Source organism: Aquirufa sp. A-Brett2-15D (assembly GCF_054558735.1).
Window position 1 is genome coordinate 346,029 of record NZ_JBSKFT010000003.1, and the last position, 95,758, is coordinate 441,786.

Sequence of the window (95,758 nt, forward strand, 5' to 3'; positions counted from 1 at the left end):
GCCATTATTAATCGCTCCCTCTTTACTTACAAGGGCGGTAGACCCTACTACCACAACCATTCTTCCGTCTGCAGCTCTTCCGCATTCGTAAATGGTAGTATTAGTTGAGGTGCTGCTACAAGATCCATTGGTTACCGTCACTTTATACACCCCGCTTGCTGTAGGAGTGTATGTATTCGATGTTGCACTTGGTATCACCACATCGTCCTTGTACCAAGCGTATGTCGTTGCCCCAGAAGGGATCGTTAAAGCAGTTTTATTCGTACAGCCGTCGCCATTTACGGTAATGGTTGGGACCGATCCTGTGATGGATGCCGTTATCGAATTAGAACTATAACCAGTAGATTTGGTAGCGAAAGCGTTGTAGTTTTGTTGGATTTCTGCCAAACTTAATGCCCTGTCATAAAAATAGGCAGCGGCAAATTTTCCATTGTAATACACGTTTTGATCACCAATATTTGCTCCAAAATTTAAGGCCCCGGTGAATGATGCATTGGGTGTAGTAGCATATGTGCCAATCAAGGTGCCGTTTACATAGGCTCTTGCTGTAGATATTCCATCCATAGTCATGGTAACTAATTTCCAGCCTGCTGTACCATAACTTACACCCGTATTGATCCATCCTGGTGAACCATACACTAACATATTCACATTACTGCCTACTTGATCATAGGCCGCATTTCCTATTCCTATTGCGTATCCACCACCAGCGGTACCATTTTTTATAAATGGCCCTTTTGTATTCAAATTAACATAGACCCATGCTTGCATCGTCACATTTGTAATAGACGTGCTAATTTGTGGAACGGATAAGTATTGATTCGTACCATTGGTAACGATACTTGCACTAACCGCATCATAGGTTGGGCTATTCATTAAGGTAGCATGATTGTTATTCCCACTCAAGTCATACCAGGTATTCCCACTACCCGAATAACTTCCGGGGTTGCTTGCATCCAAGTTTAATTTTAATCCATTGGATACAATGCTACTAGGATTAATCCCGGCATTCACCCAAACTTTAATCACATCATTATTACTTAAAGTAGTCGACGAATAGGTTGAAGAATTCGCGCCAGGAATACCAATTCCATTTTTGGTCCATTGATAGGTAGGACTTGATAAACCGGTTACAGTTGCCGTGAAGGTGATGTTGGTTCCTGCGCAGACTGCTCCAGATGCACTGGATGTGATGGTTACACTAGGTGCTAAAAAAATAGATTGGCTAGATTCTAAAGCAGCTTGTTCAGCCACACTTAGGGTTTTGGGAAACATCATCGTTTCGGAAATATTTCCAATAAACTGTCTCCCGCTAAAATTACCTCTAGAACCTACGTAAATTCTATCGGTGGTTCCATTAGCAATGGATTGTGCCGCTTTCGTGCCTTTTTGCGTACCATTTATATAGATAAAGGAGTTAGTAGTTATCCCTACAAAGCCAGTAACTATTTTCGGTTCAGTAGTAAGCTCATTTGAAAGTGCACCATTCCCTCCGGAAGCGTCTACCCAATACCCTTTAATGGTAGTGGTAGGGTCATAACACAATCCCCAACCTCCATTGTCCCCTGTTGAAAGTATGCCTGAAATATAATTGATACTGGCCACGTCTTGAGCGACAGCATTTATCGTCGCTAGTGTCTGAGCACTATAATTAACGGTTGCAGAAGAAGTTAGATAAGAGTTCGTGCCAGTAAAGTTTACGGTGGGTTGCCCATTCATTGTATTAATACTCCCAGCCGTTATGATTTTTGCATTTGGGCTACTTGATAATACATGAACTCCATTGCCACTTTGATCATACCAAATAGCTAAAGTAGCATCTGTTGTTCCCGAGATGATGGTACTTAACGCATTACCGCTTGCCGTTGAAACGGCTGCATTATAAGTACCTATTGGTGCAGATATTTTGGAACTTAAACTAAACTTAGTGGTGCTTACATCAGGATATACATCGTAAAAGGAGGCCCCTACTTTTATCCTAACCAATGGCCCTGTAAACCCGTTACTTAATTGTCTTAATGAATAGGCTACGGAAGCAGTGGTACTGTTTAATCCAGTAATTTTATCTAGGTAGTTTTGTGCATTACCAATATGGGTATAAAAAATAGCTACCAATAGAAGTAATGCACATTTTAATCTCATTTTAATCAATTCAATTTTCATCACAATTAATACGCATAATCAAATTGAATACGATCGCCAGCAACCAATGCATAGCTATTGTTATTCGCTGGAATGTAGGTTACCGTTGTTCCAGATGTCCACGTATAGGCAGAATTCTTGATTCTAGTTCCATTGATATACATGTATGGTTTACTCAATGGAGTTTGAACTGCACCTGTATTACTACTAGTCGTGGTGAATGTAAATGTGGTTTGTGCTGCAGTTGCAGTAAACTCATCACTGTTCATTCTTACCACACTTGCGACAGCACTTAAAATGCCATTCCCATCTATGCTTAAATTAGTTCCCACTTTGACACCACCCGAAACAGAAGCGCTTGCAGTAGGTAAAGTATAGTTTGTCGTGGATGGAATGTTTAAAGTATTGCCCGATAAGCTAGCTGCACCTGAACCTGTGGTAGTAAGTGTAAGTGGTGCTTGGTAATCCGTGCCAGCCACTGCTGCTACCATGGCAGTTGTTCCAGTTCCCTTAACTAATCCTGTCAAGGTAGCTGCACCTGTTCCTCCATTGGTAACCGCTAAAGTTCCAGTAACACCGGTTGCTAAATTTGTTGTTGATGAAGTAGCTGCAGTTCCGTACCCTTGGCCCACATTCCAGAAATAGTTGGTTCCATCATAGTAGAAGTTAATGATGTCTTTAGCTCCTGCCGCAGTGGATAAGGCAATGGTAGTGGTAGAGGTCGATCCTAATATTTTGTTAGCCGTAGAAGGCAGGTTTAAGGTTCTCCCCCCTGTAGCATCTTGTGTCACTACTAAGGTTCCATAAGAACCAGCAGGTAGGGTTCCTGAAAAATTTAACGTACGATTACCCACTAAAGTTACCCCTGCATTTAATCCTAAAGCAGGATTCCAAGAAATAGGGGACCCGTCTGCTAAAGTTTGAGGAGTTGATGCATAGATAGGAGCAGTCACAGCGCCACTCGTATTTACATTGGTTATGGCAGTATTTCCCAATTGAATGGTATTACTTGTACTCACTTTTGTATTATAACCAATCGCTGTTGCATTGCTTAATCCATCAACCGTAACGTCAGCTTGGTAACCTAAAGCAGTATTGTTGGAACCTGTGCTATTCGTAAGTAAAGACTGATTACCAAATCCAGAATTACCGCTTCCCGATGTATTCTCTCTCAAGGCAGCTGTTCCCATGGCTGTATTATAATTTCCACCTATGTTTTTGGGTAATACATATTCTCCAAATGCATTATTCTGTTGACCACCTTGATTAGCTGTAAGTGCTTGATGACCAAATGCGTTATTATAATTTCCTGTTGTATTAGAAGCTAGAACTGCATACCCATAGGCATAGTTATTAGACCTACTTGATGCCCCGCGCCCTACTGCTACTCCATTCGCAGTTAATTCATAAGCTCCTAAGTTCAAGGCGGCAGTTGCACCAGAATAAGGGACACCAGAAGAAGCAGGTGTTGTCCAAGTTAATGTGCCACCTGCAGTTGCAGTTAATACCTGATTCGCTGATCCATTTGTATTTGGATAAGTAATAGCTCCTAAAGTTAAGGTTCCTGAGGTTCTAACATTCGATATGGCAGTTGTAGGTGTACTCACACCATTGGGAGAAAGGGTAGAACCATCAGCTCCTAATTGAATGGTATTACTTGCTAAAACCCTAGCACCAAATCCGATGGCTGTCGCATTGGAAAAATTATTCGCATTTACTTCCGCTAACGAACCTAGTGCAGTATTGTTACTACCTATTGTATTAAGAACCAAAGTAAATCTACCTATAGCTGTATTATTGGATCCAGAGGTGTTATTTGGCAAAGAACTAAATCCTAGCGCCACGTTATTGGTTCCATCTACGTTAGCCCCGAGTGCCGAATATCCAACAGCGGTATTATTAGAACTTTTATTATTGTAAAGGGAAAAAGAGCCAACTCCTATATTTTTTTCTCCTGCTAAATTTTCAAGAAGTGAGCTAAATCCAATAGCTGTATTTTCGGTCCCATTTAGGTTTTTGAGAAGGGAATAAGCACCTGAAGCCGTATTATTATTACCCAAAGTATTGGAAGAAAGTGCCGCAAAACCTGAAGCTGTATTAGATGTACCTGTTGTATTGGCAGCAAGTGCCGCATAACCTGTACCTGTATTGTTAGTACCTGTTGTATTAGCAACCAATGAAGCACGACCGATGGCTGTGTTAGATTCCAAACCTAATCTACCTCGTCCCACTGTCAATCCATTCGCATATAAATCACTACTAAATAATTTTGTACCAGCAATAGTTTGTTCACCTGTCGACACGATACCCGGATTTGTTCCATCAGCCGGCGTTAAGGTTAATGAAGTTCCTGATATAGTTCCACCTGCAGCATAAGAAGAGGTATTGGTATAATTTAATGAATTAACCCCAGCTGTAATACCTACGGTACCAGCAGCAGTTAATCTACCCTTACTATCCACTGTAAAAGTGGGAATAGCAGTAGATGATCCATAAGATCCAGCTGTGACCGTTGTATTAGCAAGCGTTGTTAAGACAGTACCAGAGCCAGCTCCGGTAAGATCCCCAGTTAACGTAGTAGAGCCAGACGAAGTGGATGCCGCTGTTCCATATCCTTGGCCTATATTCCAATAGCAAATACTTCCATCGTAATAAAAGTTTAAGATATCTTTCGAATTAGCTGCAGTAGATAAGGCTACCGTAGAGGTAGAGGTTGATCCCAATACTCTATTCGTTTTTCCCGTAATGGAAGGCAAGGTAATAGTTCTATTTCCTGTGCCATCCTGAGTTAAAACAACCGTACCATAAGAACCTACTGGAGGAGCAGCGGTAAAGCTCAAAGTACTGTTTTGAGTTAACGTAATAGCTGCATTTAATCCTTGAGCTGGATTCCAGCTAATGGTCGATCCTGCATAGCTTAATGTTTTAGGAGCAGAGGCATACGTAAGCGATGTAACACTTGTTGCACTAATGGCACCTGAAGATACCGTTCCTGTAAAGGTAGGAGAGGCTAAAGGTGCTTTTAATGCAACGTTTGTATTAGTCGCATAGGCAGATAAATCTTGGTCCCCGGTATTGGTCCCTGTAATCGCCGCAAGTTTACTTTTCTCTACGGTGGTATAATCGTTTGTTGATAAAACTTTGCCAGTTACTTTATCCACTTTTGCATCTAATGCAGTTTGTGTTCTGGTTGAAATTATTTTATCCGCATCAGTGGTGTTTTGGACATTTTCTAATCCTAAGTCTGTTTTTGTTATGGAGACATTTCCACTATAGCCATTCACCGTTTGTACCGGCGCCGCTGGGGTTAATAATTGTATCCAGTTTGAAAGCACCGATGGGTTAGATGCTGCTAACACATAATTTTTATTTTCATCTGTTCTGATAACCACACTACCAATAACGGCGCTACTTAGACCTAACATAGCAGCCTCACTTCCTAATACTTTTACACTTGAAAATGAAACAGCAGGGATTTGATCTGTAGGTACTTTACCGGCCGCATCTAAACTAGCTACACCTCTAGCGGCTCCTACTTTATTTGCATCTAATTTTAAATTTAATGCAGCAGTTGCGTCAGCAGTACTTATTTTTGTTGCTAATGCAGTATTAACATCTGTGCTATTTGCTTTTAATGCTAAAGCCGCATTTGCATCGATGGTACTTATTTTTGTTGCTAATGCAGTATTAACATCTGTGCTATTAGCTTTTAAATCTAACGCTGTTTGCATTGCACTAGAAACCGGCTTGTTAATGTCTGAAGTGTTATTTACATTACTTAAACCTAAATCGGTTTGCGTTAAATTAACAGACCCAGTATAACCATTTACTGCTTGCACTGGCGCAGCTGGTGTTAATAATTCTATCCAGTTACCTAAAGTACTTGCAGGTAGTGCACTTAGTACATAGTTTTTATTTGCATCTGTTCTTACTGCAATACTACCCACCGTTGCGCTTGATAAAGCTGTCATTGCAGCATCGCTTCCTACCACATTAGTAGAGGATAAAGTAACCGGAGGTAATTGATTAGAAGGAATGATTCCTTGGGCATTTAAACTTGCTACACCATTAGCAACACCCTTTTGATTCGCATTTAATTTTAATGTTAATCCCGGTACTGTAGGGGCTTCCGCGGTTCCAGCTAGGTCTCCAGCTAATTGAATCTTACCTTTTGAAGTAGCGTTAGCATCCGCAATAGTAGCGCCTGCAACTTGTGCATCCACATATGTTTTTACCGATTTTACACTTGGATATTTCGTATCTGAAGCGGCATCGGTAGTCACATTAGTGCTTTTATTACCTGAGTTTTCTTTCAAAGCTAATCCCGGCACTGTAGGTGCTGCCGCTGTTCCTGCTAGATCCCCTGCTAATTGAATCTTTCCTTTTGTAGAGGCGTCTGCATCTGCGATTGTTGCGCCTGCAACCTGTGTATCCACATATGTTTTTACCGATTTTACACTTGGATATTTCGTATCTGAAGCGGCATCGGTAGTCACATTAGTGCTTTTATTAGCTGAGTTTTCTTTCAAAGCTAATCCCGGCACTGTAGGTGCTGCTGCTGTTCCTGCTAGATCCCCTGCTAATTGAATCTTTCCTTTTGTAGAGGCATCTGTATCTGCGATAGTTGCTGCTGCTACTTGAGTGACTACAAATGTTTTGATGGTACCTGTGTCTGCTTTCGCAGCAAGAGCGGCAGTCATATCTGTTGTATTTGCTTTCAAAGCTAATCCTGCATTTACATCCGCTGCATTCGCCTTTAAATCCAGTGCTGCTTGAGTCGCCGTTGAAACAGGCTTCGCTGCATCAGAGGTATTATTTACTTGATCTAGGCCTAAATTTAAACGGGCATCTACTACTGTTGTTGCTCCAGTTCCACCGCCTGCGATGCCTAAAACACCACCTAATTTACCGGCTGTTTCAGCGAATAAAGTGTATGGGCTATAAGTCAGTTTCTGTTCAGATACTTTCAAGTAAGACCCTCCTTGGTTAAAGCTGACATAGACCTGTAATGTCTTTTGGGAGCTATCCCAAACTAGGGAATTGAACGAAGCTGTGGACACAGATCCGATCATTAAGTTGACTAGACCGTAGGCATCAGTTCTTGTTTTTTGCACCTCTTCGAATTGCAAAGTGGAGCCATTGTAAATGCTGAATTTCATCCACACATCACCGTTTACAAAGGGTTGTCCGGAGATGTCTTGACCGGGTACTTCGATGGCGTTAGGATCGAGGATGACGGCTTGGTAGGAGAGACCCTTTTGGGAAAAACCTACGTAAGAAACGAGTACTAAAATCAGAGAGAACAGATACTTTTTCATAAAACAGATTATTTGCTAAGGCTAAGGCCGATACTGAATGTGGATGGAATGAAGTTTAATGTCGAGCTACCGAAGTTGTAGCTATCTAAGTGTTGGTATTTTGCAAACACACCCAGTTGTGGATTGATTTGCTTGCTTAATTCAAAGCTGTAGCCGTACATGGTGCGAATAGAATTGAACTGATCATCGCTGGATAAGTCTACGTAACGGTTTAATAAAAACTGGTTTCCATTGACCATCGTGGTGGCAGCGACATTCGCTTTCGCCACAAGCGCGATTCCCTTTCCTAACGAAAGTCGCGGACCTATACCAGCATGGATTCCGATGAAATCAGTGGCATAAGAGAAGGGAATGTTTTGCACATCACCTACATTATTGAACTGATTATAGTTAATCCCAAAATCCAATAGGAAGGATTTCGACACCGCGGATTCACGAGACAAGCTCATGTGCAAGCCTGAAGCAGGACGTAAGAAAGACGGATTCGATCCTGAAGAATTCGTGAAGACGAAGGAAGTAATATTTGAACCTACCGAGATCTTATAGCTCTGGGCGAACGACGACATGCTAACAAGTAGAAGGAGTATAATTCTTTTCATACGTTAATCTTTAATGAGTTGTTTAGTGATTACTTGGTTGTTAGTAACAAGACGTAATATGTATTTTCCTGTACGCAGGCGATCAAATTCAAGGAGCTGGACTTCGCTTAGATTCGCAGCGATTTCTCCGGACCAGACACGTAGTCCATCAATGGAATAGAGTTCGACAGTCGAAACAGAAGAACTAGCGCGCGAAAGTTTCAAGCGAAAAGAAGAAACGAATGGATTAGGGAAGGTCTGTAAAGTAATAAGCGAGACCGGCTCTACAGAACGACCCATTGCACGAGACGACGGCTGCAAAAACCCTTGACGCATCACGTATTTTCCAGCGGAACTAGTACCGGTAACCACCGACGACTGACCGATCGATTGCAGATAGGTCGAGCTACCTATGCCGGAGGACAGGGTGGAAATTTTCACCGGTGATTGAGCGAAGCCCACGTAGGAGAACAACAAAAGAAACGCGATTCTGAGAAACATTTTTTGTGTATTTGGGCACAAAAATTATCCTTAGAAATCGCTCTTTACCCCAAAGTTCAGTTTTAGTTGTTCATAAAAATAGTTTTTGAACAACAGAAGAAAATCGCCATAGTTCATTAATCACATTTTTGAACTAATATTATCCTGTCGTTCTAATGCGCCATGTTATGTTATACACTTCGCTTGTACTTGTCTTTATCGTATCACTTTTATTGTTGCTTAATCACTGGCATCAAAACAAAGGGATCATCTATTTAGTCTTGATCATCATCTCCTTTGGACTTGGTCAAACGATCTTACTCGTGCTGAATACCTCTCGGGATCCATTGGTATTAGCCACCTTAATTGCCCATATTGATCCGCTTAGAGCGCTGATGGGACCTTTCATTATTTACTATTTTAAGAGTATGGTGAAAGGGGAATTCGTATGGGATAAAACACTTTTTTTGTTGTCTATCCCTTTCCTCTTATGTGTCATTAACTTAATGCCTTATTTTGCAATCCCATTTGAAGATAAGGTAGCCTACTTTAGACTGGCGAGGGGGAACCGCCCACCTTTAGCCCACTTATTTCTCCCTGTATATTATCAACAATCTTTTACGATGTTCTATAATGTTGGATGTATCGTGTATGGCCTTCGGTATTTAAGCAAAGCGAAAGCGGGGAATGGGACCTACCTTAAAAAGAAAATTAGTGTGTTGATTAATCGGATTTTAGTGATCGTTCCTATCAATGTGATTCCTAATCTTTTGGTGCTTTTTTTATTGTCTTCGAAATCAGAACAGCTAGGGAAAGTTGACTTTACAAATCCCGATGTCTTTGGGAGTCAATTCTTATTTTTTCTAACGCTACTGCTTCCTCTAAGTTTCTTTGCAATTCCCAGTTGGCTATACAACGAGAGGGATCCCTTGTCTTTTTTGGAAAACATGGCACTTACATGGAAAAGGGTCGTGAATGATAAGGCCAAATTCTCGGAGGAAGACTCCTTCGAAAACTCAAGGGATTTTGAACGGATCATTTCCTATATAGAAATGGAGAAACCCTATGTCAAAACAACTTTTTCTTTGCACGATGTTTCCCAGGCACTAAACATCCCGCACAACCGGGTGGCCACCTGTTTTAACAAACAATTAAAGGTTTCCTTTCCTACCTATCGCAATAAGTTAAGAATTGAACACTCGACGGCCTTGTTACGATCAGGTACTCACCTAAATACCTCTATCGAAGGGATAGCGGAGATGTCTGGGTTTAAGAGCAAATCTATTTTCTACAAGACTTTTAAAGAGGCACACGGCACGACCCCCATTGATTGGATTAAAGAGAATTTGGAAATCTAAAGGTTCTAAAGATATGTTACATACCTCGCTCATTCTTGTAATTATTGTATCCTTTATTTTTTTGGTTAATCATTATGGCCAAAACAAAGGAGTCCTCTATTTACTATTTATCATCCTGGATAAAGCCTTGACGCAGTACGCTTTATTGGTACTAAATACGACCAATGACCCTACTACCTTTGCGTTAGTGTACCATATAGAACCACTGATTGTACTTCAAGGCCCCTTCTTTTTATACTACCTGAAGAGCATCATGAAGGGGTCCATTGTTTGGGATAAATACTTATTATTGTTCGCAATCCCCTCGCTGATTTTCCTAATTAATCTACTTCCTTATTACGCCTTGCCATTTCAAAGTAGGTTGGATTATTTTAATGAGTCTTTGGCAAACAAAGACATACATGGCTACCTGTTTCTCACGCTAAAACAACAGTATTTATTTATAGCCGTCTATAACACTTCCTTTATTTTGTATGGTATCCGATTTATCTATAGATTGAAAGCAGGGGGTGGCATATATATCAAGAAGAAAGTGAATATTTTAATTACTCGGATTTTTATTGTCACATTACTGACTGTTATTCCCGATTTAGTGGTACTGTTTTTATTGTCTATAGAATCAAACCAAACAGGGATGATTGACTTTTTAAATCCGGATGCAGTCAATAATAATTACCTCTATTTTAAATCGTTGGTATTGCCCATCAGTTTCTTTTTTGTGCCTAATTGGCTGTACAATGAAAAGGAGCCACTTTCATTTTTAGATAATGTAAGGGCTACCTGGGAAAAAGTGGTGAGCTCAAAAAAACATTTCTCTCAGGAAGACCCTTTGGAAAAATCATCAGATCTAGATCGCATCATTTCCTACATCGAAAACGATAAACCCTATGTCAAAACGGCCTTCTCCTTGCACGATATTTCACATGCACTCAACATCCCACATAACCGCGTAACGAACTGTTTTAATAAACAACTGAAGGTTCCGTTCCCTACCTATCGAAACAAGTTACGCATTGAACATGCAACAGCTTTGTTGCGTTCGGGGGCCCACTTAAATACTTCCATTGAAGGAATCGCTGAGCTTTCCGGCTTTAAGAGCAAATCCATCTTTTACAAGATCTTCAAGGAAGAACATGGGACGACACCTATTGAGTGGATAAAGGTGAATTTGTAGGATTGATACGAAACATCTTTGTTTGGCCATACCTCTAATTGTAGCTTTTTAGAAAGATCTAATTGCAACATAAGTGAAATCGCTACCCTGCGTCCTTTCATAACCATGACTATCTAAAGAACCTCCTTCTATATAATAGCAAGCATACGAATTATTACTATTTTGAGTTGATGTTAGATAATGACCCCAGGCGTACTTATTATTTGAACTTAATTTATTTCTCCAATAATAAGAGTCTCCAGTACTTGCATCGTTTGTATATAGATTTGTTAATACTCCTCCAATAATAACTTGTTTTGTATATATAAACGAACGAAACAATTCAAGTTCTTTTTGTGAAGGGACATACCAATCGTTGTAAATACCTATTTGAGTTTCATTAACATATCTGAATAAATAGGTACTTGCTGTACCTTGATTTGCAATAATGGCTGCAGTATTACTTTTTCCAACAAGTGTCCCTGTATTTTGTGCACCCAAGATAGCATTTCCGTTTATTGCAATTTTGGTCCATGTACCAGTAGCATTAACTCTTGGATTTGTTTCGGCTGCTATTAAACCATGTTGAACATTTGCATCATATCCATTATCTCCTGATTTTAATAGATAATAAACAATTCCACCTCTATAACTATCACCAACAGCAATAGGAGGCGCAGGTGTATTAAAATTTATACTTATTCCTTCAGTAGTTCCAGCTGTATTAGTAGCATAAGCTTTTGCATAATAAGTAGTTAATGCAGTTAATCCTGAAATAGTAGTTGTATAGGTTCCGGCTGTTGCATTCGCATTTATTGACGTGGTAGAATAAGTTCCAAAATTGACGTCAGTACTATATCGAATTCCTATTTCAGTTGTTGCACCTCCAGTTGAACTTAAAACACCCCCAAGTATTGCCGTGTAACTTGTAATCGTTGAACTTATTGTTGATGTTAATGTTGCCGTAGTTGGTGTTGCAAAAGATTCTTCTGGTCCATAAACTGTCCCCACACTATTTGTTGCAAATGCTCTAACATAATAAGTGGTTGCGACACTTAACCCTGTTAAACTACTTGTAAAAGTTCCAGTACCTGTTCCTGTAGTTACACTATAAGTTGAAGCGCCTGTACTTGTGCCCCAAACTAAACCTCTTTCTATTACACTAGCACCACCATCTGCTGAAATCGTTCCACCACTTGTTGCTGTAGTTCCTGTTATAGATGTTACTGTAGCAGTTGCTGAAACAGTAGGTGTTGTTATTGTTGTAAACGTAATATCAGGTCCATAAGTAGTTCCTAAATAGTTGGTTGCATAAGCACGAACATGATAAGATGTTCCTTGTGTCAATCCAGTGATTGAACTAGTGAATGTTCCTGTTATAGTGCCGTCATTTGTTTTTGTTGATAGTGCTATAGTTGGATTCAAACTTGCATCCCAAACTAAACCACTTGTGGTAATAGTAGCACCACCAGTACTACTAATGGTTCCGCCACCTGTAGCCGATGTAGTAGTAACTGATGTTGGTGTTGCAGTAACTGATATTGTTGCAGTTGTTTGTGTTGTGAAACTTGTTTCAGCACCATAACCTGTTCCTTGAACATTCGTTGCAAATGAACGAACATAATAGGTCGTTCCTTGTGCAAGTCCTGTCAGTATACTTGTAAATGTTCCCCCACCTGAGCCCACTGTTACACTAAATGTAGATGATCCTGTTGTAGTACCATATACTAAACCTCTTGCACTTACTTGTGTTGCACCTTCGTCTGTTACATTACCGCCAAGAATTGCTAATGATGAAGTTATTCCTGATGCTGCTGTAGTTGCAGCTAAAACAGGATTATTGATAGCAACTGGAATTAAGGTTGTTGTTCTAACGGCTCTTACTTGGAATGTCCAAGCTTTAGAATCTGGTAAATAGCTTCCAGTTCCGAAATTTTGACCATTTGCAACAGAAGAGTTTGCTTCAGTTGATGCCCAATAAACTGATACAGGATGACTATTATTCGTATTAAATGAACCAATTACTACCCTATTTATATACAATTTATTTAATTCATCCCTGCTCGGCAAATACCAATCATAAAATCCGCCACCTCTATAATCTCTAGCAGTTTTTGCTGCATAAGTTCCTGTATTAGTATACAAACTAATTATAGCATCTGTATTTGCAGAACCAGCGCCTAATATTTCATAGCTAGCCCCTGATAAATTAACTTCTGTTGATAAATTAGAACTATTTGACCAATTAACACGACCACCTGAGGTTTGATCAGAAGTTGCAGAAATTAAAACTGGTGTATTAATAGACGAATATCCAGGATCACCACTTTGATATATATAAGCAATAATACCTCCTCCATAAGCATCACCAACTATATTTAAAGTTGTAGAAGGTGATGAAGTCGTAAAGCTTTGCGCAGCACCGTAACTCGTTCCAATCGCATTCGTAGCATAGGCTCTCACATAATAAGTAGTACCTGCCGTTAAACCAGTGATACTACTTGTATATGTTCCACTTGCAGTACCATCGGTTGTTTTACTATTAGATGTAGTTGGTGTAGCTGTTGTGCTCCAACAAATACCTGATGCTGTAATTGTAGATCCTCCATTGGATGTGATAGTTCCACCCGCACTTGCAGCATACTTTGTAATACTACTAGCTGCAGTGGTTGTAAGTGTTGGAGCTATAGCTAGTGAAGTAAAGCTTATTTCTGAACCATAAACGGTACCCACACTATTGGTTGCAAACGACCTCACATAATAGGTGGTGGCTGGTAATAATCCTGTTAAGTTACTTGCGAATATACCCGTCCCTGATCCCGATGTTACACTGTAAGTAGACGAACCTGCACTTGTTCCATAAACAATACCACTTGCTGTTACTGCTGATCCACCATCAGATGTGATTGTTCCGCCACTAGTTGCAGATGAGGATGATATAGATGATGCTGCAGTAGTTGCTGAAATGGTTGCAGTATTTAATGTCGTAAAGCTTGTTTGTGCTCCATAACTTGTTCCCACGTTATTGGTCGCATAAGAACGAACATAGTACAATGTACCTACCGTTAATCCAGTGATGGAACTGCTATAAATTCCGTTAGCTGTACCATCGGTTGTTTTAGTTGATAACGCAATGGTAGGAGTAGAAGTAGTAGACCAAACAAGTCCACTCACTGTTACTGTCGCTCCTCCATTATAGGTAATATTTCCACCACTGGTGGCTGATGTTGAACCAATAGTGCTTGCTGCTGTTGTAGAGGCTAAAGTCGCCACCGCTTGTGCCGAATTGACAGTAATCTCAGGACCATATTTTGTCCCTACGCTATTGGTCGCATAAGCTCTCACATAATAAGTAACTCCTGAAGTTAAGCCTGTTAATGAACTCGAAAAGGTTCCAATTCCTGTTCCATCCGATGTTTTTGTAGAAAGAGATGTGGTCGGATTTATACTAGTATTCCAAACAACACCACGTGTAGTTACGAACGCACCCCCATCTGAATCAATGGATCCACCACTCGTTAATGCACTCGAAGTAATAGCGGTTGCAGCCGAAGTGGCACTCACCTTAGGCAAAGCAAATTGCGCATTCGCCCCCACCATGTTCACAAAGTTTGTCCCATTATAGACTTGTAATTCTCCGTTTGTTCCGCAATCAGAACACCACAAAATAAGACCAGCTTCGGGAGAAGTGATGGCTGATTTTTGGGAAAAAGTTAATCGCGGTAAAAGCAAACCTTTCGATGTGGAGGTGATGTCTAATACTGCTGCAGAAGAAGGATTAGCAGTTCCGATGGCTACCGTTCCTGTAAATACTGGTGAGGCAATCGGAGCTTTTAATAAGATGGCATTTGTATTAGCTGTGATGCTAGCGGTATTTGCTGCTACGTTATTTGTTAAGACTAATTCAGCCGCTCTAGCGGTAGTTGCCTCTGTTGTAATGGCTGTTCCATTAGTGGTTATGCTTACCGTATTAGCATTTACAACAGTTGTTAATGTAACTAAATCAGCGGCGTTAGCCTTTAAAACTAAACCAGGTATGGTAGGCGCTGCCGCTGTTCCGGCTAAATCACCGGCTAACTGAATTTTACCTTTCGTGTTTGCGTCCGCGTCTACGATGGTAGCCGCTGCGACTTTGGTTAATACGTAAGCGGTATCAGCTTTAGCAGAGAGCGCTAAGGTTACATCAGCGGTGTTTGCTTTTAATGCCAAAGCTGCGGTCGAAATAGTTGTTGTAGATGATGACTGGTTAGAGGAGGTAAAGTTGCTTGAAACTATTTTTGAATCTACATACGCTTTAATATCTTCAGTATCCGCTTTCGCCACTAAGGCTGCCGTTATATCCGCCAAATTCGCCTTCAATTCCAATGCCGCTTGAGTCGCCGTTGAAACAGGCTTCGCTGCATCAGAGGTATTATTCACTTGATCTAGCCCTAAATTTAAACGTGCATCTGCTACTGTTGTTGCTCCAGTTCCTCCGCCTGCGATGCCTAAAACACCACCTAATTTTCCAGCTGTTTCAGCGAATAAAGTGTAGGGACTATAGGAAAGTTTCTGTTCAGATACTTTCAAGTAAGACCCACCTTGGTTAAAGCTAACATGAACCTGTAACGTTTTTTGGGAGCTGTCCCAAACTAGGGAATTGAACGAAGCTGTGGACACAGATCCGATCATTAAGTTGACTAGACCGTAGGCATCAGTTCTCGTTTTATGCACCTCTTCGAATTGCAAAGTGGAACCATTGTAGATGCTGAATTTCATCCACACATCGCCGTTTACAAAGGGTTGTCCGGAGATGTCTTGACCGGGTACTTCGATGGCGTTAGGATCGAGAATTACGGCTTGATAGGAGAGGCCCTTTTGGGAAATACCTACGTAAGAGACTAATAGAAAAATGATAGAGAACAGATACTTTTTCATAAAACAGATTATTTAGAAAGGCTAAGGCCTATGCTGAATGTGGATGGGATGAAGTTTAATGTCGAGCTACCGAAGTTGTAGCTATCTAAGTGTTGGTATTTTGCAAACACGCCGATCTGTGGATTGATTTGCTTGCTTAACTCAAAGCTGTAGCCGTACATGGTGCGAATAGAATTGAACTGATCATCGCTGGATAAATCCACGTAGCGGTTTAATAGAAACTGGTTTCCATTTACCATTGTGGAGGCAGTAGCAGAAACCTTCGCCACGAGCGCTATTCCTTTTCCTAGCGAAAGTCGCGGACCTATACCAGCATGGATTCCGATGAAATCAGTGGCATAAGAGAAGGGAATGTTTTGCACATCACCTACATTATTGAACTGATTATAGTTAATACCATAATCAACAAGAAATGATTTCGAAAGCTTAGACTCGCGAGACAAACTTAAATGCAGTCCGGATGCCGGCCGCAAGAAAGATGGATTTGATCCGGCTGAATTCGTGAATACGAAGGAAGTAATATTTGAACCCACCGAGAACTTATAGCTCTGGGCGAACGACGAAATACTAACAAGTAGAAGGAGTATAATTCTTTTCATATGTTAATCTTTAATGAGTTGTTTAGTGATTACTTGGTTGTTAGTAACAAGACGTAATATGTATTTTCCTGTACGCAGGCGATCAAATTCAAGGAGCTGGACTTCGCTTAGATTCGCAGCGATTTCTCCGGACCAGACACGTAGTCCATCAATGGAATACAGTTCGACAGTCGAAACAGACGAACTAGCGCGAGAAAGTTTCAAGCGAAAAGAAGAAACGAATGGGTTCGGGAAGGTTTCTAAAGTAATAAGCGAAACCGGCTCTATAGAACGACCCATTGCACGAGACGACGGCTGCAGAAAACCCTGGCGCATCACGTATTTTCCAGCGGAACTAGTTCCGGTAACCACCGACGACTGACCGATTGATTGCAAATAGCTCGTGCTACCTATGCCGGAGGATAGGGTGGAGATTTTTATGGGGTTCGTTTGGGCGAAACACACGAAAGAAAGTAGGGTAAAAAGCACAATTCTTAGCAGCATGACAGTATAATAATCTGCAAAAAAAGAGCTTATGAGAGAGGATTAAACTTATTTAAGAGGGGAAGAAGTTCCGATAAATTATTACCACACAACTACCTGATTATAATTTTGTGTGTTTAAATTATTTAAATACTACATTTGATAGTAACCAAATTTCAAACTGATCATGTTTTCCTCCATTCTTCTGGTCGTATTTATATCTATGATCATTTTGATTAAACATTGGAATCAAAATAAAGGAGTCGTCTATTTAGTTATTTTAATTATTGCTACAAGCCTTCGCCAAATGACTTTATTGGTATTTTATTCGAAGGGAAGTGCTGACTTTATCGTATATATATATACGTATTGGGATGCCATTTATGCATTAATTGGTCCCTGTCTTTATTATTATTTTAGGTCCATCATTAAGGGGAAAATCGATTATAGTGCCTTTGCACTCATTCACTTGATTCCCTTCGTACTTGTATTTATTAACTCAATTCCTTATTACGCTTTGCCTTTGGCAGAAAAAATAGATCTGATTAATTTTATGCGCTATGGCTCTCAGAGTAAGTATACCTCTGTCCCGTATTTATTTTTTCAGGGCAAAATTCAGAAATTCTTTTTCATGATTTCAAATTTTTCTTACGCGGTCTATTCCATTTATTATGCATATCAATTTAAGTTTAAGGGGAGCCAAATCTTGAGAAAGAAGGTATCCGTATTGTTAAGTAAAGCAGTGACAGTTTGTGTGATTACCATATTGACATACTTTCTGTTAGCAATTTATTATTACTATCAAATCCATTACAATGCTAGTTCCTATGTGTTCAATCAGTCTCATTTTTTAGTGCTACTCATATTCCCCCTTAGTTTCTTTTTATTTCCTAGTTTTTTATATGGCGAAAATGAAAATCCCAGTATATTTTCGCGTTTTAATCAAGCGCTAAAAATCACTTTTAGTGATAGCTTAAAAAAGGAAGGAGTAGATAGTAGCACGGCAAATCTTGATCGCATTATTGCCTACATAAGTGATAGTAAACCTTACCTTAAGGATAGCTTCTCTCTACATGATATTTCTAGAGCCCTAAATATTCCTCACGTGCGCGTTACAAATTGCTTTAATAAGCAACTGCAGGTGTCCTTCCCCGTGTATCGTAATAAATTACGGATTGATTACGCTATCTCCTTATTTATTAAAGGGGCTCACTTGAACACCTCTATCGAGGGGATTGCTTCAAAATCTGGATTTAAGAGTAAATCAGCCTTTTATTTAGCCTTCAAGGCTGAACACGGTGTCACACCTATAGAGTGGATAAAGGTGAATTTATAAATGCGTCGATTAATTTCGCTAATCGCCTCAAAAAAGCCCGATTTATGAGGCGATTAGGAATTGAATTATAATTTAAATCAAAAAATACGCCGTTCCCCTACCCACCCCTTCCTTATAAAGCAATTTCTTTTCTACTAATTCCGCCAGCGTTTTCTTTGCCGTGGGTAGCGGTATGTCTAGCTTACTTGAAATCTCACCTGATCTGCTTCCTGGGTGGTTTTCGATGAAGAATAGAATTTTGCGCTCTCGTTGATTTGCAGCGGCATTATCCATTTTTCGTTGGTCTAGTTTTAACATTAAATTGTTCTGAATATGACTCAGGCAACTCAAGAAAAAGCGTAGCCATTCGGTAATATTTTCCCCGGGCCTATTGCGCTGCGTATCCATCAGCACTTTGTAATAAGCCGATTTTCTGTTTTCGATCTCGTTTTCAAAGCTGATATATTGAATCCAAGAATAGCCATTTTTTAAAAGTAGAAGACTACCTAGTAACCTACTTAACCGTCCATTGCCGTCTTGAAAGGGGTGAATGCTTAAAAATTCATAGACAAATACGGCCACTTTAATGAGGGGAACCGTTTCCTGGTCGGTGTGGTACCAGTTAAATAAACGAATCATATCATCTTGCGTCCTAAGGCCGGGCTCGCTTGTTTTGAAAATGACTTGCTTGCTCCCGTCTGCTAAATTTGCTTCTACGGTATTGCTGACCTGCTTAAATTTGCCTCTATGCCAAACATCTTTGTCGCCATATTTCATCAACAAACTGTGTAAACCCATTACTTGATTTTCAGTAATTTCAATGGAGGCAAAATGTTCAGAAATTGTGTCTAGTGTTTCAAAATATCCCGCCACTTCTTGCTGATCCCTTTCCTCAAAAGCCGAAATCTCAATTCTTTTGATAAGCACCTCTACCTCATCATCTGTCATACGGGATCCTTCAATGCGGGTTGACGCCCCTACACTCTGAACAGTTGCGATTGACTTTAATTGTTTCAAGGAGTCCCCTTCGCGTTTTTCAAAGTTTGTCCAAGCTGCATCAAATCGATCGATTTTAGCTATTTCAGACAAAATTTTCATGTCAATGTCGAGTTGGAGGTTATTTATTTTCATCGAATTATATACGTAAATATCCGTAAATATACGATAATATATTCGATAAATGTTCTTATCTGTTATTAATATCCCCCTCTAAACCCACTAGAAATCCAGTAAATTTTGTGCATTTTGCACTTTAGTAATAAGTCTATTAACTAATTTACATGATACACACGATGCGTTGGTTCGGACCGAACGACCCGGTTTCCTTGATGGATATTCGTCAAGCAGGTTGTACCGGAGTCGTGACTGCCTTGCACCAAATCCCGGTGGGGGAAGTTTGGCCTATCGAAGCTATTCAAGAGCGCATTTCAATTATTCAAGCCGGAAACAAGGAGTGGACACCTTTGCATTGGTCGGTCGTGGAATCACTTCCGGTGCACGAGGGGATTAAGAAAGCCTTGCCATCGCGCGCTCAGCTGATTGAAAATTACAAAACGTCTTTACGAAATCTGGCTGCCTGCGGAATCAAAACCGTATGCTATAATTTCATGCCCGTCTTGGATTGGTCGAGGACGAAACTGAATTTCGAGATGCCGGATGGGGCGCGGGCATTGCGCTTTGTTTGGACGGATTTCGCGGTGTTTGATTTGCATATTTTACAACGCCCGGGTGCTGAAGCGGATTATACTTTAAGCGTTCAAGAGGCGGCCGCTCAGCGGTTTGCTTCCATGTCGAACGAAGAAAAAGCGGAGTTAAAAAATACGGCGCTATTAGGCCTTCCTGGTTCAGAGGAGGCCTTTCATTTAGAGAATTTCCAAAGTCTATTAGACGAATACCGCGACATATCTGGGGATCAATTGCGGGAAAATTTGCACTACTTTGTGCGATCTATTGCGCCTTTGGCACAGGAATTAGGCATTAATTTATGCATCCATCCGGATGATCCTCCTTTCCCTTTGTTAGGCTTGCCACGCGTGGTGAGTACGGAAGCTGATTTAGCTTTATTAATGGACGCGTCGCCAGAGCGTGCGAATGGAATTACATTTTGCACAGGATCACTAGGCGTTCGAGCGGATAATGATTTACCGAAGATGATTCGCCGCTTTGCAGATCGCATTCATTTTATGCATTTGCGCACTACTTTACGGGAACAAAACGATCCCTTAATTTTCCACGAGGCACCGCATTTAACGGGGGATGTGGATATGTTCGAGGTAGTGAAAGCGGTCGTGGAAGAAGAAAAAAGAAGAGGCGGAGCGGAGATTCCCATGCGCCCAGACCACGGTCACCAAATGTTAGATGATTTAAAAAAGAAAACCTATCCAGGCTATTCGGCAATCGGAAGATTGCGCGGTTTGGCGGAAATACGTGGACTAGAATTAGCGATTCGCTCCACTTTACATTAGAAAAAATAAGATGCAACAACCATTCTCATTACAGGGGCGCGTGGCGCTCATCACGGGCGGCGGAACCGGAATCGGATTCGACATCGCAAAATGCTTTTTAGCATCCGGAGCCACGGTCATCATCACGGGTCGCCGCGAAGACGTGCTAAAAGAAGCAGTCGCAAACCTGGGAAAAGGGGCACATTATGCGGTGAATGATGTGGCTGATTTGAGCTTGACTTCACAGCTAGTTGCGGAACTCGTTGCGCGGCACGGCGCCATCGACATCCTCGTAAACAACGCAGGCATCAACATGAAGCGTCCTGCAGTCGAAGTTTCGGATGACGATTTTGCGAATATTATTAATGTAAACTTGAACGCTGTTTTTGCCTTGACACGCGAAGTGGGCAAGCACATGCTCGAGCGCGGCAAAGGATCTATCATCATGATTTCTTCGATGGCGGCTTACTACGGAATCGATCGCGTGGCTGCCTATGCATCTTCGAAAACCGGGATCTATGGATTAGTCAGAGTATTGGCATCGGAATGGTCTGGCAAAGGGGTTCGCGTGAATGCGATCGCGCCCGGATTTATTGAAACGGCGATGAGTCGGACCGCGATGAATTCAGATCCGGATCGGAAACACAAGGCGATGGATCGCACGCCGATGGGGTATTTTGGGAAACCAGAAGACATCGGTTGGGCAGCGGTTTATTTAGCTTCGGATGCATCAAATTACGTAACAGGCGTCTCAATCCCGGTTGACGGCGGGAATTCAATTGGATTCTAATGAAAGGAAATTACCGCTGGGTCGTGGTCGCCCTCTTGTTTTTTGCGACGACGATTAACTATTTAGATCGCCAGGTGATCGGCTTGTTAAAGCCCACGCTGGAGAAGGAATTGAACTGGTCGGAGACGGATTACAGCTTCATCGTTATGTGTTTTACGGCGTCTTATGCGCTGGGATTGTTGGCTTTTGGGAAGGTGATCGATAAGATCGGTTCTAAAATGGGTTATGCCATCTCCATCGTCATCTGGTCTTTCGCGGCGATGGCGCATGCCTTGGCGAAGACTACCTTCGGATTCGGCGCGGCACGCGCCGCTTTAGGAGCTGGGGAGGCGGGGAATTTTCCGGCCGCGATTAAGACGGTGGCAGAGTGGTTCCCGAAGAGAGAACGCGCCTTAGCCACGGGCATTTTTAATTCCGGTGCAAACATCGGGGCGATGGTCGCGCCCATCATGGTGCCTTGGATTTTAGGAGCTTATGGCTGGGAGGAGGCCTTTCTTATTACGGGGGCGATCGGATTTATTTGGTTGATTTTGTGGTGGGTGTTTTACGAAATTCCATCGAAGCACACTTCAGTAACGAAAGAAGAGCTGGCACACATTCAGTCAGAAGATGAGACGACCGAAGTGAAGCCCATCGCTTGGAGTAAACTTTTTGGTTACCGCCAAACCTGGGTCTTCATCGTAGGTAAGTTCTTCACGGATCCCATTTGGTGGTTTTTCTTGTTTTGGTTACCCTCTTATTTCTCGACGACCTTCGCGCTGGACTTGAAAAAGCCTAGTCTGCATTTGGCTATTTTATTTACTTGCACTTCCATCGGAAGTATTGGCGGAGGTTACATTTCGGGTTGGTTGATGAAGAAGGGTTGGCCCGTATACAAAGCACGGAAGTATTCGATGTTCTTCTTTGCGCTGTGTGCGGTTCCCATTATTGGGGCACGCTGGGCGACGGATATTTGGCAGGCGGTATTCTTAATTAGCCTAGCGGCGTCTGCACACCAGGCGTGGTCAGCGAATATTTTTACGACGGTGTCAGATATGTTTCCCAAACACGCCGTTTCCTCCGTCGTGGGTATCGGTGGCCTAGCAGGTTCATTAGGCGGTGTGATTTTCCCCTACATTATCGGAGTGATTTTAGATTCTTATAAAGCTGATAATGCTTTGTCAGCAGGATATAATGTTATATTTGTTGCTTGCGGCTGTGCGTATTTGTTTGCGTGGTTATTGATTCATTTCATCTCGCCTAAAATGCAAGCCGTTCAATCTTAAACCTTTCAACAATGAAAAAATTATTATTTGCTTTATTAGCCTTATCTGGAAGCGCTTTTGCGCAGGATGAGCACCATCCTCTCGAAGGGGCTTGGGACTTAAATGTATCCATGGAAAACCGCAATGGCGGAGTTTCTACCGCACCTTCTTGGTTAGAAGTGCGCCACTCAGGGCTTAAAACGTTGACTGGTCGTTTTGTGGGGGATGGCGGTTCTGCTCGTCCTATCTCAGAAGTGTTTTTTAAAGACGGCCACATCTCCTTTAAAATTCCGCCACAATGGGATAAATTCGATCCCTATATGTTTTTCGAGGGAGATTTGAAAGACGGGAAATTAACCGGTACGATTGTAAAACCAAACGGCAAAGCGATGGCCTTCACTGGTGTTCCTGCTCCCTCTTTATGGAGATCTGCGGAACCAGTTTGGGACAAACCGATTACCTTATTTAATGGCAAAGATTTAACGGGATGGAAAGCTTTAGGGCCTAAAAACCAATGGATCGTAGAGAATGGATCATTAAAAAGTCCAGAATCGGGAGCGAATATTTGCACAGAACAAAAGTTCAACGACTTTAAATTACACATCGAATTCCGCTTGCCTGCAGGAAGTAATAGCGGCGTGTATTTACGCGGACGTTACGAGGCACAAGTGGAAGATAGCTACGGAAAATCGCCTTACAATATCTATTTAGGCGGAATTTATGGCTTTATCGATCCCCTTTTCCAAGCAGCAAAACCTTCAGGCGAATGGCAGACTTATGACATCACCTTAGTGGGGCGTAAAGTCTCCGTTACCTTAAATGGTCAAAAAGTCATCGTCGAACAAAACATCCCCGGCATCACAGGCGGCGCGATGGACAGTGACGAAGCGGCACCGGGTCCTATCATGATGCAAGGCGATCACGGTCCGGTGGAATATAGAAACATCGTCTTGACGCCAGCAAAATAATGAAGAAATTAGCATTAACTGAAGATTGGACAGTTGTCCTTTTAGGCTTTTTAATCATCGGTCTAGCCCTAACGGGGATCAAAATTCCAAGTCCTTCATTCGGCTGGGAATCGACCTCGGATTTAACTGAAAAAGTGCTCACGGTGGGTAACCTAGTGAAGCTCGCCCAGATCTTTGTTTTCACTTACGTGATTGCGTTATTGGCGGCGAGTGTTTTGGGCAAAAGTGTGGCAGGAACCGCAAAAGGTTTTCCGATTGTTTTTGTCCTTACCTCATTGGCATTAGTTTTAGCGGGCAACGCCTTCTTGAAAAACTGGAACCTAGAAGCGGTGATCTTTAGCTTAACAATTGGTTTGTTGCTAAGCAATTTCTTCACCTTGCCGGCGTGGTTAACAGTGACGCTTTCGACAGAATTGTTTGTGAAAATTGGTTTGATTTTATTAGGAACGAGCGTGATTTTTGGGGATATATTAAAAGCCGGATCGCTCGGTTTAATTCAAGCATTGGTGGTTGTTATTTCGGTTTGGTATTTCGCTTTTTGGATTTCCAAAAAAATGGGCATCGACGAAGAGTTCGCCATCATGATTTCCAGTGCGGTGTCCATTTGCGGTGTTTCAGCGGCGATTGCAACCTCTGGAGCCATTAAAGGCGACTCCAAAAAGCTTTCTTACGTAATCTCCATCGTCTTGATTACGGCGATTCCGATGATCATTTTCTTGCCTTTTATAGCTCAGGCTTTGGGTCTTTCTCAAGCGGTGACTGGCGCTTGGTTAGGCGGTACGATTGATACAACCGGTGCAGTAATTGCCTCGGGAACGATGGTAGGAGAGGAGGCCTTGAAGATTTCCACGATTGTGAAATTCTCACAAAACGTCCTTCTTGGATTCGCGGCCTTCGCCATTTCGATCTATTGGACGATGACTAATAACCAGTCCGACACCGTAAAGGAAAGCAAGCCTACGGTGGGAATCATCTGGGAGCGCTTCCCTAAGTTCGTGTTAGGTTTCATCGCCGCTTCTCTTCTTTTCTCTTTCGTCATTTCGTCAGAAACGATTGAAACGGTGAAAGGCGGATTCAAATCTTTACAAGGTTTGTGGTTTGCTTTGGCCTTCACTAGCATCGGTTTAGAAACGAAGTTTGCGGACCTTTTTTCGAAAGAAGGGAAGAAGCCTTTGTACGCTTTTTTAATTGCACAACTCTTTAATGTGTTCGTGACATTAGCGGTGGCTTATGTATTATTTAACTAGTTTTTTATTGGTGATTAGCCTGGCTGTTTTCAGTCAGGCCAAAATCCCAATTTGTCACGTTCCTATCCCTAAACGTCTATCGGTTAAGCAACTCGCTACCCCTAAGTCTTCTCTGAAATCTACTGCCGGAATGAAGCGAATTCCTGCTGGCATTTTCTCCATGGGTTCGCACGATGCCCAAGGACGCGCCGATGAATATCCCATTCACAAAGTACAGGTGAAGGCTTTTTGGATGGATGAAACAGAGGTAACAAATGCTGCTTTTGCGGCCTTTGTAAAAGCAACTGGCTATGTTACGACTGCTGAAAAGGCCATTGATTGGGCGGAATTAGCTAAACAAGTTCCCGCCGGAACACCTAAGCCAGCCGATTCTCTTTTAGCCCCTGCTTCCCTCGTATTTGTCGCTACCACCGGTCCGGTTGATTTGAATGACTACTCCCAGTGGTGGCAATTTATACAAGGCGCAGATTGGAAACATCCGGAGGGTCCAGAGTCAAACTTGGTAGGCCGCGAAAATCACCCAGTCGTACATGTTTCCTGGGACGACGCGTCGGCCTATGCCCGTTGGGCTGGAAAACGTTTGCCCACAGAGGCAGAGTGGGAGTGGGCCACCCGCGGCGGGTTGAAGGATAAAATTTATCCGTGGGGAAATGAGTCGGTGAATAATGCGCCCTACAAAGCGAATAGTTTTCAAGGCCATTTTCCGTATGAAGATCAGGCTTTGGACGGATATAAAACCACTACTGCACCCGCGAAATCGTATCCTGCGAATGGATACGGATTGTATGATACCGCCGGTAATGTCTGGGAATGGTGCTCGGATTGGTACCGCAATGATTATTATAAAAAGAGTCTGGTGATTAATCCCAAAGGTCCAGCGACAAGCAACGATCCCGATGAACCAGGCGTCCCCAAACGCGTCATGCGCGGGGGATCATTCCTTTGCAATGACGGCTATTGTTCCAGCTACCGCAGCTCCGCACGGATGAAGTCCAGCCCTGATTCGGGCTTACAACACACAGGTTTTCGTTGTGTGAAAGATTAAAGAATATATTGTCTATGGTTTTTATAGAATATATAGTAATTTTGGCAAATGAAGTATGTGTTTTTCTTTTTAGCCCCTCTTTTTACTCTTTTTGCACAGTCGAATATTGAGCATCAATCGCAGGTTTGGTATGGATATTATTTGACCTATCCCATTAACAATCAATGGTATGTTCAAGGCGAAGTGCACACCCGTCATTTTGTAGATCCTTTAGTGCATCACCAAATGGCATTTCGGGCACATGTGCATCGAGTACTAAAAAAGAATTGGGATATTTCTGCCGGTGCTGCCGTGTTTTGGAATACCTCCAATAACCCTTTAGAATCAAATCGATTAGCCGTTCCGGAGTACCGTCCACATGTGGATATTTCTTACCGGCATAATTGGGGTTCGTTTCGAATAGATCACCGCATTCGCTCAGAGATGAGGTTTAATCAAGAGACTAATGCTTCGCGTACGGAATTAGGGGAGGCGATTAATTTTAGTAATTACCGTTTTAGGTACCGAATTCAGGCCTTTTTTCCTTTAATTAAGCAAATACAAGGAAAAGTGAATACAGAAATTTTATTGAATGCTGAGCAAGAAAATCCGGCAAATAGATTGGATCAACACCGGATGTTTGCTGGATTGAGTATTCCTATTCGATCGAATTTAACAGTTGATGTAGGGTATTTACACTCTTTTCAGCAACGACCTAATTTGAATTATTATGATCGGAGTATTGTAAGCATTATGGTATATCACCGACTTTAGTAAATAGTCACCACCACGCGTCGATACCTCGTCAATGCCGGCGAACCCGTATCGGTCCCCTCCACCACGACGTGATAGGTCTCGCCTTTTTTTGCACTAGATGGAAGTGTTACTTGGAGGCGGCCCTCTACTAATGTCGCCTCTGCTTTGCCGGATCCAGCCTCAGGATAGGGCCAAACCTTCAGCTTCACCGTATGTCCATCCGGATCTCTCGAGGTCACATTCAGCGTTAGTTTCGCCCCTGCTTTTGCTAAAGCATACATTCCCTCTTTCACCGTAATTTGCGGCGCGTGGTTTGCCTCTTTGAACGATTTTACACACCAATCCGCGCGTGCCGCGAAATCTTCTTGCGCGGCGATTAACCAGCGGGTTTGGGAATAATTAATGTCTAATTTCCCTGTCTCCGGGTTAAAATCTGCTGACTTTTCGTTATCCTCAAAACGAAACGGATTTCCTTCTGCTACTACGAATCGACCACCCCAACCCCCAAAATACGGGTTATTCAAATTATTCAATCCCACATCCACCAGGTGTAAAAATGCCGGAGAATCTCCCTCGGAAATAAAGTCATAGGGCTTGAACGAACCCCATTGGGCATTGGTTAATTTAGTAGGGTCGCCGTGAATGTGCTCGTCATCACCGGGCTGTTTTTGGCCATCACCATAGGAATAATACATCTGTAAAAGCGGTCCGTGATTTTGAATAATCTTCGGTCCCATGTACGTCCCCTCAAAATAGGGCTGAGTCGCCTTGGGCATCATGCGCTGCCATGGATAAGCAAAACTGCCAAACTGGTGGGCATTGTAAATGACCCGAATCTCTGGCCAATGTCCACCAATGTACTTTTTATAAGTCGCATCTTGATCCATAACGGTATAGATGATGGCTTTTTTCGAGACTTTATCTTTCAATGCGTCCCAGCCTGGCTTTCCCGCAAACTGCTCTTCGATCGATTTCAAAGCGCGCGCAATGGTATTCGTTCCACCCCAAGCCTGCAAGTAAATGGGCTCCGGATCAGTATCCAGCAGTTTCATTTTAATCCATTCTGAACCCTCGGTTACCTGCTCCATCTCCCCCTCAAAATCAATATTTCCCACCTTCACTAAACTGTTTAAGTAAGCAGGTGCAGGGTAGTTTTTATCGTGCAAAATCAAATTTGGATGCACTTGTGCATAAGCCTTCAATAGGTCTTGAATCCAGTTAACGCCTGGCCAGCGGAGATCGGTTTTGGCTCCATACATAGTACGCGTCATCTCCATTTCAGATGTAAATTTCGTTCCTTTTCCGTCGCCTTTATAATGCCACATCGAGCTCGAGTAAACTAAACCCTCCAGCTGGTATTCGTTCGAATAAAGGAGCATCCGAATGAAAGTATCCACGTCATCAATCTCGCCGTCGGTAGTGACGATCGTTCTAGGATATCGGCCTTTCGCAAAAAGAGACGCGCTCACTAGTAGCAGGAGTAGGATTTTTTTCATCTTAGGATAAATTTTAGGATATATGTATGCCAAAGCCCTGCAATAAACCGGCTAAACCATCTGGTGAAAACTTCGCTTTTTTGATTTGATTAATGCTGGGATGAATGACGTAATTGAAGGCGCTTCGGAAGTCCGCTTTGCTCACATTTGTCTGGTCAAAAAGAGCACCTGTCAGATCGCAATGATCGAATGTAGCCTCCGTGAAATCCGCTTCTGTGAAGTCCACTTCGTGTAAAGAGCAACCCGCGAACTTTGTTTTCTTCCCCTTGATTTGATAAAAAGAAGACAGGTTTAACACGCAAGATTCGAAACTCACTTCGAATAGAAATGGATTGCAAGCTTCGAATCGAAGGCCCTGCATTTTGCAGTCTTTGAAATGAACCTTTTGTAACGAAGCCCCGCTGATTTTGACCAAACTAAGATTACAAGACTCGAAGCTACAATCGACGAACTGAAAATTTTGAAAATCAGCTGACTCGAAAGTACAGTTTTTGAAAAGGCAATGTTCGTATTCGCCTGGGGCGAGCTTACTTTGTTTCTCGAATTTTTGATCGACGATATAAGGCATGTCCATGCCGCAAATTAGGGATATTTTCCTATTTTTACGCTAGTACTACGACCCTTTTTACTAAAAATGGAACTCTTCGATTTTCCTGCTGATCCGTCCACGAATTTGCTTCCAGCTGATGGAGTCGTGAATTATTACGGGAAAATTGTGACGCCATCAGAAGCGCTCGAGATCACAAAGGCATTGCTCGAAAATATCGAATGGCGTAACGACGAAGCCGTCATTTATGGCAAGCGTATTATCACCAAACGCAAGGTAGCTTGGTACGGCGACCAGCCTTTTTCTTATACGTATAGTAAAACCACGAAGACCGCATTACCGTGGACATCGGAATTGCAGTATTTAAAAAGCCTCGCTGAAAAGCATTCCGGCGAAACCTATAATTCCTGTTTATTGAATCTCTACCACGACGGCTCTGAAGGCATGGCCTGGCACAGTGATGGCGAAAAAGATTTGCGAAAAAATGGGGCGATTGCTTCGCTCAGCTTTGGGGCAGAAAGAAAATTCTGTTTCAAGCACAAGAAATCCAGCGATAAAATCGACGTCTTTTTAGAAGCCGGAAGTTTATTAGTCATGAAGGGCGAAACCCAAACCCACTGGTTGCACCGTTTGCCGCCCAGCACGAAAATTCATCAACCTAGAATCAATTTGACTTTCAGAACGATCGTCACGACAAGCGCAATATAAGCGGGGAAGCTGAAAAGCAAAAGCGCAAAAAGCACAGAGTCAAAAAAAACAGTTCCTTTTGTCTTCGCGTAGGCAAAAGCTCTCACGGGGATATAAAGCGGTAAAGCAAAATAATAGAGTAAACCACGAGCGAACCCGGGATGCACCGGCACTTTGATCAAGCGTTCCATCTTCTCAAAAACGACTGTATTAAAACGTACGCGATCGGCTGCTTCTCTGATGGGTGTGGTCCACGACAAATTCTCAAAAGCTAAGTGAATCCCTTTCCCAAAAGCCGTAAAACTCGAATAGCCAATCCCCGCAATTTGAACAATCGGGAATATCCCTTCCGCATGAGCGCTTTCCAAAATCCGACTAGCCCCCTTCTTAAAAGGCTGCAAATCGTGGGTATTGAGGCAAATTCCTTCGATGAAAATCAGTACAATTCCATCATTACGAAGGCAATGTACGGCCTGACTGAACGCGCTTGCATTGAGGTGCAAATGCTCTTTCCCCTCTCTTTGGCGAAATACCGGTATCATGTTTAATTGTCTTAATAGAAACCCGAAAACAGGATTTCTGAACACATCTCCCCTGGCTAAATAGTTGATTTTTCGAGGATACAGAGCGCCTATGATGACCGCGTCCAAAAACGAATCTGGGTGGTTAACGACCAATAAAACGGGACCTTTCGTGTTCATTAGCTCCGCATTTTTCACCACGATGGACGGGCAAAAAATACGTAGCGCAAAACGAACCAATATTTTTAAGAGAAAGATCAAAGATTTTTATAATTTTAAGCACCGCAAGGTTTAAAAAATATCGCATGCAAGCAAACTTTCTCTCTGTCGTTTTAATGCCCATCGCCCTCGCCATTATTATGACGGGCTTAGGCTTATCGCTTACCATCGCAGATTTTAAACGGGTCTACGAATACCCCAAAGCAGTCATTATAGGATTGGGCACTCAGATGATTCTCTTGCCTATCATCTGTTTTTTCATCGTGAAAGCTTTAGATCTACCCGCTGAATTAGCCGTAGGTTTAATGCTTTTAGCAGCCGCTCCCGGAGGTCCTTCCGCGAATCTTTATTCGCATATTGCCAAAGGCGACGTCGCCCTCAATGTCACCCTCACCGCCCTAAATAGTATTCTTTCCGTCATTTCGATTGCCTTTATCGTGAATCTTTCGATGAAGCTATTGATGCAACAGGATGCGTACATACCCTTGCAATTCTCGAAAGTGTTAGAAGTTTGTATGATCGTGATTTTACCCGTTTCGATTGGAATGATCATTCGAAAAAAAGCACCCGGATTCTCCGCGCGATTAGAAGCGCCAGTGAAAATGTTGTCTGCCATTTTCCTCGCCTTGATCATCTTTTTAGCTGGATGGAAAGAACGCGATCACTTGATGTACGATATTCAAACCGTAGGCTTAGCCTGCCTTTTATTTAATGTGGCCTGTCTTTCGATTGGATATTATCTGCCGCGTTTACTGAATTTAAATAAGAAGCAAGCCATCGCAATAGGGATGGAAATAGGCATTCACAATGGAACGTTAGCCATTTTTATAGCCTTAAATGTGATAGGAAATGGAACGATGACGATTCCAGCGGTGATTTATAGCATCATCATGTTTATAACAGCGGCTGTTTTTGGGTGGCTGGTGAACCTGCGAAACTAAATCTTCGAAACTAGTCTGCGGACTCCGAGCTAGCCCTTTTCTTTTCGATCTTTTTAACATTCCAAATATACAGCGTCTCCACCTTCGCCCTCGCCCAAGGCGTCTTGCGCAAGAAAGTCAAACTCGATTTGATACTCGGATCACTCGCAAAACAATTAATGCGAATCTTGCGTGCCATCTCTTCCCAACCTAATAGATCAACAAGATCAGTTAAGATTGTTTCAAGTGTTACACCGTGTAAGGGATCGTTGCTCATATGGATGGATTAGAAAACCAAGAGGCGTACTCCACATAATTATAGGCGGTACGTTTGAACACTTCCGCCGCATCCGGGCTCACCTCTTTTAAATATTTGGCTGGATTTCCCGCATAAATAGTTCCTGCCGGAACTCGAGTTCCTTGGGTCACGACGGCTCCAGCCGCGACGATACTTCCGGATTCAATGTAGGCATTGTCCATCACGATCGCCCCCATTCCGATGAGCACATTATCTTCAATGGTACAACCATGTACGATCGCATTGTGCGCGATGGAAACGTAGTCGCCTATGGTGGTGACGGTTTTTTCAAAGGTGCAATGAATCACGGCGCCATCTTGAATATTGGTATAATTCCCAATGCTGATCGCATTCACATCCCCGCGCACCACTGCATTGAACCATATCGTACAATGATTTCCGGTGCGCACATTGCCCACAATGGTGGCATTGGGAGCTACCCAATTTTCTTCTCCTAAAGAAGGCGATATTCCTTTTACAGGTAAGATTAAGCCCATTTTCCTTGTAGTTTCAGTACTTTTTCAATCACATCTCTAACCGCACCGCGCCCACCATTGAAAGGTGAAACGTATTTCACGACTTGATGCAATTCAGGGATCGCATCTGCCGGACAAGTACTTAAAATATCCAGACGTGAAAGTATCTTCAAATCGGCCATATCGTCCCCCATGTAGAGAATTTCGTTTTCTTTGACCCCAAGTTTAGACAATAATTCTAGGTAGGTTTCTAACTTATCTTTCCCGCCTAAGCCGAAATAGATGTGCTGAAATTTTAGGTTTTCTAAGCGCTTTTTTACCCCTGCATGACTTCCTCCCGTGATGACGCACATCGTGTAATTCGCCTCGCGTGCTTTTTCAAGCGCATAGCCATCTCGGATATAGAAGGTGCGGAAGTGTTCACCTGTTTCGAGCACGTGAACATTGCCATCCGTCATCACCCCATCGACGTCAAAAATGAAGGCTTTTATATTTTTAAATAAGGAAAGTACGTTAGACATAGGAATTAATTTGACCCAAATATCTGAATATTTTATGTATTTTTATCCGTTTATGCAGAATACGTCGTCTTTGTTTCGCATCCTATTTTTTATACTCGCCCTGAGTTTTGGCCTTTCTGCGCAAAAAATTCAGGTAGGCCCTTATGTTATTCGGGTGAATGGAACCCAGGTTGAAAAAAATCAGTGGGGCCCGTCAGAGATTTCATATCGCATTGCGAACGATAGTCTTGTTTTTCAGGTATCGGAATTCCAGTGGCTTCCTACATCGAATTTAGGGTTAGCAAAAGGCGGAGAAATTACCGGCGAGAAACTGGGGCATAATAAAGCGCTTTTAAAATTTGATTCCCTTCTATTAGAGCCTGCAAATGGTATTTTATGCTTCTCATCAGGGAATTGGATAGAAAATGAAAATACGATTAAGGGGGATGGAACTCTCACACTAAGACGTAAAAGCAAATTATTTAGCTTTGAATTCAAGGCCACAGAATTAGTTAAAATGAAAGGGGAGGGCTGGGAAGTAGAAGGCAAACCCCTATTCAAGGACTATGGCAAAGGACTAACGGGCGACGCCCGATTGCGTTTTGGAAGTTTGGGGACGATGTCTGCTCCGCTGATTTGGTTCCTGCCAGACTCATCGATTATAGTGCCAGAGGGACGTTGGTCTAGCTCCTTAAGCGATTCAGATTCGCTATTTAGAGGCAAACTGTCAGGTCAGTGGTATCCTAAAAATCAGACCTTCCATTTTAAAAAATTACCCGGCGCCACGAACCCATCTTTGTTCGAAGACACTTTTCACGAGATACGAATGTCAGTGGATTTAGGGGTGTTGCGCGTGAAAGAAAAGCGCATCGATTTCTACCAGATTCTGGGCAGAAATCAGGTACCCGCTTGGGTCGAATCGAAGGATTATTATAATTACGGACGGATCCAAGAATTACAGGGGCTGTTGAATTATAGTCCCATACGGATCCTATACCGCTATTTAGTGGAGAATAAAACAGAAACAGCTACCATCGGGGATCTCGCGGTCTTGGTGAATCGCAAGCCGGAACAGATTCAATCGGGCTTTCAGTCTTTCGTGGAGGCGGGCTATATGAAGATAGAGGACGATCAAATTTCTTTCACTAATCAAGGGAAGCATTATGCGCGGGTGGCCTATGAGAAAAAGGATTTTGACACCTTTTATGCGGCCTCCATGGGAGATCGATTAGATGCAGATTCGGCCTCCATGAGCCTCGATTTAGTGGAAAAGAAATTACGGATCAGGGGAATTCAGCAGGTGATGATTTCGGACTCATTGAAGGCGGAATTTATTCCGTATGATGAGGCTTTGACCTTCCAAAAAGGGCGAGACTTTAATTTCCTGGGAGAAATCAAGATCGGGGATTACCGTTTCCGCGGGCCAGATTTTGCCTTTAAATTCAATGATTTTACGGCACAATTCACGAAAATCGATTCCATTACTTTCATCCCAAAAGGCCAATCAAAAGAATTTGGAGGCCAATTTCGATACGAATCGGGTTCCATCATTTTGAGTGCGCCAGGCAATAAATCCGGACGTTTCGGTGTTGCAGAATACCCTAAACTACTCATCCCGAATGGAATGACGGCTCATTTCGATGAGCCCTGGCGCGCAAAAGGGGTGTATGAATCAAGGTATTATTTTAAAGTTCCGTCCATTGCGTTAGATAGTCTGACTAAAAAGGCCCCTGTTTTCATCGGTACGTTCAATTCCCCCGGACTTTTGCCTCCTTTAAACACGCAATTGGTGTTGAAGCCGGACCAAAGTTTTGGCTTTACTTATTTTCAAAAATCTCCATTAGCCATTTATCAAAAGAAAGGAACTTTAGTGCTAAGTGAGCCTCTCGAAATGGATAAAAAGGGCTTACACACCGCTGGAACCTTTTCAATAGCGGGTTTTCAGTCAGCTACGAAAGAGGCTTTCTTGTATCCAGATTCGTTAGTCAGTACGGGTCTAGGAGGAAAATTAGGCGAAATGGCTAATAAGAAAGGTCCCATTGCCACCCTTCCAGCGCATCGCTTTACCTGGTTACCTAAGGAGGATTCGCTTGCTGTTTATCCGGAGAAAAACTCTTTCGCGCTCTATGGAAATCAATTGCAATTAGAGGGGCCGGTATGGATGCATCAGAAGGAGGTTTTTGGAAAGGGCGAGATAACCTTAGGGGACGGGAAATTGCAATCGGAATTGTTTTATTTCCAACCGGCCACTTGGAAATCGAAAGACGCTTCGCTCTCGATAGGCCTAAAGAAACCGGTATTTATCGCGGAAAGAATCGCCATCGAAGCGGTACCAGGAGCAGTGAACCTAGCCTTCAAACCGGTGGAGGAGACGCAAGTCATTTTGCCTATTCAAAAGTATAAAACGACTTATTCGGGGGCTATTTGGGAACAAAAAAATCAGAAAATTAAGCTCCAAAAACTCGAATTACAATCGCTGGATTCTGCTGTAAAATCAGGGCCTATTTTGGCCAAATCGGGTATTTTAGATCAAGTTTCAGAAGTGTTATCGCTAGAAGGAGTAAAAGAAATAGAAATAGGGCCGGCCACGGTTTATCCAGCGAAAGGCCTGCTAGCCATCGCGAAAAGTGGGCAATTCAAATCATTATCCGGTGCGAGGGCAACCGTAAATGGCCATGTTTTGGCAAACATTAATACCGTCACCGCTAATGCACTTCGATTTACAGGAACCGCGTCGTATTTATTGCCAGTTGAAGGAAGCGATAGTTTAGTAATTCCCATGAAGAACTTCGATTTTCTTCCCGAAGGAATACGTGCAGAGGCGCGCTATATCGAGAAGACGCCACTGAAACTGACTTCACATCAAGAGTTTAAAGGGGATGTCTATTTTCTATCAGAAAAACCGAGTTTAGAATTCAAAGGCTCCATTCGTCCCTTATTAGGCACATTGAAGTTTAAAACGGCTTGGATTCCTTTCGCAAATTCAAAAGGAATTGTGGTGAACGATGAGTTAAAAGATGAACTTGGACGCTCGGTGACCGCCGGAATTTTCGTGAATGCAGACAATAAATTATACCCGTCTTTCTTAGGGCCTATGTCGAATGAAGACGATCCGGTCTTGTTTAAAGCAGCGGGAGAAGTGACGGAAGCCTCCGAAGTATATAGCATCAAAAATGCGGAATCCCAGATGCATTTATCCATCCCTAAAAAGCGGGTAGACACGGATGGTATGGTTCAATTGTTTACGGGGAATAAGCTGGTACGGTCTTTTGGCAAGATTTCCATGTCGCTGGATACCTTAATTCCGCGCATCGAATCCTGGCTCAGTTTGCAATTCCAGGTACCTGTTCCTATCCTCGCTAAAATGGGCGACCGTATTGTGCGCTATAATCTAGATGAAGGTTTGCAAACAGCTGCGGCGGATGAACCGGAGAATCGGGATGAATATCTGAAAAGAGTGGAACCTATTTTAGGGAAGAAATTGACGGAATCTGTCAAAACAAAGATGGATCGCGAACACATCGCCTTAGACAAAGTCGATCCGGAATTTGCGAGTATGATTAATTTTTCGTCTGTAAAATGGGCCTGGTCCCCTAATTTGAGCGCTTTTTATTCCATTGGCGATTTACCACTGATTAATGTGGGGCCAGTGGATGTGAACGCAACAATTAAAGGATTTATGGAGGTAGTGAAGAAGCCAAATAAGGAGGAGTTTTACGCCTATTGGGAATTATCGGAAGATCTTTGGTATTATTTCGCTTATTTTGAGGGAGAGTTAGGCGTTTATTCTTCGGATAATTCCTTCCTTGCCACAGTCAGGGAGTCGATGAAAACACAGAAAAAAGGCGGAATAAAAGTCGTGGAGGCCGCTGCGGAAGAAAAGAATGCTTTTGTTAAACGATTCACATCGTATTATAAACCTTTGATTCCCGTGAAGAAGGCGCCAGCGAAAAAAGAACCAACAAAAACAAAACCAGCCACTAAAGGCAAAGAGAAAACAGGTGGATTTTAAGAGAATTCGATATTTAAAGCAGTTTTTTGATTGCCTAGACCGATGGGGTTTGGTGCGCCGCGATCCCTTTGGGAATCCGATCGGGATGAAGCGAATTGTGGTGTTCGTTTTAGGCTGGCTGACTTATGCGCGCTTGAGCATTTATAATCGTACAGAAATTAAAGGAACGGAAAAGATTGAGGATTTACCACGTGAAGGCGTCTTATTTCTGTCGAATCACCAAACCTATTTCATGGACGTGATCTGTTTTTATCACATCTTTTTCTCCGTGAAATGGCGGATAAAAAATAGCATTCGTTTCCCCTTTTATCTTTTAGCACCTCGCTCCCGACTATTTTACGTGGCGGCTTCGGAAACGATGAAAGAAGACGGATTTCTCCCAAGAGTATTTTCATTAGCCGGCGCGATTTTAGTGAATCGCTCTTGGCGAGCACACGGTCAGGATGTGAAACGCGACGTTGATTTAGAAGCACAAGAAAAAGTGAGTAAAGGCCTCGCATTTGGGTGGGTTGTCAGTTTTCCACAAGGAACCACGCGGCCTTTTGCGCCCATTAGAAAAGGTACGGCGCATTTAATTAAGGCCGCTAATCCCATTGTCGTTCCCGTTCAAATCAACGGCTTCAGACGCGCTTTTGATAAGAAAGGCTTCTTTCTGAAGAAGCGAAACACGACTTTAAGCGTGGAATTCAAGGACCCGATTCGCTTCAAAGAATCGGACACCATCGAAGAGATATTACAGCGAATCTCGGATGAAACCGGCATTCCGATGGCGGATAGTCATGTTAACTAAAACCCAAGGCATCGTCATTTCCTACCTGCGTTATCGAGAAACCTCGATATTAGTAAACGTATACACGGCCGAATTAGGGATTTGTTCTTATATCGAAAATGGGGTTCGTTCTGCCAAAGCCAAGCATAAAATGGCCCTCTTCCAGCCGCTCACACAGCTCGATTTAGAGGTCTACCACAAGCCTGGAAAAGGTTTGCACCGCATCTCCGAAGCTAAATGCTCTTTTCCCTACCAAGGAATCCCCTTTGATATTGCGAAGTCTTCTCTCGCTCTTTTCTTATCTGAAGTATTAAGTAAAGTCTTGAAAGAAGAAGAAGCGAATCCCGTGCTTTTCGAGTTTTTATGCCAATCATTGCAATATTTAGATCGAGCCGTAGATCATTTTGAGAACTTTCACCTGCAGTTTTTGTGGCAATTAGCGTCCTATTTGGGTTTTGGCGCTAGCACATCTGCGGAATTCTGCCAGCAATTAAAGGCGGCAGGGTGCATCGTCCCCACCTTCGCGGGACTGGACGCATTGATTCAGGCAGATTATGGTCATCCCATCGTGCTGCACCGGGCAGAGCGTAAAGAATTAGTAGCGGCGATGATAAATTATTATCAATTGCACATGGAAAACTTCGGAGAGATTCGTTCCTTGCAAATATTACAAGAAGTATTAGCCTAAAAAATAGTAAGTACTATATTTTTTTTCAAATAAAATTATTTCTACTATATTTAAAAATATTTATATTTAATCATAATAAAATCATAGAAATACCATGAAAACATTTTGCTCTTACGTGCTTTTTATTTTATTAATTGTATGTTATAATCAATCTTATGCTCAAAAGTTTAAATACCCAAGACTTTCTGGAGATGTAAAAAAGGAATCAAAAAAATATGAAAAAGAGGGTTGGAACAATTTCCCAGGTAATATGCCTATTGGGCAACAGCTTAATAATACATTCAACAAACAAAATGAGTTAGATGAAGAGGGCATGCAAAAATGGTTTTTTGCAAGTGGAGTTTCCGTAGGTCAGACACTTGCAGCTGCAGAAATGCAAGCAAATGAGTTAGCGAAAAACGATTTAGTACAACAAGTTGAATCTGATATTAAATCTTTTACTGAAACTAATTTAGCAAATAATCAGTTGTCAAAAGATGAAGCTGCAAGTATAACAAAAACAGTTAGCGTTGTAACAAATAAAGTTGCTCAAAAATTGGGTAGAGTTGTTCCTTTGTTGAGAATTTACAGAGAAACAGCAAATAACTATGAAGTTCAGGTTCAGGTTGGTTATAATATTTCATCTGCAAAAAAAATTATGCTTGAGGAAGTGAAAAAAGAACTTGGAGTCGATGCTGAAAAAATCAAGGATAAAATGAATAATTTTTTATATTCTAATCAATAAATCTGTTTACTCATGCGAATATTATTGTTTTTAATTTTTTTCATTTCATGTCGTGTTTCTTTTGCCTCATCCATTGCTTGCGTTGATACCACATTAAACGAAGAGTTTTATGTAAAATATGATTCTAACCTTACTCCAGAAGAAAATAAAGACCAAGCTATCAATCTAGCACTATTAAATAGTCTAGAAAATGCTTATGGGAAAATTATTACATCTTCTAATGATATGACGATTAGTAATTCTACGGAATCTAAAAATAATAACACTTCTAGTACTAGTTTTAAAAGTAGGACCAAAAGTCTTGTACAAGGTAAAGTGCTAAAAATAATTGACCTGTTATATGAAAAACGAATAAGTGAAAAATATGCTATGGTAAATGGCGAAAGAGTTAAAGTTAATTCAGAGTTTAATTATGTTCGAGCCCAATTTATTGCAACTGAATCCAATCAACCAGTTTTTTTTGAGCAGGAAATGGGAAATATTCAAAAGCAACTTGAGCTTATTGGTCAAAATGTTGAAAAAAACACAAAAGATATTTCAAGTGTCAAACAAAATATAGAAGAACTAAATAAGAGTGGAGGGCGAATAATAAATGCTTCAACCTATAAAGAATTAACTTTCAACATAATCAATCAGTTAAACACAAACGCAAAAAAAGAAGAATTAATTATAGATCTTGTCAATAGATTTCCTGTCGAAGTTCGACAAATGCTATCTGTAAATTCTCCGGGAGGAGAAGCGTTTAATATTTTGTATTCTTTATTAGGGGAGTATGGAGGTCTTTATTCAATTACTTTGCCTATCGCTATCGAAGCAGTAGAACCATTGATTCAAAATATTGAAAAATCAAATAATCCTGATTTATACGCTTTATATTTATTTAGAAAGTTATCTGTCTTTATCGAGTCAGCATCTGCTGCCCAGCGGGGGGCTGAAGTCAGCATAGATAAATTTATCAAATTAAAGGAAATAGGAGATCAGATTATCTCTAAATTTTCTGAGAGCGATGATTTGAATTTAATGTTGCGATATCACTATTATTCCACAATTCTGGGGTATTATAATCTGGTTGGAATAAGAAGAGTTTATATACATGATTTAAAAACTTCTATAGGTTTTGGCGATGAAATGTTAGGTATTTACGCGAGACTTCTTGAGAAAAAGTCATTCGCAAATAAAAGTAGAATTTTAGATCAAATTAATTCAGGTGTAGAATGGTATAATAGTAATGGATTTGGTGTGCCTAGTAAAACGAATCTTCATAATTCAAGTACAATTTTAATCGATTATTTATACGCACAAGATCCGGTTTTCCAAAAATCTCTGGGCTTTATGCCATTTACATATAAATATATAGTTCAAACTATGATTGAAAACCATCAAAAAGAAGGCGGCTTAGATTATCTTTTGAAATTCTGTCTTAAAATCTGATTTTCTATGTTGTTTTGAGTCATGATCTATCATCTTCAACCTGCGGTAAATCCGGATCATCTCGACATAACTTTTCGGTTTACCCCTCGTAAACCGGGCAAACAGGTGATTCAACTCCCTATTTGGCGACCAGGACGTTACCAAGCCCAAAACTTTGCAAAAAATATTCCTGTACTTAAGGCATTCAGCGGAGGCGTGCCTATTGCGATCCACAAAATCGCTTCCTCTACCTGGGAGCTGATGGCGGAGGAACCTGTCGAAATCCGCTATAGTTATTACGCGAATCAGCCTGATGCCGGCGGTTCGGTCATCGAAACGGATTTGATTTATATCAATTTCATTAACTGTTTATTATACGTAAAAGGTCGTGAAAACGAGCGCTGCGAAATACACATTCAAAAGCCCGACGGCTGGAAAAGTGTGTGCACCTTCAAGAATGGAGGAAAATACCGCGAGCTAGTGGATTCCCCTTATATGGCCGCTCCAGCTATTTTTCAACATAAATGGAACTGCAATGGCGTAAAATTTGCGATTGATGTGGTGGGATCGCGCCAGGCTTTGACAAAAAAATTAACCGACGCTTACGAGAAATTCACCCAAACCCAGCTAGACTGGATGGGCCACTTCCCCGTCAAAGAATACCACTATATGTTATGGGTTTGTCCATCCCCTTATTACCACGGCGTCGAGCACACGAAATCGACGATGATGGTGATGGGCCCGCCAGATCGCGATGCGTACGAAGATCTGATCGGTTTAGGTTCGCATGAATTATTTCATGTGTGGAACATCGCTACGATTCGTCCCGCAGCATTATTTCCTTACACCTATCACCAAGAAACGCCTTTTTCTACGGGCTGGGTCGTAGAAGGAATCACTACCTATTTAGGGGATTTATTTTTATATGAGTCAGGCGTTTGGACTCAGCAGGAATACCTTGCAGGACTTTTAGGGAATTTGAAACTGCATTTCGATCGGGATGCTGCCGCGCAGCAATCGCTGGAAGAAAGTTCAATCGATTTATGGCTGGATGGCTATGGGACGAGTTTGCCGAATAAGCGCGCGTCGATTTATTATAAAGGGGCGGTGGTGGCCCTGGCTTTGGACCTAAAAATGCAATCGAAAAATGGGAAATCGCTAAAAGAAATAATGCGGGCCATGAATGCGGAATTTGGTCAGCTTAAAAAGGGCTATACGAAAGCGGACTTCATCCGCATCTGCGAAGGCATCTACGGCGATTCGTTGCATGACTTTTTCCATACCTATGTTGAAACCAACGCAGACATTACTTTAGACCTCATCGAGATTCTGGACCAGTCAGGATTACAATTTCATCACGATGAGCTAAAAGGTTGGACACTAGGTAAGTTATAACGCAATTAAAATACGTACCTTTTCTTTAAAGTTGACATTCTGTCTTTAAAAGCGCTTTAATTTTTCCTAAATTTTTAGGAATTTTAAGCAATGAAAGAATTTCACACCTTAATTAGAAAGACTAGAATAGACAAGGGCTATAGCCAGGACTATGTTGCGTCACAGGTGGGGATTACTTTATCTGCTTTTTCTAAAATTGAACGTGGGCTAACGAACCCTTCTTTAAGTCGAATGAAGCAAATTGCGGAAGTGCTGGAAGTGGATTTATCGGTTCTATTTAGGCCAAAAGATTATCCCCATTTCTCCGGCGTCGCAGACCCCGGCGGTCCCATGGCACCCGTTTCACGCTACGAATTCGAAGCCTACGTAGGGCTGTTGCGCGACCTTCAGGAGCAATTACGCGATTTATCTGATCGCATCGTTTAATCCCCCTTTTTCATTGCGGAATCAGGGCTTATGCCTAAATTGCAGGTTCAAAATCAATTGCTATGTTGAATAGACCGCGTCGTAACCGTTCCAGTGCCGCTATCCGCACGATGGTGGAGGAAAATCGCCTATCAGTGAAGGATTTACTCTTCCCTCTTTTTGTGATGGATGGACAAAATACCCAAACGGAAATCAAATCCATGCCGGGCATTTACCGTTACACGACGGATTTGTTATTGAAGGAAATCGAATCTTGCGTAAACTTGGGCATTACTTCGTTTGCGCTGTTTCCTCAAGTTGCCGAGGAGCGCAAGGACACGTTAGCGACAGAATCACATCGTAAAGGCAGTCTTTATTTAGAGGCCATTCATGCGGTGACGAGCCGTTTCCCCGAGATTTCGATGTTAACGGACGTGGCGATGGATCCTTATAGTTCAGATGGGCATGATGGGATTGTTCGCGGCGGCGAGATTTTGAACGATGAGACCTTAGAAGTATTGGCCAAAATGGCCATAGCACAAGCCCAAGCCGGATCTAAACTGATCGGACCTTCAGACATGATGGATGGCCGTGTGGGTTATATCCGCGATTCTTTAGACGATGCAGGTTTCACGAATGTGGGCATTATGGCCTACAGCGCGAAATATGCGTCTGCTTTCTACGGACCTTTTCGCGATGCCTTGGAGTCTGCGCCTAAATTTGGCGATAAAAAGACCTACCAAATGAACCCCGCAAACAGCCGCGAAGCGCTGCGCGAGGCAGAATTAGATGAATTAGAAGGAGCAGATTTCTTGATGGTTAAACCGGCTTTGGCCTACTTAGACATCATATCATTACTCCGCGATAATACAAATTTACCGATTGCAGCCTATAACGTCTCTGGCGAATATGCCATGGTGAAAGCAGCCGCTGCGAATGGCTGGATTGATGGCGAAAAAGCCATGCTGGAGAGCTTGCTAGCGATGAAGCGCGCAGGAGCCCAGGTGATTTTGACCTATTTTACCAAAGAATTTGCCCAATTAAAAATATCATAAAATGTCGTCAGACCGTTACATGCAACGAGGCGTTTCCGCCTCGAAAGAAGATGTCCATAAAGCCATTGCGAACCTAGATAAAGGCCTATTTCCGCAGGCATTCTGTAAAATCTCCCCAGATATCTTGGGAGGCGATGCAGACTATTGCAACATCATGCATGCGGATGGGGCGGGGACGAAGTCGTCTTTAGCCTACCTATATTGGAAAGAAACGGGCGACATCTCCGTGTGGCGCGGTATCGCACAAGACGCGGTCGTGATGAACACTGACGATTTAATCTGCGTAGGAGCAACGGACCAAATGTTGCTTTCCAGCACCATCGGCCGCAATAAAAACTTAATCCCTGGCGAAGTCATCGCCGAAATTATCAACGGCACAGAAGAAGTCTTACAAATGCTTCGCGATAACGGCATCGGAATCTATTCCACCGGCGGCGAAACCGCAGATGTAGGAGATTTAGTGCGAACGATCATCGTGGACAGCACGGTCATCGGCCGCATGAAACGTTCGGACGTTATTTCAAACGGCAATATCCAAGCAGGCGATGTGATCATCGGTTTAGCCTCAGATGGCCAGGCGAATTACGAAACGACTTATAATGGCGGAATGGGCAGCAATGGCTTGACTTCTGCGCGTCATGATGTGCTAGGGAAATACCTAGCGACGAAATATCCTGAGTCATTCGATCCTTCGGTTCCCTCAGATTTAGTGTATTCTGGTTCTCGCAACTTAACAGAAGCGGTTCCTGGCACCCCATTAAACGTAGGCCAATTGATTCTTTCCCCTACGCGCACCTATGCGCCGGTCGTGAAGGCTTTATTGACTGAATTGCGTCCTCATTTACACGGAATGGTGCATTGTTCTGGCGGAGCGCAGACGAAAGTGATGCACTTTGTGAACCATGTCCACGTGATTAAGGACAATTTATTCCCGATTCCTCCTTTGTTTGATTTGATCCAAAAAGAGAGCGGAACCAGCTTCCAAGAAATGTACCAAGTATTCAATATGGGCCATCGTTTAGAAGTCTATGCGAATCCAGCTCACGCGGATGAAATCATTCGCATCTCCCAGTCCTTCGGTATTCCAGCCCAAATCGTAGGCCGCGTAGAGGCCTCAGCGACTAAGAAGCTGACCATCAGCAGCCCTTACGGAGAATTTATTTATGAATAGTGTTTGCTATTAAGCGAATTATTTTTTAGATTTGCACCCCCATTTAAAGGGCTTTTAAAAGTTTTTCATTTGTCTTGAATCACTAGCCTCGTGGGATTGTTTCACTTAAATACAGTAAAAATGTACGCAATCGTAGAAATTGCCGGGCAGCAATTTAAAGTAGAAAAAGACCGTTCTGTTTACACCCACCGTTTGGCGGGAGCAGAAGGCGCTGCACTGGTTATCGACAAGGTATTACTTGTTGACAATGACGGAAAAATTTCCGTAGGAGCTCCCTTAGTAGCTGGAGCCACTGTAACTGCTAAAATTATCTCTCACTTACGTGGAGAAAAAGTTTTAGTTTTCAAGAAGAAGCGTAGAAAGACCTACCAGAAAATGAATGGTCACCGTCAAAATTTGACAAAAGTATTGATTGAATCAATCAATTTAAAATAAGTCTTAAACTAAGCGATTCTTCGGAACGCATAAATAAATAATACCATGGCACATAAGAAAGGCGCCGGATCATCTAAAAACGGTCGCGAATCACATTCTAAACGATTAGGCGTTAAGTTATTTGGAGGTCAAGCAATCATTGCAGGAAATATCATCGTTCGTCAACGTGGTACTGCTCACAATCCTGGCTTAAACGTAGGAATCGGAAAAGATCACACATTATTCGCTTTAGCGGATGGTGTTGTTAAGTTCAAAAAAGGTTTTAAAGGACGTTCATTCGTTCACGTTTTACCTATTTCAGCTGACGCAGCTCCTGCAGATGCACCAGCGAAAGCACCAGCTAAGAAAGCAGTTCCAGCTCCAGTAGCTGAGGTAGCAGTAGAGGCAGCAGCAGAGGCTCCAGCTAAGAAAGCTCCTGCAAAGAAGGCAGCAGCTGACACAGCAGAGAAAAAAGCACCAGTGAAAAAAGCAGCTAAGGCTGAGTAATTCACCTCGCATTATATAGGAAACCCGGCATGAAAATGCCGGGTTTTTTTGTTTTTTGGAAACCAAATAGGACGTACCTTTGTTCTACTTTTTAAATACCCCCTCATGAACAATACAACATCCATCCATATTTATACTGAATCCACGCCTAATCCGCATTCCATGAAGTTCGTCTTCAATATGGAACTACTTCCGGAAGGCATGTCATTCGACTACACACAACCAGCAGACGGATTAACGAAGGAGAAAAATTCCCCATTAGCCGTTGCTTTATTCGGATTCGATTTCGTCTCCCGTGTATTCATCACCACTAATTTCATCACCTTAACTAAGTCCGAGTCAGTGGCTTGGGAAGATGAATTATTTGGGATTAAGTCCTATTTAAAGAAGTATTTCGAAGAGAAACACCCCGTGTTCTCTCTGCCTGAAACGGCGATTGCAGACGATCAATCTAATGACACCCCTGCTATCAAGCAAATCAAACAAGCCTTAGACGAATACGTTCGCCCAGCAGTTGAATCTGATGGCGGCGCGATTACCTTCCACTCTTTTGACGAAGCAACAGGCCAAGTAAAAGTATTATTGCAAGGATCTTGCTCAGGCTGCCCGTCTTCTACGTTAACCCTAAAGCAAGGTATCGAAGCGCTATTAACGCGCATGGTGCCGGGTGTGAAGGAAGTGGTGGCGGAAGGGGTTTAATTTTACTAAATCTCCTGCGGAGATTTAGTAAAATTAAAAGAATAGAGCATAAAGCACAAAGCATAAAGTAGGAATAAAAAAGGGGGCCTCGGCCCCTTTTTTTATGATATCAGAAATGATTTAAACATTTCATAAAGGTTATCGCCGCAGGCGATACCATCTTTATTCTTTATGCTCTATGCTTTATTCTTTACAAATAATTTAAAACATCCCGCAACTCAATAACCTCCCTAAAATTCTCATGCTCCACCTTGTGCGAAACCACTTCGTGAGCCCAAGTCGTGTGGAAAGGAACATGAATTCCATGTCCACCCACCGCAAGAACTGGGAGAATATCTGATTTTAATGAATTGCCTATCATCGTGAAATGGGCCGGATCCACATCGAGGTGTTTGATGAGTTTTAAATAATCGCTTTCCTGCTTATCCGACATGATTTCGATGTGGTGGAAATATTGTTCTAGGCCTGATTTAGCAAGTTTTCGCTGTTGATCCAAAAGGTCTCCTTTGGTAGCTACGACTAAGCGGTATTTCCCTTGCAGGGCTTGTAATACTTCTTCTACGCCAGGAAGAATTTCAATGTCGCGTTCTAATAATTCTTTTCCTAGGTTGATGATTTTTTCGATTCCATCTAATCCCATGGTGCCTCCAGATACTTGAATGGCTGTTTCGACCATGGATAGCATGAAGCCTTTGACCCCATATCCATATAAAGCGAGGTTGTTCATCTCGACTTTGAAGAGCTCTTGTCCCGTCGTATGTACAGGTAAGTAGTCTTCCATAAGCGCACAGAATTTATCCTCTGTCTCTCTAAAATAAGGCTCGTTCACCCAAAGGGTGTCGTCAGCATCGAATGCGATTACGTGGTTCATTTTTTCAAATATCAAAGTTCAAAAACCAAATTTCAAAGAGCAAAGAAGAAAGTTCAAATTCAAGGATCAAAATCTTCCTCCGGACTCATTTCCTCCGGACTATTTATTCCACATTTGAACTTTACTCTTTGAACTTTGGTCTTTACTTCATATTAGCAAAGCAAAGCTTTGCTAATATGAAGTTGCAATCGTAATAAAATCAGCCGCCACAAGCGAAGCGCCACCGATTAAACCACCATCTACGTCTGCGCAAGCGAATAATTCTTTTGCGTTTTTCGCATTACAGCTTCCGCCGTATAGGATAGAGCAATCGTCGGCTACGCTTTGGCCATATTTTTTAGCAATATGTGCACGTAAAAAGGCGTGCATCTCTTGTGCTTGTTCTGAAGAAGCAGTTAAACCTGTTCCGATCGCCCAGATAGGTTCGTATGCGATGACTACTTTTCCGAACTCTTCAGCCGATAAGTGGAATAAGCTTTCCGTTAATTGTTGTGCTACATGGCCTAAGAAATCAGCGCCTTCGCGTGTTTCTAAGCTTTCGCCGCAGCAGAATAAAGGAGTTAAGCCGTTTGCCAAAGCTGCATCAGTTTTAGCGGCTAATTGCTCATTCGATTCAGCGAAGTATTGACGACGCTCGGAGTGTCCAATGATAACGTATTGTACGCCAGCAGAGGCTAACATGGAGGCAGAAATTTCACCTGTGTATGCGCCTGATGCTTTTTCGTGGCAGTTTTGGGCTGCGACAGCTAGGTTAGGAATGCCTTCAATGACTTGATTTACACCCGTTAAATACAAAGCGGGTGTCGACATAATCACCTGAACATCCGCGGAAACGCTAGACTTCACTAATTCTGCTACTTCTGTAGCTAAAACGAAAGCCTCTTGCACCGTTTTGTTCATTTTCCAGTTACCTGCAACAATTTTTTTTCTCATACGTTCATCATTTAAGCCACAAAATTACAACACCTTTCCGTGGAATGAAAATTACCTATAAAAATTCGGCCCGATATTTCAGAAGATTCCCACATTTAGCGTATTTTCACACCTTATATGAACGTTAACCTTGCTATGAAAAAAATCAGCACTGTCTTACTATTTTTCCTTCTTCCTTTTCTGTCTTTTTCACAGGATTTATTTCCACATACGCAGTCAAAATGGGTCGATTCGGTTTTCAACACTTTGAGTGTGGACGAGAAAATTGGCCAATTATTGATGCCTCGTGGAAATGTGGCGGATACCTACGATACGACGCGACTTTATTCGATTGTGAAGGATTACCATGTGGGGGGATTTGTGCTTTTTAAAGGGCATCCGGTGAAGCAGGCAGTGTTAGTGAATGAGTTGCAAAATAGAACCAAGGTTCCCCTGTTTATAGGGATGGATTTAGAGTGGGGTTTAGCGATGCGTTTGGATTCGACGTTTCGTTTTCCCTACCAAATGACTTTAGGCGCAATGCAGGGCAATGCGGCGCTGATCGAGAAGATGGGTTTGCAAATAGGGGAGCAATGCCGTCGGATGGGAGTGCATATTAATTATGCGCCGGTGGTGGATGTGAATAATAATCCAGCGAATCCGGTGATTAATTTCCGCTCGTTTGGGGAGAACCGGGAGGATGTGACGGCGAAGTCTTTGGCCTATATGAAAGGACTACAGAAGGCCGGAATTATTACCTCTGCGAAACATTTTCCAGGTCACGGGGACACAGGAGTGGATTCTCATCTGGATATTCCGATACTAAATCACTCGCGTTCACGTCTGGACAGTTTGGAATTATATCCCTACAAAGAGTTAATTGCGAATGGCTTACAAGGAGTGATGGTGGGTCACTTGAACCTGCCAGCTTTAGATACGACAGCATCCTTAGCTTCGACGCTTTCGAAGCCGATTGTGACGGGTTTATTGCGGGATGAAATGAAGTTTCAGGGCCTCGTGTTTACGGATGCGATGGATATGAAGGGCGCAACTAAAATGTTTCCAGAAGGCACAGCGAATGTAAAAGCGATCTTGGCGGGGAATGATATTTTAGAAACTTTTGTGGACGTTCCGGCGGCTTTTGAGGCGATTAAGAAGGCGTTAACGAATGGTGAAATCTCGCAAGAGGATATCGATAGTCGGGTGAAGCGTATTTTGAATGCCAAAGCCTGGGCAGGTCTTGCCCACTATTCTCCCATTGTCGTGGAGAATTTATTAAAAGACTTAAATCCGATTAAAAGCGAGGTCTTAAACCGCGAATTTGCAGAGAAGACGATTACCTTAATTAAGAATCCAGGCGAGCTTGTTCCTATAAAAGCGCTAGATAAAACACGTATCGCGACTTTAGCGATTGGTAAACCAGCTTACGGTTCTACTTTTCCTACGGAGTTCCAAAAAATATCCCACAACTACCTCGAAATGCCTCATTTCTACCTAGACGAAACGAGTGCGGATTCGACGATTGCGCGCATTGAAAAAACACTTGCGAGCTATGATGTGGTGTTGATGGGGATTCATAGTATTTCGATTCGCCCGGCGAATAATTACAGTTTAAAACCGGCGATCAAGACCTTGGTGAATCGTTTTGCAACGCCTAAAACGGTGGCGATTCATTTCGCGAATGTGAATACGCTGACACAATTTGATAGCTTGAAGAACGCTGGGGCATTAATGACGGCTTATCAAGATGGAATTACGCAGCAGGAAGCGGCGGCGGAAATTATCTTTGGGGCAATTCCGGCGACGGGTAAATTGCCTGTTAGTTTGAATACAACTTATAAGCAGGGGATGGGTTTGACGACGACTTCCTTAGCGCGTTTGCAATACAATTTATTACCAGAAGCAGTAGGGATTTCGTCTGCCTACTTGAATGCAAAAGTGGATTCGATGGCGAAATTAGCGATTGCAGTAAAGGGCGCTCCTGGAGTTGTGGTATTGATTGCTAAAGAAGGGAAGGTTATTTACCACAAAGCTTTTGGCAACCAAATCTACGAAACGACGGTTCCTCTAAAGACGTCAGATATCTTCGATTTGGCCTCTATAACCAAGATTTCTACCTCCATTCCTGCGTTGATGAAATGGCAAGATGAAGGTAAATTCTCGTTAAAAACGACGATGGGGCAATTAGTTCCGTCCTTCGCAAAATCGAATAAATCCGGACTTTTATATGAAGATGTATTAACCCATCAATCACGTTTAAAAGCCTGGATTCCCTTCTGGATGGACTATGTGGACAGTACCGATATGATTTTCCAAAGCAAGAAATTCCAAGAAAAATTCACAAAAGACGATGTGAAGTACAAATACTTGGAGCGTTTCTTAAGCCCAGCCTCAGGGGAAGCGCGTTTAAAGAAAAATATCAAGGACGAAAAAGCGATGTGGAAGGAATACGTGGACATCACGAAAGATGTGACACGTTGGAAACCGTTCACGCTTTCTTATGTACAATCGGAGGAATATCCGACGTCGGTAGCGCCTAATTTATTCGCGCACAAAACGATGAAAGATCGGATTATGGAGGCGATTAAGGAGAGTCCATTGCGCGAGAAAAAGGAATATGTGTATTCGGATTTATCCTATTATTTATTGCCATCGGAATCGCCGCGTTTGACTGGAAAACCCTGGACAGATTTCTTATCTGATACCTTCTATAAACCTTTAGGGGCGTCGACCTTAGTGTATCAAGCGGAGAAGCATTTTCCACTTGCTCGTATTGTGCCTTCAGAATATGATTCACTTTTCCGCAAGACTTTGATTCACGGGAAAGTGCACGATGAGGGTGCGGCCTTATTAGATGGGATTTCGGGTCACGCAGGTCTCTTCGGCAATGCGAATGACTTAGCGAAATTAATGCAGATGTACCTCCAAAAAGGCTATTATGGTGGACAGCAATTCATTCAAGAATCCACCATCAAACAATGGACGTCTTATCCTTTCAGCGTGGAAGAAAATGCGCGCCGCGGGGTAGGTTTTGATAAAGTGGATCGCAATAAGGCCGGTATTTCAGCGGCGGCCTCGGCTAGTCCGGAGAGCTTCGGACACTCTGGTTTTACGGGAACGTATACCTGGATAGATCCTGCATCTGATTTAGTGTATGTGTTTTTATCGAATAGGGTATATCCGACCCGGAATAATTCCAAAATTTCGGACATGAATATTCGCACCGGAATTAATGAAGTGATTTACCAAGCGATTAAAAAAGGAAACTAAAATGCGGATATTAATCACGGGGGGATCCGGTTTTGTGGGGGGTGCTCTGAAGCAATTTTTGCTTTCTCAGGGCCATGAAGTGGTGATTTTGTCTCGCTCTGGCGGTGATTTTCAATGGGATATTGCCTTCGGGTATGTAGACCCTGCTGCCTTCGAAGGGGTAGATGCCATCGTGCATCTAGCTGGAGCAGGTATCGCTGAGGAACGCTGGTCTGCTGCCCGCAAAAGAGAATTAGTGAACAGCCGCGTGCGCGGTACGGCGGTATTATATCAAGCTTTATCTACCTTACCTCATCAAATCAAAACAGTCATTTCAGCCTCTGCTATCGGGTTTTATGGGGCAGATGCCGGCGAGGAAGAATGTGTAGAAACATCCCCTGCAGGTTTGGATTTTCTAGCTGATTGCACGAAGCAATGGGAAACAGCGGTAGATCAAATCGCTTCCTTAGGCATCCGTGTTGCTAAAGTGCGCATCGGATTAGTGCTGGGAGCTGCAGGGGGAATATTTCCTGTAATATCGAAGCCGATTCGCTGGGGTCTAGGGGCAAATTTGGGTTCCGGAAAGCAATGGCAATCCTGGATACATATTACCGATTTAGTGAAAATTTTTAACGAGATGTTGGTAAATTCTACGTTATCTGGGGTCTATAATGGCGTGGCTCCGGAACCCATTAGGGCGGGGGAAATGAATAAGCAAATTGCCAAAGCTTTGCACAGGCCGTTCTTCTTACCCGCAATACCCGGCTTTTTGCTTCGCCTGGTTTTAGGGGAAATGGCTTGTTTAGTACTAGGCGGTAGTCGCGTGTCTTCGGCAAAGCTGGTGAAAGACGCCTCCTTTTCATTTACCTTTGTCCGCTTCGATGAAGCATTAAAAGAACTGACACATGTCTAAAAAAATATTGATTTATTGCGGGTCTTCGAAAGGCCATAATCCTGTCTACGCGGAACAAGTGGTAAAATTAGCGCAGGCTTTACATTCACACGGATGCGAAGTGATTTTTGGCGCTGGAAGTGTAGGTTTGATGGGTGTTTTAGCTGACGAATTCCTACGTTTAGGTGGTCACGCGATTGGTGTGATTCCTAAGTTCATGGAACCTTGGGAAGTGAAGCACAAAGGCTTACCAGAATTACACGTGACCGAAACGATGCACTCCCGCAAGGCGCTGATGGCCGATATGGCGGATGGGGTAATCGCGATGCCGGGAGGCTTTGGGACTTTGGATGAATTATTTGAAATACTTACTTGGAAGCAATTAGATCTGCACGAAATGCCTGTTTCGGTATTTAATATCAATGGCTATTTTGATCTGCAATTGAAGCAAATTCAGCACATGGTGGATGAAGGTTTCTTGAAGCAGCCGAACATGGATGCTTTGCAAGTCGAATCAGATCCAGGCAAATTAGCGGATTGGATCATGGCATATCAGCCAGAAAAAATGGAGAAAAAGTGGATTTACGTGGGATGAGAAAGCTGTTATTCTTCTTTTTGATATCGATTAGTCTGTCAGCGCAGAAGCTTCCGGAGAATCTGGGATCTGCTGTGAATTCAGAGTATTCTGAATTAAATCCGGTGATTTCTCCGGATGGAAGGACGCTCTATTTTGGCCGTAAAAGTCATCCGTCTAATCGCTATGGAGTGAAAGGATCTGAGACGATTTCGGGCTCACAGGATATTTGGTTCTCAGAAAAAGTAGGGGACACCTGGAGTTCGGCAAGACGTCTTTCTGAGGTGCTGAATCGTGATCAATACAACACGATTTTATCGATTTCGCCAGACGGCCAAACGATTCTTTTGAAAGGCGCTTATGTCAATGGAACTTATGAAACGCGTGGCTTTTCCATCTCGAACAAGACGACGGGTGGCTGGAGTGTTCCAGTTAAAGTCGACATTCCGGGGTATGAACAAATGAGCAAAGGGAAGAATGAATATGCCTATTTATCGATGGATGGGAAGGCTATTCTGTTGGCTTTTTCAAGAAAGAAAAACAGTGAAGACGACGATTTATATGTGAGTTTTTATGAGGATGGGCGTTGGTCTCGTCCCCTGGATTTAGGGGAAAGTATTAATACCAAATATTCTGAAACAACACCATTCCTATCAGCCGACGGAAAGACGCTTTATTTTTCGTCTGATAGACCAGGAGGACAAGGAAGTCAAGATATTTACTTGACACGTCGATTAGACGATACCTGGCAAAATTGGCGGAAGCCCCAAAACCTAGGTTCACCCATCAATACGGAAGAATACGATGCCTATTATTCCATCGCAGCGAAAGGTGATTATGCCTATTTTATGTCGGGGAAGGCATCGCTGGGGAAGAAGGATATTTTTCGACTTGGACTAGAGTCGTCGGAAGCCGCAGGGACTGAGGGACTGAGTCCGAAGTCCGAAGGGAAAGATGCCGGAGGAAAGGAGTCCGGAGGGAAAGTGGGGAATAGTCCGGAGGGAATGAGTCCGAAGTCCGGAGGAAATGAGTCCGGAGGGAAAGAGTCCGGAGGAAATGAGTCCGGAGGGAGACTAGGGAATTCGTCTACACGCTCCGTTACGTCGCAAGAATCGGATCCAGTAGTTCTTCTTTCTGGAACCGTGTTAAATCAACAAACAGGTAAAGTACCAGAGAATGCCTCTGTTACCTATGAAGACTTGTCTACTGGGAAAGCCTTAGGGCAGGCGAAACCAGATCCTACTACAGGTAAGTATAAATTAGTTTTGCCCTATGGTAAAAACTACGGAATAACGGCTAATGCGAAGGGTTTAATTCCCACTTCGATCAATGTAGATTTAAGTACTGCTCGTGGCCGCTATCTTGAATTAGATGATCGGGATCTTTCAATGGTCCCCCTTGTGAAGGGAAACACGGCTACGGTGAATAATTTGTTTTTTGACCTAGGAAAGGCGGCATTAAAACCAGAATCGGAACCGGAATTAAAACGAATCTTGCAGGTGATGAAGGAGAATAAGGCTTTGGTCATTGAGATTAGTGGTCATACGGATAACACAGGATCGGACGAAATCAATAATAAACTATCCTTAGAGCGAGCAAATGCAGTGAAGGATTACTTGTTAAAAGGATTAATTGAATCAACTCGAATTCGAACAAAAGGCTATGGTAAGTCGAAGCCCAAGGCTGATAATGCCACCGAAGAAGGGCGTCAAATTAACCGCCGCGTCGAAATAGAAATTTTATAAAATGGAGCCAAAAAAGAATTGGAAATACGTGCCAGCACCACTGGCAGCGGAGGTGGAGGCTTTAGGGGAGGCTTTGGCATTAAAGAATCCCTATTTTTTATCCTTATTGGTTTCGCGAGGTATTAAAACCTTCGATCAGGTAAAGGATTTTATGGTTCCAGAGATCAGCCAGCTGCATGATCCATTCCTAATGAAGGATATGGATAAGGCAGTGGAGCGTCTTAGCCTAGCCTTAGAATCGGGAGAGAAAATCTTAATTTATGGCGATTATGACGTAGATGGAACCACGGCCGTTACGCTGGTTTACAGTTATTTAGCCGGAATTTTAGGGGCAGATTGTGACTACTATATTCCGGATCGTTACGCGGAAGGTTATGGGGTGTCTCAGGCGGGTATACAATATGCGAAAGACAATAATTACACCCTGATCATCTCTCTGGATTGCGGAATTAAGGCTCACGATAGAGTGGCTTGGTGTAACGAAAATGGAATTGATTTTATCATCTGTGATCACCATTTACCAGATGCGACTCTTCCAGCTGCTGTTGCGGTTTTAGATCCCAAACGCAAGGATTGCCCTTATCCCTTTAAAGAATTAACAGGGGCTGGCGTTGGGTTTAAATTGATGATGGCCTTCGCCATTGCGAACGATCTAGAGCTTGATCCCTTGTGGGAGTCGGTGGATTTGTTAGCCTGCAGTATTGCGGCTGATATTGTGCCCATGAATGGGGAGAATCGGGTTTTAGCCTTTTTTGGTCTAGCAAAATTAGGTTCGAATCCATGTCCCGGTTTAGGCTATTTATTGACAAAGGCAAAGAAGAAAGCACCCATTCAAATCTCCGATATCGTGTTTTCAGTTTCGCCCATCATCAATGCGGCGGGACGAATGGATCATGCGCATGGGGCAGTGAAATTAATGCTAGCATCAGATGATCAAGAAGCGGAGGCATTAGCGGAAGCGGTGATGCAGCAGAATTTAGATCGCCGGGTGGTGGAAAAGGAGATTGTGGCGCAGGCTTTGGCGATGTTTATAGGCAATGAGTTTTTGTTGTCAGCTCGAAGTACAGTCTTGTTTAATCCGGCATGGCATAAGGGAGTCGTGGGAATAGTGGCGAGTAAAATTCAGGATCAATATTTTAGGCCGACTATTATTTTAACCGAATCCCACGGACAATTAGTGGGATCTGCGCGCTCGGTAAGAGGCTTCGATGTGCACCACGCTTTAGAGCAATGTGTGGATTTATTGGAGCAATTTGGCGGGCATACGCACGCTGCGGGATTACATTTGAAGCCGGAGAATTTGCAGGCGTTTATTGAAAGATTTGAGGGGATTGCACAGCTGGGCTTAGCCAATATTTCGCCCAGAGCTGATCTGCCAGTGGACTTACAGATTCCTTTAGAGGCTTTAAGTCTGTCATTTTATGACAAATTATTAGTACGACTATCACCTTATGGACCGGGGAATATGTTACCTAATTTTGTCTCGGGGCCAGTTTTTGTGACGAAAAGTCCTTTCGTGATGAAGGAGGAACATCTGAAAATATATGTGGGATCGACTCCCGACGAGCGGGGCTTAGAGGTAGTGGGTTTTGGGATGAAGGCGGATTTTTATGCTGGACTATGCGCCGCTTATGAGCAGCGCTTGCCTATTCAACTAGTGTATCATCTGGAAGTGAATGAATATTTAGGTAACCGAACTTTACAATTGCGCGCCCTTGATTTTGCATCCTTCAGTTTAAAGTCCTAATTTTAGTTATAACCAAAACAATCATTATGAAAAAAGTACTCGATTTTTTACCCTCTGTTCTCATGGGAGCCTTGTTCTTATACGGAGGACTAAGTTATTTTTTACCCATCGGAGGAACACTACCTTTTACAGGGGATGCCGCTTCTTATTATAAATTATTAGATTCTTCTGGAATAATGAAGGTGGTAAAAGTGCTTGAAATTATAGGTGGAGTATTCCTCTTTATCCCGGGCAGACGCGCTTTAGGCCTAACTATTTTAGCCCCTATCATAGTGAATATATTTTTGTTTGAACTTTGCTTTGTAGGTGCAGTGCAAGTAAGCATTATAATAATCGTATTGTCAGCGATTATTGCTTACCAACAAAAAGATAAATTCAAGGTCTTATTGTAATAAATAAGCCTTAAATGCTGAAAAGTCTGTCCCCATGGGGATGGACTTTTTTGTTTTATGCAAGAGCTCAGCTAGGCGGGCAGGGACTGAAACAGAAATACCTAAAGTCCCTTCTACTGTAGGCAAGAATTTAGCATAATGTGCTGTAGATAATACGATACCCGTCACATCTCCTGGGTATTCTGCTTTGTATTGTTGTAAGCCATCATAACCCACAGCTGTGTGTGGACACATCACGTAACCTGTGCGAGCATAGACGTCCGCCATGATTTCTTGTGTTTTTTGATCGTCCGTAAAATAGCCTTTGACAATCCTGCGAACTTGTGACCACTCTTCGCCAGCGAGCAAACGCATGCGAATGAAATTCGAAGGGCTTCCCACATCCATCGCGTTTGAAATTGTTTCTACCGATGCAATGGGGTTGTATTCGCCCGTGCGTAAATAGTCCGCCACTGGATGGTTTTCATTACAAGAAGCAATAAAAGCCTGAATAGGCAAGCCCATTTTATAAGCCATTAATCCAGCACTTAGATTGCCAAAATTTCCCGACGGAACGGCGAACACCACAGGCGCATGCAAGCCTTTCTTTTTCGCTTGCGCATAGGCCGCGAAATAGTAAAAAGATTGCGGGATTAAGCGCGCGATGTTGATGGAATTCGCGGAGGCTAAATCAAAAGCTGAACGTAATTCTTCGTCGAGGAAGGCTTGCTTGACGAGTCTTTGGCAATCATCAAATGTCCCATCAATCTCTAATGCGGTCACATTTCCACCTAAAGTCGTCAATTGCTTCTCCTGAATATCCGATACTTTTCCGGTCGGATATAAAATCGTTACAGAAATACCTGGCGTATTGTAAAAACCCTGCGCCACCGCACCGCCCGTGTCACCAGAAGTGGCCACGAGAATGCGAATTTCGCGTTTCGACTTCAGTAAATAATGGGACATGATCGCCGCCATGAAGCGCGCGCCAAAATCCTTAAACGCCATCGATGGCCCGTGGAATAATTCCAATACCTCCACACCCGGCTCTAAAGACACGATGGGAGCCTCGAAGGTCATCGATTGATCGATGATTTTCTTAATATCTGCCGAACTTAAGCTATCCCCCAGCAAATTTTCACATACCGCTACCGCTATTTCTGGCAAGGTACGGTCCTGAATCGTTTCGAAAAATGAAGCCGGCAAAGGTTGGATGGAAGTAGGCATATACAAGCCATTGTCCGGGGGAAGACCACGGAAAATAGCCTCTTCTAGGCTTACATTGGGACTTTTGTGTTCTGTGCTGTATAAAATCATACTAATCGTAGGGCATCTCCCTCTAGTTTAGGAAGCACCGAATACCGGTCAAATTCCAAGCAAAAGGCGATATCTTTTTCAATTCCCAAGCCTAATAGACGATTCACGTGCGAGGAATTCTTCACCGCTGTTAATAAATCGTTGGAGGCTACCGTATATTGTTTCAAGGCCATTAAAGCGGCATCATCTGCCACTTCATAATCGCCAGTTAAGGCATCTATTAAAGCACCTGCAAAAAGCGTATCCTCTAAATTAGGTTTTCCTTTCCAGCCCGCGCAAACGATTAAGGCGTTCCCGTTCCACTCTTTCAGTGCGGAGGCCACTCGGGAGATATTTAAAAAGGCTCCCACATAAACGGCAGGAGCGCTGCTCGAGCGACGAATGGCGACCGTACCATTCGTGGTGGTGACGCAAATTTTGGCCCCCTTCACCTTCTCTACTTGATAAGAAAAAGGGGAATTATCGAAGTCAAAACCCGCTGGCGTAATACCGTTGCGTTCCGCCGCCGTCAAATAACCTTGAGATCCGTATTGCTGACATAGTTCCACTTCTTCCACCGGCACAATCTCTGCCGCGCCACTCGCGAAAGCCGTGACCATACATGACGTTGCTCTGAAAATATCCACCACAACGACAGCCAAAGCCGATAAATCGTATAAATGGATCAAATCCGGCGATAAACAGACGTCGATTTTTTTCATCTTATAAGAAAGGTAATTTGACGATTTCGGCTTTAATAGCTTTGTCACGAATGGAAATAAAGATCTCTGAACCCACGAGATTTGTGCTCACATAACCCATCCCGATTCCTTTGGAAAGAGAGGGAGATTGTGTGCCTGAAGTCACTTCACCTATCGTTTCGCCAGCCGCATTTAAAATCGGATAGTGTTGACGAGGGATGCCGCGGTCGATCATTTCGAAGCCGACTAATTTTTTCGAAGGACCGTTCGCTTTAATCGCGGCGTGGTGGTCTTTCATGATAAAGTCCTTGTTGAATGAGGTGATCCAGCTTAAACCTGCTTCGATCGGGGACGTCGTATCATCGATGTCGTGACCATATAAGCAATAGCCTTTTTCAGTCCGAAGGGTGTCACGCGCGCCCAAACCCACAGGTTGAATGCCGAATTCTGCTCCAGCTTGGAAGATCTCATTCCACATCGCCAGCGCGTTTTCGTTTTTCACATAGATTTCGAATCCGCCTGCACCCGTATATCCCGTATTCGAGATGATGATGTCAGAGAAACCAGCCATTTCACCTATTTTGAAGGAATAATACGGCATGTCCGCTAAGGTCACAGACGTTAATTTTTGTAGTGCCAAAATCGCTTTAGGACCTTGCACCGCCAATAAACTGTATTCGTCACTGCGATTCACCATCTCCACCCCGAAGGTATTATGTGATGAAATCCAGTTCCAGTCTTTCTCAATGTTCGATGCGTTCACGACCAAAATGTATTCGGTTGAGTTTACGCGGTACACTAATAAATCGTCCACGATGCCACCCTCGTTGTTTGGCAAACAGCTATACTGCACTTTTCCGTCCACTAATTTAGAGGCGTCATTCGAGGTAACATATTGAATGAAATCTAACACGCGATCCCCTTTCAGGAAGAATTCGCCCATGTGACTCACGTCGAAAACGCCCACTGCATTACGAACGCAAAGATGCTCTTCGATGAGGTTGGTGTACAATACGGGCATATTAAAGCCAGCAAAGGGAACCATTTTTGCACCTAGAGATACGTGAAGGTCATTTAAATGAACGTGTTGTAAGTTTGTTTCTTCCATAGATTATTCTCGGTATAGTACCTGTAAAAGTGTTTGTCCGACCGCTTTCAGGGTCGATTTGTCGATGTTTTCTATATTATCTGCATGCGTATGATGAAAGCTCCCAAACTCAAAGCCGCCATTCGTCGCGCGTAAATCAATCATATCAATCATTTGGATTTTGCCAATCTCATTCACCGCCGTATGGTCATCTGAAATTCCAAAGGCATCCTGATCTACGAACAGGTTGCTATAACCTAAATCCGCCGCCGTCGCCCAAACCGAGCGAACGATTCCCGGCGCATATTGCATCGATGTACCCTCATGCGGAAACATCGCGCCTTTTCCTCCCACCATATCTAGCAAGATACCATAATATGGGCGATAATTCGCAGGAACCAAGTTGGCAGCCCAATGCTGTGAACCTAAAGCCCAGCTGTTTGGCTTGTGTTCTCCCGTATAATCCTCCGGTTCCCCGTGATCTTCTAAGTCAAATAAAACGATGTCTACGCCTACTGCCGGCTTGTTCTTCGTTTCATGTAAGTTGCGAGCGATTTCTAATAAAACACCTACGCCACTCGCACCATCATTCGCCGCATCGATGGGCTCATTCTTGCGTACGGAATCTTTATCCGCGATACTGCGTGCATCCCAGTGTGCTGCTAAAAGAATGCGTTTTGCGATAGCAGGTTGAAATTGAGCGATGATATTCGTGCCTTGTAATTTCTTTCCATCATAGCGGAAAGCGGTAAAAGGCTGCTCAGTCACGGTCCAGCCGTAAGACTTTAATTTGGCAACCAAAAAACGCTGAGTATTTTGACTCGCTTCAGAACCCGGAATACGTGGACCAAACGCAACTTGCTGAGCCACAAATGCATAGGCAGAATCCGCCTTAAAATCTGGGGTTTCTACTAGAGTGACTTCTGCGGCAGGTACCTCGGAAGCAGGCTTCCACAAAATGTAGCCACCGCCTAAAGCGAAAGCGAGTAATAAAAAGAGGGCTATGCGAGAACGTTTCATCTGAAAAGGCTGAAAAACAAGCTCAAAGGTAGCAATAGAATGCCGAATTAGGAATTAAGAAATCAATAATGTGTACCTTGCGGGATAATTTGAATTGAAATACCATGTCATCCCCTAAGGAACAGAAATTTTTGAGCGGCTTGAAGGCTGAAATCCTGGAGTTTTTTGAATTAAACGATTACCGTTCGTACTCGTTGAATCAACTCCACAAGGCGTTTGCGATTCGTGATCGTAAAACGAAGGAGATTTACTCGGATTTAGTCATAAAATTGATCAACGAAAATCGCCTACTTAAGGATGACGATGGGAATGTCCGTTTTGATAATGAGTCTTTCCAAATAAAAGGCCGCGTCGATCACGTAAATTCGCGTTTTGCCTTTGTGATTCCAGAAGAAGGAGGAAAAGATATTTGGATTGCGACGGGGGATTTGAAGAATGCCAAAGACGGGGATAAAGTTCTCGTTCAAGCACGCAGACCCTCAGAAAAGAGAAAAAATGACCGCCCAGAAGGGGAGGTAATAGAGATAATTGAACGCCGTTCGGCAGAGTTAGTGGGTGTGATTCAGGTGACGCCACATTATTCCTTTTTAATTCCCGATTCGAAGAAAATCTACGAAGATATTTACTTGCCTAAGTTCGAGATTAAGGACGCGAAGCACTTAGATAAAGTAATTATAGAGGTGACTCGCTGGAGTTCTGATGGCAAAAAAGCGGAAGGGCGTGTGATTAAGGTGCTCGGAAAAGCAGGGGAGAATAACACGGAAATGCACTCGATTTTAGCCGAATACGGTCTACCTTATGATTTCCCAGAAGAAGTAGAAAAAGCGGCGGCTTCGATCTTAGTACAGATCCCAGCCACAGAAATAAAGAAGCGTAAGGATATGCGCAAAATCTTAACCTTTACTATCGATCCAGTCGATGCGAAGGATTTTGATGATGCCATTTCTTACCAAATATTAAAAAACGGCAACACCGAAATCGGAGTACACATCGCCGACGTTTCCCATTATGTGAAGCCCGGAAGCGTGTTAGATCTAGAGGCCTACAAGCGCGCGACTTCGGTTTATCTCGTGGACCGCGTAGTTCCAATGTTACCAGAAAAATTATCGAATGGACTTTGTTCCCTTCGTCCTAACGAGGACAAGTTAACGTTCTCCGCCGTTTTCGAATTAGACGCGAACGACACGATTGTGAAAGAGTGGTTTGGTCGCACGGTGATTCACTCGGATCGCCGTTTCGCTTACGAACAAGCACAAGAATTGATTGAAAATGATTCAGATGATGTGTTAGTGCCGGTTATTCGGGATTTAAATCGTATTGCCAAAAGTTTCCGCAAAATGCGTTTCGAGCACGGTTCCGTGAACTTCGAAACCGCGGAAGTTCGCTTCGAATTAGATGAGAACGGCAAGCCGATCGGAGTCTATCCTCGTATTCGCAAGGATGCGCACAAGTTGATTGAAGAGTATATGCTTTTGGCAAACAAAAGAGTCGCAGAATTCGTCTTCAACAAGAAAAAAGAGGAGCCGCGCAACACCATGGTGTACCGTATTCACGAAGCACCGGACCCGGAGAAATTACAGGTATTCTCGTCATTCGCGAAGAAATTCGGCTACCAAGTCACGACCGATCCGCAGCACGTCAGCAAATCGTTTAATGCCTTGATGGAAAACATCGAAGGCAAAGGCGAAGAGCGCGTATTGCAGAGTTTAGCCGTGCGCACGATGTCGAAAGCCCGTTATAGCACTGACCCTGTTGGTCACTTTGGCCTAGCATTTCCGTTCTATTCTCACTTTACGAGCCCTATTCGTCGTTACCCAGACGTCATGACGCACCGTTTATTGCAACATTATTTAGACGGCGGCACCCCGGCAGAACGCTCCCCATTAGAAATTCAATGTAAGCATAGCTCTGATCGCGAAAAATTAGCTTCAGATGCCGAACGTGCTTCCATTAAATACAAGCAAGTAGAGTACATGAGCTTGCACGAACCCCAAATTTTCGAAGGCATCATCACCGGCGTCACCGAATTTGGCATTTTTGTCGAGATCGGCGAAACCTCTTGCGAGGGCTTAGTCCGCATGGTTGACTTGAATGATGACTTCTATGATTTAGACAAGAATAATTACCGCATCGTGGGTAAATCGAACGGCCGTGTCTTCACGTTTGGAGATCAGGTGCAGGTCAAAGTCCGCGACACAAACTTAGCTAAACGTACCATCGACCTCGAATTAGTCGGTATGCGCGCTGGCCAAGTAGGTAAATTTGCAAATAACCGTTCTCGTAAGAGAGAGGCGCCGAGGAGTAATCGGGTTGTACCGCACGGTAAGGAGCGTGGGAGGAGAACTGGGCGTAGATAGTCTGAAAGCATAAAGAATAGAGCACAAAGCATAAAGTTGGAATTAAAAAAGGCTTCAGAAATGAAGCCTTTTTTAATGGACTTTGGAAAAATGGAGGATTCAGAATCCACTAGAATTTAATATTTCTTTGCTGAATTAAATTTTTTACTTAGTTTATACTTTGAAAAACCTATTTACTTATAAAAATTATTCAAAATGTCGCATAAAATAAAACTCGGATTGATTCTAACTGTAATCTCCGTTTTTACGATTAGCTTCTTTCAGCCCAAAGCACCTACCTTTTTATCGATTGAAGGAAATACGAAGATCGCATTAGTAGGCGGCAATTTGGGCTCTCGCATGATCAATTATGATCATTTTGAAACAGAACTACATCTCCGTTATCCCACCTTTAATTTGATGGTTCGCAATATGTGCGACGGTGGAGATACGCCTGGATTTCGGCCGCACTCAGCTCGTATGCTGCCTTGGGCTTTTCCTGGAGCGGAAAAATTTCAATTGGAATTTGCTAATCCCTCGCAAAGTGAAGGCCACCTAGAGACGCATGACCAATGGATGAGTCGGTTAAAAACGGATGTTGTTATCGGTTTTTTTGGATATAGCGAATCCTACGAAGGGAAGGCTGCGATTGCTATATACAAGGCTGAATTAGAGGCGTTCATTAAACACACATTAGCGCAAAAATACAATGGGGTTTCTGCCCCCCAACTAGCCATTGTTTCTCCTACGGCTTTTGAAGATTTAAGCGCAAAAATAGATTTACCAAACGGAACGGTTCAGAATGCAAACATTACTTTGTACGCACAGGCGATGAAAGAAGTGTGTGAGAAAAATAATGTTTTATTTATTAATGCGTTTGATGCATCTAAAAAATGGTATGCAGCATCAGCGGAGGATTTGACCATTGACGGTTTTCAATTAAATGATGCGGGATACAAAAAATTAGCACTATTACTTGCGGATCAAGTGTTTGGGAAGAAATCGACTGCCATCGAATCTAAAAGAGCGGATGTGTTTGCAGCCGTCGCGGAGAAAAACTGGATGTGGCATACGGACTTTAAAATACCCAATGGAGTTCACGTATATGGTCGCCGTTACAATCCCTTTGGACAAGATAATTATCCTGCAGAGATCGAAAAAATTCGTCAAATGACGGATAATCGAGAGGCTGCGATCCAAGCAGCAATCAAAGGGCTTCCGTATGATCTGGCCGCGGCAGATGCAAAGACACGGAAGTTAGATCCGGTAAAGACGAATTTTAATCCGGATCAAAACGGCAGTTTGAAATACATGTATGGAGAGGAGGCGTTAAGCGCGATTAAAGTAGCTCCAGGATATAAAATTGAGCTGTTTGCTTCGGAAGAGGAATTCCCGAATTTGGCCAAACCGGTTCAAATGACTTTCGATAATAAGGGCCGACTCTGGGTAGTTTGTATGCCATCTTATCCACATTACAAGCCGGGCGATCCGAAGCCCAACGATAAAATTATTATTCTTGAAGATACAGACAAGGATGGGAAAGCGGATAAAGAAACGATTTTTGCGGAAGGTTTGCACGTTCCGGTTGGGATGGAAATCACGGAATTTGGGGTGTTTGTCAGCCAAGGAACAAATTTGGTATTATTAAAAGATACCAATGGCGATGATCGGGCAGATTCGAAGGAAGTAATTTTAAGTGGGTTTGACGACCATGATACGCACCATGAGATCTCCGCATTTGTCACTGACGAATCAGGCGCTATTTACATGGGAGAAGGGGTATTTTTGCACACGAATGTAGAAACACCCTACGGTACTGTTCGTGCAACCAATGGAGGCTTTATGCGGTATAATCCTGCTAGGCATCATTTAGAGCGTGTAGCTCAGTTGTCGATACCTAATCCCTGGGGAATCGCCTTTGACAAATGGGGTCAAAACTTTTTTGCAGAAACCTCTGGACCAGACGTTCGCTGGATGATGCCCGGGTCCACTAAAAATCGCTATGGTCAAACAGGTCACAAGTCATTTACCTTAGTGGAAGAAAAACATTTAGTCCGACCTACCTCCGGTTTAGAGTTTGTGTCCAGTCGTCATTTTCCTGAAAATGTGCAGGGTGATTTTTTAATTAATAATACCATCGGATTTTTAGGAATGAAGCAACATCAACTAAGCGATGATGGTACCGGATATAAATCAAAGCACCGCCAAGATTTGATCGTGGGCCAAGATCGTAATTTCCGCCCTGTTGATATGGAATTTGCTCCCGATGGCTCACTTTATGTAATCGACTGGCACAATATTTTGATTGGACACATGCAGCACAGTGCTCGGGATCCATTGCGCGACCATACGCATGGTCGTGTGTACCGAGTAACGTATCCGTCAAGACCGTTAGTGACGCCTGCTAACGTCTATGGTGCATCCATTAATGAGTTATTAGATAATTTAAAATTGCCTGAATACAGAACGCGGTACCGGGTGCGCAGAGAACTTCGTGGGCACAAGGCGGCTGATGTATTACCTAAAATTACAACCTGGGTGGCGAATCTGGATAAAAAGGAGGCCGATTATGAGCATCATGTGTTAGAGGCATTGTGGGTTTCTTGGGGATTAAATAAGGTAGACCAAAAACTACTAAACCAATTGCTACAAGCAAAAGATTACCATGTTCGTGCGGCAGCCGTTCGCGTTTTGCGCTACACGGGTCACCAAGTGAAAAACCAAGCCGCTTTGTTAGCAAAAGCAGTGGAAGATGTTCACGGGCGTGTTCGAATGGAGGCTTTTGTGGCCGCATCTTGGCTACCGAAGGAAACGGCTTTGCCCATCATAACTTTGGCAAAAAAACATCCCTTAGATCCTTGGATGGATAAATCGTACGAAATAGCTGTTGCTCATTCGAGTGGAGTGAACGTGGTTAAAAATAAAGAAGCGGCTGTAGTTTCAACTCTAAAAGGGAAAGACTTAGACTTGTATACCGCTGGCCAAAAATTGTATGCGAAGGACGGTTATTGTACTACCTGCCATCAGACCAATGGAAAAGGACTTCCTTCCTCTGGTTTTCCTCCCTTATCTAATTCTATCTGGGTGACAGGAAACCAAGAGCGTTTAATTAAATTAGTGCTCAAGGGAATTATGGGGCCTATGGAATTGAATGGCGTTAAATATGCCGGCCAGGTTCCCATGACCCCTTATGGCGGCTTAATGTCTGATAAAGAGATTGCGTCAGTTCTTACCTATGTTCGAAATTCATTTGGTAATAAAGCAACACCTATCGACCCGGAAAAAGTAAAAGAAATACGCGCTAAAATTGCTGACAAAAAGGATTTGTATAATGCCAATATGCTATTATCTGAACACCCTATCGAAAAATAACCATGAAAAAACTACTTCATATTAGTCTGACTGTTGTATTTATTTTGTTGGCATTTGTGCCAAGTTTTTCGCGTGAACCTGATCCTACAAAAGCGAAGAAGCCCCTGGTGGTATTTGTTTGTGGTGACCATGAATACTCAGGTGAGAATACGCTTCCCTTATTAGCCGCGATTTTGGAAAAAGAATATGGCTTTCGGACGAAGGTGTTAAAATCGTTTCCGGATCAAAATGCGGAGCGAGACATACCGGGTTTAGACATATTAGCGGAGGCGGATTTAGCCGTATTTTTTCTTCGCTGGCGCCTACTTCCAGCAGATCAAGTGGCTCACATAGAGGCCTACTTAAAATCTGGAAAGCCGATCATGGGATTTAGGACAAGCACACATTCGTTTAACTATCCGCAAACAGATCCATTAGTTGCGTATAATGGCTTTGCTGAAAGAGCTTTTGGAGCGCCTCCCGGCTGGGGTGGGCCTTCCAATCACACGCATTATGGTCATAACGCCAGTACCGATGCCACGGTCATTGCGGAAAAAGCAAAGCACCCGATATTAACGGGTGTAGATCCAACATTTCATGTCAGGTCATGGCTATACCGCGTTTTACCTGATTATCCTGCTAAAGGAACCGATTGGCTACTTATGGGCAAAGCGGTGAATCCCGATAAGCCAGCGGTAGATCAACCCATCGCATGGACTTGGGAAAATCAATACAAAGGAAAAGTGTTTTTTACCACCATGGGACATCCGGAAGATTTTTCAGTAGCGCCTTTTCAACGACTTGTTGTCAATGCGATACATTGGGAATTAGGCCTAAAAGTACCACAGAAATGGGCAGGAAAATTAGATATAAATGTTCCCTACAGAGGAATGGTCAATTCAAAATAGTTATACAATGAAATACCCGATTGCAATGAATACGCTGGTCTATGGACCCGACATGAATGAATCCATTATCCAGCATTTAGCCTACATAAAAGAAGTGGGTTATGAAGGCGTTGAGATACCCATTTTTGTGGTAGACCAGGAATATTGGAAACCTTGGAAAGCGGAAATAGATCGCCTGGGACTAACCGTTTTTACGGTTACTTTTTTAGGAGCGGATATGAACACCATTTCTTCGGACCCTGCTGTGCGTCAGAAAGGCATAGACTTTCTTAAAAAGGCCGTTGACATAACCGCATATTTAGGAGCGTCTTATCTTTCTGGGCCTTTTCATTCTGCATTAGCTGTGTTTTCGGGTGCGGCACCGACTCAGCAAGAATTAGATTGGTCGAAGGAAAGTATGTTAGCCGTGGCCGATCATGCCAAAGAAAAAAACGTGACTTTGGGATTAGAATATTTAAATCGATTTGAAAATTATGTGGTGAGTTCCGCAGACCAACTATATAGTTTAGTTAAAGCGATTAATCATCCAAATGTCAAGATCATGTTTGATACGTTTCATGCGCACATTGAAGAATTCAATACAGGGGAAGCCATGGTTCGTATTGCCGATGAGGTGGGGCATATTCAATTATCTGAAAGCACTCGTGCCACCTTAGGGGAGGGCCAAGTGCATTGGGATAATGTGTTTACCCATCTGGAGAAAATGAATTATAAAGGCTGGTTAGTCGTAGAGGCATTTACGCCTTTATTGCCTGCTGCGTGTATTTGGCGTAAAAATTATACGACAGAGGCTGAATTAATATTAAAGAGTTACCAACATATTCAAAAGTATTTAGCCAGGTAAACTCTAATCCATAAAAAAGAGGCTTCATTATTGAAGCCTCTTTTTTATTCCATCTTTATTCTTTGTGCTTTATGCTCTATGCTTTAAATCTATACTCTCTAATCTAAAACCGACACCGTCGGTTTTGTTGTATTATACAACTCATACCAATCCTGGTGATCCATCTCAATCGCAAAAGCATCCACGATGTTTTGGATTCGATTTTCCTCTAAGGTTCCGATCAAAGGCAAAGCCCCTAATTTGATTAACCACGCTACGGCTACGGATTCGATATTGCTATCGTATTTGGTCGCCATTTCGTTCAATTTCTTGCGCAATTTCAAGGCTTGCTCGTCTGTTCCATTTTCGATGCGACCACCTGCTAACGGGGAAACCGCTAAAGGGCGCATGTATTTTTGTTTGATATAATCCACGATGCCGTTATCTAATGCGCTTGTGTTCAGCAAGTTCAAGTCGATGTGGTTAGAAACAATCGGGATGTTCAAGAAGGAAACCAATAACTGGTGTTGGTAGACCGAGAAGTTCGAAACACCAATGTTTTTTACTTTCCCCGAGCTCTTTAATTTCTCTAATGCTAAAGCAGTCGCCTCGATATCCGATAAGGGATCTAATTGATCCAGTAAAAAGACATCTAAATAGTCTGTTTGCAAGTTGCGAAGTGAGTTCTCCACCGATGCCGTGATGTGGGCTGCGGAAGTGTTCACGTGGTTAACGCGGAAGTCTGGTCTTGCGGGGGAGGGAATGTTTACTCCGCATTTGGAGAACAAAACGATGTCAGAGCGCTGTATGGATTTTTTTGCCAAAAGCTCTCCAAAGCTCTTCTCCGCCGTATATTGTCCATAACGATCCGAATGATCGAAAGTATTAATGCCTTTGTCTAGACAGAAATGAACGATTTCGTCTATCTTCTTGTCTTCTTTTTCCCAACGCCAGAAGCCATAAATGGCTGGTGAAACTTTGGGGCCGGCGTCACTTAAATAGACTTTTTTCACGAAACGATAAGTTTAGAAGCGGAGAGTAAATCATTCACTAAATGTGTGGCATTGGTTTCAGTTCCAACAGGGGCTAAACGAATGGTCCGTAAACCGGCACGTGTTCCTGCGGTAATATCACGTTCGTGGTCACCCACCATCCAGGAGGCATCCATGTCGACGTCGTATTTCGCAGCGGCTTTCTCGATTAATAAGGATCCAGGTTTGCGCGTCAGCGAATGGCTGTCAAAGTTCTCGTGGTAAGGGCAAAAATAGATATCATCTAATTTCACGCCTGTTCCTTCTTGGATCGCATCGTGTATTAAATATACGTCTTCACGTTTATAAATGCCTTTTGCGATACCACTTTGGTTCGTAATAACAATCAATAAATAGCCCGCGTCTTTCAAAGCCTGTAAGCCTTCTTTCACGCCAGGGGGGATCACAAAATGTCCTAAATGGTACACGTAATCAACGCGATCCACATTTAGAACGCCATCGCGATCTAAAAAAATGCACTTATTCATTCAATGCTAATTTAGGCAAATAAAGCAGCTAAGCGGCTCCAAGGAATACGGCTTAAAATCAAAACAAGACCAACTCCGTTTAATAACCACATGTTTTTGAACTTTGCGGCATCGGTGATGGCTTTTTTGTTTTTGGCATTAACAATCGTCGCTAATACAATCGCAATGATATTAACCGTAACGTGCTCTACTAAAATCAAGCGAGTTGCAGAATCCTTCATTGCAGCGCCAAAATCAGCAAAAGCTGCCGTTGTCACCGGGCTAAGGCCTAGATAAAGCACTAATCCGATCAATAATTGCGTGTGCAAAGAGATCATGTAAAACAAGCCTATTTTACGATCTGATTCCGTAAAAACTTTGCCTGTTAAACCTTTGTAGATAGATAAAATTCCTAGCGCTAACACGACTAGAAACAAGATCGAGTGAATGGTTACGAATGCTGAATACATATGAGTGTGTTTAATTTTAGCAAAGATACAAAAAGCCTTCGTAACGAGACCTTTGTTACGTTTAATCGTCTAATTTTCTTTACCTTTGGGCACAAATTACCCGATTCTATGTCTAATCCCAGCAAGCTTACGGCCTTAATTAATGCCCGTTGCCCGCACTGCCATGAGGGCCGCCTGTTTAAGTACAAGTGGTGGAATGTGTTCAATTTTGCCCAAATGCATGAACACTGTCCCTCTTGTGATGTTCGCTACGAAGTAGAGCCAGGATTTTTTTACGGAGCCATGTATATTTCATATGCCTTCACGGTGGGAATTATGTTAGTGGGAGGTATTTTAGTCTTTAATTTCCTTAACGATCCTCCCGCCATGGGCTATGTGGTGCCTATTACGACCGTTTCGCTCCTGCTTGTGCCGGCTAATTTTAGGACAGCTCGGGTATTATTTATACATTGGTTCTCCGGTTTAAATTTCGATCCAAGCGCTGCTGCTAAGCATGAAAATTCTTGATTATTACATTTTAAAGAAATTTCTGAAGACGTACGTTTTCGCCGTTTTCATCATCGTGTTAATTGTGATGGTGATTGACTACACGGAAAAAATCGACGATTTCATTCGAAAGCAAGCCCCTATTAGGGAGATTCTCCTTGATTATTACCTTAATTTCATTCCCTATTGGGCCTCCTATATCAGTCCTTTGATGGTCTTTATTGCGACCGTTTTCTTTACGGCAAACCTCGCCGCGAAGACGGAAATTATTGCCATTCTGAGTTCTGGCGTTAGTTTTACGCGCTTAATGCGTCCTTATTTAATCGGCTCAGGAATTCTAGCGGTGGGCACTTTTATCATGATTGGTTGGGTAGTGCCTAACGCAAACAAAGTTCGCGTTCCTTTTGAGCATAAATACATTAACAATACCTACTATTTCGATAAGCGTGATGTCCATATTAAGATTGGGCCAGAGACTTATGCCTATTTAGAGACCTACGATAATGGCACGAATACGGGCTATCGATTCAGTTTAGAGCGAATTGTGGGGACGGAAATCAAGGAAAAATTGATGTCGGATCGCATCACTTGGGATTCGACTTCGAAGAAGTGGACGATTCACGATTACCGAATTCGAACTACGGGAGCGACTAAAATGAAATTTGGGTCTAAGATTGATACGACGCTGAATTTATTGCCAAAAGACTTCGAGAACAAGCATTTATTGCATGAAACCTTCACTCTTCCAGAGTTAAACGAGCACATTGATTTAGTGCAATCCCGTGGGGCAGACGGTATCGAAGTCTTCCTAATCGAAAAATACCTTCGCTTCGCTAACCCCTTTTCAGTGATGATCTTAACGATTATCGGCTTCTTAGTTTCCGCCAGAAAAGCGCGTGGCGGTGTAGGCTTCCAAATCGCTTTGGGCTTTAGTTTGGCCTTCATCTACATCCTCTTCTTCATGATGAGCAAGGGGATCGCGGAAGGGGGAGGAATGCCGCCTTTGTTAGCGGTATGGCTACCTAATCTCGTATTCTCCGCTGTGGGGGTGGGTCTTTACTATACCATTCCGCGCTAAAGATGAGACAGGCGCCGCGTCTTCTCGATTATTTCAAGATTCATTTTATCGTGATTTTATACGCGTTCACTGCCATTTTAGGCAATGCGACGAGTGCAAATGCGCTGACGATTGTCTTCTTTCGTTGCGTGATCGCGGCGGCTGGATTAGGCTTGATGTTAGCGGTATCGAAAAAATCTTTTCGGGTACCTTCCTCGGTTTTAAAGATCTGGCTATTGAATGGCGTTTTTGTTTCGCTGCACTGGTTGCTGTTTTTTGGAGCTGCCAAAGTCTCCACCGTCGCGATGTGTTTAGCCGGCTTGTCTACCCAAACTTTTTGGACCTCCATCCTAGAGCCCATCGCGAAGAAACAGCCCATCGCGAAGATCGAAGTCTTTCTCGGAATTCTAGTTGTGATCGCTTTGGGTATCATTTTTTCGGTGGAACCGGGGCAATGGATCGGCTTGGTGATGGGAATCGGAGCTGGATTTTTCGGGGCCTTGTTTTCCGTCATTAATGGAAATTATACCCACACGCACGACCCTAAATTAATCACGGTTTATGAGATGGTGGCGGCAGGTTTTATCACCGGTGCCGTCTGGTTAACCGGCTTGCTAGGAGGTTCGCCCGGATTTGTTCCGATGGGTCTGGATTGGCTTTGGATCGGCATTTTAGCCGTCGTTTGCACCGTTTACGCCTACACCGAGACCATACATTTATACAAAGTTTTCTCCGTCTTTTCGATCAATCTGGTCATCACGCTCGAGCCTGTTTATGGGATTTTGTTAGCGGTCTTTATTTTTGGCGCAAAAGAGGTGATGCAGCCCGCCTTCTACTGGGGAACATCTCTGCTGGTGCTGACGGTGATGGCGCATCCGTTCCTAGAAAAAAAGAATAAAGCATAGAGCACAAAGAATAAAGTCGGAATCCCCTTTGGGGATGAATTCGAGAAATATTTTTTCTATACGTCGCGAAGCGAAACCATCTTTATGCTTTGTGCTTTATTCTTTATACTCTCTCATCTCCTCTCTCCAATCAGGACAGCCCGGTAGATTTCTCCATTTATTTCTTTTATATTTAATGGTAAATGAATGAATGGTAAATGGTAAGTGGTGAATGGTAAATGAATGGTAAATGGTAAGTGGTGAATGGTAAATGAATGGTAAATGGTAAGTGGTGAATGGTAAATGAACGATTGAAATTTTTTAAACTATGAAAAAATATAACGTTGCGATTGTCGGACTGGGTTTCGGTGCAGAATTTATTCCGATTTATTTGAAGCATCCGTTGGCGAATATGTACGCGATTTGCCAAAGAAATGAAGAAAAACTCAACTCCATCGGGGACGCCTACGGGATCGAGACTCGCTACTCAGATTTAGAGAAGCTACTCCAAGACCCCAATGTAGACGTCGTTCACATCAATTCACCTATTCACTTGCATGCAGAACAGACGCTTAAAGCGCTGAATGCAGGAAAACACGTGGCTTGTACGGTGCCTATGGCGACGACCGTAGAAGAGTGCAAGGCGATCGTGGAGGCGAGCAAGCGGATGGAAAAGAAATATATGATGATGGAGACCGTGGTGTATGCCCGCGAGTTTTTGTACATCAAAGAATTATATGAAAAAGGCGAGTTAGGTAAGATTCAATTCTTGAAAGCCTCGCATCAACAAGATATGGACGGCTGGCCGGATTATTGGCCAGGTTTGCCTCCGATGCACTATGCGACACACTGCGTGGGTCCGGTGGCGGGCTTATTGCGCTTAGAGGCGGAGTATGTTTCTTGCTTCGGTTCGGGAACGATTCGCGAAGAATTGATTCCGGCTTATAATTCCCCATTTGCGGTGGAATCAGCGCACATTAAGTTTCGTGATTCGGATTTAAGCGCGATGGTATACCGTTCTCTTTTCGATGTGGCACGCCAATACCGCGAGAGTTTTGAGGTATATGGATCGAAGAAATCGGTGGAATGGCCTTTAATCGAAGGCGAAGAATTAGTGGTGCATACGGCGAAAAAACCGGAGTCAGAGATTCCGTCCAAAGTTCCCACACCTGATTTTGCACACTATCTACCAGAAGAAATTCAACGTTTCACCACGAAAGGGGTGTACGATGAAGACGATAATACCCACCTTTCGTTTACGCAAGGTGGCGGTCACGGTGGTTCCCACCCGCATTTGGTGAACGAATTCTTGCAGGCTTTGGCCGCAGATCGCGATCCATTCCCGAATGCACCGCAGTCCGCTAACTGGACTTCGGTAGGTATATTAGCTCACGAATCTGCTCTTCAAGGCGGAAAAATCATTGAAATTCCTAAATTCTAAGTTATGCGTTTTCTCTTATTTGCTGCGGCACTCTTGTTTCAATTCTCGGTTTCGGCCGCTCCTGGCAGACGCCTCGAATTATTGTTTTTAGGCGATAAAGGCCACCACAAACCCTTTGACAGATATCCTGCGCTGCAATCCGCGGTGGGAATCAAGGGGATGAATATTACCTATACGGAATCTTTGAAGGACCTGAATGAGGCCTATTTGAATAAATTCGATGCCTTAGTGATTTTTGCGAACCACGATTCGATCGCAGCGCCCCAGGAGAAAGCCTTGTTAAATTATGTGGCTTCTGGTCACGGCTTAGTGGCGATTCACTGCGCGTCTTTTAATTTTCGGAATTCAAAAGAGTTTGTGAAGATGGTGGGCGGTCAGTTTTGGCGCCACGGAATGGATTCGATTCGGGTGAAAAACGAGGCGAACACCTACGTGAAGATCAAGACAGTTGATGAGACCTATTTGCACAGCGCTTTGCAGCCGGATAACCAGATTTGGCAATCGAGAATTATAGGTCCAGAACAAGCGAAAGACAAACCGGGTGCGACTACGGAGCCTTATACTTGGACAAGAACTTACGGTAAAGGAAATGTATTTTACACGGCTTACGGTCACGACGAGCGGACTTGGGAAACGGAAGGTTTTCAGGATCTAGTGACGCAAGGAATTTTGCACGCGGTAGGTGCTGAAAAAAGAGCCTTATTAACGGCATTGAACATTCCGGTATTGAAATACCGCGAAGCAAAATTGCCAAACTACGAGAAACGTGAAGGCGCTCAATTGCAGCAATTGCCTTTAAGTCCGGAGGAATCGGTGAAGTTTATTCAGGTACCGGTGGACTTTAATTTACAGGTTTTCGCTTCAGAACCGAACGTGATGCACCCCATCGCGATGGCCTGGGATGAGCGTGGCCGTTTGTATGTTTTGGTCACTAAAGACTATCCGAACGAACGTAAAGAAACCGGCGGAAGTGATTACATCTTATTGTGCGAAGACACCAACAAGGATGGTAAAGCGGATAAATTCACGAAATGGGCCGATGGCCTGAGCATTCCTACGGGAATGGTATTCGCGAATGGCGGCTTGATTATTTCACAAGCACCGCACATGATCTTGTTGAAAGACACAAATGGTGATGATGTAGCGGATGAGAAGAAGATTTTGTTCACCGGTTTTGGAACAGGTGATACACATGCAGGACCGTCGAATTTGCATTATGGATTCGATAACTGGATCTGGGGTTGCGTAGGTTATTCAGGTTATAAGGGCAAAGTGGGAGCGGATTCGCTTCAATTTGCGCAGGCTTTCTTCCGCTTTAAGGCGGATGGATCGAAGATGGAGCACATGACGACGACGTCGAATAATACCTGGGGCTTTGACTTTAATGAGGCAGGGGATGTGTTCGGATCGACGGCAAATAACGCGCACGGCTGGTATATGGCTATTCCGCATCGCAATATTTGGCATGCGCCAATGACCTTAAACGGTTCTAAGAATACGGATACACACAAAGACATGCGGACGATTACAAAGAAGGTGCGTCAGGTGGATGTTTTTGGAGGATTTACGGCAGCGGCGGGACATAATTTCTATTCTGCTCGTTCATTTCCCAAAGAATATTGGAACCAGATTGCCTTCGTTTCGGAGCCGACGGGTCACGTGATTCACCAAAATCGCCAGGTTCCGACGGGTTCAGATTTTAACGACAAAGAAGCGTTTAACTTTTTAGCAGGAGCTGACGAATGGGTTTCACCGGTGTTCGCGCAAGTAGGTCCGGATGGAGCCGTTTGGGTAGCTGACTGGTATTCGTATATCATCCAGCACAACCCGGTTCCCCAAGGATACAAGAATGGGGGCGGTAATGCATATGACACGGATTTACGTGATTTTACGCACGGTCGAATTTACCGCGTAGGCTATAATAAAGCACCAGAATACACGCCAGTTTCCTTGAAAACGCCGGCGGAATGTGTAGCTGCCTTGAGTAATTCGAACTTGTTTTGGCGTTTACAGGCACAGCGACTTTTAGCGGAGCGCGGAAATAAGGATGTGGTGCCCGCTTTAGTGGCGCTGTTAGGTTCTGCCAAAACCGATGAAATCGGTCTCGCTCCAGGTGCCATCCACGCCCTAAGAACTTTAGAAGGCTTAGGCGTTTTACCAATGGACGCTTTAGCTCGCGCGATGAAACATTCGTCTGCGGCAGTGCGTAAGCAAGCGGTGCAGGTATTACCACGCACGGCGGCTTCGGCGAAATTGATTTTGGACCAAAAAATGCTCAATGACAAAGACTCCTTAGTCGTATTGCACTCTATTTTAGCCTTAATTGAATCCCCTTCTTCTCCAGCAGTAGAAGCGGCGATGGCACGTAAAATCGCCGTCTCTTCGAAAACAACCGATCGCTGGATCCCAGATGCCTTAACGGCCTACGTAATGGCCGGTGGTCCTGCTCGTCGCGCAGCTTTCATCGCAAAACAAGGAGCTCAATCAGGCGCCATAGCAGCGGAGAAACTAGCGAAAGAGGCGAAGAATCCAAGCACTTCCGGCACAGAATCAGGTCTTGATTTAGTGGTAGAGGAAGTACAAATCAAAGGCGGAAACTTCCGTTTACGTGAAGGCGCTAGTTTCGTTATCCGCGTGAAAAATAGAGGTGACAAAGCTTTGCCAAAAGGCACTCCGCTTCCATTAACCGTCAAAATCGAAGGAATGGGACGCCGTACTGATCTAGAGTCTTATACTTTTACGGATGGTGCCGCTCCTGGCGAAACTGTTTCAGTCGTGAAAAACAATAACGGTCCGTGGACCGGAAACCTAGGCTGGACAGCGGATGAGGCAGGTAATTATGTGATGGAAATAAACCTCGATACGAAAGCCGTTTTAGGGGAATCGAATCGCGGTAATAATACCTTCAGACAACCTATCGTAGTTTCTTTACCTGCTGATTTAGGTTCTTATATCGTGGAGAAATCTTTCCGTGGAATGACCTCAGATGATTCTGCCAATGATATCGTCGCTTTATTGCGTTCAATCAAACAAGTGGCTAGCCCTACCATGGGCGCGGCCTTGAAAGGTGCTTCAGCGACTTGGAATGCGAAACGTGTGGCAGAATTATCGACTGAAAATACCGACTTCGTAAAAGCCATAGGCAAGCAATTGCGCCCACAAGATGTGGAGGCGTATGAGCGTTTGGCGGGTCTTTGGAAAGTAGAAATACCTTCTGCCGAAGTGAAGGGAGTAGTCGTGAAACGCACGATTTTGACGATCAAAGAAGCGATGAAATACAGCCCAGCGGAATTCACCGTACCTGCAGGTGCGACAGTCGAATTGATCTTCGAAAACGTCGATGCAATGCAGCATAACTGGGTTTTAGGTACTTTAGGTAGCCAAGAAAAAATCGGTTTAGCGGCAGATAAAATGATCACGGCGGCCGATGGAGCAGCGAAAAATTACATTCCTGCCATGCCGGAAGTATTGGCTTATACTCCTTTAGTCGAATCCGATGGTCGCGTGAAAGTGGTCTTCAAAGCGCCTAGCGTTCCAGGCAATTATCCGTTCTTGTGTACGTTTCCAGGGCACTGGAGGATTATGAATGGGGTGATGAAAGTGGAATAATGCCACTTTCACAATGGTAAATGGTGAATGGTAGATGGTAAATGAAATGTAAATTATCATCCATCATTTACCACTTACCATTCACCATTTACCATTTAATGGTTAGTTTTGCGCTATGAAATTCTCAATAAGCCACACGGATCCTAGCTCGAAAGCGCGCGCAGGGGAAATACAGACAGATCACGGGACGATTCAAACGCCCATTTTTATGCCTGTGGGCACTGCTGGAACCGTTAAAGGCGTTCATATTTCAGAATTAACGGATCCGATTAAAGCCCAAATTATCCTAGGAAACACGTATCACCTGTACTTGCGTCCAGGTATAGACGTGATCGAAAAGGCGGGAGGATTGCATAAATTCAATGGCTGGCAGGGGCCTATTTTGACGGACTCGGGAGGATATCAAGTGTATTCTTTGGCAGGTACAGGCCGAAAAATTCAAGAAGAAGGAGTTAAATTCAAGTCGCATATCGATGGAAGTATTCACTATTTCACGCCGGAAGGGGTGATGGATATTCAGCGCACGATAGGGGCGGATATTATTATGGCTTTTGACGAATGTACCCCATATCCATGCACTTATGAATATGCGCGCAAGTCGATGGATATGACACACCGCTGGCTGGATCGTTGCATTCAGCGCTTTGATGAAACAGATCCTAAATACGGTTATAATCAGACCTTATTTCCGATTGTTCAGGGAAGCGTTTACTCCGATTTACGGAAGGTTTCGGCGGAATACATAGCTTCTAAAGGCGCTTTCGGTAATGCTATCGGCGGACTTTCTGTGGGGGAGCCGGTAGAAGATATGTACGCGATGGCGGATGAGGTGACGGATATTTTGCCAAAAGACAAGCCGCGCTACCTGATGGGCGTGGGTACGCCAGCGAATATTTTGGAGGGAATTGCGCTCGGAATTGATATGTTCGATTGCGTTATGCCTACACGAAATGCGCGCAACGGGATGATTTTTACGACTCAGGGAATTATCAATATCAAGAACAAAAAATGGGAATCGGACTTCTCCGTGGTTGATCCACATTTCGTGAATGAAGTCCACGGTTTATATACTAAATCCTACCTGCGTCATTTAGTGCGTTGCGAAGAAATGCTAGGGGCGATGATTGCGAGTGTGTGTAATTTACGATTCTATCTGTGGATGGTGGGCGAGGCGCGTAAGGAAATTCAAGCGGGTACTTTTACGGCTTGGAAAAACCGAATGATCCCGCAATTTATGCACCGACTATAAATTTTCAAGGAATCGGCAATACCTTACTTTCTTTGAATGAAGACAGGATCACCATCGTGGAAGTGGCAGCTACTTCTTCGATTTCGTTGATTTTTTCGAGCATTAATTTCTGATAAGTCGAAATATCTTTGGAAATTATTTTCAACATAAAATCGCCAGAACCTGTCACGTGATGGCACTCGATTACCTCTGGAATTTGGTTGATTTGCTTCACGAAAGACTCCGTCACTTGCTTTTTATGGCCCGTTAAAGTCACCGTCACAAACGTGCTCACTCCTAAACCTACTTTTTCTCTATCAACCTGAGCGTGATAGCTTTGAATAATTCCCAAAGTCTCTAATTTCTTCACGCGCTCCAAAGTAGGAGCAGGAGAAAGTCCGATTTCTTTAGATAATTGGGCGTTTGTGATTTTCGCATTTTGCTGTAAAATCTCCAGCAATTTGTGGTCAGTTAGGTCTAGTTTTTGGATGCTCATGTTTTTTTCGAAAGCATAAATTTAGAGAATATTTTCACTAATATTTTATTTCTACTTGCATAATTCAAAGGGAGACCGTATTTTTGCAACCACAAAACGCGAAAGTAGCTCAGCTGGTAGAGCGCGACCTTGCCAAGGTCGAGGTCGCGGGTTCGAACCCCGTCTTTCGCTCAAAACGAAAAAGCACCGTTGGTGCTTTTAGTTTTACTAGGACGCTTGGGTGGTGGAACTGGTAGACACGCGGGACTTAAAATCCCGTGAGCCGTAACGCTCGTGTGGGTTCGATTCCCATCCCAAGTACAATTCAAGCGTCTGAAAAAGCCTTCCTTTGGGAAGGCTTTTTTGTTTTATTCTGATAAAATCCCACCTCACCTTTGCACTCCGCAAAATCCTAGTACCTTTGTGCTCAACAAATTACCATCAATTTATATTCGTATTGCTTCTTAACCACTACTAAGCAATCTGTTCTGTTTAAAGATTGCTCATGAAAAACTATTTCATACTCACGGCCTTGCTGTGTTGTTTCTTTTCGGCGCGCGCGCAATCCCCTATTAAATCGATTAATTACCAGGCCCTCATTGTGGACCCTGCTGCTATTGAATTGCCCGGAAGTGCAGTTCAGGCCCAGCTGTATTTGAACAAGGAAGTTTGGGTGAAGTTTGGGATCTATGCGGGGAGCACATTGCAGTTCGAGGAGTTGCATAAGACGAAAACGGATGCGTATGGGGTGATTAATTTGGAGATTGGAGGTGGGGAGAATACGAGTTCGGCTGGGACTTTTGAAAACATAAACTGGGGCAGTCCGGTAAAGAAGTTAGTGACGCAGGTTAGTTTTGATTTGGGTTTTAAATATACCGAGGTCAGTAATCGCGGCCTAAATTACTTGCCTTATGCACATTTTGCAGAGGAGGCAGGGAAATTAAGTGGCACTTTGGCATTAACATCAGGAGGAACAGGAGCCATCACGGCTCAGGCTGCGCGCGCGAATTTAGGTTTAGATAAAGTAGACAATACCGCAGATGCCTCGAAGCCAATATCTATGGCAACGCAGACGGCTTTAGATTTAAAGGCTAATATAGTAGATGTAAATGCAGCTTTAGCCTTGAAAGCTACGGTAGCTGCTTTGGAAGCGCACATGGCTGTCACGGCAGATACAATAATGCTTGCAACGAAAGCTGCGTTAACGGATTTAAATGATTATGCTCCGATTGCTTCTCCTACTTTTACGGGTACCGTTTCAGGCATTACGAAATCAATGGTTGGATTAGGTTCTGCGGATAATACGACTGATGCGGCTAAGCCTATTTCGACGGCTACAAAGGCGGCATTAGATTTGAAATTAAATTCGAACGGTAACGCAGCTATAGCCACTAAATTAGCAACAGCTAGAAATATAAATGGAGTAGCATTTGATGGTAGTGCAGATATAACAATTTTAGCTGAAGCGGATGCAGGAACCCTTATGGGTACAGTAGCGATAGCAAAAGGAGGAACGGGAGCAACAAACGTTGCGGCTGCTAGAACAAATTTAGGTTTAGTGATCGGCACTAATGTTCAAGCACCTCTAACAGCAGGAACAGATTATTTAACACCCACAGGTAATGCAGCTTCAGCGACTAAATTAGCTACGGCTAGAAACATTAATGGAGTAGCATTTGATGGCAGTGCAGATATTACTATTGCAGTAGATGCGAATACATTGACAGGAACGGCACTTGCAAGCAATGTGGTGACTTCAGGTTTAACTAGTGTAGGAACTTTAACTAATTTAACGGTCACTAATCCAATAGCAGGAAGTATAACAGGTAATGCTGCAACTGCGACAACTGCTGGTACAGCTACTACGACTACAGGCAATGCAGGTACCGCCACTAAATTAGCTACGGCTAGAAACATTAATGGAGTAGCATTTGATGGTAGTACAGATATAACAATTACCTCAACAGCGGATGCAGGAACTTTAACTAATTTAACGGTCACCAATCCAATAGCAGGAAGTGTAACAGGAAATGCAGGAACAGCCACTAATTTAACAGGACTAACCACCAGTGTGGCTACCCTAAATAATTTATCTGGTGTAAACTCTGGCGATCAAACAACTATAACGGGTAATGCAGGAACAGCCACCAAATTAGCAACTGCTAGAAATATAAATGGAGTAGCCTTTGATGGCACTGCAGATATTACTGCACCAGCTGCTGCAGAAACATTAACAGGCTCCACTTTTAAATCTACAGTAACAGGTTCTAGTTTAACGAGTGTAGGAACAATCACTAGCGGCGTATGGAGTGGAACTGCGGTAGCAATTCAAAATGGAGGAACTGGTTTAACTACAGTGGGAACTAATGGTCAAGTGTTAACTTCTACTGGTACAAGTATTACATGGGCTACGCCCGCGTCTTCATCTTCATCATCACCAACCTATACGACAGGATTAAACTCTGATTTAGGAGGGTACGTTTTCTTTCTATCAACAGATAGTAAACACGGCTTAGTAGCTGAAACGCAAAATCAGAGTACATCAAGTACTTGGTATGATGCGGAAGATAAAATCAGCAATGAAGCTAATCACTCAGCTAATGGAAAAAAATTTACCGATTGGAGGCTGCCAACAAAACACGAGTTGAATCTTATGTATTTAGCTAAAAATTCGATTTTTAGTTTTACGAGTGTCTACTATTGGAGTTCTACGGGGAACAGCACGAACAACGGCACCTCCGCGTGGTGGGGGTACTTCGGCAGTGGCGAACAGGGCATCGACGGTAAGAACAGTTCATATTATGTTCGCGCCATTAGGTCTTTTTAACTATTTATTCTGATATAACCCACCGTAAACAGAGCGCTCACCGTAAGTGGAATGAAAGTATTTATTGCAGGCGACCGGATTCAATTTGTTTATTACGATTATTAACTACTTCGACCCGATCAACAAAGCCAATCCAACCACATACAACAGCAACATAATATTCAGCAGTTTATGGGTTTCAGCGGAGGCATTCTTGAATTCTTTCCAAATAAATATTCCCCAAATTGCCGCCACCACAGTCGCTCCCTGGCCTAAGCCATAGGAGACCGCAGCGCCTGCTTTTTCAGAGGCTAAAATAGAAAGGGCCATCCCAACAAACCAGATGGCACCACCTAAAATTCCTACTAAATGGTCTTTTATAGAACCCACTAAATAATGTGCTAAATTCAAAGGTGCGCCGGAGAATGGCTTTTTCATTTGGAATGTATTAAAGACCAAAGAACTGATAAAAATGCCTACCGCGAAAACAACCAACGCCGTATACGGCGTTAATTTGCCCACTTCAGGGGCGGCGAAATTCACGGCCATCGAAGCCGCTACGTATTTGTAGAAAAGCCCCATCAAGCAACCCGCCAGTACGGAAAGGATTAAACCTTTGTTAGAGGCAGAAGAGGAAGAAATGGATTTATAGGCTCTCGCATTTAAAATAATGGCGATTGCGATTAAGGCAACCCCACCAAAAATCAAAACTGGATTTCCGTGCGGTGCCGCTAAGTAATTCACCACAACACCTAAGACCAAGGCAATTCCAATGCCCACCGGAAAGGCCACAGACATGCCTGCGATTCCAATGGCTGCGACTAATAAAATATTAGCGGCATTAAATAAAACCCCACCGATGAAGGCGGATTGAAGATTTTCGCTGCTGGCTTGTCCATAGTCCGCTAAGAATCCACGTCCTTGCGTTCCGCTGGAACCTAGCGTAAAGGCTAGAATCAAAGATGCTAAAACAATCCCGATTGCATAATCCCAATAGAATAATTCGAAGCGCCAGCTGGAGGAAGTGAGCTTTTGGGTGTTTGCCCAGGAGCCCCAACAAAGCATGGTCACGATGCACAATAAAACGGCAGATGAATAGGTTTCGATGATAAACATGGCTCTTATTTTAGGTTTCCTAAACGGTAATATTTGTCATTCGTCGCCATAAATGGCTTTTCTGCGTAGACGATTGCGTCGAATAATTTACAATCATACCCCGCGACCTTGTTCAACACTTTCAGTTTCACGTGGTGCTTTCCTGTCGCTAATTTATACTTCCAGCTGATCTCGTGGCGACGAGTTGTGAAGGCCACTGGGAGTTTTACTTTCTCCAGAAGCTTGCCATCTACATATACCTCCAAATCAAAAGTGCCTGTATCTAAAGAGGCCCATTTCGCTGTTTCTCCACGCACTACGAATCCATTTCCCTCGAAATCAAAGTCATATTCGTCGGTCAAGTTTTTCCCAATGTTGATCTTCTCCGTAGGGAATGAGTGGTCAAAGCTTTGTTCGAAGGCTACCGCTTTAGGGGAAGTGTAAGGAATACTTACGGCGTTTTCTGATATGCTTCCCCCGTTATTTTTGATGTTTTGCAAAGCGTGCTTGAAACCGATTTCATATACATCGTTTAGGGAAGTGGACGTGTATTTGAAGTCGATGTCCTCCGCCTCTTTCAAGCCTAATTTCCAGTAAGCGGGTATTTTGTCGTAGCCTATCATGGCTCCCAAAATTCCTCCCGCAGACGATGGATTGCAGTCTGCGTCTTGTCCACAGCGCGTGGAGATTTCTAGGGTTTTAGTGAAATCACCATTTCCGTACAATAATCCCATCACGACATAAGCGGAATTCACGGTCGCATCGATGTTAAACGGAGCGAAAACGCCGTCCGGGCAACCGATGTCGTTTGCCCATTTGTTTTGGACTTCTAACCAGGTTTTTGTCCAGTCGTTCGGGTATTGTTTGTGCCATTTGATTACATCAGCGATGCATTTATAGTATTGGCTATTTGTCGGAATGGTTTTCAAAGCCTCGGTAACGACCTTGTTGATATCGTTATTGATAAATGCCAAAGTATAGCAAGCCCCTAAATAAACCCCACCATAATAGCCATCACCGTAGTTCATGATGTGACCAATTTTGTCGGAGATTTCAGATGCCGCATTCGGCATTCCGGGTGACATTAAGCCGGCAAAGTCACACTCGATTTGGTAATCAATACAATCTGCATGCGGATTATTTTCCCAGTATCCAGACGCTGGGGGCATCATTCCATTCAAGATATTATAACGTCCCGCCTGATTCGCATGCCACAGCGCATAGCCTGCGTTCGCATAGGCCTTCGCATGCGATTCAATAGGCGCATTCAATCCCTCTTTTTCGAATACCTCCACGAAAGTCAAATCCATGTACAAATCATCGTACAAACCGGGATTGTTGATCATCGTATTTTTTAGATAGCCATCGTACCACGGAATAGGGTGGTAGGAATTTATCATCGTTCCATTGTAGCGAAACTCAACAGGCCCACCAAAGGTCACGCCAATGGTTTGGCCGGCCCAGCCACCTTTGATTTTGTCTTTCAAGATGGCTTTGCTCATGGAAATATTTTGAGCTTGAGCGGCTAAGGTTAGTAAACAGAAGAAGAGGATTTTTTTCATTAGTTCAGGTTTTGGTAGAGGTAGTTATGCATTAATATTTTAATGAATTCAGCACTTTTAATGGTGGTGCCTATCGTGGCATTAGCTGGCTTATTAGGATCTAATCGAGTGAAGCCTTGATCGTCCACATAGACGTGCACTTTTTCGGTCGTAAATAATTCTGGATTGGTTTCCATTCCGATGGCTACGGGGTCAAAAAGGGTAGGAGTTTCTTGCCCCCAAAGAACATAAAGTCCCTGCATAGCACTCGTTAAAGGCGACTGGCGCATCAGTAATTTCAAACGATTTTCGGCAGATAATTTAACCATCGCCGTCACATCTAATCCGGCATAAATGACATTTGCACCGGATTGTACGAAAGATTTTGCTGCAGGAATATCACATAAAACGTTCCATTCGGAATTAATTTTCGAACTGCCATCGTAACCTATTTTGAAGGAGCCAAACATCGCATAGATGGCTTTCGCTTTCTGTAATTCCGCTCCTAAAGGCGCCAAATTCGTCACGGGTCCCACAGAGAAAATGATGACTTCTCCCGGGTATTTTTTTAATTGAGATTGGATGAATTCAGTCGCACCTTGTGGCTTTTTTGCCAAAAGGGATCCCTTCGCCCAATAAAACTGATCCGCATACCAATTCGCTCGAACAGAACTAGAGGATGTATTTTTACCCACATAAACAGGAATCTGATTCTCTCCAGTCACCGCCAGAAATTTCTGTGCTAAAATGGCCCGGTCATCTGTGCGACCATAGCAGGTTGTGATCCCCAAAATCTCGTAGCGATCCTGTAGCGTTAACAAATAACCCAAAGCATAGGCATCATCGATGTCGTCCCCGAGGTCACAGTCGAAGATCACTTTTTGGCGTTGTTGTGCTGCTAATGAAAAGCTGATCAGAAATAAAAGTAGTAATTTCTTCATAGTTCTTCCAATTTAGGCATGGAGGCTTGCGCTCCTAAGCGAGTTACGGAAATGGATGCCGCTTTGCAAGCAAACGTAATGGCTTCCAGCCAACTCATTCCCTCGGATAATCCCACCACTAAAGCTCCATTGAAGCAATCCCCCGCTGCTGTCGTATCTTGTGCGACCACTTTTGCGACCGGAATATGCTCAGTTTCGTAGGCCGTTTTGTAGAGGGCGCCTTGGGCGCCTAAGGTAATAATGACATGTTGAACGCCTTTATTTAGTAAGATATTCGCTGCTTTTTCTGCAGATAGGAGATCGTTTACAGGTATGCCGGTCAGTAATTCCGCCTCTGTTTCATTAGGTGTGATCGCATATAAATGAGGGAATAATTCGGCGGGTAGTTGCGCTGCAGGAGCTGGATTTAAAACGACTTTGAGTCCTTTTTTCGCCGCGAGAGCAGAGGCGTACACGACTGTTTCCAAAGGTGTTTCCAACTGAATTAAGACGAAATCTCCGGCTTCGAAAATTTCAGAGGCCGCCTCGATGTCGGCTTTCAAAAGGCAATTATTAGCACCTGAGGCGACGGTGATGCAGTTTTCGCCTTTGGCATCCACATTAATCAAAGCCACCCCAGAAGGGGCATACGGATCCTGCGTCACGAAACGCGTGTGAATTCCCTCGTTCTTGAATTGCTGAATGGCGGTCTCCCCAAAAACATCTTTCCCCACCTTGCACACAAAATGCACCTCTCCGCCTAAACGCGCCGCAGCCACCGCCTGATTTGCCCCTTTACCTCCCGGATTCATAAAGAAATCCCCGCCTAAAACGGTTTCTCCCGGCGCGGGCAAATGGCCTGATTTGATCACCATGTCGGTGTTAGAACTACCGATAATTGTGATTTTTGTCATTTTAAATAGGTTTTATCTCAGTTGGGCACTGTAAATTAATATAAATTTTTCAAATTCTGACTTACCTTTACGGGGGTAAGAAATTTTGTCCTTCTCATCTTTAGCAAAAATGAAACAAACCCTGTTATTTCTACTTTTTTCTTTTTCGGTATTTGGCCAAAACACAGGCCGCATCTCCGGAAAAATTATTGATCAACTTACGCAAAAACCCATATCTGGAGTTTCTGTTACGTTAGATGGTGCCACAAAGGGCACTACAGCGGACGATAAAGGAACGTTTCGATTAACGGGTTTGGCCTTAAAAACTTATAACATTTCATTCTCCGCAGTCGGCTACGAGAAATACACCGCCTTCAACGTGATCATCAATGCAGGAAATGAGAATTATTTGAACATCGAATTACTACCCTCTAATCAACAATTAACCGAAGTAGTCGTTACCCAAAACCGCCGCACCGCCAAAGCCGCCACCTTAGAGTCGCCCTTAAGTGTTCAGCGTTTGACCTCAGAAGAAATCAAGAGTAATCCAGGTGGAAATTTTGACGTAAGTAAAGTAATCCAAACCTTACCCGGCGTAGGCGGAGGCCCACAAGGCGGAGGTTTCAGAAATGACATCATCATCCGCGGCGGAGGCCCGAACGAAAACGTCTATTACCTAGACGGCATCGAGATTCCAGTCCTAAATCACTTCCAAACACAAGGCAGCAGCGGAGGCCCGCAAGGCATGCTAAATGTGTCGTTCATCGAAGATGTAAAACTAAGTTCATCCGCTTTCGATGCGCGTTACGACAATGCCTTAAGCTCCGTTTTCCAGTTCAAACAACGCACCGGAAACCCCAACAAATTTCAAGGCAACGCCCGTTTAAGTGCCACCGAATTCGCATTAACCACAGAAGGACCTTTGTCTAAATCAGGCAAAACGACTTTCTTAGCTTCGGTTCGCCGCTCGTATTTGCAATTCTTATTTCAAGCTTTAGATATTCCGATTCGCCCAAACTTCTGGGATGCGCAGTTTAAAATCACCAAGCAAATCAATTCGACCACTACGCTTTCGATGATGGGCTTGGGCGCGATTGATGACTTCTCTTTTGGGACACTAAAAAAAGTTACACCCGAAAAATTATACGTGTATAATTCGAATCCGCTAGTTAATCAATGGAACTATACGCTGGGACTATCCTTGAAAAAATTGTTGGATAATGGCTATGTGAATGTGGCGCTTTCCCGAAACGTTTTTGACAATAATTTCTTGCGCTATGAGGATAATTTGAAGAAGGATCCGTCGGCTTTAAACTTTGATTATTCGTCTCGCGAAACGGAAAATAAATTGCGACTAGATGTGAACAAAAACACGAATGGTTGGAAGATAAATTACGGCTTATCCACTCAATTCGTAGAATACGCGAACAGCACCTACCAGGTACTGAATAATATAGACCCTAATCCGGCTATCAAGTTAGCCTATCCATCGACTAAAATTTCGTATACGAGCGCATTGAATTCCCTATGGAAATACGGGGCTTTTGCCCAGGTTTCGAAGACCTTTTTTGACTCCAAATTAGGTCTAAGCGCCGGCCTTCGTACGGATATGAACAGCTTCACGACGACTGGTTCGGATCCTATGGAAACCATTTCGCCTCGCGTTTCTTTAAGTTATGTGCTCTCTGATAAATTAACGGCAAATGCTTCGGTGGGTCGTTATTTCAAGTTAGCCCCGTATACGATATTAGGCTACACTTCGTCGACATTCCCGTATCAGACGTATTCGAGTTTCGCAATTATGACACCTCAGTTAGTAAATCAAGACGCGAAATACCAGCAAAGCGATCATTACGTGGCTGGCCTAGAATACTTACACGATGAATCTTTGCGCTTCACCTTGGAAGGTTTTGTGAAGGACTATGCGAACGTACCTATCTCGAATCGCAATGGTATTTCATTAGCAAACTTAGGTGGAGACTTTAATATTTTAGGCAATGAAGATGTGACCACTTCTGGGAAAGGTCGGGCCTACGGTCTTGAATTTTTTGCCCAAAAGAAACTAACTGACAAATTCTTCGGAATTCTTTCCTATACCTTTTACCGTAGCATGTACAGCGGTTTCGATGGAAAATTAATTGCCTCTAATTGGGATAATCAACACCTCTTAAGTGTAACCTGGGGCTATAAATTCCCACGCAACTGGGAGTTAGGTCTTCGTTTCCGTTACCAAGGTGGAGCACCGTATTCGCCTTATGACGACTTAGCATCTAAGTCAAGTTATTTGACTTTGGGCCAAGGCACTTTCGATTATTCACGCTTGAACACTCAACGACTACCCAACTTCAACTCTAGTGACGTGCGTATCGATAAGAAATACAATTTGAAGAAAACAACCATCGATCTTTTCATCGATGTGACGAACTGGTACATCGCAGTGAATCCAGGCGTTCCGACCTATACCTTTAAACGTGTAGAAGATAATTCTGCCTTTGCGACGACGAATGGATTGCCTATCGCTAAGAATGGTAGCAACGCCATTCCTACCCAATTCTTAAATGATCGAGCTCAAGTAACTCCGACCATTGGATTTATTGTAGAGTTTTAAGTTTATGTAAAGCTTTAGCGAATGCTAACGCATGTGGGCCGTCACCGTGGATACACCAGGTGTCGGCCTTCATTTTTTGAACCTGATCCAAGACATCTTGAATTTCTGTGAAGCAGGCTCCCGGCTGGCTACGCGGAGTTAATGACCCATCGCTTTCATAGCGACGATCTGCAAAAGCTTCGTCTGCCGTATGTAAACCTAGTGCTTTTCCCGCGGCGATGGAATGACTGTTTTTCAATCCAAACAAAATCAAACTAGGGTCGATATCCTTCACCGCTTTCGCGATAGCCGTTGCTATTGCCGCGTTTTTCGTGGAAGTATTATACAAGGCACCATGAGGTTTTACGTGGTTCAATTTTGCCCCCGCATTTTCTGCTATTTTTTTTAGTATTTCGACTTGTTTTTTGACTAGCAAATAGATTTCCTCTGGACTCAGTTCAATTTCTTTTCTCCCAAAATTCTCTCGATCTAAATAGGACGGATGAGCTCCCATTTTTACGCCATGGCGAATGCATAAGGCAACCGTCTCGCGCATAGTGAATGCATCTCCGGCATGAAATCCGCAGGCAATATTTGCCTCATCGATGTAGGGCATGAGTGCGGCATCATTTCCAATGCCTTCACCCAAGTCGCAGTTGACTTTCATAGTATAGGTAGCTAAAAAAAAGCCTGTGTTTCCACAAGCTCGTTTATTTCAAATTCCGGTAGGCCTAGCCTAATATGATATCTTTTTTCATGGGTAGGGTTTTTAAATACTGTTAAACCTTCGTTAAAGTTACTCATTAATTTTTCAATTGATTCCGCTAATTCCTATTTTAATTCAACAGAATTTCCAGATAAAAATTTCCCAGAACTGATGCGATCTAAGCTAGGGTAATCCTGCACGAAAACTTTATTAAATCCTGATAAGGCATGTTTTGCAATGATGGTTAGTCGAATAAAGGAGGATTCATCCTGCCATGTTTCTTCTAAAGGTTCTATGGTTCTAACGCGCACCGCATGTAAGGAAAATTGATCTGCGTTTCTTTCCCGAGGTACATAGGCGATAAAATTATCTTTAAGTTTTATATCCCGTCCCTGCAAGTTGCTTCCATTAAATGTTCCCACCGGTTTATAGAAGGTGAGTTCGATGTGTACGTCAAAGATTTCAGAGTTAGTTAAGTTAACAAACTTGAAAAGGTAGTTTTGTTCTCCATTAAATCGGATTCGACTTATTTGGCTAGAAATGAGAATTTTAGGTTTCTTATTTAGTAAAAAGAAGATTAAAAATAGGTAGGACGACAATAGTCCTGCTGCGATACTTAAGATAAAATTCATAGTGGTTATTTTTTCAAAGGTATTTCTATTTCACCTTCATTCCATCTCCCACTTTCATTTTATCAACATCATGATATTCAACAAAAAAGCTCACCCGACGATGCGAATGAGCTTTTGACATATTGACTAAGACGAAGTCGACTAAGCTGCGAAGCAGCGACTAAACGACACAGTCGTGACTAAGTCACGCAGTGACGACTACTCTTCTATAAAAGGATAATTCTCTTCGACATACACATCTTTGTAGGCCTCTGATTTATCTGGGAATGGAGATGCTTCGGCAAAATCAACTGATTCTTGAACTTGAACCTTGATTTTTGCGTCGATCTCATCTAATTCTGCTTGCGATAAGATGTTGTGCTCTAGAATTGTGTATTTCACTTGTTCGATCGGATCACGGTCTTTGTAAGCCTCTACCTCTTCTTTAGAGCGGTATTTTTGAGGATCTGACATCGAGTGACCTCTATAACGGTAGGTTCTGAATTCTAAGAAAGTAGGGCCCTCGCCTGCACGAGCGCGAGCTGCGGCACGAGAAACGGCCTCATGGACTGCTTCTACATTCATCGCGTCTACTGGCTCAGAAGGCATATCGTATGCCTCGCCTATTTTGTATAATTCGGTTACGTTAGACGTACGTGCTACGGAAGTTCCCATCGCGTATCCGTTGTTTTCTACGACGAAAATAGCGGGTAATTTCCAAATCATCGCCATGTTAAATGCCTCGTGTAAAGCACCTTGACGAACTGCACCATCACCAAAATAGGTGATAGAAACGTTACCTGTTTTTTTGTATTTCTCGGCGAAGGCGAGGCCTGCTCCTAAGGGGATTTGGGCCCCTACGATACCATGACCGCCTACAAAACCTACTTCTTTATCGAAGATGTGCATGGAGCCACCTTTTCCTTTAGAAGCACCGGTGATTTTACCGTATAATTCCGCCATAATTGCGTTAGGAGAGGTTCCTAAGGCCAAAGGGATACCATGGTCACGGTAAGCTGTGATGTATTTATCGCCTTCAATTAGGGCAGATCTTGAACCAGAAGAACAAGCTTCTTGACCGATATATAGGTGACAGAATCCTTTTATTTTCTGCGTTCCGTACAATTGACCGCACTTCTCTTCGAACTTGCGTTGTAATTGCATGGTTTCGTACCAAAATTTATACGTCTCTTTCGAATACTTGGGCGCGTCTGCGTTTTTCTTAGCCATCTTCTTTAATAGAATATATTTAAAGCGATAAGCCGGTATTTATTCCGGGCCTTAACTCTGTAAAATTAGCACAAAATCTTTATTTTTACACGCTTTTAATCGCATTCCTACATCCATGCATCTCAAATCTCTTCAGGTCAATCAGTTTAAATCCTACGAGGAGGCTAGATTTAGCTTTATTTCGGAGATAAATTGCATTGTGGGGGAGAACGGAATTGGGAAGACGAACTTGCTAGATGCAATCCATTTTCTGTCGATGACGAAAAGTGCGCGCGGTATTTCGGATCAACTTTGCGTGAAACATTCGCAGGATTTTTTCCGGGTGCAGGGGGATTTTGTCGATACACAGGACCGCGAAACACAGATTACGTGTTTGTTTCAGAAGGGGGCCAAAAAGCAATTTCTCCGCGACGATAAACCTTATCCCCGCCTAGCAGACCACATCGGCCACTTTCCAGTTGTCTTAATGGATCCACACGACACGGATTTAGTCCGCGAAGGAAGCGAAGAACGCCGTCGCTTCTTCGACGGGATGATGTCTCAACTCGACCGTAATTTCTTAGACCAACTTTTGCGCTATAACCGCATTGTTCAACAACGCAACGTGCTTTTGAAGCAATTCGCAGAACGCGGCCAGGTCGATCGCCTACATTTGGACAGCTACCACGCGCCTTTAGTCGAGCTGGGAGAATCCCTCGCTAAAGCCCGCCGTGAATTTTTGGAGGTCTTTTTGCCTAGTTTTACCTATCATTATGCCAAACTTTCCGACGAACGCGAGGACGTCGATATTCAGCTCGAATCTACTTTCGAAGCTGGGGGCTTTGACGCGGCGCTGCGCGCCGCGGAACCGCTGGATTTGTCCGCGCAGCGGACATCCATCGGAATTCATCGAGATGAATTTGAGTTGAAAATCAAAGGCTACTCTTTGCGTAAATTTGGCTCCCAAGGTCAACAAAAATCCTTCGTCGTTGCCCTCAAACTAGCCCAATTCGACTCCCTCGTCGCCGCGAAACCCCGCAAACCCCTCTTGCTCCTTGACGACATCTTCGACAAGCTCGACGACCGTCGCATCCAGCGTTTGGTCCAAATGATGGCAGAAGACCACTTCGGCCAAGTCTTCATCACGGATGCGAGACCCGAAAGGACGAAGAAATTGCTGAAGGATTTGAAGGGGAATATTCATTATATTTCGCTTTAGCGAAATTCAAATTCCAAAGCTCAAAGTTCAGAGAAGATTGAAGATGGGAGAGTATAAAGTAGAGATCTGGGATGGTGAATGGTAAGTGGTGAATGTTTCAAGAACAATTATTCCCGAAAAGAGTAAAATTATTAGCAACTGAACAATTGCCTGAATTATTAGTTTATAAAAATATCATTATACTAGATATAATTCTTTTTTATAAATTTTAGGGAAATTTATAGTAATGTTTGTCCTGTTCTTATCATTTCTGGGGATATTTTTAAGCTTTGTTATTCTTCGATTTAATCCAAGAAATCGATTTTTAGCGGCATTCTATTTTTTGAATAGTTTTTATGGAGCTTTTTCTGTGGCTCTTTTTTATTTTAAGATTCCACTCATTTCTGTCATACTTTTTGTTCATACTTTTCCTTTGTTTTATTTATTAGGGCCTAGTATCTATTTCTACATTAGAATGGAATTAACCCAATCGTCTCGTTGGAAGAAGTCTGATTGGATTCATTTTATTCCATTCTTTCTTTGCCTAATTTTAATTTCACCCTATTTTTTTCAGCCCATTGAATATAAGTATCAATTCGTAGAATATTTGCATTCATTTAAATATTTGGATGTAGAACGTACGAATATTTTACCAATTGGGATAAAATATTTTCTTGGACTTAAGAGTGTTTTACTTTTAGGGTATTTATTATATCTGGCGAATTGGATTTCTAAAATAAAAAGGGAGTTAAATTATCAATCGAATAAAGTAGTAAATGGAGGCTGGTTAACTTTTTTAATTTCATGTTTATTGCTGACTAATTTTTTAATCACCATATTTACATTCTATAGCCTGAATTCATTACCACACGGAGGAATAATTTCGCCTTATCCTATCTTAATTTTTGGGTCTGTTTTAGGCTCATTACTGTTTTTAAGTGTATTTTTCTTTCCAAATGTTCTTTATTTCGAAGTGAAAAAACAGGCAGAACCTAGGACACTAGTGACGCCAAAAGAAATCCAAATTCAACAATTAGAGCAGTCCATTCAAGAGTACTTAATTGACAATCCCTTTTTATCTGCTGATTTTACTAAGCCGAGAATGATGGCAGATTTAAAGATTTCAGACCGCTTATTTACGTTTTATTTTAATGAGTATCTAGGTATTTCCTTCAGCCAATGGAAGTCTGATTTGCGGATTGATGAGGCCTTTGATTTGGCAAAAAATGGCTACTTGAAAAATCATACGATTGAAAGTTTAGCACAAAACGTAGGTTTTAAAAGTCGTAATAAATTCACTGAAGCCTTCAGAAAGCGAATAGGAATAAACCCTTCAGAGGTCAATAAATAGCCGGTTTGCGCCTTTGTAATTTAAAGGGGCAACACATAATCACTGGTTAATCAGCCTGTAGATTTGCTTAATTATCTTGTTTCTTTAGTTAAACAAATATTAAGTTGAAATCAATAAAGGTTACTCTTTTACTTCTTTTTTGTACTTTTTCTTCGTTTAGTCAACAGATTAAATTAAGTCAAGGTCTTTCCTTTACTACTTATGATTACGTAAATAATCAAGGGCAGTCAATCACCTCCTTGAAATCAGGTTCGGGCATTGCATTCCAAATTTCTGTACATAAACCTAAGCTTGTCGATCTAGCGAAATTTCAAGTTTCCCAAAAACCATTTGCCATTTACCTAAGTAAAAATAAACTCATGGCGAAAGCATTGAGTTACATGAATTACGATTTGGGTGCTCAGTTCACTCAGCTTAATGCCGTAGGGGATATTCCACCTACAGCTTTCTCTTACCAAACAGATTTCCTTGGGGTCTTTGGAAAATTAGGCGTTCGCGTTCCCCTTCCTTATCAAGTTGCTATTAATCTTCAAGGAATTTTAAGTGTCAATAAAATAGCACATGGCAATCAGCTCTTGGGTAATCGCTATTTGGACTTAACCATAGACCCCATGTTTTCTGGCGTAAAAATCATTGCAGGCTATGGGTTTGAAATTGAAAAAAGTTTCACGGATAAATTAGTCGGTCATTTTTCGTATCAAAAAGGCCAAACAATGGGCGTCTCTCTCGTGAACAATTCCACGTTAAATTTTGCACCCGCTATTTTCTCGGTGGGGCTAAGAATCAATAAATAAGTTTTATGAAAAGAATTTTACTCGTTCTACTATTATTAATAAGTTCATTAGCTGCGTTTTCTCAATCAAGCAAGAGAACATTGAATTATCAAGCAGTAATAATTGACCCTAGAGCTAAAGATATTCCTGGAACAAGTCTAACGAATCAGCCTTACTCCAATGGAAAGCTCTGTATCCGTTTCTCTTTCTACAATGTTAATAAACAATTAGAATATGAGGAGGTGCAGGAGGATTCAACAGATAGCTATGGCTTAGTTAATTTATCCATTGGACTAGGTACTCCACCGGCTAATTTTAGTGGGACAAATCCACCCCTTTATAGGACCTTCGACACAATAATATGGACGGCTGACACAAAGACCTTGAGAGTAGCCATCAGTTTAGACGGATGTAAGACATTTTCTGAAGTAAGTTCACAGCTCTTAAGCTATAATCCTTACGCCTTTTATGCAGATAATGTAGATTATGCAAACGTGCAAAATGCGCCTACTAAATTATCTCAATTCTTAAATGACAAACAGTATGTAACATTAAGTGATTTGGATACTCTAACATCAAGAGTGTCCATTTTAAAACAAGTCGTTTTAGAAAATACGGCTAAAATTAATGTAAACACAGCTGATATTTTATTGAAAGCTCCACTGGCTTCTCCTGAATTAACAGGTACGCCCACTGCGCCTACGGCACCCAATGGGTCAAATTCAAATCAAATAGCTACTACCGCTTTCGTTACATCAATGTTAGGTGTTTCCGGTTCAGGAAGCGCTTCAAAAGGGGTAAGTTTAGCAGGGGATTTGGGCGGTGTGGCAGAATCTCCTACAGTAAATACTGTAGGGGGGGTATCCTCTTCTACTATTAAGACGTTACCTACTGCAATTGCATCAAATACGGTGAGCATAACCGCCTTAGAATCTCGTATTGCTTCTAATACTGCAGGTTTGACTTCTAATATCGCCTCAAATACAGCTAGTATTACCGCTTTAGAGGTAAGGGTTCAATCTAATACCTTAAGCATAACTTCAAATACCAATTCGATTGTAGGACTCGATACACGAGTTTTAGCTAATACAAACAGTATTATAGTTTTAGAGGGTAAGGTTCAATCCAATACTGTAAGTATAACGTCAAATACCAATTCGATTGCAGGACTCGATACACGAGTGAGTTCCAATACAAGTAGTATTACTGCTGAGATAACAAGAGCAACTGCTGCAGAATTAGCATTAACGAATGGAGTAAATGCAAACACAGCTAGCATAACTTCTAATACCAATTCGATTGCAGGACTCGATACACGAGTGAGTTCCA

76 protein-coding genes, 2 tRNA genes and 2 pseudogenes (1 of these 80 running past the window's edge) are annotated in these 95,758 nt (G+C 43.0%); 48 read left to right on the forward strand and 32 right to left on the reverse strand.

Annotated features, from left to right (window positions below; translation table 11 throughout):
- The 4 genes in view from ACST14_RS09580 to ACST14_RS09595 are tightly spaced (at most 26 nt apart) and all read right to left on the reverse strand, a layout consistent with a single transcriptional unit that may run on beyond the window.
- Nucleotides 1-2,142, reverse strand: the 5' portion of a protein-coding gene (locus tag ACST14_RS09580; protein WP_459462975.1) for a LamG-like jellyroll fold domain-containing protein. The gene continues 681 nt to the left of window position 1, outside the view; 2,142 of the gene's 2,823 nt are visible here — the first part of the coding sequence; the start codon lies at nucleotides 2,140-2,142; its stop codon lies beyond the left edge, outside the window.
- Nucleotides 2,143-2,168: 26 nt separating this feature from the next.
- Entirely contained in the window at nucleotides 2,169-7,460 is a 5,292-nt protein-coding gene (locus ACST14_RS09585; protein WP_459462977.1) for a beta strand repeat-containing protein, read from the reverse strand.
- Nucleotides 7,461-7,468: 8 nt separating this feature from the next.
- Entirely contained in the window at nucleotides 7,469-8,059 is a 591-nt protein-coding gene (locus ACST14_RS09590; protein WP_459462979.1) for a hypothetical protein, read from the reverse strand.
- A 3-nt stretch (nucleotides 8,060-8,062) separates the two neighbouring features.
- Complete coding sequence (locus ACST14_RS09595) at nucleotides 8,063-8,539, reverse strand: T9SS type A sorting domain-containing protein (protein ID WP_459462981.1); 477 nt, start codon at nucleotides 8,537-8,539, stop codon at nucleotides 8,063-8,065.
- 167 nt (nucleotides 8,540-8,706) lie between these two features.
- On the opposite strand from ACST14_RS09595, the gene ACST14_RS09600 reads away from it, so the two are divergent.
- Nucleotides 8,707-9,876, forward strand: a complete 1,170-nt coding sequence (locus ACST14_RS09600) for a helix-turn-helix domain-containing protein (protein ID WP_459462983.1) — start codon at nucleotides 8,707-8,709, stop codon at nucleotides 9,874-9,876.
- Between the two features lie 13 nt (nucleotides 9,877-9,889).
- Nucleotides 9,890-11,050 carry a helix-turn-helix domain-containing protein gene (locus tag ACST14_RS09605; protein WP_459462985.1) on the forward strand — a complete coding sequence of 387 codons (1,161 nt, stop codon included), beginning with the start codon at nucleotides 9,890-9,892 and terminating at the stop codon, nucleotides 11,048-11,050.
- A 48-nt stretch (nucleotides 11,051-11,098) separates the two neighbouring features.
- Here ACST14_RS09605 and ACST14_RS09610 read toward each other — a convergent pair whose 3' ends face one another.
- The 3 genes from ACST14_RS09610 to ACST14_RS09620 are packed head-to-tail and all read right to left on the reverse strand — an operon-like array spanning nucleotide 11,099 to nucleotide 17,028.
- Entirely contained in the window at nucleotides 11,099-15,946 is a 4,848-nt protein-coding gene (locus ACST14_RS09610; protein WP_459462988.1) for a beta strand repeat-containing protein, read from the reverse strand.
- Between the two features lie 8 nt (nucleotides 15,947-15,954).
- Nucleotides 15,955-16,545 carry a hypothetical protein gene (locus ACST14_RS09615; RefSeq protein ID WP_459462990.1) on the reverse strand — a complete coding sequence of 197 codons (591 nt, stop codon included), beginning with the start codon at nucleotides 16,543-16,545 and terminating at the stop codon, nucleotides 15,955-15,957.
- Between the two features lie 3 nt (nucleotides 16,546-16,548).
- Complete coding sequence (locus ACST14_RS09620) at nucleotides 16,549-17,028, reverse strand: T9SS type A sorting domain-containing protein (RefSeq protein ID WP_459462992.1); 480 nt, start codon at nucleotides 17,026-17,028, stop codon at nucleotides 16,549-16,551.
- Between the two features lie 202 nt (nucleotides 17,029-17,230).
- On the opposite strand from ACST14_RS09620, the gene ACST14_RS09625 reads away from it, so the two are divergent.
- On the forward strand, nucleotides 17,231-18,343 hold the full coding sequence (locus ACST14_RS09625; protein WP_459462994.1) for an AraC family transcriptional regulator: 1,113 nt from the start codon (nucleotides 17,231-17,233) through the stop codon (nucleotides 18,341-18,343).
- Between the two features lie 72 nt (nucleotides 18,344-18,415).
- Here ACST14_RS09625 and ACST14_RS09630 read toward each other — a convergent pair whose 3' ends face one another.
- Nucleotides 18,416-19,420: a Fic family protein gene (locus ACST14_RS09630; protein ID WP_459462996.1), complete on the reverse strand. Its 1,005-nt coding sequence runs from the start codon at nucleotides 19,418-19,420 to the stop codon at nucleotides 18,416-18,418.
- Nucleotides 19,421-19,602: 182 nt separating this feature from the next.
- On the opposite strand from ACST14_RS09630, the gene uxuA reads away from it, so the two are divergent.
- From uxuA to ACST14_RS09665, 7 genes are read left to right on the forward strand one after another with little or no spacing between them, the layout of a single operon-like run.
- Nucleotides 19,603-20,787, forward strand: a complete 1,185-nt coding sequence (gene uxuA / locus ACST14_RS09635) for a mannonate dehydratase (protein ID WP_459462998.1) — start codon at nucleotides 19,603-19,605, stop codon at nucleotides 20,785-20,787.
- A gap of 10 nt (nucleotides 20,788-20,797) precedes the next feature.
- Nucleotides 20,798-21,556 (forward strand): SDR family NAD(P)-dependent oxidoreductase, encoded by a 759-nt coding sequence (locus tag ACST14_RS09640; protein ID WP_459463000.1) that lies wholly within the window; start codon nucleotides 20,798-20,800, stop codon nucleotides 21,554-21,556.
- A complete protein-coding gene (locus ACST14_RS09645; RefSeq protein ID WP_459463002.1) occupies nucleotides 21,556-22,821 on the forward strand; it encodes an MFS transporter in 1,266 nt (421 codons plus the stop codon). The genes ACST14_RS09640 and ACST14_RS09645 overlap by 1 nt, the downstream gene beginning before the upstream one ends.
- An 11-nt stretch (nucleotides 22,822-22,832) precedes the next feature.
- Nucleotides 22,833-23,768 carry a 3-keto-disaccharide hydrolase gene (locus tag ACST14_RS09650; protein WP_459463004.1) on the forward strand — a complete coding sequence of 312 codons (936 nt, stop codon included), beginning with the start codon at nucleotides 22,833-22,835 and terminating at the stop codon, nucleotides 23,766-23,768.
- Complete coding sequence (locus ACST14_RS09655) at nucleotides 23,768-25,015, forward strand: YeiH family protein (RefSeq protein ID WP_459463006.1); 1,248 nt, start codon at nucleotides 23,768-23,770, stop codon at nucleotides 25,013-25,015. The genes ACST14_RS09650 and ACST14_RS09655 overlap by 1 nt, the downstream gene beginning before the upstream one ends.
- Complete coding sequence (locus ACST14_RS09660; protein ID WP_459463008.1) at nucleotides 24,999-26,060, forward strand: formylglycine-generating enzyme family protein; 1,062 nt, start codon at nucleotides 24,999-25,001, stop codon at nucleotides 26,058-26,060. The genes ACST14_RS09655 and ACST14_RS09660 overlap by 17 nt, the downstream gene beginning before the upstream one ends.
- Nucleotides 26,061-26,108: 48 nt before the next feature.
- A complete protein-coding gene (locus ACST14_RS09665; protein WP_459463010.1) occupies nucleotides 26,109-26,813 on the forward strand; it encodes a DUF2490 domain-containing protein in 705 nt (234 codons plus the stop codon).
- Here ACST14_RS09665 and ACST14_RS09670 read toward each other — a convergent pair.
- The 3 genes and pseudogenes from ACST14_RS09670 to ACST14_RS09680 form a co-directional block, all read right to left on the reverse strand.
- Nucleotides 26,810-28,291, reverse strand: coding sequence for a DUF1593 domain-containing protein (locus ACST14_RS09670; protein WP_459463012.1), 1,482 nt, complete (start codon nucleotides 28,289-28,291; stop codon nucleotides 26,810-26,812). The genes ACST14_RS09665 and ACST14_RS09670 overlap by 4 nt on opposite strands.
- 13 nt (nucleotides 28,292-28,304) lie before the next feature.
- Nucleotides 28,305-28,652: a pentapeptide repeat-containing protein gene (locus ACST14_RS09675; RefSeq protein ID WP_459463138.1), complete on the reverse strand. Its 348-nt coding sequence runs from the start codon at nucleotides 28,650-28,652 to the stop codon at nucleotides 28,305-28,307.
- Between the two features lie 36 nt (nucleotides 28,653-28,688).
- Nucleotides 28,689-28,865: pseudogene (locus ACST14_RS09680) on the reverse strand (pentapeptide repeat-containing protein); the annotation flags it as partial.
- Nucleotides 28,866-28,925: 60 nt separating this feature from the next.
- On the opposite strand from ACST14_RS09680, the gene ACST14_RS09685 reads away from it, so the two are divergent.
- The gene (locus ACST14_RS09685) at nucleotides 28,926-29,546 is read left to right on the forward strand and encodes an alpha-ketoglutarate-dependent dioxygenase AlkB family protein (protein ID WP_459463014.1); all 621 of its coding nucleotides are present in this window, start codon (nucleotides 28,926-28,928) and stop codon (nucleotides 29,544-29,546) included.
- Here the strand turns inward: ACST14_RS09685 and ACST14_RS09690 are convergent.
- Nucleotides 29,492-30,307, reverse strand: coding sequence for a 1-acyl-sn-glycerol-3-phosphate acyltransferase (locus tag ACST14_RS09690; RefSeq protein WP_459463015.1), 816 nt, complete (start codon nucleotides 30,305-30,307; stop codon nucleotides 29,492-29,494). The genes ACST14_RS09685 and ACST14_RS09690 overlap by 55 nt on opposite strands.
- A gap of 44 nt (nucleotides 30,308-30,351) precedes the next feature.
- Here ACST14_RS09690 and ACST14_RS09695 point away from each other — a divergent pair, with 44 nt between their 5' ends.
- Nucleotides 30,352-31,206 (forward strand): bile acid:sodium symporter family protein, encoded by an 855-nt coding sequence (locus tag ACST14_RS09695; RefSeq protein ID WP_459463017.1) that lies wholly within the window; start codon nucleotides 30,352-30,354, stop codon nucleotides 31,204-31,206.
- A gap of 10 nt (nucleotides 31,207-31,216) precedes the next feature.
- Here ACST14_RS09695 and ACST14_RS09700 read toward each other — a convergent pair whose 3' ends face one another.
- Genes ACST14_RS09700 through ACST14_RS09710 form a run of 3 tightly spaced genes read right to left on the reverse strand, consistent with a single transcriptional unit; the run spans nucleotide 31,217 to nucleotide 32,480 of the window.
- Nucleotides 31,217-31,462 carry a VF530 family protein gene (locus ACST14_RS09700; protein ID WP_459463019.1) on the reverse strand — a complete coding sequence of 82 codons (246 nt, stop codon included), beginning with the start codon at nucleotides 31,460-31,462 and terminating at the stop codon, nucleotides 31,217-31,219.
- Nucleotides 31,459-31,980: a gamma carbonic anhydrase family protein gene (locus tag ACST14_RS09705; RefSeq protein WP_459463021.1), complete on the reverse strand. Its 522-nt coding sequence runs from the start codon at nucleotides 31,978-31,980 to the stop codon at nucleotides 31,459-31,461. The genes ACST14_RS09700 and ACST14_RS09705 overlap by 4 nt, the downstream gene beginning before the upstream one ends.
- Nucleotides 31,971-32,480, reverse strand: coding sequence for a KdsC family phosphatase (locus ACST14_RS09710; RefSeq protein WP_459463023.1), 510 nt, complete (start codon nucleotides 32,478-32,480; stop codon nucleotides 31,971-31,973). Before ACST14_RS09710 ends, ACST14_RS09705 begins: the two co-directional genes overlap by 10 nt.
- 34 nt (nucleotides 32,481-32,514) lie before the next feature.
- Between ACST14_RS09710 and ACST14_RS09715 the strand changes: the two genes are divergently transcribed.
- The 12 genes and pseudogenes from ACST14_RS09715 to ACST14_RS09770 all read left to right on the forward strand — a co-directional run bounded on the left by ACST14_RS09715 (nucleotide 32,515) and on the right by ACST14_RS09770 (nucleotide 45,708).
- On the forward strand, nucleotides 32,515-36,471 hold the full coding sequence (locus ACST14_RS09715) for a hypothetical protein (RefSeq protein ID WP_459463025.1): 3,957 nt from the start codon (nucleotides 32,515-32,517) through the stop codon (nucleotides 36,469-36,471).
- Entirely contained in the window at nucleotides 36,461-37,261 is an 801-nt protein-coding gene (locus ACST14_RS09720; RefSeq protein ID WP_459463027.1) for a lysophospholipid acyltransferase family protein, read from the forward strand. Before ACST14_RS09715 ends, ACST14_RS09720 begins: the two co-directional genes overlap by 11 nt.
- Entirely contained in the window at nucleotides 37,251-37,928 is a 678-nt protein-coding gene (gene recO / locus ACST14_RS09725) for a DNA repair protein RecO (protein WP_459463029.1), read from the forward strand. The genes ACST14_RS09720 and recO overlap by 11 nt, the downstream gene beginning before the upstream one ends.
- A 94-nt stretch (nucleotides 37,929-38,022) precedes the next feature.
- Complete coding sequence (locus ACST14_RS09730; protein ID WP_459463031.1) at nucleotides 38,023-38,652, forward strand: hypothetical protein; 630 nt, start codon at nucleotides 38,023-38,025, stop codon at nucleotides 38,650-38,652.
- Between the two features lie 12 nt (nucleotides 38,653-38,664).
- Complete coding sequence (locus ACST14_RS09735; RefSeq protein ID WP_459463032.1) at nucleotides 38,665-40,083, forward strand: hypothetical protein; 1,419 nt, start codon at nucleotides 38,665-38,667, stop codon at nucleotides 40,081-40,083.
- Nucleotides 40,084-40,104: 21 nt separating this feature from the next.
- The gene (locus ACST14_RS09740; protein ID WP_459463034.1) at nucleotides 40,105-41,457 is read left to right on the forward strand and encodes a M61 family metallopeptidase; all 1,353 of its coding nucleotides are present in this window, start codon (nucleotides 40,105-40,107) and stop codon (nucleotides 41,455-41,457) included.
- Nucleotides 41,458-41,547: 90 nt separating this feature from the next.
- Nucleotides 41,548-41,883 carry a helix-turn-helix domain-containing protein gene (locus ACST14_RS09745; protein ID WP_459463036.1) on the forward strand — a complete coding sequence of 112 codons (336 nt, stop codon included), beginning with the start codon at nucleotides 41,548-41,550 and terminating at the stop codon, nucleotides 41,881-41,883.
- A 62-nt stretch (nucleotides 41,884-41,945) separates the two neighbouring features.
- A complete protein-coding gene (gene hemB, locus ACST14_RS09750; RefSeq protein WP_459463038.1) occupies nucleotides 41,946-42,917 on the forward strand; it encodes a porphobilinogen synthase in 972 nt (323 codons plus the stop codon).
- Between the two features lies 1 nt (nucleotide 42,918).
- The gene (locus tag ACST14_RS09755) at nucleotides 42,919-44,088 is read left to right on the forward strand and encodes an AIR synthase related protein (protein ID WP_459463040.1); all 1,170 of its coding nucleotides are present in this window, start codon (nucleotides 42,919-42,921) and stop codon (nucleotides 44,086-44,088) included.
- A 120-nt stretch (nucleotides 44,089-44,208) separates the two neighbouring features.
- The gene (gene rplU / locus ACST14_RS09760; protein ID WP_459463042.1) at nucleotides 44,209-44,523 is read left to right on the forward strand and encodes a 50S ribosomal protein L21; all 315 of its coding nucleotides are present in this window, start codon (nucleotides 44,209-44,211) and stop codon (nucleotides 44,521-44,523) included.
- Nucleotides 44,524-44,568: 45 nt separating this feature from the next.
- Nucleotides 44,569-44,826 (forward strand): annotated as a pseudogene (gene rpmA / locus ACST14_RS09765) (50S ribosomal protein L27); the annotation flags it as partial.
- Between the two features lie 288 nt (nucleotides 44,827-45,114).
- Nucleotides 45,115-45,708 (forward strand): NifU family protein, encoded by a 594-nt coding sequence (locus ACST14_RS09770; RefSeq protein ID WP_459463044.1) that lies wholly within the window; start codon nucleotides 45,115-45,117, stop codon nucleotides 45,706-45,708.
- 190 nt (nucleotides 45,709-45,898) lie between these two features.
- Here ACST14_RS09770 and ACST14_RS09775 read toward each other — a convergent pair whose 3' ends face one another.
- Both ACST14_RS09775 and tpiA read right to left on the reverse strand, forming a co-directional pair.
- Nucleotides 45,899-46,579 (reverse strand): HAD family hydrolase, encoded by a 681-nt coding sequence (locus ACST14_RS09775; protein ID WP_459463046.1) that lies wholly within the window; start codon nucleotides 46,577-46,579, stop codon nucleotides 45,899-45,901.
- 171 nt (nucleotides 46,580-46,750) lie between these two features.
- Nucleotides 46,751-47,512: a triose-phosphate isomerase gene (gene tpiA / locus ACST14_RS09780; protein WP_459463048.1), complete on the reverse strand. Its 762-nt coding sequence runs from the start codon at nucleotides 47,510-47,512 to the stop codon at nucleotides 46,751-46,753.
- A 135-nt stretch (nucleotides 47,513-47,647) separates the two neighbouring features.
- Here tpiA and ACST14_RS09785 point away from each other — a divergent pair, with 135 nt between their 5' ends.
- The 6 genes from ACST14_RS09785 to ACST14_RS09810 are packed head-to-tail and all read left to right on the forward strand — an operon-like array spanning nucleotide 47,648 to nucleotide 56,090.
- Nucleotides 47,648-50,761 carry a glycoside hydrolase family 3 N-terminal domain-containing protein gene (locus tag ACST14_RS09785; protein ID WP_459463050.1) on the forward strand — a complete coding sequence of 1,038 codons (3,114 nt, stop codon included), beginning with the start codon at nucleotides 47,648-47,650 and terminating at the stop codon, nucleotides 50,759-50,761.
- A 1-nt stretch (nucleotide 50,762) separates the two neighbouring features.
- On the forward strand, nucleotides 50,763-51,653 hold the full coding sequence (locus tag ACST14_RS09790) for a TIGR01777 family oxidoreductase (protein ID WP_459463052.1): 891 nt from the start codon (nucleotides 50,763-50,765) through the stop codon (nucleotides 51,651-51,653).
- The gene (locus ACST14_RS09795; RefSeq protein WP_459463054.1) at nucleotides 51,646-52,227 is read left to right on the forward strand and encodes an LOG family protein; all 582 of its coding nucleotides are present in this window, start codon (nucleotides 51,646-51,648) and stop codon (nucleotides 52,225-52,227) included. The genes ACST14_RS09790 and ACST14_RS09795 overlap by 8 nt, the downstream gene beginning before the upstream one ends.
- A complete protein-coding gene (locus ACST14_RS09800) occupies nucleotides 52,224-53,951 on the forward strand; it encodes an OmpA family protein (RefSeq protein ID WP_459463056.1) in 1,728 nt (575 codons plus the stop codon). The genes ACST14_RS09795 and ACST14_RS09800 overlap by 4 nt, the downstream gene beginning before the upstream one ends.
- Before the next feature lies 1 nt (nucleotide 53,952).
- Nucleotides 53,953-55,698: a single-stranded-DNA-specific exonuclease RecJ gene (gene recJ, locus ACST14_RS09805; protein ID WP_459463058.1), complete on the forward strand. Its 1,746-nt coding sequence runs from the start codon at nucleotides 53,953-53,955 to the stop codon at nucleotides 55,696-55,698.
- Between the two features lie 26 nt (nucleotides 55,699-55,724).
- Complete coding sequence (locus tag ACST14_RS09810; protein WP_459463060.1) at nucleotides 55,725-56,090, forward strand: hypothetical protein; 366 nt, start codon at nucleotides 55,725-55,727, stop codon at nucleotides 56,088-56,090.
- Here the strand turns inward: ACST14_RS09810 and thrC are convergent.
- From thrC to ACST14_RS09830, 4 genes are read right to left on the reverse strand one after another with little or no spacing between them, the layout of a single operon-like run.
- Nucleotides 56,082-57,386: a threonine synthase gene (gene thrC, locus ACST14_RS09815; RefSeq protein WP_459463062.1), complete on the reverse strand. Its 1,305-nt coding sequence runs from the start codon at nucleotides 57,384-57,386 to the stop codon at nucleotides 56,082-56,084. The genes ACST14_RS09810 and thrC overlap by 9 nt on opposite strands.
- Entirely contained in the window at nucleotides 57,383-58,087 is a 705-nt protein-coding gene (locus ACST14_RS09820) for a 2-phosphosulfolactate phosphatase (protein ID WP_459463064.1), read from the reverse strand. The genes thrC and ACST14_RS09820 overlap by 4 nt, the downstream gene beginning before the upstream one ends.
- 1 nt (nucleotide 58,088) lies before the next feature.
- Nucleotides 58,089-59,174, reverse strand: a complete 1,086-nt coding sequence (gene gcvT / locus ACST14_RS09825; protein WP_459463066.1) for a glycine cleavage system aminomethyltransferase GcvT — start codon at nucleotides 59,172-59,174, stop codon at nucleotides 58,089-58,091.
- Between the two features lie 3 nt (nucleotides 59,175-59,177).
- Nucleotides 59,178-60,173, reverse strand: a complete 996-nt coding sequence (locus tag ACST14_RS09830) for a M28 family peptidase (protein WP_459463068.1) — start codon at nucleotides 60,171-60,173, stop codon at nucleotides 59,178-59,180.
- Between the two features lie 104 nt (nucleotides 60,174-60,277).
- Here ACST14_RS09830 and rnr point away from each other — a divergent pair, with 104 nt between their 5' ends.
- The 4 genes from rnr to ACST14_RS09850 all read left to right on the forward strand — a co-directional run bounded on the left by rnr (nucleotide 60,278) and on the right by ACST14_RS09850 (nucleotide 67,612).
- The gene (rnr, locus tag ACST14_RS09835; protein WP_459463070.1) at nucleotides 60,278-62,530 is read left to right on the forward strand and encodes a ribonuclease R; all 2,253 of its coding nucleotides are present in this window, start codon (nucleotides 60,278-60,280) and stop codon (nucleotides 62,528-62,530) included.
- A 195-nt stretch (nucleotides 62,531-62,725) separates the two neighbouring features.
- A complete protein-coding gene (locus ACST14_RS09840; RefSeq protein ID WP_459463072.1) occupies nucleotides 62,726-65,881 on the forward strand; it encodes a PVC-type heme-binding CxxCH protein in 3,156 nt (1,051 codons plus the stop codon).
- 2 nt (nucleotides 65,882-65,883) lie between these two features.
- Complete coding sequence (locus tag ACST14_RS09845; protein WP_459463074.1) at nucleotides 65,884-66,768, forward strand: ThuA domain-containing protein; 885 nt, start codon at nucleotides 65,884-65,886, stop codon at nucleotides 66,766-66,768.
- A gap of 7 nt (nucleotides 66,769-66,775) precedes the next feature.
- Entirely contained in the window at nucleotides 66,776-67,612 is an 837-nt protein-coding gene (locus ACST14_RS09850) for a sugar phosphate isomerase/epimerase family protein (RefSeq protein WP_459463076.1), read from the forward strand.
- 98 nt (nucleotides 67,613-67,710) lie between these two features.
- Here the strand turns inward: ACST14_RS09850 and ACST14_RS09855 are convergent, their stop codons facing one another.
- From ACST14_RS09855 to ACST14_RS09865, 3 genes are read right to left on the reverse strand one after another with little or no spacing between them, the layout of a single operon-like run.
- On the reverse strand, nucleotides 67,711-68,604 hold the full coding sequence (locus tag ACST14_RS09855) for an aldo/keto reductase (protein WP_459463078.1): 894 nt from the start codon (nucleotides 68,602-68,604) through the stop codon (nucleotides 67,711-67,713).
- Nucleotides 68,601-69,110 (reverse strand): D-glycero-alpha-D-manno-heptose-1,7-bisphosphate 7-phosphatase, encoded by a 510-nt coding sequence (locus ACST14_RS09860; protein ID WP_459463081.1) that lies wholly within the window; start codon nucleotides 69,108-69,110, stop codon nucleotides 68,601-68,603. Before ACST14_RS09860 ends, ACST14_RS09855 begins: the two co-directional genes overlap by 4 nt.
- 11 nt (nucleotides 69,111-69,121) lie before the next feature.
- Complete coding sequence (locus tag ACST14_RS09865; protein ID WP_459463083.1) at nucleotides 69,122-69,559, reverse strand: hypothetical protein; 438 nt, start codon at nucleotides 69,557-69,559, stop codon at nucleotides 69,122-69,124.
- A 108-nt stretch (nucleotides 69,560-69,667) separates the two neighbouring features.
- Between ACST14_RS09865 and ACST14_RS09870 the strand changes: the two genes are divergently transcribed.
- From ACST14_RS09870 to tgt, 6 genes are all read left to right on the forward strand, one after another.
- Nucleotides 69,668-70,066, forward strand: a complete 399-nt coding sequence (locus tag ACST14_RS09870; protein ID WP_459463085.1) for a DUF983 domain-containing protein — start codon at nucleotides 69,668-69,670, stop codon at nucleotides 70,064-70,066.
- Nucleotides 70,053-71,123 carry an LptF/LptG family permease gene (locus ACST14_RS09875; protein WP_459463087.1) on the forward strand — a complete coding sequence of 357 codons (1,071 nt, stop codon included), beginning with the start codon at nucleotides 70,053-70,055 and terminating at the stop codon, nucleotides 71,121-71,123. The genes ACST14_RS09870 and ACST14_RS09875 overlap by 14 nt, the downstream gene beginning before the upstream one ends.
- A 2-nt stretch (nucleotides 71,124-71,125) precedes the next feature.
- Nucleotides 71,126-72,007: a DMT family transporter gene (locus tag ACST14_RS09880; RefSeq protein WP_459463089.1), complete on the forward strand. Its 882-nt coding sequence runs from the start codon at nucleotides 71,126-71,128 to the stop codon at nucleotides 72,005-72,007.
- Between the two features lie 307 nt (nucleotides 72,008-72,314).
- The gene (locus ACST14_RS09885) at nucleotides 72,315-73,427 is read left to right on the forward strand and encodes a Gfo/Idh/MocA family protein (protein WP_459463091.1); all 1,113 of its coding nucleotides are present in this window, start codon (nucleotides 72,315-72,317) and stop codon (nucleotides 73,425-73,427) included.
- A gap of 3 nt (nucleotides 73,428-73,430) precedes the next feature.
- Complete coding sequence (locus tag ACST14_RS09890; RefSeq protein WP_459463093.1) at nucleotides 73,431-77,036, forward strand: PVC-type heme-binding CxxCH protein; 3,606 nt, start codon at nucleotides 73,431-73,433, stop codon at nucleotides 77,034-77,036.
- A 115-nt stretch (nucleotides 77,037-77,151) separates the two neighbouring features.
- Nucleotides 77,152-78,285, forward strand: a complete 1,134-nt coding sequence (gene tgt / locus ACST14_RS09895; RefSeq protein WP_459463095.1) for a tRNA guanosine(34) transglycosylase Tgt — start codon at nucleotides 77,152-77,154, stop codon at nucleotides 78,283-78,285.
- 4 nt (nucleotides 78,286-78,289) lie between these two features.
- Here the strand turns inward: tgt and ACST14_RS09900 are convergent, their stop codons facing one another.
- Nucleotides 78,290-78,760, reverse strand: a complete 471-nt coding sequence (locus ACST14_RS09900) for an Lrp/AsnC family transcriptional regulator (RefSeq protein ID WP_459463098.1) — start codon at nucleotides 78,758-78,760, stop codon at nucleotides 78,290-78,292.
- A gap of 98 nt (nucleotides 78,761-78,858) precedes the next feature.
- Here ACST14_RS09900 and ACST14_RS09905 point away from each other — a divergent pair.
- The 3 genes from ACST14_RS09905 (at nucleotide 78,859) to ACST14_RS09915 (ending at nucleotide 81,566) form a co-directional block, all read left to right on the forward strand.
- A tRNA-Gly gene (locus tag ACST14_RS09905) sits at nucleotides 78,859-78,931 on the forward strand.
- A gap of 43 nt (nucleotides 78,932-78,974) precedes the next feature.
- Nucleotides 78,975-79,060: transfer RNA gene (locus ACST14_RS09910), tRNA-Leu, on the forward strand.
- Nucleotides 79,061-79,244: 184 nt separating this feature from the next.
- Complete coding sequence (locus ACST14_RS09915; protein ID WP_459463100.1) at nucleotides 79,245-81,566, forward strand: Lcl domain-containing protein; 2,322 nt, start codon at nucleotides 79,245-79,247, stop codon at nucleotides 81,564-81,566.
- A 105-nt stretch (nucleotides 81,567-81,671) separates the two neighbouring features.
- On the opposite strand, the gene ACST14_RS09920 is transcribed toward ACST14_RS09915, so the two are convergent.
- From ACST14_RS09920 to rbsK, 4 genes are read right to left on the reverse strand one after another with little or no spacing between them, the layout of a single operon-like run.
- Entirely contained in the window at nucleotides 81,672-82,661 is a 990-nt protein-coding gene (locus ACST14_RS09920) for a GRP family sugar transporter (RefSeq protein ID WP_459463102.1), read from the reverse strand.
- A gap of 5 nt (nucleotides 82,662-82,666) precedes the next feature.
- A complete protein-coding gene (locus ACST14_RS09925; protein WP_459463104.1) occupies nucleotides 82,667-84,202 on the reverse strand; it encodes an ADP-ribosylglycohydrolase family protein in 1,536 nt (511 codons plus the stop codon).
- Nucleotides 84,202-85,122 carry a nucleoside hydrolase gene (locus ACST14_RS09930; protein WP_459463106.1) on the reverse strand — a complete coding sequence of 307 codons (921 nt, stop codon included), beginning with the start codon at nucleotides 85,120-85,122 and terminating at the stop codon, nucleotides 84,202-84,204. The genes ACST14_RS09925 and ACST14_RS09930 overlap by 1 nt, the downstream gene beginning before the upstream one ends.
- The gene (rbsK, locus tag ACST14_RS09935; RefSeq protein ID WP_459463108.1) at nucleotides 85,119-86,015 is read right to left on the reverse strand and encodes a ribokinase; all 897 of its coding nucleotides are present in this window, start codon (nucleotides 86,013-86,015) and stop codon (nucleotides 85,119-85,121) included. The genes ACST14_RS09930 and rbsK overlap by 4 nt, the downstream gene beginning before the upstream one ends.
- A gap of 109 nt (nucleotides 86,016-86,124) precedes the next feature.
- On the opposite strand from rbsK, the gene ACST14_RS09940 reads away from it, so the two are divergent.
- The gene (locus ACST14_RS09940) at nucleotides 86,125-88,602 is read left to right on the forward strand and encodes a TonB-dependent receptor (RefSeq protein ID WP_459463110.1); all 2,478 of its coding nucleotides are present in this window, start codon (nucleotides 86,125-86,127) and stop codon (nucleotides 88,600-88,602) included.
- On the opposite strand, the gene ACST14_RS09945 is transcribed toward ACST14_RS09940, so the two are convergent.
- The 3 genes from ACST14_RS09945 to pdhA all read right to left on the reverse strand — a co-directional run bounded on the left by ACST14_RS09945 (nucleotide 88,586) and on the right by pdhA (nucleotide 91,128).
- On the reverse strand, nucleotides 88,586-89,248 hold the full coding sequence (locus tag ACST14_RS09945) for a 5-oxoprolinase subunit PxpA (protein ID WP_459463112.1): 663 nt from the start codon (nucleotides 89,246-89,248) through the stop codon (nucleotides 88,586-88,588). The genes ACST14_RS09940 and ACST14_RS09945 overlap by 17 nt on opposite strands.
- 164 nt (nucleotides 89,249-89,412) lie before the next feature.
- The gene (locus tag ACST14_RS09950; RefSeq protein ID WP_459463114.1) at nucleotides 89,413-89,919 is read right to left on the reverse strand and encodes a hypothetical protein; all 507 of its coding nucleotides are present in this window, start codon (nucleotides 89,917-89,919) and stop codon (nucleotides 89,413-89,415) included.
- A gap of 198 nt (nucleotides 89,920-90,117) precedes the next feature.
- Nucleotides 90,118-91,128 (reverse strand): pyruvate dehydrogenase (acetyl-transferring) E1 component subunit alpha, encoded by a 1,011-nt coding sequence (gene pdhA, locus ACST14_RS09955; protein WP_459463116.1) that lies wholly within the window; start codon nucleotides 91,126-91,128, stop codon nucleotides 90,118-90,120.
- 115 nt (nucleotides 91,129-91,243) lie between these two features.
- Between pdhA and recF the strand changes: the two genes are divergently transcribed.
- The 4 genes from recF to ACST14_RS09975 form a co-directional block, all read left to right on the forward strand.
- Nucleotides 91,244-92,326, forward strand: a complete 1,083-nt coding sequence (gene recF / locus ACST14_RS09960) for a DNA replication/repair protein RecF (RefSeq protein ID WP_459463119.1) — start codon at nucleotides 91,244-91,246, stop codon at nucleotides 92,324-92,326.
- 586 nt (nucleotides 92,327-92,912) lie between these two features.
- On the forward strand, nucleotides 92,913-93,656 hold the full coding sequence (locus ACST14_RS09965; RefSeq protein ID WP_459463121.1) for a helix-turn-helix domain-containing protein: 744 nt from the start codon (nucleotides 92,913-92,915) through the stop codon (nucleotides 93,654-93,656).
- A gap of 104 nt (nucleotides 93,657-93,760) precedes the next feature.
- The gene (locus ACST14_RS09970; RefSeq protein WP_459463123.1) at nucleotides 93,761-94,450 is read left to right on the forward strand and encodes a hypothetical protein; all 690 of its coding nucleotides are present in this window, start codon (nucleotides 93,761-93,763) and stop codon (nucleotides 94,448-94,450) included.
- A gap of 5 nt (nucleotides 94,451-94,455) precedes the next feature.
- Nucleotides 94,456-95,758 (forward strand): hypothetical protein (locus ACST14_RS09975; RefSeq protein WP_459463125.1); only part of this gene is annotated, 1,303 nt, incomplete at its 3' end.

Coding starts and splice junctions, on each gene's coding strand:
- ACST14_RS09950 (WP_459463114.1), bottom strand. CDS start 89,919: ATGAATTTTATCTTAAGTATCGCAGCAGGACTATTGTCGTCCTACCTA.
- ACST14_RS09885 (WP_459463091.1), top strand. CDS start 72,315: ATGAAAAAATATAACGTTGCGATTGTCGGACTGGGTTTCGGTGCAGAA.
- recJ (WP_459463058.1), top strand. CDS start 53,953: ATGGAGCCAAAAAAGAATTGGAAATACGTGCCAGCACCACTGGCAGCG.
- hemB (WP_459463038.1), top strand. CDS start 41,946: ATGTTGAATAGACCGCGTCGTAACCGTTCCAGTGCCGCTATCCGCACG.
- ACST14_RS09870 (WP_459463085.1), top strand. CDS start 69,668: ATGTCTAATCCCAGCAAGCTTACGGCCTTAATTAATGCCCGTTGCCCG.
- ACST14_RS09620 (WP_459462992.1), bottom strand. CDS start 17,028: ATGCTGCTAAGAATTGTGCTTTTTACCCTACTTTCTTTCGTGTGTTTC.
- ACST14_RS09740 (WP_459463034.1), top strand. CDS start 40,105: ATGATCTATCATCTTCAACCTGCGGTAAATCCGGATCATCTCGACATA.
- ACST14_RS09655 (WP_459463006.1), top strand. CDS start 23,768: ATGAAGAAATTAGCATTAACTGAAGATTGGACAGTTGTCCTTTTAGGC.
- ACST14_RS09675 (WP_459463138.1), bottom strand. CDS start 28,652: ATGCAGGGCCTTCGATTCGAAGCTTGCAATCCATTTCTATTCGAAGTG.
- ACST14_RS09660 (WP_459463008.1), top strand. CDS start 24,999: ATGTATTATTTAACTAGTTTTTTATTGGTGATTAGCCTGGCTGTTTTC.
- thrC (WP_459463062.1), bottom strand. CDS start 57,386: ATGATTTTATACAGCACAGAACACAAAAGTCCCAATGTAAGCCTAGAA.
- rbsK (WP_459463108.1), bottom strand. CDS start 86,015: ATGACAAAAATCACAATTATCGGTAGTTCTAACACCGACATGGTGATC.
- ACST14_RS09920 (WP_459463102.1), bottom strand. CDS start 82,661: ATGTTTATCATCGAAACCTATTCATCTGCCGTTTTATTGTGCATCGTG.
- ACST14_RS09700 (WP_459463019.1), bottom strand. CDS start 31,462: ATGAGCAACGATCCCTTACACGGTGTAACACTTGAAACAATCTTAACT.
- ACST14_RS09715 (WP_459463025.1), top strand. CDS start 32,515: ATGTATTTTTATCCGTTTATGCAGAATACGTCGTCTTTGTTTCGCATC.
- ACST14_RS09615 (WP_459462990.1), bottom strand. CDS start 16,545: ATGAAAAGAATTATACTCCTTCTACTTGTTAGTATTTCGTCGTTCGCC.
- ACST14_RS09930 (WP_459463106.1), bottom strand. CDS start 85,122: ATGAAGAAATTACTACTTTTATTTCTGATCAGCTTTTCATTAGCAGCA.
- ACST14_RS09890 (WP_459463093.1), top strand. CDS start 73,431: ATGCGTTTTCTCTTATTTGCTGCGGCACTCTTGTTTCAATTCTCGGTT.
- ACST14_RS09810 (WP_459463060.1), top strand. CDS start 55,725: ATGAAAAAAGTACTCGATTTTTTACCCTCTGTTCTCATGGGAGCCTTG.
- ACST14_RS09790 (WP_459463052.1), top strand. CDS start 50,763: ATGCGGATATTAATCACGGGGGGATCCGGTTTTGTGGGGGGTGCTCTG.
- ACST14_RS09770 (WP_459463044.1), top strand. CDS start 45,115: ATGAACAATACAACATCCATCCATATTTATACTGAATCCACGCCTAAT.
- ACST14_RS09630 (WP_459462996.1), bottom strand. CDS start 19,420: ATGAAAATTTTGTCTGAAATAGCTAAAATCGATCGATTTGATGCAGCT.
- ACST14_RS09925 (WP_459463104.1), bottom strand. CDS start 84,202: ATGAAAAAAATCCTCTTCTTCTGTTTACTAACCTTAGCCGCTCAAGCT.
- ACST14_RS09820 (WP_459463064.1), bottom strand. CDS start 58,087: ATGAAAAAAATCGACGTCTGTTTATCGCCGGATTTGATCCATTTATAC.
- ACST14_RS09850 (WP_459463076.1), top strand. CDS start 66,776: ATGAAATACCCGATTGCAATGAATACGCTGGTCTATGGACCCGACATG.
- ACST14_RS09840 (WP_459463072.1), top strand. CDS start 62,726: ATGTCGCATAAAATAAAACTCGGATTGATTCTAACTGTAATCTCCGTT.
- ACST14_RS09745 (WP_459463036.1), top strand. CDS start 41,548: ATGAAAGAATTTCACACCTTAATTAGAAAGACTAGAATAGACAAGGGC.
- ACST14_RS09880 (WP_459463089.1), top strand. CDS start 71,126: ATGAGACAGGCGCCGCGTCTTCTCGATTATTTCAAGATTCATTTTATC.
- ACST14_RS09865 (WP_459463083.1), bottom strand. CDS start 69,559: ATGTATTCAGCATTCGTAACCATTCACTCGATCTTGTTTCTAGTCGTG.
- ACST14_RS09600 (WP_459462983.1), top strand. CDS start 8,707: ATGTTATACACTTCGCTTGTACTTGTCTTTATCGTATCACTTTTATTG.
- ACST14_RS09845 (WP_459463074.1), top strand. CDS start 65,884: ATGAAAAAACTACTTCATATTAGTCTGACTGTTGTATTTATTTTGTTG.
- ACST14_RS09650 (WP_459463004.1), top strand. CDS start 22,833: ATGAAAAAATTATTATTTGCTTTATTAGCCTTATCTGGAAGCGCTTTT.
- ACST14_RS09800 (WP_459463056.1), top strand. CDS start 52,224: ATGAGAAAGCTGTTATTCTTCTTTTTGATATCGATTAGTCTGTCAGCG.
- rplU (WP_459463042.1), top strand. CDS start 44,209: ATGTACGCAATCGTAGAAATTGCCGGGCAGCAATTTAAAGTAGAAAAA.
- ACST14_RS09775 (WP_459463046.1), bottom strand. CDS start 46,579: ATGAACCACGTAATCGCATTCGATGCTGACGACACCCTTTGGGTGAAC.
- ACST14_RS09900 (WP_459463098.1), bottom strand. CDS start 78,760: ATGAGCATCCAAAAACTAGACCTAACTGACCACAAATTGCTGGAGATT.
- tgt (WP_459463095.1), top strand. CDS start 77,152: ATGAAATTCTCAATAAGCCACACGGATCCTAGCTCGAAAGCGCGCGCA.
- ACST14_RS09685 (WP_459463014.1), top strand. CDS start 28,926: ATGGAACTCTTCGATTTTCCTGCTGATCCGTCCACGAATTTGCTTCCA.
- ACST14_RS09585 (WP_459462977.1), bottom strand. CDS start 7,460: ATGAAAAAGTATCTGTTCTCTCTGATTTTAGTACTCGTTTCTTACGTA.
- ACST14_RS09595 (WP_459462981.1), bottom strand. CDS start 8,539: ATGTTTCTCAGAATCGCGTTTCTTTTGTTGTTCTCCTACGTGGGCTTC.
- ACST14_RS09670 (WP_459463012.1), bottom strand. CDS start 28,291: ATGAAAAAAATCCTACTCCTGCTACTAGTGAGCGCGTCTCTTTTTGCG.
- ACST14_RS09625 (WP_459462994.1), top strand. CDS start 17,231: ATGATCATTTTGATTAAACATTGGAATCAAAATAAAGGAGTCGTCTAT.
- ACST14_RS09875 (WP_459463087.1), top strand. CDS start 70,053: ATGAAAATTCTTGATTATTACATTTTAAAGAAATTTCTGAAGACGTAC.
- ACST14_RS09645 (WP_459463002.1), top strand. CDS start 21,556: ATGAAAGGAAATTACCGCTGGGTCGTGGTCGCCCTCTTGTTTTTTGCG.
- ACST14_RS09785 (WP_459463050.1), top strand. CDS start 47,648: ATGAAAAAAATCAGCACTGTCTTACTATTTTTCCTTCTTCCTTTTCTG.
- ACST14_RS09640 (WP_459463000.1), top strand. CDS start 20,798: ATGCAACAACCATTCTCATTACAGGGGCGCGTGGCGCTCATCACGGGC.
- pdhA (WP_459463116.1), bottom strand. CDS start 91,128: ATGGCTAAGAAAAACGCAGACGCGCCCAAGTATTCGAAAGAGACGTAT.
- ACST14_RS09605 (WP_459462985.1), top strand. CDS start 9,890: ATGTTACATACCTCGCTCATTCTTGTAATTATTGTATCCTTTATTTTT.
- ACST14_RS09735 (WP_459463032.1), top strand. CDS start 38,665: ATGCGAATATTATTGTTTTTAATTTTTTTCATTTCATGTCGTGTTTCT.
- ACST14_RS09830 (WP_459463068.1), bottom strand. CDS start 60,173: ATGAAACGTTCTCGCATAGCCCTCTTTTTATTACTCGCTTTCGCTTTA.
- ACST14_RS09860 (WP_459463081.1), bottom strand. CDS start 69,110: ATGAATAAGTGCATTTTTTTAGATCGCGATGGCGTTCTAAATGTGGAT.
- recO (WP_459463029.1), top strand. CDS start 37,251: ATGTTAACTAAAACCCAAGGCATCGTCATTTCCTACCTGCGTTATCGA.
- ACST14_RS09940 (WP_459463110.1), top strand. CDS start 86,125: ATGAAACAAACCCTGTTATTTCTACTTTTTTCTTTTTCGGTATTTGGC.
- ACST14_RS09915 (WP_459463100.1), top strand. CDS start 79,245: ATGAAAAACTATTTCATACTCACGGCCTTGCTGTGTTGTTTCTTTTCG.
- recF (WP_459463119.1), top strand. CDS start 91,244: ATGCATCTCAAATCTCTTCAGGTCAATCAGTTTAAATCCTACGAGGAG.
- ACST14_RS09665 (WP_459463010.1), top strand. CDS start 26,109: ATGAAGTATGTGTTTTTCTTTTTAGCCCCTCTTTTTACTCTTTTTGCA.
- ACST14_RS09695 (WP_459463017.1), top strand. CDS start 30,352: ATGCAAGCAAACTTTCTCTCTGTCGTTTTAATGCCCATCGCCCTCGCC.
- rnr (WP_459463070.1), top strand. CDS start 60,278: ATGTCATCCCCTAAGGAACAGAAATTTTTGAGCGGCTTGAAGGCTGAA.
- ACST14_RS09610 (WP_459462988.1), bottom strand. CDS start 15,946: ATGAAAAAGTATCTGTTCTCTATCATTTTTCTATTAGTCTCTTACGTA.
- ACST14_RS09590 (WP_459462979.1), bottom strand. CDS start 8,059: ATGAAAAGAATTATACTCCTTCTACTTGTTAGCATGTCGTCGTTCGCC.
- ACST14_RS09795 (WP_459463054.1), top strand. CDS start 51,646: ATGTCTAAAAAAATATTGATTTATTGCGGGTCTTCGAAAGGCCATAAT.
- ACST14_RS09705 (WP_459463021.1), bottom strand. CDS start 31,980: ATGGGCTTAATCTTACCTGTAAAAGGAATATCGCCTTCTTTAGGAGAA.
- ACST14_RS09710 (WP_459463023.1), bottom strand. CDS start 32,480: ATGTCTAACGTACTTTCCTTATTTAAAAATATAAAAGCCTTCATTTTT.
- ACST14_RS09945 (WP_459463112.1), bottom strand. CDS start 89,248: ATGAAAGTCAACTGCGACTTGGGTGAAGGCATTGGAAATGATGCCGCA.
- tpiA (WP_459463048.1), bottom strand. CDS start 47,512: ATGAGAAAAAAAATTGTTGCAGGTAACTGGAAAATGAACAAAACGGTG.
- uxuA (WP_459462998.1), top strand. CDS start 19,603: ATGATACACACGATGCGTTGGTTCGGACCGAACGACCCGGTTTCCTTG.
- gcvT (WP_459463066.1), bottom strand. CDS start 59,174: ATGGAAGAAACAAACTTACAACACGTTCATTTAAATGACCTTCACGTA.
- ACST14_RS09755 (WP_459463040.1), top strand. CDS start 42,919: ATGTCGTCAGACCGTTACATGCAACGAGGCGTTTCCGCCTCGAAAGAA.
- ACST14_RS09730 (WP_459463031.1), top strand. CDS start 38,023: ATGAAAACATTTTGCTCTTACGTGCTTTTTATTTTATTAATTGTATGT.